General features: G+C 65.0%; 76 protein-coding genes, 1 other RNA gene and 1 riboswitch. Of the genes, 38 read left to right on the forward strand and 39 right to left on the reverse strand.

Translation table 11 applies throughout. From position 1 onward, the window contains the following. Positions 1 to 255 precede the first annotated feature (255 nt). On the forward strand, positions 256 to 699 hold the full coding sequence (locus C8J98_RS20450) for a DUF192 domain-containing protein (protein WP_107915545.1): 444 nt from the start codon (positions 256 to 258) through the stop codon (positions 697 to 699). Positions 700 to 934: 235 nt separating this feature from the next. Here C8J98_RS20450 and C8J98_RS20455 read toward each other — a convergent pair whose 3' ends face one another. Further along, on the reverse strand, positions 935 to 1126 hold the full coding sequence (locus C8J98_RS20455; RefSeq protein WP_046969539.1) for a rubredoxin: 192 nt from the start codon (positions 1124 to 1126) through the stop codon (positions 935 to 937). A 96-nt stretch (positions 1127 to 1222) separates the two neighbouring features. On the opposite strand from C8J98_RS20455, the gene thiE reads away from it, so the two are divergent. Then, positions 1223 to 1870 (forward strand): thiamine phosphate synthase, encoded by a 648-nt coding sequence (gene thiE, locus C8J98_RS20460; RefSeq protein WP_107915547.1) that lies wholly within the window; start codon positions 1223 to 1225, stop codon positions 1868 to 1870. Continuing rightward, complete coding sequence (gene hemL, locus C8J98_RS20465) at positions 1867 to 3147, forward strand: glutamate-1-semialdehyde 2,1-aminomutase (protein WP_107915549.1); 1281 nt, start codon at positions 1867 to 1869, stop codon at positions 3145 to 3147. Before thiE ends, hemL begins: the two co-directional genes overlap by 4 nt. Positions 3148 to 3263: 116 nt before the next feature. Here the strand turns inward: hemL and C8J98_RS20470 are convergent, their stop codons facing one another. The 7 genes from C8J98_RS20470 to C8J98_RS20500 all read right to left on the reverse strand — a co-directional run bounded on the left by C8J98_RS20470 (position 3264) and on the right by C8J98_RS20500 (position 10829). Next, positions 3264 to 4511, reverse strand: a complete 1248-nt coding sequence (locus C8J98_RS20470) for an acetylornithine/succinylornithine family transaminase (protein WP_107915551.1) — start codon at positions 4509 to 4511, stop codon at positions 3264 to 3266. Positions 4512 to 4840: 329 nt separating this feature from the next. After that, entirely contained in the window at positions 4841 to 6175 is a 1335-nt protein-coding gene (locus C8J98_RS20475; RefSeq protein WP_199229974.1) for a sigma-54 dependent transcriptional regulator, read from the reverse strand. Positions 6176 to 6385: 210 nt separating this feature from the next. After that, positions 6386 to 7201, reverse strand: coding sequence for an NAD(P)-dependent oxidoreductase (locus C8J98_RS20480; RefSeq protein WP_107915553.1), 816 nt, complete (start codon positions 7199 to 7201; stop codon positions 6386 to 6388). An 11-nt stretch (positions 7202 to 7212) separates the two neighbouring features. Next, complete coding sequence (locus tag C8J98_RS20485; RefSeq protein WP_107915555.1) at positions 7213 to 7815, reverse strand: LON peptidase substrate-binding domain-containing protein; 603 nt, start codon at positions 7813 to 7815, stop codon at positions 7213 to 7215. Between the two features lie 10 nt (positions 7816 to 7825). Further along, positions 7826 to 9184, reverse strand: a complete 1359-nt coding sequence (gene mpl, locus C8J98_RS20490; RefSeq protein ID WP_107915557.1) for a UDP-N-acetylmuramate:L-alanyl-gamma-D-glutamyl-meso-diaminopimelate ligase — start codon at positions 9182 to 9184, stop codon at positions 7826 to 7828. A gap of 40 nt (positions 9185 to 9224) precedes the next feature. Beyond that, positions 9225 to 9809: an adenylate kinase gene (locus C8J98_RS20495; protein ID WP_107915559.1), complete on the reverse strand. Its 585-nt coding sequence runs from the start codon at positions 9807 to 9809 to the stop codon at positions 9225 to 9227. Between the two features lie 90 nt (positions 9810 to 9899). Next, the gene (locus C8J98_RS20500) at positions 9900 to 10829 is read right to left on the reverse strand and encodes a type II CAAX endopeptidase family protein (RefSeq protein ID WP_107915561.1); all 930 of its coding nucleotides are present in this window, start codon (positions 10827 to 10829) and stop codon (positions 9900 to 9902) included. 97 nt (positions 10830 to 10926) lie between these two features. Between C8J98_RS20500 and C8J98_RS20505 the strand changes: the two genes are divergently transcribed. The 8 genes from C8J98_RS20505 (at position 10927) to ppa (ending at position 22598) form a co-directional block, all read left to right on the forward strand. Further along, positions 10927 to 12180, forward strand: a complete 1254-nt coding sequence (locus C8J98_RS20505; protein WP_107915563.1) for a 6-phosphofructokinase — start codon at positions 10927 to 10929, stop codon at positions 12178 to 12180. A gap of 159 nt (positions 12181 to 12339) precedes the next feature. After that, a complete protein-coding gene (locus C8J98_RS20510) occupies positions 12340 to 13626 on the forward strand; it encodes an amidohydrolase family protein (protein WP_107915565.1) in 1287 nt (428 codons plus the stop codon). Positions 13627 to 13774: 148 nt separating this feature from the next. After that, positions 13775 to 14209, forward strand: a complete 435-nt coding sequence (locus C8J98_RS20515) for an RcnB family protein (protein ID WP_107915567.1) — start codon at positions 13775 to 13777, stop codon at positions 14207 to 14209. A gap of 15 nt (positions 14210 to 14224) precedes the next feature. Then, positions 14225 to 14641: an RcnB family protein gene (locus C8J98_RS20520; RefSeq protein ID WP_107915569.1), complete on the forward strand. Its 417-nt coding sequence runs from the start codon at positions 14225 to 14227 to the stop codon at positions 14639 to 14641. Positions 14642 to 15318: 677 nt separating this feature from the next. Next, positions 15319 to 17367: a sodium-translocating pyrophosphatase gene (locus C8J98_RS20525; protein WP_107915572.1), complete on the forward strand. Its 2049-nt coding sequence runs from the start codon at positions 15319 to 15321 to the stop codon at positions 17365 to 17367. 174 nt (positions 17368 to 17541) lie between these two features. Then, positions 17542 to 19665: a prolyl oligopeptidase family serine peptidase gene (locus tag C8J98_RS20530; protein ID WP_107915574.1), complete on the forward strand. Its 2124-nt coding sequence runs from the start codon at positions 17542 to 17544 to the stop codon at positions 19663 to 19665. Positions 19666 to 19863: 198 nt separating this feature from the next. Next, positions 19864 to 21990, forward strand: a complete 2127-nt coding sequence (locus tag C8J98_RS20535) for a prolyl oligopeptidase family serine peptidase (protein ID WP_107915575.1) — start codon at positions 19864 to 19866, stop codon at positions 21988 to 21990. Positions 21991 to 22064: 74 nt separating this feature from the next. Beyond that, positions 22065 to 22598 carry an inorganic diphosphatase gene (ppa, locus tag C8J98_RS20540; protein ID WP_046969505.1) on the forward strand — a complete coding sequence of 178 codons (534 nt, stop codon included), beginning with the start codon at positions 22065 to 22067 and terminating at the stop codon, positions 22596 to 22598. 97 nt (positions 22599 to 22695) lie between these two features. On the opposite strand, the gene C8J98_RS20545 is transcribed toward ppa, so the two are convergent. From C8J98_RS20545 to C8J98_RS20555, 3 genes are all read right to left on the reverse strand, one after another. Continuing rightward, a complete protein-coding gene (locus C8J98_RS20545) occupies positions 22696 to 23721 on the reverse strand; it encodes a DUF2333 family protein (RefSeq protein ID WP_107915577.1) in 1026 nt (341 codons plus the stop codon). 240 nt (positions 23722 to 23961) lie between these two features. Then, on the reverse strand, positions 23962 to 25791 hold the full coding sequence (thiC, locus tag C8J98_RS20550) for a phosphomethylpyrimidine synthase ThiC (RefSeq protein WP_107915580.1): 1830 nt from the start codon (positions 25789 to 25791) through the stop codon (positions 23962 to 23964). Positions 25792 to 25865: 74 nt separating this feature from the next. Then, a riboswitch (TPP riboswitch) is annotated at positions 25866 to 25964 on the reverse strand. 36 nt (positions 25965 to 26000) lie between these two features. Next, on the reverse strand, positions 26001 to 26663 hold the full coding sequence (locus C8J98_RS20555) for a TetR/AcrR family transcriptional regulator (protein ID WP_107915582.1): 663 nt from the start codon (positions 26661 to 26663) through the stop codon (positions 26001 to 26003). 362 nt (positions 26664 to 27025) lie between these two features. Between C8J98_RS20555 and C8J98_RS20560 the strand changes: the two genes are divergently transcribed. Beyond that, complete coding sequence (locus C8J98_RS20560; protein ID WP_107915584.1) at positions 27026 to 27685, forward strand: protein-L-isoaspartate O-methyltransferase; 660 nt, start codon at positions 27026 to 27028, stop codon at positions 27683 to 27685. 35 nt (positions 27686 to 27720) lie between these two features. Beyond that, entirely contained in the window at positions 27721 to 29130 is a 1410-nt protein-coding gene (locus tag C8J98_RS20565; protein WP_107915586.1) for a TolC family outer membrane protein, read from the forward strand. Positions 29131 to 29892: 762 nt separating this feature from the next. Here C8J98_RS20565 and waaA read toward each other — a convergent pair. Continuing rightward, positions 29893 to 31158 carry a lipid IV(A) 3-deoxy-D-manno-octulosonic acid transferase gene (gene waaA / locus C8J98_RS20570; protein ID WP_107915680.1) on the reverse strand — a complete coding sequence of 422 codons (1266 nt, stop codon included), beginning with the start codon at positions 31156 to 31158 and terminating at the stop codon, positions 29893 to 29895. 81 nt (positions 31159 to 31239) lie between these two features. On the opposite strand from waaA, the gene lpxL reads away from it, so the two are divergent. Together lpxL and C8J98_RS20580 are read left to right on the forward strand one after the other, a co-directional pair. Continuing rightward, entirely contained in the window at positions 31240 to 32157 is a 918-nt protein-coding gene (lpxL, locus tag C8J98_RS20575; RefSeq protein ID WP_107915588.1) for an LpxL/LpxP family Kdo(2)-lipid IV(A) lauroyl/palmitoleoyl acyltransferase, read from the forward strand. 122 nt (positions 32158 to 32279) lie between these two features. Beyond that, a complete protein-coding gene (locus tag C8J98_RS20580; protein ID WP_158272770.1) occupies positions 32280 to 33191 on the forward strand; it encodes a DUF535 family protein in 912 nt (303 codons plus the stop codon). Here the strand turns inward: C8J98_RS20580 and C8J98_RS20585 are convergent. The 6 genes from C8J98_RS20585 to C8J98_RS20610 form a co-directional block, all read right to left on the reverse strand. Beyond that, a complete protein-coding gene (locus C8J98_RS20585; RefSeq protein ID WP_107915592.1) occupies positions 33138 to 33932 on the reverse strand; it encodes a glycosyltransferase family 2 protein in 795 nt (264 codons plus the stop codon). The genes C8J98_RS20580 and C8J98_RS20585 overlap by 54 nt on opposite strands. Then, a complete protein-coding gene (locus C8J98_RS20590; RefSeq protein WP_107915594.1) occupies positions 33922 to 35199 on the reverse strand; it encodes an O-antigen ligase family protein in 1278 nt (425 codons plus the stop codon). Before C8J98_RS20590 ends, C8J98_RS20585 begins: the two co-directional genes overlap by 11 nt. Beyond that, positions 35196 to 36308, reverse strand: a complete 1113-nt coding sequence (locus tag C8J98_RS20595) for a glycosyltransferase (protein ID WP_233260323.1) — start codon at positions 36306 to 36308, stop codon at positions 35196 to 35198. The genes C8J98_RS20590 and C8J98_RS20595 overlap by 4 nt, the downstream gene beginning before the upstream one ends. 88 nt (positions 36309 to 36396) lie before the next feature. Continuing rightward, positions 36397 to 36603, reverse strand: coding sequence for a zinc-finger domain-containing protein (locus tag C8J98_RS20600; RefSeq protein WP_107915598.1), 207 nt, complete (start codon positions 36601 to 36603; stop codon positions 36397 to 36399). A gap of 245 nt (positions 36604 to 36848) precedes the next feature. After that, positions 36849 to 37442, reverse strand: a complete 594-nt coding sequence (locus C8J98_RS20605; RefSeq protein WP_107915600.1) for a YceI family protein — start codon at positions 37440 to 37442, stop codon at positions 36849 to 36851. Positions 37443 to 37510: 68 nt separating this feature from the next. Further along, on the reverse strand, positions 37511 to 38104 hold the full coding sequence (locus tag C8J98_RS20610; protein WP_107915602.1) for a malonic semialdehyde reductase: 594 nt from the start codon (positions 38102 to 38104) through the stop codon (positions 37511 to 37513). Positions 38105 to 38201: 97 nt separating this feature from the next. On the opposite strand from C8J98_RS20610, the gene C8J98_RS20615 reads away from it, so the two are divergent. Continuing rightward, entirely contained in the window at positions 38202 to 39194 is a 993-nt protein-coding gene (locus C8J98_RS20615; protein WP_233260324.1) for a mitochondrial fission ELM1 family protein, read from the forward strand. A 90-nt stretch (positions 39195 to 39284) separates the two neighbouring features. On the opposite strand, the gene recG is transcribed toward C8J98_RS20615, so the two are convergent. The 4 genes from recG to rpoZ form a co-directional block, all read right to left on the reverse strand. Beyond that, a complete protein-coding gene (recG, locus tag C8J98_RS20620) occupies positions 39285 to 41384 on the reverse strand; it encodes an ATP-dependent DNA helicase RecG (RefSeq protein ID WP_199229978.1) in 2100 nt (699 codons plus the stop codon). A gap of 30 nt (positions 41385 to 41414) precedes the next feature. After that, positions 41415 to 41798, reverse strand: a complete 384-nt coding sequence (locus C8J98_RS20625) for a RidA family protein (RefSeq protein WP_046968046.1) — start codon at positions 41796 to 41798, stop codon at positions 41415 to 41417. Positions 41799 to 41975: 177 nt separating this feature from the next. Beyond that, positions 41976 to 44159, reverse strand: coding sequence for a bifunctional (p)ppGpp synthetase/guanosine-3',5'-bis(diphosphate) 3'-pyrophosphohydrolase (locus tag C8J98_RS20630; RefSeq protein WP_063573099.1), 2184 nt, complete (start codon positions 44157 to 44159; stop codon positions 41976 to 41978). Positions 44160 to 44270: 111 nt separating this feature from the next. Next, positions 44271 to 44561, reverse strand: coding sequence for a DNA-directed RNA polymerase subunit omega (gene rpoZ / locus C8J98_RS20635; RefSeq protein WP_046968048.1), 291 nt, complete (start codon positions 44559 to 44561; stop codon positions 44271 to 44273). 176 nt (positions 44562 to 44737) lie between these two features. Here rpoZ and C8J98_RS20640 point away from each other — a divergent pair, with 176 nt between their 5' ends. Next, entirely contained in the window at positions 44738 to 45565 is an 828-nt protein-coding gene (locus tag C8J98_RS20640; protein ID WP_107915606.1) for a VacJ family lipoprotein, read from the forward strand. Between the two features lie 165 nt (positions 45566 to 45730). On the opposite strand, the gene C8J98_RS20645 is transcribed toward C8J98_RS20640, so the two are convergent. From C8J98_RS20645 to C8J98_RS20675, 7 genes are all read right to left on the reverse strand, one after another. Next, positions 45731 to 46027 carry an STAS domain-containing protein gene (locus tag C8J98_RS20645; RefSeq protein WP_107915608.1) on the reverse strand — a complete coding sequence of 99 codons (297 nt, stop codon included), beginning with the start codon at positions 46025 to 46027 and terminating at the stop codon, positions 45731 to 45733. After that, positions 46024 to 46713 carry an ABC transporter substrate-binding protein gene (locus tag C8J98_RS20650; protein WP_107915610.1) on the reverse strand — a complete coding sequence of 230 codons (690 nt, stop codon included), beginning with the start codon at positions 46711 to 46713 and terminating at the stop codon, positions 46024 to 46026. The genes C8J98_RS20645 and C8J98_RS20650 overlap by 4 nt, the downstream gene beginning before the upstream one ends. 23 nt (positions 46714 to 46736) lie before the next feature. Further along, positions 46737 to 47612 carry an outer membrane lipid asymmetry maintenance protein MlaD gene (mlaD, locus tag C8J98_RS20655; protein ID WP_107915613.1) on the reverse strand — a complete coding sequence of 292 codons (876 nt, stop codon included), beginning with the start codon at positions 47610 to 47612 and terminating at the stop codon, positions 46737 to 46739. A gap of 58 nt (positions 47613 to 47670) precedes the next feature. Next, positions 47671 to 48441: a lipid asymmetry maintenance ABC transporter permease subunit MlaE gene (gene mlaE, locus C8J98_RS20660; RefSeq protein ID WP_107915615.1), complete on the reverse strand. Its 771-nt coding sequence runs from the start codon at positions 48439 to 48441 to the stop codon at positions 47671 to 47673. Next, the gene (locus C8J98_RS20665; protein ID WP_107915617.1) at positions 48438 to 49250 is read right to left on the reverse strand and encodes an ATP-binding cassette domain-containing protein; all 813 of its coding nucleotides are present in this window, start codon (positions 49248 to 49250) and stop codon (positions 48438 to 48440) included. Before C8J98_RS20665 ends, mlaE begins: the two co-directional genes overlap by 4 nt. Continuing rightward, positions 49247 to 49864 (reverse strand): guanylate kinase, encoded by a 618-nt coding sequence (gene gmk / locus C8J98_RS20670; RefSeq protein WP_107915619.1) that lies wholly within the window; start codon positions 49862 to 49864, stop codon positions 49247 to 49249. Before gmk ends, C8J98_RS20665 begins: the two co-directional genes overlap by 4 nt. 292 nt (positions 49865 to 50156) lie before the next feature. Then, positions 50157 to 51092, reverse strand: coding sequence for an AraC family transcriptional regulator (locus C8J98_RS20675; protein WP_199229976.1), 936 nt, complete (start codon positions 51090 to 51092; stop codon positions 50157 to 50159). A gap of 75 nt (positions 51093 to 51167) precedes the next feature. On the opposite strand from C8J98_RS20675, the gene C8J98_RS20680 reads away from it, so the two are divergent. Together C8J98_RS20680 and C8J98_RS20685 are read left to right on the forward strand one after the other, a co-directional pair. After that, on the forward strand, positions 51168 to 52160 hold the full coding sequence (locus tag C8J98_RS20680; protein ID WP_107915621.1) for an oxidoreductase: 993 nt from the start codon (positions 51168 to 51170) through the stop codon (positions 52158 to 52160). 187 nt (positions 52161 to 52347) lie between these two features. Further along, on the forward strand, positions 52348 to 52614 hold the full coding sequence (locus tag C8J98_RS20685; RefSeq protein WP_107915623.1) for a hypothetical protein: 267 nt from the start codon (positions 52348 to 52350) through the stop codon (positions 52612 to 52614). Here C8J98_RS20685 and C8J98_RS20690 read toward each other — a convergent pair. Both C8J98_RS20690 and C8J98_RS20695 read right to left on the reverse strand, forming a co-directional pair. After that, the gene (locus C8J98_RS20690) at positions 52608 to 53963 is read right to left on the reverse strand and encodes an amidohydrolase family protein (protein WP_107915625.1); all 1356 of its coding nucleotides are present in this window, start codon (positions 53961 to 53963) and stop codon (positions 52608 to 52610) included. The genes C8J98_RS20685 and C8J98_RS20690 overlap by 7 nt on opposite strands. 17 nt (positions 53964 to 53980) lie before the next feature. After that, positions 53981 to 56146, reverse strand: coding sequence for a penicillin acylase family protein (locus tag C8J98_RS20695; protein WP_233260326.1), 2166 nt, complete (start codon positions 56144 to 56146; stop codon positions 53981 to 53983). A gap of 466 nt (positions 56147 to 56612) precedes the next feature. On the opposite strand from C8J98_RS20695, the gene C8J98_RS20700 reads away from it, so the two are divergent. Continuing rightward, on the forward strand, positions 56613 to 57788 hold the full coding sequence (locus C8J98_RS20700; RefSeq protein ID WP_158272771.1) for a glycosyltransferase: 1176 nt from the start codon (positions 56613 to 56615) through the stop codon (positions 57786 to 57788). 41 nt (positions 57789 to 57829) lie between these two features. Here C8J98_RS20700 and C8J98_RS20705 read toward each other — a convergent pair whose 3' ends face one another. Continuing rightward, positions 57830 to 58756 (reverse strand): M14 family metallocarboxypeptidase, encoded by a 927-nt coding sequence (locus C8J98_RS20705; RefSeq protein WP_107915631.1) that lies wholly within the window; start codon positions 58754 to 58756, stop codon positions 57830 to 57832. Between the two features lie 104 nt (positions 58757 to 58860). Here C8J98_RS20705 and C8J98_RS20710 point away from each other — a divergent pair, with 104 nt between their 5' ends. Beyond that, complete coding sequence (locus C8J98_RS20710) at positions 58861 to 59484, forward strand: phosphatase PAP2 family protein (protein WP_107915633.1); 624 nt, start codon at positions 58861 to 58863, stop codon at positions 59482 to 59484. 15 nt (positions 59485 to 59499) lie between these two features. Here the strand turns inward: C8J98_RS20710 and C8J98_RS20715 are convergent, their stop codons facing one another. Continuing rightward, positions 59500 to 60363, reverse strand: a complete 864-nt coding sequence (locus C8J98_RS20715; protein ID WP_107915635.1) for a YicC/YloC family endoribonuclease — start codon at positions 60361 to 60363, stop codon at positions 59500 to 59502. Positions 60364 to 60438: 75 nt separating this feature from the next. Between C8J98_RS20715 and rph the strand changes: the two genes are divergently transcribed. From rph to C8J98_RS20760, 9 genes are all read left to right on the forward strand, one after another. Beyond that, positions 60439 to 61170, forward strand: a complete 732-nt coding sequence (gene rph / locus C8J98_RS20720; protein ID WP_107915637.1) for a ribonuclease PH — start codon at positions 60439 to 60441, stop codon at positions 61168 to 61170. Continuing rightward, entirely contained in the window at positions 61167 to 61679 is a 513-nt protein-coding gene (locus tag C8J98_RS20725; protein ID WP_107915639.1) for an N-acetyltransferase, read from the forward strand. Before rph ends, C8J98_RS20725 begins: the two co-directional genes overlap by 4 nt. A 4-nt stretch (positions 61680 to 61683) precedes the next feature. Continuing rightward, positions 61684 to 62277 carry an RdgB/HAM1 family non-canonical purine NTP pyrophosphatase gene (gene rdgB / locus C8J98_RS20730; protein WP_107915641.1) on the forward strand — a complete coding sequence of 198 codons (594 nt, stop codon included), beginning with the start codon at positions 61684 to 61686 and terminating at the stop codon, positions 62275 to 62277. Next, a complete protein-coding gene (hemW, locus tag C8J98_RS20735) occupies positions 62274 to 63431 on the forward strand; it encodes a radical SAM family heme chaperone HemW (RefSeq protein ID WP_107915643.1) in 1158 nt (385 codons plus the stop codon). The genes rdgB and hemW overlap by 4 nt, the downstream gene beginning before the upstream one ends. A 131-nt stretch (positions 63432 to 63562) precedes the next feature. Further along, the gene (locus tag C8J98_RS20740) at positions 63563 to 65881 is read left to right on the forward strand and encodes a DUF1631 family protein (RefSeq protein ID WP_199229977.1); all 2319 of its coding nucleotides are present in this window, start codon (positions 63563 to 63565) and stop codon (positions 65879 to 65881) included. Beyond that, positions 65878 to 66225 carry a PilZ domain-containing protein gene (locus tag C8J98_RS20745; protein ID WP_107915648.1) on the forward strand — a complete coding sequence of 116 codons (348 nt, stop codon included), beginning with the start codon at positions 65878 to 65880 and terminating at the stop codon, positions 66223 to 66225. Before C8J98_RS20740 ends, C8J98_RS20745 begins: the two co-directional genes overlap by 4 nt. Before the next feature lie 58 nt (positions 66226 to 66283). Then, entirely contained in the window at positions 66284 to 66898 is a 615-nt protein-coding gene (locus C8J98_RS20750; RefSeq protein ID WP_107915650.1) for a hypothetical protein, read from the forward strand. Between the two features lie 248 nt (positions 66899 to 67146). After that, positions 67147 to 68469: a Xaa-Pro dipeptidase gene (gene pepQ / locus C8J98_RS20755; protein WP_107915652.1), complete on the forward strand. Its 1323-nt coding sequence runs from the start codon at positions 67147 to 67149 to the stop codon at positions 68467 to 68469. Positions 68470 to 68686: 217 nt separating this feature from the next. Continuing rightward, a complete protein-coding gene (locus tag C8J98_RS20760; RefSeq protein WP_107915654.1) occupies positions 68687 to 70228 on the forward strand; it encodes an N-acetylmuramoyl-L-alanine amidase in 1542 nt (513 codons plus the stop codon). Positions 70229 to 70306: 78 nt separating this feature from the next. On the opposite strand, the gene cydX is transcribed toward C8J98_RS20760, so the two are convergent. The 4 genes from cydX to cydP are packed head-to-tail and all read right to left on the reverse strand — an operon-like array spanning position 70307 to position 73388. Continuing rightward, complete coding sequence (gene cydX / locus C8J98_RS20765; RefSeq protein WP_107915656.1) at positions 70307 to 70444, reverse strand: cytochrome bd-I oxidase subunit CydX; 138 nt, start codon at positions 70442 to 70444, stop codon at positions 70307 to 70309. Positions 70445 to 70457: 13 nt separating this feature from the next. Beyond that, positions 70458 to 71588, reverse strand: a complete 1131-nt coding sequence (gene cydB, locus C8J98_RS20770) for a cytochrome d ubiquinol oxidase subunit II (protein WP_107915658.1) — start codon at positions 71586 to 71588, stop codon at positions 70458 to 70460. 10 nt (positions 71589 to 71598) lie between these two features. Next, on the reverse strand, positions 71599 to 73170 hold the full coding sequence (locus tag C8J98_RS20775; protein ID WP_107915660.1) for a cytochrome ubiquinol oxidase subunit I: 1572 nt from the start codon (positions 73168 to 73170) through the stop codon (positions 71599 to 71601). Next, the gene (cydP, locus tag C8J98_RS20780; protein ID WP_107915662.1) at positions 73167 to 73388 is read right to left on the reverse strand and encodes a cytochrome oxidase putative small subunit CydP; all 222 of its coding nucleotides are present in this window, start codon (positions 73386 to 73388) and stop codon (positions 73167 to 73169) included. The genes C8J98_RS20775 and cydP overlap by 4 nt, the downstream gene beginning before the upstream one ends. Positions 73389 to 73527: 139 nt before the next feature. Here cydP and C8J98_RS20785 point away from each other — a divergent pair, with 139 nt between their 5' ends. Continuing rightward, positions 73528 to 74601, forward strand: coding sequence for a heparan-alpha-glucosaminide N-acetyltransferase domain-containing protein (locus C8J98_RS20785; protein WP_107915664.1), 1074 nt, complete (start codon positions 73528 to 73530; stop codon positions 74599 to 74601). Between the two features lie 124 nt (positions 74602 to 74725). Here the strand turns inward: C8J98_RS20785 and C8J98_RS20790 are convergent, their stop codons facing one another. Both C8J98_RS20790 and C8J98_RS20795 read right to left on the reverse strand, forming a co-directional pair. Beyond that, positions 74726 to 76018, reverse strand: coding sequence for an aminopeptidase P N-terminal domain-containing protein (locus C8J98_RS20790; RefSeq protein WP_107915666.1), 1293 nt, complete (start codon positions 76016 to 76018; stop codon positions 74726 to 74728). Continuing rightward, entirely contained in the window at positions 76015 to 76581 is a 567-nt protein-coding gene (locus C8J98_RS20795) for a UPF0149 family protein (protein WP_107915668.1), read from the reverse strand. Before C8J98_RS20795 ends, C8J98_RS20790 begins: the two co-directional genes overlap by 4 nt. A 113-nt stretch (positions 76582 to 76694) precedes the next feature. Here C8J98_RS20795 and C8J98_RS20800 point away from each other — a divergent pair, with 113 nt between their 5' ends. From C8J98_RS20800 to rmuC, 7 genes are all read left to right on the forward strand, one after another. Then, on the forward strand, positions 76695 to 76919 hold the full coding sequence (locus tag C8J98_RS20800; RefSeq protein WP_063574137.1) for a TIGR02449 family protein: 225 nt from the start codon (positions 76695 to 76697) through the stop codon (positions 76917 to 76919). Between the two features lie 8 nt (positions 76920 to 76927). Beyond that, complete coding sequence (locus C8J98_RS20805) at positions 76928 to 77236, forward strand: cell division protein ZapA (RefSeq protein ID WP_046967972.1); 309 nt, start codon at positions 76928 to 76930, stop codon at positions 77234 to 77236. A gap of 7 nt (positions 77237 to 77243) precedes the next feature. After that, positions 77244 to 77427, forward strand: a non-coding RNA gene (gene ssrS, locus C8J98_RS20810) — 6S RNA. 109 nt (positions 77428 to 77536) lie between these two features. Then, the gene (locus tag C8J98_RS20815; protein WP_107915670.1) at positions 77537 to 78148 is read left to right on the forward strand and encodes a 5-formyltetrahydrofolate cyclo-ligase; all 612 of its coding nucleotides are present in this window, start codon (positions 77537 to 77539) and stop codon (positions 78146 to 78148) included. Then, the gene (locus C8J98_RS20820) at positions 78145 to 78603 is read left to right on the forward strand and encodes an EVE domain-containing protein (protein ID WP_107915672.1); all 459 of its coding nucleotides are present in this window, start codon (positions 78145 to 78147) and stop codon (positions 78601 to 78603) included. Before C8J98_RS20815 ends, C8J98_RS20820 begins: the two co-directional genes overlap by 4 nt. Then, entirely contained in the window at positions 78600 to 79256 is a 657-nt protein-coding gene (gene rpiA, locus C8J98_RS20825) for a ribose-5-phosphate isomerase RpiA (RefSeq protein ID WP_107915674.1), read from the forward strand. The genes C8J98_RS20820 and rpiA overlap by 4 nt, the downstream gene beginning before the upstream one ends. Positions 79257 to 79459: 203 nt before the next feature. Continuing rightward, on the forward strand, positions 79460 to 80908 hold the full coding sequence (rmuC, locus tag C8J98_RS20830; protein WP_107915676.1) for a DNA recombination protein RmuC: 1449 nt from the start codon (positions 79460 to 79462) through the stop codon (positions 80906 to 80908). Positions 80909 to 81111: the final 203 nt, after the last annotated feature.

Genomic DNA, 81111 nt, shown 5'->3' on the forward strand with positions numbered 1-81111 from the left:
TTTCTGCGTCAGGACATTTCGTCCTAGTGAGCCGCCCATTCTATATCGTTTTTCGTTTCCGTCAACACCCTCGTGAATCTTTTTTTCGAGGTTGTTGGTGAAGCCGAAGAACTGTCGCGTGGGTGACTTTCGTCGCGACCAGAAGAGAAGTATAGGCTTGGGGAGCACTTCTGTGAAGGGGTTTTCGACATCTTTCTGAAAAAAAGTCACACGCTAGACTTATAACTTCGACTCACACTAATAAGGTGTAAAAAAATGCTCGCACGCCTTCTTCCCGCGACACTGATTTTCCTGTCGCTGGGCGCCCACGCTGCACCGCCTCCCACCGTCACGTTACACGGCAAGACCTTCAGCACGGAATTCGCCGCGGACGACGCTTCGCGTGAGCACGGCCTGATGGACCGGACCGAGCTGAAGGCCGATCACAGCATGCTTTTCTTCTTCCAGGACGACGAACCACGCGCCTTCTGGATGAAGAACACCCTCATCCCGCTGGATATCCTGTATTTCGACGGTGCGCGCAAGCTCGTCTCCATGCAGCTCAACGCGCAGCCGTGCAAGGCCGATCCCTGTGCCATCTACCCCAGCGACGGGGCCGCACGTTACGTCCTGGAGCTTCCGGCGGGTACCGCGGGCAAGCTGGGGCTGAAGCTGGGCGAGCCGCTGACCATCACCGGCGATCCGGGCACCGTGCACTGATCGGGCAAGGAGCCGCGCTCGCACGGTACGCCGACGTGATACGGGACGAGGGACGCCGGGTCGACGCCGGTCAGCTCGTCCCATTGGTCTTCGAACGGAATGAATCGCTGCATGACAGGCTTCCTCCACGGGATCGGCGCACATTGCGTGGCCTCGTGACTATGGAAGCAGGCTTTCCTGCCTTATTACTGACCGAATGGGGCGAAATGGTGTCAGGCCCATCCCCGGGTCATTATCAGTCGATCTCGACCATTTCGAAGTCGTCCTTGGTCACGCCACAGTCCGGGCACGTCCAGGTATCCGGGATATCTTCCCAGCGGGTGCCGGGCGCGATGTCCTCTTCGGGCAGGCCCAGGGCTTCGTCGTAGATGAAGCCGCAGACGACGCACATCCATTTACGAAGGGTGGTTTCGGTGCTCTGGCTCATGGCTTTGCGTATTGTCGTGAAGCGAGGAAGTCGCCCATTCTGTCACCCTCCGGCGCAACGAGGCTAGCGCGCCACCGTCACATTCCAAGGATCCCCATGACCACCCTCCTCCGAAACCGACTCCATGGCCAGGGCGTCTACGCCATCACCGACGGCCCCCGGGACGACCTGTTCGCGGCCGTGGAAGCCGCCCTTGCCGGCGGGGTCCGCCTCTTGCAGTACCGGGACAAGACAAAGGACACCGAGCGGCGCCGGGCCGAAGCCGCCGAACTGGCCAGCATGTGCGCGCGCTATGAAGTGCCTCTTATAGTGAACGACGACGTGCCGCTCGCCCTCGAGGTCGGTGGCGGCGTCCATCTGGGCCGCGAAGACGTATCGATCGCCGAGGCCCGGGCGGCGCTGGGTCCCGATGCCATCATCGGCGTCTCCTGCTACGGCTCGATCGACCGCGCGCGCCAGCTCCAGGCCGAAGGGGCCGATTACCTGGCTTTGGGCGCCATGTACCCGTCGACGACCAAACCGCATGCGGCCGTGGTCGCCCACGACGTATTGACGCAGGCGAAGGCCCTTGGCCTTCCCGTCGTGGCGATCGGCGGCATCACCCCCGACAATGCAGGGGTATTGATCGACGCCGGTGCCGATTATGTTGCCGTGGTATCCGCGATTTTCGCGGCGGCGGACATCCAGACGGCAACCCGGCAATTCGCCAACCTTTTCGATCCACGTCCCGGAATCATTCGATGACCACGAACCATGAACTCTTCGCCCGTGCCCAGAAGCTGCTGCCCGGCGGGGTGAACTCGCCCGTGCGCGCCTTCCGGTCCGTCGGCGGCGAGCCATTCTTCACCGAGCGCGCCGACGGTGCGTACCTGTGGGACGTGGAGGGCAAGCGCTATATCGACTACGTGGGCTCGTGGGGTCCGATGATCGTCGGTCACAACCACCCTGCCGTGCGCGAGGCCGTGGAGCGGGCCATCCGCCATGGCCTTTCGTTCGGCACGCCCTGCGCCGCCGAAGTGACGATGGCCGAGACGATCGTCTCGCTCATCCCGGCGGTGGACATGGTGCGCATGGTCAATTCGGGTACGGAGGCCACGATGTCGGCTATCCGTCTTGCCCGGGGCGCTACCGGCCGCTCGAAGATCGTGAAGTTCGAAGGCTGCTATCACGGCCATGGCGACAGCTTTCTGGTGAAGGCCGGCTCGGGCGCGCTCACGTTCGGCGTACCTACCTCGCCCGGCGTACCCAAGGCTTCGGCCGACCTGACCCTCACCCTGCCCTACAACGACATCGACGCCGCGAGGATGCTGTTCACCCAGGAGGGCAAGGAAATCGCCGGCCTCATCATCGAACCGGTCGCCGGCAACATGAACTGCATCCCGCCGAAGGAGGGCTACCTGCAGGCGTTGCGCGAGCTGTGCACCGAACATGGCGTGCTACTGATCTTCGACGAGGTTATGACTGGTTTCCGCGTCGCCCTCGGTGGCGCGCAGGCCTACTACGGCATCACGCCCGACCTGACCTGCTTCGGCAAGATCATCGGTGGCGGCATGCCGGTCGGCGCCTATGGCGGCCGCCGTGACCTGATGGAACAGATCGCGCCGGCGGGCCCGATCTATCAGGCAGGTACGCTTTCGGGCAATCCCGTGGCCATGGCCGCGGGCCTCGCCATGCTTGGGCTGATCCAGGCGCCAGGCTTCTACGAGGACCTGACGGCACGCACGGTCCGGCTCACCGATGGCATCCTCGCTGAAGCGAAGAAGGCTGGCGTGCCTTTCAGCGTGAACCGCGTCGGCGCGATGTTCGGCCTGTTCTTCACCGACGAAACGGTGGAGAGCTATGCACAGGCGACCACGGCGGACGTCGCGTCATTCAACCGTTTCTTCCACGGCATGCTGGAGCGCGGTGTGTACCTGGCACCCTCGGCGTTCGAAGCGGGCTTCGTTTCCAGCGCGCACGATGACGATGTGATTGCCGAGACGGTAGCGACGGCCGGCGAGGTGTTCGCCTCGCTGGGGTGAGCGACAAAAGCTGGCTTGTGTGGGAGCCCGCTATGCCGGCGATGGGGGTTGAGGCAACCTGGCTATCGCCGCTGAAGCGGCTCCCACAACAAGACAGCTCCCACAAAACACTCGAATCAGGCGACTTTCGCTTCCTGCGCGAATACCGCCAGCGCGGCATGAAGCCGCTCGAGGCCTTCCGCGGTTTCCTCATCGGTGATGGTCAGCGGCGGGACGATGCGCAGCACGTCCGGGCCGGCCTGGAGGAGCAGCAGACCGTGGGCAGCGGCGAGGTCGAGGATTTCACCCGCGCGGCCGGCGTAAGCACTCTCGAGCACCGCGCCGATCATCAGGCCGCGGCCACGGATTTCGGAGAACAGGTGGAATTCGTGGTTGAGCTTGTTCAGGCCCGTGCGCAGGTCGTTGGCCTGGCGCTCGACGTTGAGCATGACGGCCGGCGAAGCGATCTTGGCCAGCGCCACGCGCGCCACCGCCGCAGCCATCGGGTTACCGCCGAAGGTCGTTCCGTGGGCGCCGAACTGCATCACCTCGGACACCTTGGGGCCAACCAGCATGGCGCCGATCGGGAAACCGGCACCTAGCGCCTTGGCCAGGGTGACGATGTCCGGCGTGACGTGATCATGGGTATGCGCGAAGAGCGTGCCCGTGCGGCCCATACCGCACTGGATCTCGTCCAGCACCATGAGAGCGCCGTGCGCGTCGCACAGCTCGCGCACTTTCTTCAGGAAACCCGGTTCGGCCGGCATGACACCGCCCTCGCCCTGCACCGGCTCGAGCATCACGGCGGCCACGTCACCGTGGGCCATGGCTTCTTCGAGGGCTGTCGGGTCGTTGAACGGGACATAGCGGAAGCCGCCCGGAAGCGGCTCGTAGCCTTCCTGGTACTTCGGCTGGGCGGTCGCCGTCACCGAGGCCAGGGTACGGCCATGGAAGGAGCCCTTGAAGGTGACGATGAAGCGCTTCTCGGGCGGACGGCCCTGCGAAGCCGCCCACTTGCGCACCAGCTTGATCGCGGCCTCGTTGGCCTCGGTGCCGGAGTTGCACAGGAAAACGCGCTCGGCGAACGGCGCGTGCTCGACCAGTTCCTGGGCCAGGTGCAACGGCGGCTCGGAATAAAAGACGTTGCTGGCGTGCCAGAGCTTGTTGGCCTGGCCGACGAGTGCGGCGACGAGATCCGGATCCTGGTGGCCCAGGGCGTTCACGGCGATACCAGCGCCGAAATCGATGTAATCGCGGCCTTCCGTATCCCAGACGCGGGAACCCTTCCCGTGATCGAGGATGACATCACGCGGGCGATAGACGGACAGCCAGTAACGCTTGCCCAGGCCAACGAGATCGGAGGGTGTGACAGGGTGCGACGACATGGTGCTGACTCGGATGGATTTTGTTAGCTCATCATATGGGCGACGGCCTGCGCGGACAACGCGCGGCGTGTACCGCCGGTGCAACGTTTTGTTACACGTCGCTACACCGCCTGAACGCCCCGTTTCGGTGCGCTTGCCGAAAATGCCTTGCGAATCAAAGGAAGCACCCCGTGGCACGGCGCTTGCTGCCGTAGTCGGCAAGGCCCTGTGAAGCCCGCGATGTTCGTTCGCCCGACGACCCTGCCAAGCCGGACGACGAATGGGAACTCCCGGTCCCCCAGAGGGCCGGGAGTTTTCTTCACTCCCCGTCAGGAGGGGGCCGAACCCGGTCAGCGCAGCTGGTCGAGAGCGAGTTGGTGCTTCTTGCACAGGCGGTAAACGGTCACGCGGGATACGCGCAGGCGCCGCGCGCACTCGCTGATGTTGAATGCGCTTGCGCGCAGGCAATCCACGATCGCTTCGCGTTCGGCGGACGTGCGTGCGCTGCCCAGGCTATCCCGGTCGGTGCCAGGGAGGTCGGCGCTCAGCTCGAGATCTTCCGGCGTAATCAGCGCATCGTCGGCGATCACGGCCGCGCGCTGCACGCGGTTCATCAGCTCGCGCACGTTGCCCGGCCACGCGAAGGCATTCATGGCCTTGCGGGCGGCCGCGCTGAAGGCCCGTGCGCGCGTGCCGTAGCTTTCGCGGAAAGCGTCGAGGAAATACTGGGCGAGCAGCTCGATGTCGCCATTACGTTCCCGCAACGGCGGCATGCGCAAGCGCAGCACGTTGAGGCGATAGAACAGGTCCTCGCGGAAGCGCCCCTGCGAAACGGCTTTTTCGAGATCCACATGCGTGGCGGCCAGCACCCGCACATCCACCTTGATGGACTGGCAGCTGCCGATGCGCTCGATGGTGCCTTCCTGCAGCACCCGCAGAAGATTGGTCTGGGCGTCGAGCGGCAGGTCGCCGATCTCGTCGAGGAATACGGTGCCTCCGTCGGCGGATTCGAAGTGGCCGATGCGCCGCGCCGTGGCCCCGGTGAACGAACCCCGTTCGTGGCCGAACAGCTCGGACTGGACCAGGTTGGCCGGTAGCGCTCCACAGTTGATCGCCGCGAAAGGCTGTTCGTGCCGCGCCGAGAGCTGGTGCAGCGCCCGCGCCGCCATCTCCTTGCCCGTACCGGTTTCACCGGTGATGAGCAAAGGCAGTTCGACCGGGGCGAACTTGCGGATGTTCTGCGAGAGCGTACGGATGGCCGGGCTGTCGCCGGTCAGGATGCTCGGGCGCGTATCGACCGGTGAAGGCGCATCACCCGGAGCGCGTTGCAGCGCCAGGCGAAGTGCGCTGAACGAAGAGGGTCCGTCGATAATCTCGATCGCCTGGGGCAAAGCCTGGCGAACCGTGGGCTCATGGGCCGGCGTGCGCGACCCCGTCAGGCCGATCCACGCCATGCCCGGGTGGTTCTCCCGGAGCTGGTGAAGGATGCGAACGGCGGCCAGCGCGCTGGCACGGAGGTCGACCACGGCAATCGCCGCGTCCCCGCATTCGGGTAATACCTCGCTCTGGCTGGCCGGATCGGCAACCAGGGTGCGCCAGCCCGCCCGGAGCAGACCAAAGTGTTCTTCAACGCTCGGTCTGCCAACCCAGACGACACAACGCCCCGACATTTCCCCGCGCGACATGCCTGCTCCTCACCCGTTACGTGGCCTGCTGCCGGCTTCGCGGATTCAATCCTGGACCCGCCGCCGGCACCCCTGCAGGCCGGCAAGCCCCACATCGTCGTGCGTGTGTCAGACGACAGCGACGGGCTCGAAGTTATACCGGCATGCCGAAAGCGGCCATACACCAAACGGGCTAGCCTCCAGAGCCATACGGGTGCATCGCCGCGCTAGCTACAGAAACAAATCCGGTAGTAGGGGCTGGCCAGGTGCCACCGCGTAGCGATCGAAGTCGGTGACACCTTCTTCGCGCAGCACGTCTTCATCGATGTAGAAGCGCCCGGTGAAGTCGCGTGATGAACGAGTGAGGATCGCGTGCGCCGCGTCCGCGACGATGTCTGGCGTACGGCAGTTCTCGGGGCGAACGCCGTCGATCATCGCGATGGCGGCCGTGGCAATGACGGTTCTCGGCCACAACGCGTTCACCGCGATGCCGAGGGACTTGAACTCGGGCGCCATGCCGAGCACGCACAGGCTCATACCAAACTTGGCAATGGTGTACGCGACATGTGGTTCATACCATGCCGGGTCGATGCTCGGCGGCGGCGAGAGCATAAGCACCTGGGGATTCTCTGCGTTCTTCAGGTACGGCAGGCAGGCTTGCGTGGTCAGGAAGGTGCCGCGCGTATTCACCTGCTGCATGAGATCGAAACGCTTCATCGGCGTGTTCTCCACGCCGGCCAGCCAGATCGCACTGGCATTGTTCACCACGATATCGATGCCGCCGAAGCGTTCGGCCGCCGTGGCAGCGGCCATGCGCACTTCCGCTTCTTCGCGGATATCCACTTTCAAGGGCAACGCGTGTCCACCCGCCGCTTCGATTTCCGCCGCGGCGCTGTGAATGGTGCCGGGCAGTTTGGGATTGGCGACGCTGCTCTTGGCCGCGATGACGATGTTGGCGCCGTCGCGCGCAGCGCGCAGCGCGATGGCCAACCCGATGCCGCGAGAGGCGCCGGTAATGAAGAGCGTCTTCCCTGCGAGTGAGGTCATGGCAAATCCTTTTAAGGGCGCTGGAAGCGCGGAAGAATGTCGCGCAATTCGGCGAGCCGTTCGAGCGGGTCGTCGAGTTCGAGCATGTGCTGGCACTCGTTCGGATCCAGCGGCAGCAATTCGGATAGGCGGAAGCCCACCCAGCTGGCGTCGTCCGAACGCGTGGCTACGTCGTGCCGCCATGGTGGCTGCATCTGGTCGACGAGCCGCTCCAGGATGGTGGCGAGCAGCCCGAACTCGGGAGGTAGTGGTGCGATGTCCTCGGCTCGCCAGGTGGCGATGTCACCGCGGACCTGTCCGTCGGAGCGGATGCGGGTGCGCGTGACGCGAAAGCGCAGACCGCCCTCGGCGACGATGCCGAGCAGGCCGTCGTCGCTGGTATGAAAGTCGGTGATCGTGGCCAGCGTGCCCACCGCGGCGGGTACGGCCGGCTGCCCGGCTTCATGACCTTCGAGGATCATGCAGACGCCGAAAGGCCGGCCCGTTCGTGCGCACTCGCGCACCAGGTCGATGTAGCGCGGCTCGAAAATGCGCAGCTGCAACTGACCGCCCGGAAAGAGGACGTTCGACAAGGGGAACAGCGGGTAATCTTGTCCGGGCGTGGTTGCAGCCATGCCCGTGAGTCTAACCTGCGCGCAGCGCGGTAAAAAAGCGCCGCGGTGCCCCTTCGAAGCCACCGTTGGACATGAAGACGACATGGTCGCCCTCCTGCGTGTCCGCGGCGAGCGTGGCGACCAGCTCATCCACGGTAGCTATCGCCTTGCCACGACCATCGAGCGCCGCGGTGACATGCGCCGCATCCCAGGCAAGCTCGGGACGATGGAGGAAGACCACGCGATCGGCATCGGCCAGCGAAGGTGCCAGGGCTTCGGAATGTGCGCCCAGACGCATGGAGTTGGAACGGGGCTCGAGCGCGACGACGATGCGGGCACCGTCGACCTTCGCACGCAGACCGGCCAGCGTCGTCGCGATCGCCGTCGGGTGGTGCGCGAAGTCGTCATAGACCGTGACCCCACGCGCCTCACCGATCACTTCCATCCGACGACGCACGCTGGTAAAGCTGGCGAAGGCCGGCAGCAGGGCCACCGGATCCGCACCCGCTGCTGTCGCTGCCGCGAGAGCGGCCAGTCCGTTCATCACGTTATGCCGGCCCAGCGAGTTCCAGCGGACCTCGCCGAGTACATTGTCACCATGACGCACGCGGAAGTGCGAGCCATCGGCGGCAAGTAGTTCGGCGCGCCAGTCGCCTGTGTCGATGCCGAAGGTTTCCACCGGTGTCCACGAACCCATCGCCAGCACTTCGGCGAGGTAGGTATCTTCCGCGTTGACGATGAGGCGTCCGTTACCCGGCACGGTGCGCACCAGGTGATGGAACTGCCGCTGGATCGCAGCCACGTCGGGAAAGATATCCGCGTGGTCGTATTCGAGATTGTTGAGGATGGCGATGCGCGGGCGGTAGTGGACGAACTTGGAGCGCTTGTCGAAGAAGGCCGAGTCGTACTCGTCGGCTTCGATGACGAAGGGCTTGCCCTGACCACGACGCGCCGAGACGTCGAAGTTGCCGGGCACGCCGCCGATGAGAAAGCCCGGAGAGAGGCCGGCCGACTCGAGCAGGTGCGCGAGCAGGCTCGTCGTGGTGGTCTTGCCGTGCGTGCCGGCTACGGCCAGCACCTCACGACCGCCCAGCAGCGTTTCACCCAGCCACTGCGGGCCCGAGATGTAACGCAGCCCTTCGTCGAGCATGTACTCGACCGCGGGATTACCGCGCACCATGGCATTGCCGACGACGACAAGGTCGGGGGCAGGCTGCAGGTATTCCGCCTTGTAGCCCTGCATCAGGCCGATGCCGAGCGCTTCGAGCTGGTCGCTCATGGGCGGATAGACGTTAGCGTCCGAGCCTTCGACGGTGAGGCCGAGCTCGCGTGCGAGCGCGGCGACGCCGCCCATGAAGGTGCCGCAGATACCGAGAATATGGACGCGCATCAGCCGATTCGTTGGGGCCCGCCGAAGCGGGCCGTGAGGGTCAGGCGCTGGCGGCCTGCACGCCGCCCGGCAGGACGCCGAGGACACGCCGGGTCACATCGTCGAGTTCGCCGACGCCATCGACGACCTGCAGCTTGCCGCGCTGTTTGTAGAAGTCCGCCACCGGGGCCGTCTGGTCGGCATAGATCTTCAGGCGGTTCTTCACGGTGTCCGGATTGTCATCCGCACGGCCTTCCTTCCTGAAACGCTCTTCGCAGCGGTCGACGATGGCCTCGTCGGGTACGTCGAGCTTGACCACGACATCCAGCGGCTGGCCGATCCGGGCCAGCACGTCATCCAACGCAGCGGCCTGGGCCAGGTTGCGCGGGTAGCCGTCGAGGATGAAGCCCGGCTTGGCGTCCGGCTGGCTGAGGCGGTGCTCGATGATGCCGAGCATGATGTCGTCCGACAGCAGGATGCCCTGGTCCATCAGGCCCTTGGCCTTGATGCCCAGCTCGGTTCCGTCCTTGATCTCCGCGCGAAGCAGGTCGCCCGTGGAGATGTGGGGGACGCCGAGGCGCTCCTTGAGGCGGGTGGCCTGGGTACCCTTCCCGGAACCCGGGGCGCCGAATAGCACGAGTCGCATTGATGCTCCGTTACGTCGGGCGACAGGGGATAAGCCCAGCGCCGGACACAAGAAAATGGGTCTCAAGGTAACGGCAGGGCCTCGCTCGCGTCAAACGGCCGACACGGGGGCGGTGTAGGCGACGCCCCGCTTCCAGCGGGGAGCGACCAGTCGGCCACGCTTTCGGGCCAGCAGGAACAGGGCCACGGAAACCAGGCTGCAGGCAACCAGGGCGACGATCGACGCCTCCGCGCCGAACTCGCCGCCCGACAGCCAGTCCGGCCCGGCCAGGCGCGAGGCGACCAGGCCATGCATCTGGCTGCCCGAGGTGGGCACGCCGAAAACCAGGGACTGGGTGATGTTCCAGCCGGCGTGCAGGCCCATGCAGGCCAGCAGCGAGCGGGTCGCCACATAGAGCAGACCCAGCATCACACCCGCCTCCAGGGCGATGGCCAGGCTGGTGCCGACCGTCGCGTGAGGGTTGAAGGCGTGGGCGAAGCCGAAGAACAGCGAGGAAATGAGCAGGGCCCAGCCGGTGCCGAGCGCCTCCTCGCAGGCCCGGAACAGCACGCCGCGGGAGATCAGCTCTTCGCCGATGGCCGCGCCGACGCCCGCGCCGAGGACGATGTTCGGCCAGTCGGCCGCCGTGTCCGGCCCGAGGACCACATACGCGCCGCAGAGCCAGAGCGTGCCGACGACGACGGCCATGAGGGCCGCCCCGCCGAACAGCCACGCCACGCCGGCCGGCCAGGTCGGCCGCGACAGCTCCAGCAGGGGACGACGTTCGATAAGTCGGACCAGCACCAGGTAGGCGACGATGGCGGGCACGGCCCGCAGCAGCATTTCCGCGATACCGCGGGCCAGCACGCTCGCATCCTTGCCCACCAGGCCGATGGGCTTCAGCACATGACTGAGGCCAATGGTCAGCACGATGGTCATGATCGCGAACAGCCCGATGCGCGCACCGGCGCTATAGAAGAGGCCCCGCTGCCAGCGGGTGGCTCCCGCGGGTGGCGAGTACAACGTATTCGGTAAGCGCATGGCGAACCCCTTCCCCTGATTCAACCTCGAGTCTAGCGTGTCATCGTCATGCCGCACGCGCTACGCTCGGCACTCCCATGGTGACGAGGAAGTGCGTATGGCCGCCGGCAAAATTCTTTACGCCCAGTCGGGCGGCGTATCCGCCGTCATCAATGCCTCCGCCGCGGGTGTGATCGAAACCGCGCGCGACAAAGGCATCATCGTCTACGCCGCGCGCAACGGCATCCTCGGCGCGCTTCGCGAGGAGCTCATCGACACCTCCAAGGAAGCCAAGGCCAATATCGCGGCGTTGAAGCACACGCCCGGCGGGGCCTTCGGCTCGTGCCGCTACAAGCTCAAGTCGCTGGAAGAGAACCGCGCGGAGTACGAGCGCCTCATCGAGGTATTCAAGGCGCACGACATCCGCACCTTCCTCTACAACGGTGGCAACGATTCGGCCGACACGGCCAACAAGGTCTCGAAGATCGGGCAGACGCTCGGCTACGAGGTCAACTGCATCGGCGTACCCAAGACGATCGACAACGACCTGGTCGTGACCGACACCTGCCCCGGCTTCGGTTCGGTGGCGAAGTACACCGCCATCGCCGTACGCGAGGCCAGCCTGGACGTCGTTTCCATGATGGATACCTCGACCAAGGTCTTCATCATCGAAGTGATGGGCCGACACGCGGGCTGGATCGCCGCCGCGGCCGGCCTTGCCGGTTCCGCGCCGGGCGACGCACCGCACGTCATCCTGTTTCCGGAAAACGTATTCAATCCCGAGACCTTCCTGGCCAAGGTCAAGGCCACGGTCGAAAAGGTCGGTTACTGCACGGTGGTCGTTTCCGAGGGCGTGAAGGACAGCGACGGCACCTTCCTCGCCGAGTCCGGTGCGCGCGACGCCTTCGGTCACGCGCAGCTGGGCGGTGCGGCACCCGTGCTCGCCGCCCTGGTGCGCGAGAAGCTCGGCTACAAGTACCACTGGGCCCTGCCCGACTACCTGCAGCGCTCGGCGCGGCATATCGCCTCGAAGACGGATCTCGAGCAGGCCTATGCCGTCGGCAAGAAAGCCGTGGAATATGCGGCCGAAGGCCTCAACGCCGTGATGCCGGTGATCGTGCGCACGTCCGACGAGCCGTACAAGTGGAAGATCGAAGCGGCGCCGCTGGACAAGATCGCCAACCACGAAAAGAAGATGCCGAAGAACTTCATTTCGAAGGATGGCTTCGGTATCACCGCCGCCGCACGACGTTATCTTGCGCCGCTGATCCAGGGCGAAGCACCGCCGCCGTATGGTCCCGATGGCCTGCCGATCTACGTGACACTGAAGAACGCGTCGGTGCCGAAGAAGCTGAAGAAGTTCAAGATCTAACTCTCGAACTGTTGCCTCAGTTCCCTGTGAGAGCCGATTCATCGGCGAATGGGCGCTGGCCTCGACCTGGCCAGCTGCCGCAGGATCGCCGATAAATCGGCTCCTACAGTAGAGCGGTGTCTCGGTATCATCGCGCTTTGTTCCCACAGGTGGACCCGCATGGATCTGATCATCCGCCACGCCACGCTTGCGGACGGACGCCGCGATGTCGACATCGGCATCGTGGACGGGCGCTTCGCGGCGATCCAGCCGCAGCTGCCGGCGAAGGGCGTGGAGGAAATCGACGCGGGGGGCCGGCTCGTCGCGCCGCCTTTCATCGACGCGCATTTCCACATGGATGCCACGCTGTCACTGGGCCTGCCCCGCCTCAATGCCTCGGGCACCCTGCTCGAAGGCATCGCGCTGTGGGGCGAGCTCAAGCCCGACCTCACCATCGACGCCCTGGTCGCCCGTGCCATGGCGTATTGCGACATGGCGGTGGCGCAGGGCCTGCTTGCCATCCGCAGCCATGTCGACATCTGCGACGACCGGCTGCTGGCGACCGAGGCCTTGCTGGAAGTGAAGCGACAGGTTGCGCCCTACCTGCATCTGGAACTCGTGGCGTTTCCGCAGGACGGCCTGCTGCGGTCACCCACGGCCAAGGCCAACCTGATCCGCGCGCTCGACATGGGTGTGGAGGTGGTCGGCGGCATTCCACACTTCGAAAGGACGATGGCCGACGGCGCCACGTCCATCCGCTGGCTTTGTGAACTCGCGGCCGAGCGCGGACTGCGCGTGGATATGCACTGCGACGAATCCGACGACCCGCTGTCGCGGCACATCGAAACGCTCGCCGCCGAGACGATTCGCACCGGCCTGCAGGGTCGCGTGACCGGTTCGCACCTCACCTCCATGCATTCGATGGACAACTACTACGTGTCCAAGCTGCTGCCGCTGATCGCCGAAGCGGGCGTGCACGCCATCGCCAACCCCTTGATCAACATCACCCTGCAAGGGCGGCACGACACGTATCCCAAACGCCGCGGCATGACCCGCGTACCCGAGCTGATGGCTGCGGGCGTCAACGTTGCCTTTGGCCACGACTGCGTGATGGACCCCTGGTACGGCCTGGGCTCGGGCGACATGCTCGAGGTCGCACACATGGGGCTGCACGTGGCACAGATGACCTCGACAGCCGGGGTAGCGAACTGCTTCGAGGCGGTGACCTCCAACGCGGCGCGCGTACTCGGGCTCGAGGGCTATGGCATCGCGCCGGGCAACCGCGCGGACTTTGTCCTGCTCCAGGCGGGCGACACCTACGAGGCCATCCGCCTGAAAGCGACCCGCTTGCTGGTCGTCCGCGGCGGAAAAATCCTCGCCCGCACACCTGAACGACGGACGTCGCTAAATCTTGCGAGACGCGCACGGGAACTCACTCTCGAGTTCCGTCCGGGATCGATTTCCTGAACGCGCGGGTTCATTAGCTGTCGCGTCAATGAATGCTTTCGCCAAACTTTCGATTCGTAGGACTTCGCATTCAGGAAAGTCTGCCTATCTTCCAATCGTCGATCAGCTGTAGCGACTTGCGGCGTGATGATCGTCCTGGAGAGATGCGATGAAAATGATGCTTCGTACCGCGTTTGCCGCCCTCGCCCTGGTCGCCACGACAGCGGCCTTTGCCGACGACCATCGCGATCACGACCGCGACAACCACGGGCACGATCGCGGTCATGACCGCGGCCACGACCGCGGTCACGCTGGCCGTGACTGGCATCACGACAACGGCTGGCACGGCAACCGCCCGGCGCCGCGTTATTACGGGCACGGCTATTACAACGGTCCGGCCTATTACCACCGCCCGCCCCCGCCGCGTTACTACGGCCACTGGGAGCGAGGCCATCGTTACTACGGCGGTAACACGGTTGTGTACAACTACGGCAGCTACCACCTGCGCCAGCCGCCGCGTGGCTACCACTGGGTCCGCGAGAACAACGATTTCCTGCTGGTCGCCGTGGCGACCGGCATCATCCTCGACATTGCCACACGCTAATCCGGGAGATTCCGTATGAAACTGCTTAGCAAGATCGCCCTCACTATCGCCGCCTCGGCCGTCATTGCGCCGGCGTTCGCCTTCAGTCCGGCGCCGTTCCAGCCGGCGGGTATCCAGCAGTATCACGATGACCACGACAACGATCACCGCGACGATCACCGTGATGACCATCGCGACGATCACCGCGACGATCACCATGACGGCCGCTACGACGACCACCGTGACAACCACGCCAACAACTGGCATCCGGGTCCGGGCGGTCACTGGGAACGCGGTCACCGCTACGACGGTCGCGTCGTCATCGTGAACGACTACCGTTCCCGCCACCTGCGCGAACCGCCACGCGGCTACCGCTGGCAGCGCGCCGACAACAATGACTTCCTGCTTGTCGCTGTTGCCACGGGTGTGATCGCGGACATCATTTCGCAATAACACCGCTCTACCAGGCCGGGCCTCCGCTATCGCGGGGGCCCGGCTTTTTATTGGGCTCTTCGCGCATGTCCGGGGGGGGTTCGCAAAGGAAAGACCGCTCACGCGGCCATGTATCTATCTGGCCTACGGCCGCTCCACTTGTGCGGAACTCGCCTCGAGGGTGGACACCAAGGCCTCTCACAACGATACGGTTGAGTGGAAGGAGAGCCGTTGGGCGATGTCGCACTGACGATTGTCACCGGCGAGCTGGGGTTGACCGCTTGGCGATAGCGACGAGCCAGCAATTGACCCGGCGTTTCGTCGGCTCGACCCGCACGAACCTCAGGGTTTAAGAGTCTTCGGTGCCCACCCTCGAGGCGAGTTCCGCACAAGTGGAGCGGCCGTAGGCCAATAAGAACACGGGCCGCGCAGCGGCCTTCCGGTACGAAATGCGGAGGACTGTCTGAGCAGCGAGGGTGGGCGCCGAAGGCTCTGCGCCTCACCCCTCCAAGCAAGCGGCCGCGCAATGGCTTCGCGGCGATAGACAGCTGGCCGCAATTCCATCGCCGGCATAGCCGGCTCCCACACAAAGCCGTCGCGACTGGGCTGTCCCGCAGCGCACAACGCCTTCCGCCGCCTCCCCTGCCTATACTCGGGTCAGCCCCATGGCGGGCTCTCACAATTGAGGGGAGGCTTCGATGCTGCAACAGTACGGTTTATGGATCGCGCTGGCATGTGCGGTCGTTGCGATTCTGTACGGCGCGTTTTCGGTCAGCTGGGTGCTTGCCAGATCGCCGGGCAACGAACGCATGCAGGAGATCGCCGCGGCCATCCAGGAAGGCGCACGCGCATACCTCAACCGCCAGTACGCCACCATCGGTGTCGTCGGCATCGTCCTTCTCCTCCTTATAGGTGTGTTCCTCGACTGGGGAACGGGCATCGGCTTCGCGCTGGGGGCGCTCCTCTCGGGAGCCACCGGCTACATCGGCATGAACGTTTCGGTTCGTGCCAATGTTCGTACCGCGGAGGCCGCCAGGAGCGGCCTTTCTTCTGCCCTCGCGGTGGCCTTCCGCGGTGGCGCCGTCACCGGCATGCTGGTGGTGGGACTCGCCCTGCTCGGCGTGGCCGGCTACTACGGCGCGCTGCTGCACATGGGCTACGAGCGCACGCATGCCCTGCACGCACTGATTGGCCTGGCCTTCGGCTCTTCGCTCATTTCGATCTTCGCCCGTCTGGGCGGCGGCATCTTCACCAAGGGCGCCGACGTCGGCGCGGACCTGGTCGGCAAGGTGGAAGCCGGTATTCCCGAGGACGACCCGCGCAACCCGGCGGTCATCGCGGACAACGTGGGCGACAACGTCGGCGACTGCGCCGGCATGGCCGCCGACCTGTTCGAAACCTATGCCGTGACCCTGATCGCCACCATGCTCCTGGGTGGGGTGATGGCGACCGAAACCGGCCCTTCGGGTGTCTTGTTCCCGCTGGTGCTTGGCGGTGCGTCTATCGTCGCGTCGGTCATCGGCACGTTCTTCGTGAAGACCCGCGGCGGCAAGATCATGAACGCGCTGTATGCCGGCGTCTTCGTTTCCGCCCTGCTCGCGGCGATCGCCTTCTGGCCGATCACCCAGTCGATGATGGCCGATTCCGCTTACGGCGCGGGCCGCATCTACGGTTGCGCGATCATCGGCCTGGTCCTGACCGGAGCCATGGTGGTGATCACCGAGTACTACACGGCAACGGAATACGGGCCGGTCAGGCACGTGGCCCGGTCGTCCACCACGGGTCACGCGACGAACATCATCGCCGGCCTCGGTGTTTCGATGAAGTCCACGGCCCTGCCGGTGCTCGCCGTTTGCGCAGCCATCTGGGGCGCCTTCGAGTTCGCCGGGCTGTACGGCATCGCCATCGCGGCGACGGCCATGTTGAGCATGACCGGCATGATCGTGGCGCTGGACGCTTACGGTCCGATCACCGATAACGCCGGCGGCATCGCCGAGATGGCCGACCTGCCACCCGAAGTGCGCGGGGTCACCGATCCGCTCGACGCCGTGGGCAACACGACCAAGGCCGTGACCAAGGGTTATGCCATCGGTTCGGCCGGTCTCGCCGCGCTGGTGCTGTTCGCCGACTACACGCACAACCTCAACGAACACTTCGGTGGCACGGAAATTCGCTTCGACCTGTCCAATCATTACGTGATCATCGGCCTGCTGATCGGCGGCCTGATTCCGTACCTGTTCGCGGCCATGGCGATGGAAGCGGTGGGCCGTGCGGCTGGAGCCGTGGTGGAGGAAGTACGGCGGCAGTTCCGCGAGATCTCCGGAATCATGGAGGGCACCACCAAGCCGGACTATTCGCGCGCCGTGGACATGCTCACCCGCTCGGCGATCCGCGAAATGCTGGTGCCTTCGCTGCTCCCTGTGCTGGTTCCGGTGGTGGTGATCTTCGGTTTCAAATGGCTGGGCGGCGCCGAGGCCGGCGCACAGGCCCTGGGCGGCGTGCTGATCGGCACCATCGTCACCGGCCTGTTCGTGGCCATTTCGATGACCACCGGCGGCGGCGCCTGGGACAACGCCAAGAAGTACATCGAGGACGGCAACTTCGGCGGCAAGGGTTCTGATGCGCACATGGCCGCCGTCACCGGTGACACCGTGGGTGATCCATACAAGGACACCGCCGGACCGGCGGTGAATCCGCTGATCAAGATCATCAACATCGTGGCCTTGTTGTTGATTCCGTTCCTTTGATGGTGTGGGAGCCGATTTATCGGCGATTGGGTGCGCGCCGCATCCTGGCCCGTTGCCACGGGATCGCCGATGAATCGGCTCCTACAACAGCCTGCGATAGCCCGGAAGTCATGGGGTTACGAGGTCGGTAGTAAGCTAAGGTCCGGGTTCGGCTTAATCACGGAACCCGGACCCATGCATCGACGCTGGATTGCGCTCGTCATCGCCCTTACCTTCAGTGGCATGACCCAAGCCCACGACACCCCGCATACCACCGCTCCCGCCACCCAGGCCGGAGTCGACGACGAAAACCTCTGGCTGGACGACATCGACGGTGCGAAGCCGCTCGACTGGGTCAAGGCACGCAATGCCGAGACCGTGGCGAAGTACGCCGATAGCCAGGACTTCAAGACGTTGGACGGGCGCCTCCTGGAGATGCTCGATTCCGACGCGAAGATCCCGATGGTTTCCAAGATCGGCGATCACTTCTACAACTTCTGGCGCGACAAGCAGCACCCGAAGGGCCTGTGGCGCCGCACCACGCTGGCCGAGTACCGTAAGGACAAGCCGGCCTGGGAAACCGTGATCGACCTGGACGCACTCGCCGCGTCCGAGAAAGAGAACTGGGTCTGGCACGGCGCACAGTGCCTGAAGCCGGACTACCGTCGCTGCCTTGTCTCGCTGTCGCGCGGCGGCGCCGATGCCGATGTGGTGCGTGAGTTCGATCTGTCGACCAAGGGCTTCATCAAGGACGGCTTCGCGCTGCCGGAAGCCAAGAGCCAGGTCGCCTGGATCGACGACGACCATATCTACGTCGCCACGGACTTCGGGCCGGGCTCGATGACCACCTCGAGCTACCCGCGCATCGTCAAGGAATGGAAGCGTGGTACGCCGCTCGCTTCTGCGCAGACGGTGTACGAGGGCAAGGAAAACGATATGTCGATCTCGGCCTATCGCGATCGAACGCCCGGTTTCGAACGCGATTTCGTGATGCGCGCGCTGGAGTTCTACAACTCCGAGACCTTCCTGCGCAGCAAGGACGGCAAGCTGACCAAGGTCGACGTGCCCAACGATGCCGAGACCGATGTCGAGCGCGAATGGCTGCTGGTCGAGCCGCGCACGGCATGGACGGTCGGTGGCAAGACGTTCCCGTCGGGCTCCCTGGTGGCCACGAAGTTCGACGACTTCATGGCCGGCAAGCGCGAGTTCACCGTGCTGTTCACGCCGGACGAGCACACCTCGCTGGCCGGACATTCGTGGACGCGCCACCATCTGATCCTCACCGTGTCGCACGACGTGGTCAGCCAGATCAAGGTGCTGACGCCGGCCGCCAGCGGTCCCTGGAAGGAAGACACGCTCAGCGGCGCGCCCGCGCTCAGCAACATGCAGGCCGGTGGCATCGATGCGGATGAGACCGACGAGTACTTCCTCACCGTCTCGGGCTTCCTGCAGCCGACCACGCTCTACTACGGCACGCTGGGCCAGGGCGAGCGCGAGGCGATCAAGCACAGCCCGTCCTTCTTCGATGCCTCGAAGTTCGTCGTGAGCCAGCACTTCGCCACCTCCAAAGACGGCACCAAGGTGCCCTACTTCGAAGTCGCGCCGAAGGCATTGAAGACCGATGGGAGCAATCCGACCCTGGTCTACGGCTACGGCGGTTTCGAGATCTCGCTTGAGCCGGCCTACGCCGCCGGCGCCGGTCGCGCGTGGCTGGAAAAGGGCGGCGTCTACGTCATCGCGAACATCCGCGGCGGCGGTGAATACGGTCCCCGTTGGCACCAGGCGGCGTTGAAAGCCAACCGTCCGCGTGCCTATGAGGACTTCGCGGCCGTCTCGCAGGACCTGATCGACCGCAAGATCACCAGCCCGAAGCACATGGGCATGATGGGCGGCAGCAACGGCGGCCTGCTCGCCGGCAACATGCTGACCCAGTACCCACAGCTATACGGCGCGGTGGTCAGCCAGGTGGCCCTGCTCGACATGAAGCGCTACACGCACATGTCCGCCGGTGCGTCGTGGATGGCCGAATACGGCGACCCGGACAAGCCGGAGGAGTGGAAGTACATCCAGACCTTCTCGCCGTACCAGAACCTGCACAAGGGCACGAAGTATCCGCCGGTGCTGTTCACCACTTCCACCCGCGACGACCGGGTCGGTCCGGTGCATGCCCGCAAGATGGCCGCTCGCATGCAGGCCATGGGCTTCGACGCCAGCCTGTACGAGAACCTCGAAGGCGGACACGGCGCCGCGGCGGACAACAAGCAGTCGGCGTTCATGAGTGCCCTGGCCTATACGTACCTCTGGGAACACCTGAAATAAGTCCCCCCAGGTGTATTCGGAAGCCGGGCCTTCAGGGCTCGGCTTCTTGTGGGAGCCGCTTCAGCGGCGATAGCCAGATCGCCTCACCCCCATCGCCGGCATAGCCGGCTCCTACACCCCACACTGAAATTACTTTCATAATTTAATCAGCGGCACTACAGTGCGAGGCTTTCCGTGTACTCCCCGGGGTTTCGTTACATGCTGGTTCGTCGTCTCGCACTCACCGCCGTACTGCTCTTCGTTCCCCTCCTCGCGCACGCCTCGACAGGGATCGAAAGCGAATCGACCGAGATTCGTCCTGCGACCGACGACGAGAACCTCTGGCTGGAAGACATCGGCGGGAAAGCGTCGCTCGACTGGGTAAAGGCGCGCAACGCCGAAACCACCGCTCACTACGCCACCGGCGCCGCGTTCGACACACTCGTCGCCGATCTTCGCGGCGTCCTCGACTCGAATGCGAACGTGCCCCGGCTGATGAAGCTGGGGGATCGCTATTACAACCTTGGTAAGGACAAGGATCATCCACACGGTGTCTGGCGCAGGACGACGCTCGCCGGTCTGCGCGCGCCGGTCACGACGTGGGAGACGGTGATCGATCTCGACGCCTTGTCCGCAAGCGAACACGACAACTGGCTGTGGCGCGACGCACAGTGCCTGCCTCCCACCTACCAGCGCTGCCTGATCGCGCTGTCACGCGCGGGTGCGTATGCCCAGGTCGTTCGCGAATTCGACCTGACGACGCGGACCTTCGTCAGCAACGGCTTCAACCTGCCCGAGGCGAAGGGCACGGTGAGCTGGATCGACGCCGATCACATTCTCGTCGCCACTGATTTCGGACCCGGCTCGATCAGCCAGTCCGGCTATCCGCGCATGGTGAAGCTCTGGACGCGCGGGACGCCTCTATCTGCCGCGTCGACGGTCCTGGAAAGCGCGGAGAAGGATCTGGGTGTCGATGCGCGGCACGATGCATCCCCGGGCTTCGAACGCGACATCGTGACGAAGAATCTCTCGTTCTACGAGTCGGAAACCTATCTGCGTGCGAAGGACGGTAGCCTGGCGCGCGTCGACGTGCCCCGCGATGCGAGCGTCGACCTAAAGCGGGAATGGCTGCTCATCCAGTTGCGCAGCGAGTGGCCGGTGGGTGGCCACAGCTATCCGGCGGGCTCCCTGCTCGCGGCGCATGTCGACGATTACATGGCCGGCAAGCGTGAGATCGTCACCCTGTTCACTCCGGATGCGCATACGTCGCTGACCACCTTCGCGTGGACCCGGAACCATCTCCTGCTGACCACCATCCACGATGTCGCCACAAGCATCGTTGCGCTGACGCCGCGCGCGAAGGGAACCTGGCCGGCCGCTCCGTTGACCGGCCTGCCGGCACTGGCCAGCCTGCGACTGGTCACGGTCGATGCCTATGCGAGCGATGAGTACCTGGTCTATGCACAGGGCTTCCTGCAGGCCAGCACGCTCTATCGCGGAACGATCGGCAAGGACGACCGCGAACTGCTCAGGCAGGGACCGGCAGCCTTCGACGCATCGGGGTTCGAGGTAACCCAGCATTTCGCCACGTCGAAGGACGGCACCCGGGTGCCCTACTTCGAAGTGGCGGCGAAAGGCCTGCGCGTCGATGGAAGCCACCCCACCCTGATCTGGGCTTATGGTGGCTTCGAACTGGCCGTTCAGCCCAATTACTCACCCGCGCTGGGCAAGGCGTGGCTCGAGCGCGGGGGTGTCTACGTCATCGCCAATGTGCGCGGTGGCGGTGAATATGGCCCGCTCTGGCATGAGGCGGCGATGAAGGCAAACCGCCCTCGCTCGTACGAGGACGTCGCGGCGGTTGCCCGTGACCTGATCGCCCGCCGTGTCACCAGCCCGGCTCATCTGGGTGTCGAGGGCGAGAGCAACGGCGGTCTGCTGGCGGGCAACATGCTCGTCGGCTATCCGGAGCTGTTCGGCGCGGTCATCGTCGGCGCGCCGCTGCTGGACATGCATCGGTATACCCATCTGGCGGCGGGAAGCTCGTGGATCGGCGAGTTCGGCGATCCCGACAAGCCGGAAGAATGGGCGTACCTGCGGACCTTCTCGCCGTACCAGAACCTGCACGCGGGCACCCGCTATCCACCCGCTTTGTTCATGACGGCCACCACAGACGACACCGTGGGCCCTGCGCATGCCCGCAAGATGGTCGCCCGCATGCGGGCCATGGGCCTGGACGCCCACCTTTACGAGAACGTGGAAGGCGGCCACGGCGGGAGCTCCAACAATGCCCAGGTCGCGTATCACGAGGCCCTGATCTACACCTTCCTGTGGGAACACCTCAAATAAGGCACTTTGCCGGGGCCATGGGCGGGCGGTATCCTATTCGGCCGACTTAACCCCCCGAATCACCAAGGAATCCCATGGGCCTGCACCTCGTTCCCGCCGGCAAGAATGTGCCGGACGAAATCAACGTCATCATCGAAATTCCCAAGGATGCCGAGCCCGTCAAGTACGAAGTCGACAAGGAAAGCGGCGCGATCTTCGTCGACCGCATCCTGTCCACCCCGATGCGCTACCCGTGCAACTACGGCTACGTGCCGGGCACCCTGGGCGGCGACGGCGATCCGCTCGACGCGCTGGTGATCCTGCCGTTGTCGCTGGTGCCGGGCTCGGTGATCCGTTGCCATCCGGTCGGCATGCTGAAGATGACCGACGAAGCCGGTGCCGACGAGAAGCTCGTCGTGGTCCCGGTGGACAAGGTGTTCGCCGGCTATGCGCACATCAAGGATATCGGCCAGGTGTCCGGTCACTGGCTCGAGCGCATCGGCCACTTCTTCGAGCACTACAAGGATCTTGAGAAGGGCAAGTGGGTCAAAATCGACGGCTGGGTCGGCGCGGATGAGGCCAAGGCCGAGATCGTCGCGGGCATGGGTCGCTACAAGGCTGACCACTAACAGCTCTTTGTGGGAGCCGATTTATCGGCGATGGGCGCTGCGGCGTCTCCGCTCCGCAGGCTTTTCGCCGATGAATCGGCTCCCACATGTACCTTATTCAGCCGCGGCCCAGTAGCGTGCGCAGGTCGATGATCGCGGCATTCGCACGCGAGATGTAATTGGCCATTACCAGCGAATGATTCGCGAAGAAACCGAACGGCGAGCCGTTGAGGACCACCGGGCTGCCCAGCGCCTTCTGCGATTCTTCCAGTTCTCGAATCACCTGCTGCAGGCTGGCGTCGGCGTTCTTGCTGCGCAGGATCGGCGCGAAGTCGTGGCGAATCGCCTTCAGCTGCTCCAGCAAGGCCCAGGTATAACCACGGGCTTCGTAGAAGTTGTCGTCGATCTTGTTCCAGGGCGTCTTCACGTAGACCGCTTTGGACTGCGCCGCCTTGCCAGCGACATCGGCGTTGGGCGCTGCATCGACCTTGAGCTGACCGACGCTTGCCGACAACCGCTGTGACAGCGAGCCCAGCCGGGCCGACACGGTCTGCAGGTAATCGGCCAGATTGTCCGCGCGTGCATAAAAATGCGCATTGGCGTCCTCGCTGTCGCTCAGGCGCACGAGGTACTTTTCCAGATCGTCCGTGGCCTTGCCGTACTGCGACTCGGAGCTCGGCAGCAGCCAGCGATCGTTCGGGCTGTTGAGCAACGGATCCGCTTCGCCAAGATCCTTGTCCTCGGTGGACTGGGTCTGCGAACGACTGAAGCTGTTGCGAAGCGCCTGCGCGAGATCGCGCGATGCCATCAGCGATCCGAATTCCCAGTTGGGAATGTTGTCCATGAACACGCCGGGCGGCAGCTTGTCGTTGCTCAGGTATCCGCCGCGCTTGTCCATCAGCGTGTGCACCGACTCGATCAGCGTGTACGTGGTCACCGCACCGGTAGCCATCGGCCGGCCGGCTTCCTTCATGTGCGCGGTCGTGACCGCGACCGGGTCGAACTGCTCCGGCTCCTTGTCCCACCACCACATGGTGATGAGCACCCACAGGATGAGCAGCGCGATCACGACCGCCACGGTGAGGCTGATCGGGTTGCGTCGACGACGGGTCGGCGTGGGCGAGGGAGCGGCGTTCGCGTTCATGCCTGTCCTTTATGTGGGGAACGTGAGGGCTTAGCTTACCCCGTGGCTGGCGGGTTGATGTGTGTGGGAGCCGCTTCAGCGGTGTGTGTGGGAGCCGCTTCAGCGGCGATCAGGCGGACCGCATCGTTGCTCCGTTGGCCTTTCGCCGATGAATCGGCTCCCACATGTCCTCATTCGCCGATGAATCGGCTCCCACATGTCCTCATTCGCCGATGAATCGGCTCCTACCGGGCAAGGGCATCAGGCCCTTGTGTAGACCTCGCTGCCCTGGGCGCGGAACTCTTCCGCCTTCTCTTCCATGCCAGCAGAGGCTTCCATGCCAGCGGCATAGTCGCGGACGTCCTGGGTGATTTTCATCGAGCAGAACTTTGGCCCGCACATCGAGCAGAAATGCGCGGACTTGTGTGCGTCCTTCGGCATGGTTTCGTCGTGAAATTCGCGTGCCTTGTCCGGATCGAGGCCGAGGTTGAACTGGTCGTCCCAGCGAAACTCGAAGCGCGCCTTCGACAGGGCGTTGTCACGCACCTGCGCTCCCGGGTGTCCCTTGGCCAGGTCCGCGGCATGCGCGGCGATCTTGTACGCGATGATGCCGTCGCGCACGTCCTGCCGATTGGGCAGGCCGAGGTGTTCCTTGGGCGTGACGTAGCAGAGCATGGCGGTGCCGAACCAGCCGATCATCGCCGCGCCGATCGCGCTGGTGATGTGGTCGTAACCAGGTGCGATATCCGTGGTCAGCGGCCCCAGGGTGTAGAACGGCGCCTCGTGGCACATGGCCAGCTGACGGTCCATGTTTTCCTTGATCAGGTGCATGGGCACGTGGCCGGGGCCCTCGATCATGGTCTGGACGTCGTGCTTCCAGGCCAGCTTGGTCAGCTCACCCAGCGTATCCAGTTCGCCGAACTGCGCGGCGTCGTTGGCGTCGGCGATACAACCCGGACGCAGGCCATCGCCGAGGCTGAAGGACACATCGTAGGCCTTCATGATCTCGCAGATATCTTCGAAGTGGGTGTACAGGAAGTTCTCGCGATGATGCGCGAGGCACCACTTGGCCATGATCGAACCACCGCGCGAGACGATGCCGGTGACGCGCTTGGCAGTGAGCGGGACAAACCGCAGTAACACGCCGGCATGGATCGTGAAGTAGTCGACGCCCTGTTCCGCCTGCTCGATCAGCGTGTCGCGGAAGATCTCCCAGGTGAGGTCTTCGGCCACGCCACCGACCTTCTCCAGCGCCTGGTAGATCGGCACCGTGCCGATGGGGACCGGCGCGTTGCGGATGATCCATTCGCGCGTTTCGTGGATGTGCTTGCCGGTGGAGAGGTCCATCACCGTGTCGCCGCCCCAGCGGATCGCCCAGACCAGCTTCTCCACTTCCTCGGCGATGCCGGAGCTCACCGCACTGTTGCCGATGTTGGCGTTGACCTTGGTCAGGAAGTTGCGACCGATGATCATCGGCTCGACTTCCGGGTGGTTGATGTTCGCGGGGATGATCGCGCGACCACGTGCCACTTCGTCACGCACGAATTCAGGGGTGATCCGGTTCGGCAGCGACGCGCCGAAAGACTCACCGGGATGCTGTGCGCGCAGTGCACTGTCGACCAGGGCATCGATACGCTGGTTCTCGCGGATGGCGATGTACTCCATCTCCGGCGTCACGATGCCGCGGCGCGCGTAGTGCATCTGCGTGACATTCGAACCGGCCTTCGCCCGCAGGGGCGTGCGCGGGGAACCGAAGCGGATGGCGTCGAGGCGCGCATCGTCGGCACGCGCCCGGCCGAAGGCGGAGGAAAGGCCGTCCAGGCGCTCGACGTCGCCGCGTTCGGCGATCCAGCGCGCACGCACCGCAGGGAGGCCGCTGGTGAGGTCGACGGTGTGTTCAGGGTCGGTATACGGCCCGGACGTGTCGTAGACGACGATCGGCGGGTTTTCCTCGCCACCGAACAAGGTCGGCGTGGCGGTCTGGGCGATTTCGCGCAGTGGCACGCGCAGGTCGGCTCGACTGCCGGTCACGTGGATCTTGCGCGAGCCGGCGATCGGCGTGGTGACGGCTTCGGACATGTCGATATTCATCGGCTTCTCGTTCCTTGCGGATAAGGGGAGAAGCGGACGGCGCCGCCACGGAAGCACACGTGCGCGAACGCACGTTACCCGTGGACGAAGCTTCCTACGCCGGTACGGACCGGATCAGGTTCGAAGGGACTCTCTCAGCCCGCGCAATTGCTTGGGCACCCCCGCTTCGAGGCGGATTCAACCACGAAGCAGGTGTCCAATGCGAGCGCTCAGCAGTTCGGGCGCGGCTCGTAGGCGCGAATGAACATCTCGACGGCGGCCAGGGCATTGGCCTTGACCTCTTCGCCGAACTGCACGGCGCAGTCTTCGCAGCCGAACAGGCGGCGCAGCAGTAAATCGCCCTTGAGCAAGGCAAGGAACTGCGTGGTGGCGCGGGAGGTGTCGGCGATTTCGAGCTGGCCGCGGGCCGTGGCGCCGTCAAGCAGGCGCTGCATCAGCTTGTGCATGCGCACCGGACCCTCTTCCCAGACCAGCCGGCCGAAGCGCGGGTTTCCGCCGGCCTGGCAGTCCGAAAGGATGGCGCGGAAGGTGCCGACCGACTCGGTATTGGTTTCCGTCGCGGCATGGCGGCTGGCGATGTTGTTCAGGGTGACGCGGATGTCCGCCCCTGGACTGAAGTCGAAGAGGTCGTCCGGCAGGCGTTCCTGGACATGGGCGCGGATGACCTCGCGGAAGAGGTTGTCCTTGTCGCCGAAATGGCTGTAAACGGTGAGCTTGGAGACGCCTGCGGAGGCCGCGACGGCGTCCATGCTGGTTCCCGCGAAGCCGCCCTGGGTGAAGAGCGCCTTGGCGGCATCGAGAATGGCCGCGCGCTTCTCCATATCCTTCGGACGCCCGGGACCCTGCGTTTTCATTTTCGGGCTGGCGTTCATGGCTACACCTTCACAAACAAAAATTATGACTTTATTATACGCAGCGGTTCAGTTATTTCCAGCACGTCGTGGTTGTCATCCACGATGCAGGAAAAAGAGGAGTCCGACCGCCCGTCTACCTTAGAATGAGGTGGGGGCCAGCCACCAGGGTTCCCATGGGCATCAGGGACTTGCGCCACCAGCTGTTCAGGAGCCAGCGTGCCACTGTAGGAGGTGTTCATGACTTCCGTCAGTCCCGTCCGGTGACTTCCGGCACTTAGCCCCGGTGGCGCGGCGCCGCAGCCTTAACACATTGGGAAAGCAGGCTCCGAACGCTTATCCTTTCGAACCTTTTTATAGCTTTTCGTACGGAATCCAACACCATGGCGATGAATTTCGAGCAGGCCCGGCAGAACATGGTTGAAAACCAGGTTCGCCCGTGGGAAGTCCTGGACGCCGACGTCCTCGAGACCCTGAAGGGTATCCGCCGCGAAGATTTCGTCGCGGCGGCCCACCGCAACGTGTCTTTTGCCGACCTGACCCTGCCCCTGGGCCACGGCGAAGTCATGATGAAGCCGGTGGTGGAAGGCCGCGTGCTGCAGGCACTGGAGCTGAAGAAGACTGACGATGTGCTGGAAATCGGCACCGGTTCGGGCTTCCTTACCGCCTGCCTCGCCCGCCTCTCCGCCCACGTGACCAGCATCGACATGCATGCCGACTTCGTCGAGGGCGCACGCCAGCGCCTCGCCGCCACCGGCGTGACCAATGTTTCGCTGGAAACCGCCGAGGCCGTCAACGGCTACAACCCGACCGGCGTTTTCGACGCCGTCGTGATTACGGGTGCCGTTCACGCGGTTCCCGAAAAGTTCGTGCGCTGGCTCAAGCCGGGTGGGCGCATGTTCGTCGTACGCGGCGATTCCCCCGCGCAGACGGCGGTGCTCCTTACCCACGAGGGTGAAGGCCGCTACCGCGAGGAATCGCTGTTCGAAACGGACCTTCCCTACCTGGCGCATGCCGCGCCGGTGAAGCGCTTCGTGCTCTGACCCACAAGATTACCCATCACCCACGAGGCGAAACCATGCGCTTGAAGCTGCTCACCGTCGCGCTGGCACTGGCCGCGACGCCGTTCGCGAGCCACGCGGAAGACCTGCTCGACGCCTACCGCCAGGCCCGGGCGAACGACCCTGTGCTGTCGCAGGCCGACTCCACCCGTCTGGCTACCGGCGAAGGCGTGGACCAGGCGCGTGCGCTCCTGCTGCCCCAGGTCAACGGCACCGTCAGCCTCAGCCAGTCCGACCCGGCCGGCCCCTCGCGTACCGTGCTGACCGACGCCGCTGGCAATCCGCTGCGCGATACGGCGGGCAACCCGCTCCTCAGCAGCGACATCGGCCATACCCGTGAGCGCCAGCTGGGCGCGACCGTGACCCAGAGCGTGCTCAACTTCAGCCAGATCGCCGACCTGCAGGCGGCCCATTCGGCCGCGAACTCGCAGAACGCGACGTACGAAGCCGCCCTCCAGCAGCTGGCGACACGCGTGGCCACGGCCTACTTCCAGGTCCTGACCAACGACGACGCCCTGACCTTCGCCAAGGCCAACGAGCAGGCCCTGGCCCGCCAGCTGGAACAGGCGCAGCAGCGTTTCGATGTCGGCTTGTCCGCCATCACCGACGTGCAGGACGCCAAGGCCCAGCACGACACCTCGGTCGCCGCCGTCATCACGGCCGAGAACACGCTGGCCGACTCGCGCGAAGCCCTCACCCAGATCACCGGCAAGCCAGCGGACAACCTGAAGAAGCTGCGCGAGCAGCTGCCGATGGATGCCCCGACGCCGAACGATCCGAAGGCCTGGGTGGCCGAAGCGGTCAAGAGCAGCCCGAGCATCCTCGCCGCGCAGTACAACGTCGACTCGACCGAGCACAGCATCTCGTCGGCACGCGCCGGCCATCTGCCGACGATCGACGCCTCGCTCGGTTACAACAAGACCACGGCCTGGACGCAGAACGGCGGTGCCGGTTCCGCGGCTTCCGCAGGTACCCTGGGCTCGACCGGCACGAACGGCCGTGGCGCGACCACGGTCGGCCTGACGCTGAATGTGCCGATCTTCTCCGGCGGCCTCACCCAGTCACGCGTGCGCCAGTCGATCTACCAGCGCGATGCCGCCCAGGACTCGCTTGAATCGGTGCGTCGCCAGGTGGTCCGTGACACGCTCAACTTCTACCGTTCCGTCGTCGCCGGCATCAGCAAGGTCGAAGCGACCAAGGCCGCCGTCGAGTCGTCGGAGAGCGCACGCGACGCGACGCAGGCCGGCTTCGAAGTCGGCACGCGCACCATCGTCGACGTGCTGATCGCCCAGCAGAACCTCACCCAGTCGCTCAGCGACTACTCGCAGGCCCGCCACCAGTTCATCCTCGACAAGCTCCTGCTCAAGCAGACGGCCGGCACGGTGGACATCAAGGACCTCGAATCGGTGAACTCGCTGCTGCAGTAATTGCGACGTTCCGATGCATGATGAAAAGGGCGGGCCTTCGGGTCCGCCTTTTTTTTAGGTTCATCGTGGATTACCGGGGCCTGGGCGCTTGGCTTTCAGGCTAGGCATTCTTTCGCACCGTGCACCTCGCACCTCGCTCGCCTTCGGGCTCGCGGGCTCGGCTGCGCCATCGCTCTCTACACTTGGGCGTGTCGCGGGGGAGACCTTGGTGTCCACCCTCGCTGCTCAGACAGTCCTCCGCGTTCGACAAGGAAAGGCCGCTCACGCGTCCCATGTATCTATCTGGCCTACGGCCGCTCCACTTGTGCGGAACTCGCCTCGAGGGTGGACACCAAGGTCTCTCACGACGATACGGTTGGGTGGAAGGCGAGCCGTTGCGTGGTGCTGTCGTTGCCCCCGGCCATTGTCGGAGCCCCGGGTCGATGTGGAGGCGGTTGCTGGCACCCGGTTGCCCAACACCTTCCTCGCGCCCGTGCCTGCGCGCTGGCCGGCGATGCTGCCGTGCGCTCTGGCTCGACCCACGCGAACCTCAGGGCTCGGAAGAGCCTTCGGTGCCCACCCTCGAGGCGAGTTCCGCACAAGTGGAGCGGCCGTAGGCCAATAAGAACACGGGCCGCGCAGCGGCCCTTCCGGTACGAAACGCGGAGGACTGTCTGAGCAGCGAGGGTGGGCACCGAAGGCTCTGCGTCGCTACGTCACCGAACGCGGAGGACTGTCCTGGGCGTCGAGGGTTCGCCGGCGCAGCCGGCTCCGACAGGAGGGTTATTCCTGCAACAACCGGTCGACGAGTTTCATTACCTTGCCGACGGAGCCGCGCTCGCTGTCGAAGACGTGGCGGGCGGCGGTGCCCATGGCCTGGCGGCGGTCGTGGTCGCGCAGGAGGGAGAGGACCTGTTCGCCTAGTTCGCTGCCGCTGGCGACGCGCTGGCCGCCGGATTCCTCCAGCAAGGCCTGGGTGATCTCTTCGAAATTGAAGGTATATGGGCCGACCAGCACCGGCCTTGAAAGCGCCGCGGGCTCGAGCACGTTGTGGCCGCCGATGGGTACCAGGCTGCCGCCGACGAAGGCGACATCGCATGCGGCGAAGAAGCGCAGGAGCTCGCCCATCGAATCGATGACGAAGCACTGGGTGTTGTGGCCGGGAACGCCATCCGTGCTGCGCGTGCCCACCTGGAAACCGAGGCTGCGCACTGCGGATTCCACGGCCTTGAAGCGCTCGGGGTGGCGCGGTGCGATCAGCAGCAAGGCATCGGGCAGGCGTCGCATCACGTCGAGGTGCGCCTCGAGCACGCTCATCTCCTCGCCCTCGTGGGTGCTTGCCGCGATCCACACCGGACGGCCCGTGCCCCAGGCTTCGCGCATGGCCTTGCCTGCCACCAGCGCGTCGTCGGGTACGGGCATATCGAATTTCAGGTTGCCGCAAACCGTGAGCTGACTGGGCTCGGCACCGAGCAGACGGTAGCGCGCGGCATCCGTGCGCGACTGTGCGGCAATGTGGCTGACGCAACGGAGCGCACCCTTCACCAGCGAGCTCATGCGCGAGTACCCGCGCAAGGAACGCTCGGAGAGGCGGGCGTTGGCGATCAGCAGCGGAATGCCGTGGCGACGGCAGGCGAAATAGAGATTCGGCCAGATCTCGGTCTCGACGATCACGGCCAGGCGCGGGCGTGTGTTGCGCAGGAAGCTCCTCACCGCGAACGGCAGGTCGTACGGCAGGTAGACACTGTGCACGCGGTCACCGAACAGCTGGCGGACGCGCTCGGAGCCCGTGGGGGTTACCGTCGTTACCATCAGTGGCGCGTGCGGATACGCCTCCATCAATGCCTTGACCAGGGGCTCGGCCGCGTTGACCTCGCCTACCGACACCGCATGCACCCACAGGCAGCCGTTCAGGCGAGGCAGCGGGAAGCGGCCGAAGCGCTCGCGCCAGCGTACGTGGTAATCGCCATAGCGCATGCCACGCGCCATCAGGCGAAGCATCACCAGCGGCGTGAACAGGTACATGGCGCAGTTGTAGATCAGACGCAGCAGCACGCGGTTCCCTGAGACTTGCCGGTGACCGGGCAGTATAGCTGCCCCCATTCGTTACAATGGCCGCACATGCCCGGAATGCCCCGCCCCTCCCTGACCCTACGCCTGCTTGCGCCCCGTCAGTGGGCCGCGTGGATCGGCGTGGGCTTCATCTGGCTGATCGCCCACCTGCCCTTCCGCCTGCTGATGCGGCTCGGACGTCTGTCCGGACGCCTGGCCCTGCATCTGAATCCGGAGCGGCGGCGCATCGCCGCGACCAATATCGCACTGTGTTTTCCCGAGCTGGCCCCCGCTGAGCAGACGGCGCTGGTGCGGGCCAATCTCTGCGATGTCGGCATGATGCTGGCCGAGTTCGCACTCGGCTGGATGGGCTCGGACCGCGCCATCGCGAATGTGCCGGTGACCGTCGACGGTCTCGAACATCTCGAGGCGGCGCGTGCCGCCGGCCGCGGCGTGCTGCTCGTCGGCGGGCATTTCTCGCATCTCGAACTGAGTGCGCGCCTGGTCTCCTCGCGAATCCGCATCGCAGGCATGTACAGGCGCATGGACTCGGAAGTCTTCGAGTTCGCCGTGCTGCGTTCGCGCCTGCACTATGCCGATGCGATGTTCGACAAGGACGACATCCGCGGCACCGTGCGCTATCTGAAAAAAGGCGGCACGCTGTGGTACGCGCCCGACCAGGACATGCGCAGCAAGGACAATGTCTTCGTGCCGTTCTTCGGTGTCAGGGCGGCGACGATTACCGCGACCCATCACCTGGCCCGTCTGTCCGGGGCACTGGTGATTCCGTTCTATCACCGTCGCCTGCCTGACGACACAGGCTATGCCATGCGCCTGGGTGCGCCGCTGGCGGACTTTCCCAGCGACGATGCGGAACTCGACACCGCGCGGGTCAACGCGCAGATCGAAGGGATGGCGCGTGAAGCACCCGAGCAGTACCTGTGGGTGCACAAGCGCTTCAAGACCCGGCCGCCCGGCGAGCCGAAAATCTACTGATCCGGCGCCACCGCACTTAAATACGTACCTAGGCAGTTATTTCTCGTCAGCGACGACGAAAGCTACGCGAAAAAATGCGGGCGTACAAAAGATTCGTCTTCCCCCTTAGACGGACCTTCCCCATGCAGTCGCTCCTCCGCTTCGCGCGTTCCCTGCGCGGCCGGGCCGAATGGCACAGCTCACGTTCGCGTGGCTTCCGCGCCACGATGACGTATATCGCGCGCTCGCTGCTGCACTGGCGCCAGCATGCCGCGTGGCTGACCTTTCTAGATGCGCCGGCCATGGCGGGCCTGGCGGCGGTCGACCGCACGCTTACCGAGCGCTACCAGCATCGCTACATGAACCGTCACTGGTCGATGATGCAGCGCCTGGCGGCTACGCGTGGGCACTATGCCTTCGCTGTCGATCGCTTTCCGGCGGCGTTGTTCGATCAGCTGTACCGGCAGCGCGAAGTGCATGTCGGGCGACTGGTGCTACGGAACGGCAGCGGTGTGTCGCTGTTGTTGAAGGCCCCGTCCCTCCGCGGTCGCGAAGGCGAGCTGAGCATCTCGCTCACCGACGACTGGGGACTGCAGATCTCCTACGCGACCCTTTCCTTCGTGGACGGCGGCCGCCGGGTGATCATCGGTTGCCTGCAGGGTGCGGCGAACAACGCGGGACGCGATGCCATTCGCGAACTCACACGACAATCCCATGGCCTGCGTCCGAAAAACCTTCTCTTGTCGATGATCCGCTCGCTTGCCGAAGCCATGGGCGCCGAACACGTGCTCGGCATCGGCAACGAAGCGCACCCGTTCGCGACCAGGAAAAAGATCAAGGCCGACTACGACACGTTCTGGCAGGAAAACGGCGGCGTGGCCGATGCGCAGGGCTTCTTCGCCATGCCCGTGCACGAGCCCGTGCGTTGCGCGTCGTCGGTGGAGAGCAAGCGCCGCAGCGAGTTCCGCCGTCGCGAAGCCCTGCGACGCGAAGCATGCGACCTACTCGTCGCCGCCTTTGTCGTGCCGCAAGCTGTCCTCGCCGAGGCGGCCTGAGACGCGCAACTCGTACAGCTTCGCGTACTTGAGGAACGAGTAGAACGCATGCACGCGGGCGGCGACAAAGCCCGCCCAGCCGCCGCGCCAATGTCCGCGCCACAGGTAGTAACGAAGGAAGGCTACCGTCGGGTAGACGACCATGCGCGCACGCAGATAGCGCGGCGTGCGGGTGCGGCGATCATGTACCTGCAGCGATGAGTAGCGATTGGCCTTGTCGACGCGACCTTCGATATCGCGTTCGCCGTAGTGGTCGATGACGGCCTCAAGGCGACGCACCGGCCCGTCGACGACGACACTCTCATGCACTTCGTGGCCACTCATGCGGGCGCGGGTACGATCGAACAGACGCACGTAGTGGTTCAGCCGTGCGCGGTCGGGCTGCCACCGCCAGAACACCCACTCCCGCCGAAGCATTTCGAAGCCGGCGACGTCGGGCGATTCCAGCGCCGCGCGCACGCGCTCCGCCGCGACCGCCGGCAGGGCTTCGTCCGAATCCAGCAGGAGCACCCAGCGGTGCATGGCAAGGTCGATGGCGGCCTGCTTCTGTGCGCTGTAACCGGCGAAGGGCTGCACTTCGACGCGCGCGCCCAGCCGTGCGGCGATGTCGCGCGTCGCATCCGTGGAACCGGAGTCCAGCAACAGGATGTCGTCGGCGAAGCGCACCGAGGCAAGACAGGCCTCGATGGTATCGGCGTTGTTGAACGTGGTGACGACGACGGAGAGCGGTTCACGCGCCATCGCGCGGTTCCAGGTCCGGCAGGCCGGCGAACAGCGCGGCGCACCACACCGACAGCAGCCACGCGGCGAGAAGACCCCACCAGGCTGAATAGAAGGCCATATGCGTGTTCAGCGGAAACAGGATCACGACCAGTGCCAGGGTGGCGGGGAACGCCCGATGACGCGCGACGACACCGGCGCGCCACCAGGTACGCACGGCAAAGATCACCGCGGCCAGCCAGCCAAGCAGGCCGATGATGCCGGTCTCGGTCGCGACTTCCAGCACGACCTGGTGGGCATGGCAGGCGCCTTCACCGTCCGCGCATTTTTCCATGGTCAGGAAGTGGTCGCCCGGCGTGGCCACGGCGGGATAGGCGTAACGGAAACCACGTACGCCCACGCCGTTCACCGGGTGCGCCACGAACATGCGCAGGGACGTGGTCCAGATGTCCAGGCGCCCGGTCAGGGCCGCGTCGACACCTGCACGGGTGCCGGACAGTGCCGGCAAGGTATGCGCCACGCGATCACGGAAACGTGGGGAGACCTGCCACGCGAGCAAGCCGACCAGGGCGAGCGACGCAGCGGCCGCCGCGCAGGCGACGACGAATCGCCGCACCGTTTTCGCTTCGTTCCAGAGAAAGCCCAGGGCGACGAGGCCGTAGCAAAGCCACGACGCGCGCGAACCGGAAAGCAGGATGGGTCCGAGCGCCAGCAGGAAGGCAATAACCAGCCCGCGACGTCCCCAGCGCTCGCGGGCGCCCCAAAAAAGAAAGGGCGCCAGGGCCGAAAGCGCCGGACCCAGTTTGAGGTTGTCGGCGCCGAAAATGCCCGACAGCCGCTCGGCATTCGAGGCGCCGGCAAGGCCGTAGCCCGTGATGGCCTGCACCCAGGCATCGGCCACCCAGATCGCGACGACCACGGCGGTGGCGAGATAGAGCGCCCGCACCTTGCCCGGCCGACGCATCGCGAAGCAGGTGTAAACCCCCAGCGGTGCGAAGCGCAGAAGGCCCGCCAGTGTCAGCCAGGTTTTCCCTGGCGCCACGGCGTCTATCGCGGAGACCAGGGCGGCCCCGGCGTAGGCGGCGAACAACCACAGAAACAGCTTTGCGCCCGGATGATGGCGCACGGCCTGGGGTTCGCGTACGAGCAGCAGGATCACGCCGACCAGGCAAAGGAACACGCCCAGCTCCGCGCTGCGACCGAATGGCAGCAAGGCCGGGACTAGCCAGATCGGCAACAGTGGCGACGCGAGGCCGGCCTTGATCGAACGGGCGATGCTTCCGCTCACGCCGCCGGTACGCCCTGGAGCAGGTCGGCGTAGAGGGCGAGCGTGGCTTCCTGCATGTCGACCAGGCGATAACTGCGTGGCGGCGGGATCGGCGGAGCGAAACGGAGCAGCTCAGCGGCGCGCTCGACCAGCTTCTCGCGATCGCCCAGCGGCACGCGGCCGGCCGGATAGAGTTCAGCGAGGAGTTCGCCGACACCGCCATGCGCATAGCCCATGACAGGACGGCACAACGCCAGTGCCTCGACCACGGTCCGGCCGAACGACTCGGGACGAACGGACAACTGCAGGATGAGCGCCGACATCGCGAAGACGTCACGAACGTCGTCGCGGGCCGGCGAGATCACCACTTTGTCGTCCAGGCCACGAGCATGGATAAGCTGACGCAGCTCGGCTACGTAGGCCTCGCGCCCCGGCTCATCGGCCCCGAGCAGGAGCAGGCGCGCATCGATCGCCCGATGATTGAGGTCGGCGAGCAGTTCAATCGCGTCCGCATGGCCCTTCAGGCGCGTACCCCGCCCGGGCAGGGTCAGCAACGGCGCGCTGGCGAGCTGCGGGTATTCCTCGAAGAAGCTGCGTTGCCAGGTCTCGTCGGGCCGGTAGCCATACGGGAAGGCATCGGTGTCGATGCCGCGCGGAATGACCGCCACGCGCGCCGTGTCGATGTCGTCCGGGTAATGGCGCAGGACATAGTCGCGCAGTGTCTGCGAGACGACGATGACGCGCTCGCCACGCAGGAGAATGGCGCTATAGCGGCCGGGTGAATTCATCCCGTGCACCGTGGTGACGAAATGCGGACGCGGTTTCACGCCGCGCATGGCCCACCAGCCGATCCACCCCGGCAGACGCGAGCGGGCGTGGACGATGTCGGGCTTCACCTCGCGCAGGATGCGGCGAAGCTTACCGACCGTGAACAGCACGCCCAGCGACTTGTGGCCGATCGGCAGGGTGAAATGCTCGCTGCCCTCGGCCTCGAGCTGCGCGACGAGTCGCCCGCCCGCGGAAACCACCACCGAGCGATGTCCGGCGGCGACCAGTGCCCTGGCGATTTCCAGGGTCGAACGCTCGGCACCACCCGAATGAAGGGCGGGGATGAGCTGTACGACGGTCATCGTCCGATCTGGGAAGACGGTGGCCATGGGCGGTCCGAGTGGAAGGAGTGTCACGGGCAATGCAGGAAGCATGCCCGCGCGGGGCCGTTCAGTCTTTCAATACGTAATTGGCGCCGCAATAGGGGCATTTTGACGTGCCACCGTCGTCGACGATGGGCAGATAGACCTTGGGATGCGAGTTCCACAGGTACATGCCCGGCATCGGGCAGGACAGCGGGAGGTCCGCCCTGGTCACTTCGTAACGGTTCTCGGCGTTGGCCGGGATCAGCTGGGCGGCCGCGGGATTGGCATGCATGGGAAACTCCGGACAAGGCCGTGGAACTGGGGTCTGCGATGGTAGCAAAAGAGAACATGTGGGAGCCGCTTTAGCGGCGATCCCGCGGCAGCGGGCAAGTTTTCCGCTAGCACCCATCGCCGCTGAAGCGGCTCCCACAATCGCCGGCACAGCCGGCTCCCACAAAGCGCTTCGCCCAAGAAAAAACCCGCGCCGTTGCCGGCGCGGGTTCCAAGGCACGAAGCCTTACAAGCGTTCGTGCGCGCTTACTTCTTGTCGGCTGCCGAGGCGTCGTGCGCTTCGGTGGTGATGCGGATCTTGATCTCGTCGGAGACGTTCGGCACGTAGGCGCCGACGCCGAAATCCGAACGCTTGATCGTGGCCGTGGCGTCGAAGCCGGCGGTCTGGACCTTCATCATCGGGTGCGGGCCGACCTTGTTCACGGTGACCTCGAGGGTGACCGGCTTGGTGACGCCGTGCACGGTCAGGTCGCCGACGACCTTGAGCTTGTCCTTACCGGCCGAGGTGACCTTGGTGCTCTTGAAGGTCACGGTCGGGTACGTGGCGGCGTCGAGGAAATCCTTCGACTTCAGGTGCTCGTCGAGCTTCGGCACGAAGGTGTCGAGACCGGCAAGCGGCAGGGTCGCTTCGACGGTGGACTTGGTCGGGGCGGCTTCGTCGTAGACGAGGGTGCCGTCGACCTGGCCGAGGTTCGCGGTCGGGTTGGAGAAGCCGAAGTGGTTCCAGCTGAACAGGACCATGGTGTGACCCGGGTCGAGCTTGTAGGTGACCGGAGCGGCGGCAGCGGTGCCGGCGGTGGCGAGCAGGCCCGCAAGGGCGACATAACGGAGGGCGCGCATGGTGAATCTCCTGCAGTGGGATGGGTACTGCTGATGGCAGCGGGACCGGGAGGTCACCGCGGGAAGGGTCAGGCTATTTGTGCCGCTTCGTCGAAGGAAAGACGCGGCAGGCGATCGAAAAGATTCGTGTCCGGGTCGCCGTAGCCGATGTTGATCAGGAAATTGGACTTGATCTGGGTGCCGGCGAAGAACTCGGCGTCCACACCGGCCTGGTCGAAACCGGACATCGGGCCACAATCCAGGCCGAGCGCGCGGGCCGCCATAAGCAGGTAGGCGCCCTGCAGCGAACCGTTGCGGGTACCCGAGGCCTGCACCAGGGCCTCGTTGCCGACGAACCAGCTGCGGGCGTCCGCGTGCGGGAACAGCTTGGGCAGGTGCTCGTAGAAGGCGTAGTCGATGGCGACAATGGCGGTGACCGGGGCCTGCATGGTCTTCTCGGCATTGCTCTCGGAGAGATACGGCTTGAGGCGCTGCTTGGCGTCCTGCGACTTCACGAAGACGATGCGCATGGGCGAGGAATTGGCCGCCGTGGGGCCGAACTTGGCCAGCTCGTACAAGCGGCGAATCTGCTCGTCGCTCACTTCCTTGGGCTGCCATGCGTTAAAGGTGCGGGCAGTGAGGAAGAGCTGGTCAAGGGAAGCATCGGACAACGGAGCGCTCATGGATATCCTTGTACAGTGATGGATCGCCGGGGCCCCGGCATCCCGACAGTGTAAGCGTCATGGGCCGGTCCGTGACCGGTCCGCCAGGGAACGTACTGTGGCAAATTCGACAACAATCCTGCCCCACGATGCCTGCTGGGTCGTGACAGACGGAGCCGCCGGGAACCGACGGCAGGCGCTGGCGCTGGCCGAGGCGCTCACGCCCTCGATCCGGGAGATCGTGGTCGAGCTGCGCGCGCCCTGGTCATGGTTCGCGCCACGGCAGTTGCCCGGCTCGCGCATGGCGCTGGGCCGCAACGACGAAAGTCTGCTGCCGCCCTGGCCGAATCTGGTCATCGGCTGCGGCCGCAGCGCGGCCTGGGCGACGCGGCAGATCCGTCAATGGTCGGACGGCAAGACGCTGGCCGTGCAATTGCTGGATCCGCGCATCGATCCGGCCCACTGGGACCTGGTGATCGCGCCGAAACACGACACCTTGCGCGGCGAGAATGTCCTCAATCCGCTCGGCTCGCTGCATCCCATCGACGATGCCTGGCTGGCCGACGGTCGCGACGCGTTCGCCCAGTTCGCCGGTTTGCCTTCGCCCCGGCTCGGCGTCCTGATCGGCGGTGCCCGGCGAGGCACCCCCTTCGACGATGACGCAGCCGCCGCTTTTCTCGCCGCGGTAAAGGCGCGGCATCAGGCCGATGGCGGGTCGGTACTGGTGGCCGCTTCGCGGCGTACGCCCTCGGCGCAGCTGGCACGCATTCGCGAGGCGTTCGCTGGCTTGCCCGGCGTGGTCTGGGTCGACAGCACCGACGGCGCGAACCCCTACCCCGGCGTCCTCGGCTGGGCCGATCGGCTCATCGTGACGCCGGACTCGGTGAACATGCTTTCCGAGGCCTGCGCGACGGGCCGGCCCGTGCATACCTTTATCTCGCGACCGTTGCCGGAGAAGCTGGCGCGGTTCCACGAGGAGCTGCGTTCCGCGGGGCTGTTGCACGATATCGATGCGCGGACGGCATCGACGCAAACGCCGCTGCGAGAGACCGCGGCCATCGCTTCAGAAGTGCGCAGGCACCTGGGCCTGGGTGAGCCGATACCCCGGTAGAGTGGCCCTATGTGGGAGCCGCTTCAGCGGCGATGGCTTACCCTGCCGCCAGTACCCATCGCCGATGAATCGGCTCCCACAAGGAGCTATTCAGGCGTCGACGTAGCGTGCCGCGTCGCCGACCCAGCGTGCGATGAGGCGCTCACAGCGCGCTGGATGATCTTTTATCATGGCTTCCGCGACCCGTTGCACCTCGGGCATGAGATGTCCGTCGCGAGTGAGGTCGGCGATGCGGAACTGCAACTGTCCTGTCTGGCGCGTACCGAGCACCTCGCCCGGTCCACGCAGTTCCAGATCCTTCTCGGCGATACGAAAACCGTCGTTGGTTTCGCGCATCACCTGCAGCCGTTCCCTTGCCAGTCGTGACAGCGGGTTCTGGTAGAGCAGCACGCAGTTCGATGCGATGGCGCCACGACCGACGCGGCCACGAAGCTGGTGTAGTTGCGCAAGACCGAGCCGCTCGCTGTTCTCGATCACCATGAGGCTGGCGTTGGGCACGTCCACACCCACTTCGATCACCGTGGTCGCGACCAGTACGGCAAGCTCGCCGGCCTTGAAGGCATCCATCACCGCCTGCTTTTCCTTCGGCTTCATGCGGCCGTGAATCAAGCCGACGGCGAGATCGGGCAAGGCGATGGTCAGCTCCGCGTGGGCCACTTCCGCCGCCTGCGCGTTGAGCTGTTCGGACTCTTCGATGAGCGTGCACACCCAGTACACCTGGCGCCCTTCCATGCAAGCGGCGTGGATGCGCTCCATCACGTCGTAGCGGCGCTCGTTAGATAAGGCGACGGTTTGCACCGGCGTACGTCCCGGCGGCAATTCGTCGATCGAGGAGACATCGAGGTCCGCATACGCACTCATCGCCAGCGTGCGCGGAATGGGCGTCGCGGTGAGCACCAGCTGGTGCGGAATGAGGTCGCCCTCGGCGCCTTTATCGCGCAGCGCAAGGCGCTGATGCACGCCGAACCGGTGTTGCTCGTCGACGATGACGAGACCGAGTTTCGCGAAACTCACCCCCTCCTGCATGAGTGCGTGCGTGCCCACCAGCACGTGTGCGCCACCGGCCGCACGCGCAAGAGCGCTCTTGCGCGCCTTGCCTTGCACCTTGCCGGCGAGCCATTCGACTTCGAGGCCGAGCGGCTCGAGCCACGCACGGAAGTTACGCAGGTGCTGTTCGGCAAGTAGTTCCGTCGGCGCCATGAGGGCGACCTGGTAGCCGCTTTCGATGGCGGCCAGTGCGGCCAGCGCGGCGACTACGGTCTTGCCACTGCCCACGTCGCCCTGGACCAGACGCAACATGGGGTGCGCCCTTGCGAGGTCGCGGGCGACCTCTTTTGATACGCGCGACTGTGCCTTGGTGAGCGCGAACGGGAGTGCCGCGAGTAGCCCGTCGTGCAACGTACCGGCGCTCTTCAACGCGGGCGACTTGCGCTTCTTCACCGCTGCACGCATGCGTCGCAAGGTGAGGTGCTGGGTCAGCAACTCTTCGAAGGCGAGGCGCTGTTGTGCGGGATGCGTGCCCTCCCCCAGCTGTCGCAGATCGACGTCGGGCGGTGGCCGGTGCACATGGAGCAAGGCGTCACGCAGGGACGTCAGTCCCATCGGCCGGCCGATCTCTTCCGGAATCAGTTCGAGGCGGTCGTCCGCAGGCAGGTGCGCAAGCGCACGCGAGATCACACTGGCAAGGCGCCGCGGACCGAGGCCTTCCGTCGTCGGATAGACCGGGGTCAGGCGCTCGTCGACGAGCACGGCCTCGTCGACCTCGATGCGCTGGTATTGCGGATGGACGATCTCGAGACCCTGTGGCCCCTGGCGCACTTCGCCAAAGCAAAGCAGCCGCGCTCCCTTGGCGAGCAGGTCGACCTGCGACTTGCGGAAGTGGAAGAAGCGCAGGAGCAAGGGCCGGCCGGAATCGTCGCCGATGATCACCTTGAGCTGTGGGCGAAACCGAAAGCCTCGCTCCACGTGCTCCACGATGCCCTCCACCTGCGCGCGGTCTCCCGGACGCAGGTCGGCGATCGGCACGACGGTGGTGCGGTCTTCGTAGCGCAGTGGAAGGTGAAACCAGAGGTCCTGCACCTCGCGCAGGCCGAGCTTGCCCAGCGTCTCGGCAAGCGCGGGCCCGACGCCGCCGAGGGTGGTCAGCGGTGCGCGTCCGGGATCCGCCGGCGGTGTTGCCGGCGTGGTCACTGCGCTTCGGGCCACGGGTCGTGCCGTGGATTACGGCAGGACGAGGATCGCGTCGACTTCGACCTGGGCGCCCTTGGGCAGGCCCGAGACTTCGATGGTCGAGCGTGCCGGGTACGGCTGCTGGAAGTATTCGGCCATCACCGCGTTCACTGCGGCGAAGTTGCCAAGGTCCGTCACATAGATGCCTACGCGGACGATATCCGCCAGCTTTCCGCCTGCGGCTTCGGCCACCGCGACAAGGTTGTCGAATACACGGCGCGTCTGCAGGGTGATGTCACCCTCGACGAGATTGCCGGTGGCGGGATCGAGCGGGATCTGGCCCGAGAAATACACTGTATTACCGGCCCGGACGGCCTGGGAATACGGGCCAATGGCCGACGGTGCCTTCTCGGTGGCGATGGTGCTGCGGGTCATGGACTTTCCTCGGGGAATCGATCCGCTGAGTCTATCGCATGCCCGTTGTGGGAGGCCTTCTGTGGGAGGCCTTCTGTGGGAGCCGCTTCAGCGGCGAACGGGTGGTCGCGGAAACCTGGCCCGCTGCCGCGGGATCGCCGATGAATCGGCTCCTACAGAGGAGCGCGCCGCGGGGAGTTACAGCGGGTGGCGGTAGACGCCGCTGACCACACCGGTACGGCGGACGCGACGCATGACATCGGCCAGGTGCTTGCGATCCTTCACCTCGATGGCGAACAGGAGCGTCGCGGCGGTGCTGTCGCGCTCGATGTACTCGACGTTCTCGATGTTCGAGCCAGCGTCGGCAATGGCCGCGGCCACCGTGGCGAGTACGCCCGGGCGGTTGAGGACTTCGATGCGCAGTTCGGCGCGGTAGTCGCCCTGCACGTCTCGGTCCCACTCGATGGCAACGATGCGCTCGGGTGTCTTACGGAACTCGACGACATTCGGGCATTCGACACGGTGCACCACGATGCCCTTGCCCGAAGACAGGAAGCCGACGATCTCGTCGCCGGGCAGCGGGTGACAGCAATTACCGAAGCTGAGTACGCCACGCTCCGCGCCACTGATGCGGATCTTCTCGGCATTGTGCTCCGGCGGTGCTTGCGGATGACTGCCCTCGCGCGGACCGAGCAAGGCGACGAGTTGCGTGGCGACCTGGTCGGCGAAGCGATTGCCGAGGGCGATCTCCGAGAGCAGCTCCTCCAGGCGCTTGAGCTTGGCGTCGTCGAGGAAACGATCGAGCGCGGCGGCGGGCACGGAGTCGAGACTCAGGCCGCGCGCGTCGAGGGCGCGGTCGAGCATGCGATGACCGAAGTCCACCGCGTCCTCGTGCTGCAGATGCTTGAGGTACTGACGGATCGCCGTGCGCGCCTTGCCGGTGACCACCGCCTCCAGCCACGCCGGGTTAGGCACGGCTGAGGGCGCCGTGATGATTTCCACCTGCTGGCCGGAAATCAGGCGCGTGCGTAGCGGCACCAGCTTCTTGTCGACGCGCGCCGCGACCGCGTGATCGCCGACGTCGGTGTGCACGGCATAGGCAAAATCCAGCGCCGTGGCGTTGCGTGGCAGCGAGAAGATCTCGCCGCGCGGCGTGAACAGGTAGACCTCGTCCGGGAAGAGGTCGATCTTGACGTTCTCGAGGAACTCGGCCGCGGACGGCGTATTGGCCTGGCTGTCCGCCAGCGCGGAAAGCCATTCGCGGGCACGTGCCTGCGCACTGTTCGCGGGGCCGGAATCGGACTTGTATGCCCAGTGCGCCGCGACACCACGCTCGGCGACGGATTCCATCTCCGAGGTGCGAATCTGGATTTCGATAGGTGCGCCGAAGGGGCCGAGCAGCACGGTATGCAGCGACTGGTAGCCATTGCCCTTGGGAATGGCGATGAAATCCTTGAAGCGGGCGTCCACCGGTTTGTACAGGCCGTGCACGGCGCCCAGCGCCATATAGCAGTGCATCGCGGAGTCGGTAATGACGCGGAAACCGTAGACGTCCATCAGCTGCGCGAACGACTTGTGCTCGCCGCGCATCTTCGAATAAATGCTCCAGGCGGACTTGATCCGGCTTACCGCACGGCCGGGAATCTTCTCCGCCGCGAGGCGGCCTTCCAGTGCCATTTCGATCTTGGCCATCGCCTCGCGGCGATTGCCCAGCGCGGCACGGATGCGCTCGCCGATGATGCGGTGACGATCCGGGTACAACGCCTTGAAGCCGAGGTCCTGCAACTCGGCCTTGAACTTGTTCATGCCCAGGCGCTGCGCGATCGGCGCGTAGATTTCGAGCGTTTCGCGCGCGATGCGGCGGCGTGACTCGCCGTCTTTCGCACCAAGCGTTCGCATGTTGTGCAGGCGATCGGAGAGTTTGATCAGGATGACGCGAAGGTCGCGCGCCATCGCCAGCAGCATCTTGCGGAAGCTTTCGGCGTCCGCTTCCTGCCGGCTGGAGAAACGCATCTTGTCGAGCTTGGTGACGCCGTCGACCAGTTCGGCCACGGTCTCGCCGAATTCGCCGGCGAGTTCATCCCGCGCGAGCTTGGTGTCCTCGAGCGTGTCGTGGAGGATCGCGGCGATGATCGTTTCGGCGTCCAGGCCGAGTTCGGCCAGCACCTGCGCCACGGCGACCGGATGCGTGATGTACGGCTCGCCCGATTTGCGTGTCTGGCCGTCGTGCGCGGCGGCGCCTATCAGGAAGGCGCGGCGGATGCGCAGCACCTGGTCCCTGGGCAGGTACGCGCCCACGCGGTCTTCCAGCGCCTGCACGTACGGCGGCACCGATCCATCATCGACCACGTCGGTCAGTTTTTTCGCAGGGACGACTTCCATGGGAGGGTCTCGCGCCTCAGCGGGCGCAGCCTCCCGCGCGCGGCCTCAGCAGCCGCGCGTCAATGTGCGCAGTGTTACGTTTATGACAGGGCCGACAGCGACCCGGCGTCATCAGTCATCCCCGCCCTTCGAGAGGTCGTCGTCCACTTCCGTGGCGGCCCACTCGAGGGCTTCACGCTCGGCGCGCTCGCGGGCGGCACGGTCGATTTCGTCGATCATCTCGTCATTGACGCGACGGTCGGCGATCTCGCGCAGGGCCAGCACGGTCGGCTTGTCGTTGGCGGGATCGATGGTCGGCTCGGCGCCCTTGGAGAGCTGACGGGCACGCTTGGTCGCCATGAGCACCAGCTCAAAGCGGTTGTCGACTACCTCTAGGCAGTCTTCGACGGTAATACGGGCCATTTCAAATCCTTGACAATAAAGACACTTCTGGTTGGGCAGTTTAGCGGCCCGGCCCGTTGGCTGGCAATCAGGGGAGGGGTATCATGCGCGGTTCTGGCCAGGAAGGACGGGTATTAGTGCAAATAATAAAACCAAGCGGTACACTAAAGCATCGCCCCACCCGCAAAGTCGCCCCGATGCACCTGAATCTGATTTCCCGGATTGCCAGACCCGCGCTGGCTGTGTTCGCCACCGCCCTGCTTGCCGCGTGCCATATCGCACCGCCGCGCACGGACGATCCGAACGAGCACTTCAACCGGAACATGTACGCCTTCAACGACAAACTCGACAAGGCGGTCATCCGCCCGGTGGCTGTCGGCTACCGGAAGGTGACCACACCGCCCGTGCGCACGGCCATCAGCGACTTTTACACCAATATCCGACTGCCGATCACGGTGGCCAATGACCTCCTGCAGGCCCGGCCCAAGCAGGCCTTCCAGTCGACCAGCCGCTTCGTCGTGAACCTGACGATCGGCTTCCTCGGCTTCAAGGATCCGGCCAGCCTGCTCGGTATCCCGCTGGAAGACAACGACTTTGGCGTGACCCTGGCCCGCTGGGGCGTCCCCGAGGGCGACTACCTGGTGCTGCCCCTGGTCGGTCCGACCACGGTCCGCGACGTCTGGCGCCTGCCGGTCGACAGCTATTTCTTCGACCCGCTCAGCTACTACTCGCGTAACCACAGCTACAAGTACGGCCAGGAGTACATCCCGTCGGCCCTCTACCTGGTGACCCTGCGCTCGCGTGGTATCGACGCCGAAAGCTTCCTCGCCTCGGCCTACGACCCGTACGTGTTCATGCGCGACGCCTACCGCCAGCAGCGTCTTTATCAGATCTACGACGGCAGCCCGCCGGCCGACGTGATCGAAAAGATGCAGGGTCTGAACGACAACCAGGGCTTCGATCCCGACAAGCTGCTCGAAGAGCAGCACTCGTGGGAACGCCAGAACGGCGAAAAGCCTGAATAAAGAAAAAGGCCCGCAAGGGCCTTTTTCTTGTTGTGGGAGCCGCTTCAGCGGCGATGGCTGCTCGCCGCGACCTTGCCCGCTGCCGCGGGATCGCCGATGAATCGGCTCCCACATCGCCGATGAATCGGCTCCCACAGTGAAGCGGCTCCCACGGTGAATTGGCTGTTACAGGAGAGCCTCGACGCCCGAGACGCGGGCGAGTGCCTGCAGGCCCTCTGGCGTGTTGGCGACGGAAAGGGTCTTTCCCTTCGTCCGCGCGTGCGCCAGCAGGGCAAGCAGCGTGGCGAGACCAGCGCTGTCGGCGTGGGTCACGCCGCTGAGGTCGAGCGTGGTCTGGCCACTACGGTCGAGTTCAGCACGGGCGGTTTCGAGCGCGCTGGCCGCTGTGGCGAACGTCAGCGCGCCGGACACCCCGAGGGTGCCCGGCGCCGTGGTCGTCAGCGAGAACGACGCCGGAATCACTTCTGTGCGCCAGCCTTGGCGCCACCGGTATCTTTCTGGATGTCGTCGATGGCAGAGCCGCCCTTCGATTCGAGATCGACGGTGAGCTTGTCGAGGCCTTCCTTCTTGATCTCCGCGTCGACCTGGTTGCGGTAGTTGGTGATGTACGAGATGCCCTCGATGATCACGTCATAGGCCTTCCAGTCGCCACTGGCGCTCTTGCGGAACGCGTAGTCGACCGAGACCGACTTGCCGTCGTCGAGCATGACCTGCGTACGGACCACGGTGCGCTTGTTGTTGAGGTCGTCGGTAAACGGCAGGACCTTGACGCGGCCGCGGGTGTAGTTGAGCAGGCCCTCGGCATAACGATGGGTGATCGAGTTGTAAAAGGCCTTGGCGAAGCGATTGCGCTGTTCCGGCGTGGCCTTGCTGGCATTCTGGCCGAGCACGAGGATCGACGCGTAGTCGATGTCGAAGTGCGGCAGGAAGGTGTCGTCGATCACCGCGATCAGCTTTTCGTGATCGTTCTTGAGCTCGGCCTGGTGACCTTCGATGGCCTTGGCGAGGTCATCGGAAATCGTCTGCACGATCTGCTGGGGCGTCTGGCCCTGGGTGGCAGCCGCCGGAGCGGGCGCCTGGGCGAACGCCGGCGCGGCGATAACGCCGCCGACAGCGAGGGCGATGGCAAGGGAAAGCTGACGCAGCATGCGATGTCTCCTGGGGTCCGGCCTTATTTCTTGCCGGAGTTGTCGGGTTGGGTGCCGCCCTGGGCGCCACCGGATTTGTTGTCGCTCGGCGAGCCGTTCACGAGGAACTTGCCGATCAGGTCTTCAAGCTGGAGCGCGGACTGCGTGAGGATCAGCTGGTCGCCTTCGGCGAGGAAGGTCGGCGAGCCGCCCGGCTGGATCGCAACATACTGGCTGCCGATCAAACCGCTTGTGAACACCGCGCCGGCCGAATCATCTGGTATCTGGGAGTAGCGCTTGTCGATCGCAAGGGTCACCGTGGCCTCGCTGCTGCCCGACTTGATCGTCACCGAATCGACGCTGCCGATCGGCACGCCGGCCATCTTCACCGCCGCGCCCGGCTGCAGGGCGCCGACATTGGTAAAGCTGCCGGTGACATGGAACGTGCCACCCAGGCGATCCGGCGCACTGCCGCCGCCAAAGAACTTGCCGATCATTTCTTCCAGCTGCTGCGCCGGGCGGGTCAGGCCAATCTCACCGCCTTCCTTCACCGGGGTCTTCGACTGGCCGAACTGGATGCCGACATACTGGTCGCCCAGCAGGCCGCTGGTGAAAATGGTGGCCACGGAATCCTCGGGGATGTCCTTGTGGCGATCGTCTATCGACAGGGTGACCTTCGCCTCTTCCTTGCCGGGAACGAGGTCGATCGCCTGCACCGAGCCGACGCGCACGCCGGCGATTTTCACCGGTGCACGATTCTTCAGCTGACCGATGTTCGCGAAGTGGGTTTCCACGGTGTAGCTGGAACCCTGGCTGGCATTGGCCACCGACGTGGTCTGCGTGGCCAGGTAAGCGAGGGCGGCGAAGCCGAGCACGATGAACAGGCCGGTGCCGAAGGCATAGGAACGTCTCTGGGTCACGGCGTGATCCTCGAACAGGTAAAGAAGGAATGGACAGTCATGGCGGGTCTCCGGTGCCTCAGATCAGGAACGAGGTGAGGACGAAGTCCAGCGCCAGGATGGCGATGGACGAAGCGACCACCGTGCGGGTCGTCGCATAGGCGACGCCCTCGCTGGTGGGCGGCGTGGTGTAGCCCTGGAACACCGCGATCAGGGAGACCACGATGCCGAAGGCGATGGATTTGAGCAGCACGCCGTCGATGATGTCCTTATGGACATCCACCGTGGCGGTCATGTTCGACCAGAACGTACCGTTGTCGATGCCCAGCCAGGTCACGCCGACCAGATGGCCGCCGAACACGCCCATGGCGCAGAACACCACGGCGAGCAGGGGCAGCGCGACCACGCCGGCGAGGAAACGCGGGGCGATGACGTAGGCGATGGGATCGACCGCCATCATCTCCATGGCGTCGAGCTGGTCGGTCGCGCGCATCAGTCCGATCTCGGCGGTGACCGAGGTGCCCGCGCGTCCGGCGAACAGCAGTGCCGTCACGACCGGACCCAACTCGCGATAAATCGCGATGGCGACGACGGTACCGGTGGCCGACGTGCCGCCGAAGATCGAGAGTACGTCGTACAGCTGCAGGCCGAGCACCATGCCGACGAACAGGCCGCAGGTCATCACGATGGTCAGGCTCATCGCGCCAACGAACCAGATCTGCCGGATGGTCTCGCGACCGTGGCGGAAGCTACGTGGAATAGCCGCAAGGATCGTCAGCAGGAAGATGCCGCAGGCACCGATCTGGGTAAGGCTGCGGACGACGACATTGTCATTCCTTGCCGTCGTCATGCCTTGCCTCCTGGAAAACCGAGCGCCGTGGCGTAATCGCCGGCGGGATACTGGAACGGCACCGGGCCGTCGATCTTGCCGCCGAAGAATTGCGCGGTCCACGGCGAGCCGTCGCTGGCCAGCGTGGCCGGCGCACCCTGCGCGACGACCTTGCCGTTGGCGATGAGATACACGTGGTCGGCCACCTTCTGCACGGCAGCCAGCTCATGGGCCACCAGCACCGAGGTGATACCGAGTGTGTGGTTGAGCGTGCGGATGAGCAGCAGCACCTGGTTGAGCGAAATCGGATCCAGGCCGACGAAGGGCTCGTCGTAGAGGATCAGGGCGGGATCGAAAACGATGGCGCGGGCCAGGGCCACGCGCCGGGCCATACCGCCGGAGAGCTCCGTCGGCGACAGCCGCGCTGCACCACGCAGGCCGACCGCCTCGAGCTTGTTGAGCACGATGTTGCGGATCAGTTCCTCGGGCAGCGCCGTGTGCTGGCGCAGCGGGAAAGCCACGTTCTCGAACACGTCGAAGTCGGTGAGCAGGGCCGAGTTCTGGAACAGATAGCCGATGCGCTCGCGCAGCTCGAAGAGCTTCTCGCGAGAGAGCGAAGGCACGTTCTGGCCGTCGACCTCGATCGTGCCGGCATCCCCGCGCATCTGCCCGGTGATGTGCTTGAGCAGGGTGGTCTTGCCGGTGCCGCTGGGACCCATGATCGCGGTGACTTTGCCGCGCGGGATATCCAGGTCGAGATTGTCGAAGATGGTCTTGCCGTTGAGGACCGTGGTCAGTCCGCGTATGCGGACGATGGCGTCGTCGGTCATGGTGCGAGAAGCTCCTCGATCAGGGCCTCGTGGCGGCGAGCCGACGCAGGCGTGCGCTGGCGGACGGCGCGAACGATCGCCTGGAGGTCCGCCAGGGCGTCCTCGAAGCGGTCGTTGACGATGATGTAGTCGAATTCATGCGCATGGGCGATTTCCTCGCGCGAATTGAACAGGCGGCGTTCAATCACTTCAGGCGCGTCAGATCCTCGACCGCGCAGGCGGCGCTCGAGTTCCCGTCGCGACGGCGGCAGGATGAAAACGCTCACGCAATCCGGCTTGCCCTTACGCACCTGCCGAGCACCCTGCCAGTCAATCTCCAGGAGCACATCGGCGCCCTCACAGAGTTTGCCTTCGACGACGGTACGCGAGGTGCCATACAGGTTGCCGTGCACCTCGGCATGCTCGAGGAAGATGCCCTCGACAATCTCGCTTTCGAAGTCCGTGCGTTCGACGAAGAAGTAGTGACGTCCGTATTCCTCGCCGACGCGCGGTGGCCGCGTCGTATGCGAAATCGACAACGAGATGTCCGGCTCGCGCTCGAGCAGGGCGTTGACGAGGGTGGACTTTCCGGCTCCCGAAGGCGCGGCGACCACGAACAGGGTGCCGTCGATCATCCGCGGGTCTCTGGTAGGACGTGCATGGTTTCTCCCGGAGCCGGCATCGCGAGCTGGGCAAAACGCGATTGTAGCGAAGTCTCGGCTGTGGGAGCCGCTTCAGCGGCGAAAAGGACATGTGGGAGCCGCTTCAGCGGCGAAAGGGACATGTGGGAGCCGCTTCAGCGGCGAAAGGGACATGTGGGAGCCGCTTCAGCGGCGAAAGCCAGGTTGCCGCAGCCCCATCGCCGGCGTAGCCGGCTCCCACATAAATCTCCCACATAAATCTCCCACATAAATCCCCCGCATAAATCTAGAACGAGGCGGCCCGCCCCGCATAGCGACTCGGCGAAACCCCGACGATCCGCTTGAACGCATGACTGAAAGCACTCTCCGAGGCGTACCCGAGGTCCCTGGCCAGCACGGCCACGGGAACATCGCCCTGACGCAAGGCTCGCTCGGCGAGCCGCATGCGCCATCGCGCCAGGTAAGCGAGAGGAGCCACGCCCGACGCCGCCTTGAACTGGGAAGCAAAGATGGTCCGCGACATCGCCGCCGCGCCGGCCAGCTGGTCGAGGCGCCAGGGCCTGCCGGGCTCGCCGTGCATCATCCGTAGCGCTGCCCCAAGCCGAGGATCGGCCGCCGCACGCAACCAGCCAGCCTGCAGCGGGCCGCCCACGGAGAGGTGCGCACGCAGGATCTGCACGAAAAGCAGGTAGGCGAGCTGGGTCCTCGCCATGCCGGACCCCGGAAGATCGCCACGACTTTCCTCAACCATCCGGTCGAGGATCCACCGCATGGTCACCGCTTCGGGCGCCGATCCGCGCACATGGATCATCGGCGGCAATGCCTCGTGAATCATCGGCGCGTAAGTGGGATGCAAGCGCACGTGACCACCGATCTGGAGCATGTCGTCGCCCTGCCCCAGCGCGACGATCGGCGTGGTGCGTCCGGCAAACACCTCACGCGCATCGACCGGCGGCAGGGCGAGGTCGCTGGCCAGTACGAAGCCGCGCTCGGCGACGAGGAGCACGATGTCACCCGCTTCCATGCGCACCGTCGCCCCTTCGTCCAGGCGCAGCCAGCACCCACCGCGCAGCGCGGCGAAGAACTTGAGCTTGTCCGGCGGCGGGAAGCGGATCGCCCAGTCGCCGCCTGCGGTAAAGCCGCCGGAAACCACCGATTCGACGTCGGCCAGCCTCAGAACTTCGGAAATCGGATCGTCAGCCATCCCCGTACGATTGAGCATGGATAGCGGACTTTCAAGCATTCATCGTTCGGAAGGGCCGACCTAAGCTTGTCCGGACCCTACGAGGAGATCCCAATGTCCAGCGTCCAGACCCCCATCCACTCCGGTTTCAACATGGCCAGCACGGCGGAAGAGGTGCTCGCCGGTATCGACCTGACCGGCAAGATCGCCATCGTGACCGGCGGCTATTCCGGCATCGGCACCGAAACCACCCGGGCCCTCCGCGCCGCCGGGGCCCGTGTCATCGTCCCGGCTCGCGATCTCGCCAAGGCGCGCAAGGCCCTCGAGGGCATCGACGTCGAGATCGAGCCGATGGATCTCGCCGATCCGGCCTCCATCGACGCTTTCGCCGAGCGTTTCCTGGCGCGCGGCGAGCCGCTGCACATCTTGGTCAACAGCGCCGGGGTCATGGCCATGCCGCTGACCCGCGATTCGCGGGGCTATGAGATGCAGTTCGCCACCAATCACCTGGGTCATTTCCAGTTGACGGCACGGCTTTGGCCCGCCCTCAAGCGCGACGCTGGCGCACGCGTCGTATCGGTTTCCTCGCGCGGGCACCGCTTCTCCGGCGTGGACTTCGACGATCCGAACTTCGAGCGCCGCGAATACGACCCGTGGATCGCCTACGGACAGTCGAAAACCGCGAACGTGCTGTTCGCGCTGGGCGTGGACAAACGTGGCGAGGCCGATGGCATCCGCGCCTTCGCCCTGCACCCCGGCGCGATCATCACCGATCTGGTCCGACACATGAGCCAGGACGACCTTCGCGCACGCGGAGCCATCGACGAGGAAGGCCGCCCGGTGGTCGACCTCGCACGTGGGTTCAAGAGCGTGCCGCAGGGCGCCGCCACCAGCGTCTGGTGCGCAACCAGTCCGCAGCTCGATGGCATGGGCGGCGTGTACTGCGAGGACGTCGAGGTGTCGCCCGTCTTGGTCGATGCCGATAACGCAGCAGGTCACGTAAGTAGCGACGTCGGCGTGCGTCCCTGGGCGATCGATCCGGCGGCGGTCGAAACCCTGTGGTCGCTGAGTGAAACGCTGACAGGTGTAACGCTGCCTTCACGCTGACCCATCACGGAAACGACGCGCCGTTAATGCATCGCGGCGCATCGTCTAATTGCCGCGCGTGAAGGATCCGCGACGGCCCGACCGGACCCAAGTGACACCCTCGCCTGCGCGGCAGTTCGCGACGGGCGGGAATGCGAGTTCCGGCTCGCCCACCAGCTTCGTGTTCGCGCAGTTCGAGGCATTGGTCATGCGCATCGACAATCCCAACGGTTCCTCTGATTCCTATCCCTACCGCGTGCAGTTCGACACGCTTCGCGATATGGAGAACGCCCGCCGCCACAACTGGTCACCCGGCTACTACGATACGGCCGAAGGCACCTGGGGACGCCGCCCTGGCGAGTTAATCGATGTCCCGCTCGCCGATGGCGAGCCGGGACCGGAGCAGCGCGAAGAGTCGGAATCGGACCCAATCGATGCCAAGCCGAGCGGTCGCGAGACAGCGGACGTCTATTGATTCGATGACGGCGGCCTTCCCGCTGGTTCGGACTGCTTGTAAATGACCCCACCCTTCATGACGAAGGCGACGTGGGCGAGTGTGGCAATGTCCTGCGCGGGGTTGCCGGGTACGGCAACGATGTCGGCGTCGAGCCCCGCTTTCAGCTGGCCGATGTGATCCTGCTGGCGTAGCACTTTCGCGTCGACTGCGGTGGCGGCGAGCAGTGCGCGAGCCGGGGACATGCCGTCGCCCACCATCCAGACGAGTTCCTTGTAGTTATCGCCGTGGGTGAACACGCCGACGTCGCTGCCGTTGCCGATGGTCACCCCGGCATCCATGGCCAGCTTGAACGCGTGCGCGGCTTTCTGCATGGACTCCGTCGGCGGATCGCCAGGCTTCCAGCCACCGAAGTACTCGGACGTAGCCGCGCTGGCTTCTAGCGTCGGCATATACGCGACACCGTGCTGCTTCATCAATGCGAAGACCTCCGGCGTGCCGTCGTAGCCGTGTTCGATGGTGTCGACACCAGCAAGCACCGAGCGGCGCATGCCTTCGGCCGTGGTCGAGTGCACGGCCACGGGGAGGCCCATGGCATGCGCCGCGTCCACCGCCACCTTCAGTTCTTCTTCGGTGAACGTCGGCACCGAGCCCTTGGCTTTGCCGCAGTGGTAGTCGGCATAGAGCTTGATCCAGTCCGCGCCGTGGGCCGCCTGGTCGCGCACGGCGTCGAGCATCTGCGCCGCGCCACTCACCGGGATGCCACCTTGCGGCATGTCCATGTCATCGCGGAAGCCCAAGGGACCGGGCCCATAGCAGTGCGCGGCGATGGTGGCGCGCGTGGCGACGAACAGATGCGGCCCTGGAATCACGCCTTTGTCGATAGCGCGCTGTACGTCCACATCCGCGTAACCCGCGCCCTCGGTGCCGAGGTCACGCAAGGCGGTGAAACCGGCCATGAGGGTATCGTTGGCGTGCTTCACGGCCTCCACGGTGCGGAAGGCCAGCGTTTCCTTGAGCACCTGGTCGTTCCAGGGCGTCTCGTTATAAGGGTGAAGGAAAATATGCGAGTGCGCGTCGATGAGGCCGGGCAGGACCGTCATGCCGGGCAGATCGATGGTCTGCGTGCCCGCCGGGATGGCGACACTAGCCGCCGGGCCGACCGCGACGATCTTGTCGCCCTGCACGAGTACGACCCAACCCGCATGCGCCTGTTCGCTGCGTGCGTCGAACACGCGGTCGCCCTTGAGCAGCCACGCGTGGTCCGCAGGCTTCGACGTGGCCGACGACTCCACCGCCGACGCGCCGCCCACCACAGCGATACAACCTGCGAGCGCGAACGCCCTGCTCCACCCTGCCAGCTTGGTCATGCCGCCCCCTGTTCGATTCATGGCTGTCCCGGATGATAGGTCCACTCGACGTGCCCCTGCAGTTCCTCGGGCCAGAAGTACACGGTCCGCAGGTTGCCGGTGGTGTACCGCTCTGCTTCGTCGTTGAAATGCTTCGATGACGCATCGCCACTTTCGCCACCCGCCGTGATCGCCCGCGCGTGCACCTTCTCGCCGAACTCCACCACCGCAACGAAACTGTTTCCACTCGTCCCGTAGTAACGCTTCGTTCCCGGCCAGCGGTGCGCGCCGAACGAGGCCAGCGAGCCCCATCGCGACGAGGTAAACGGTACCGGGATGCTGGGCTTCGCGTCGTCGAAGGGTTGCACGATGGCGCCGTCGATACGCTGGAAGCGGTTCACTTCACCCCAGGGCACGCCCCAGCTGCCGAAGTCGTGCTCGAGACGGTCAGCGGCTTCGACCAGTGCATTCAGGCGCACTTGCGGTCCGGCTTTCTCGGCCATCACGTCGTACACCGAGAGTCCCTCCTGCGTATCCAGCTTGCTGGCCTTGTCCCAGAGGATGTCACCCCAGAACACCGCCAGCGAGGTTGGCATCGAGGTGATGCCCCAACGATAGTCCCAGGTTCGCAGCAAGGCGATGGGGCCGGCGAGCTTGCGCTTCATCGGATCGGTCGGCGGCAGCGCATCGTAGTCCCCGATGAGGATCGGGAGCTGCCGTGCGAACGCTGGCAAATAGGGATCGAAGGCGGCATCGATCAACGAGGCAAGCGTGAATTCGTGGCGCCCTGTGAGGACCCGCGTCGCGTGCAGACCCCGGGGATTCTCGCCAACGGCGTCCATGTATCTCGGAAAGTCTGCCTGCTTCGGACTGTCGGGACCTGCCGCCGAATACGGCCAGTCGTTCGTATTGAAGATCCAGCCGGTTGGTGGGTTGAACAGATGCGGCGCCTTGTCCAGCGGCAGGAGGCCTTTCCAGTCGGTCGCCGGGTCACTGCCGTCGACCGGCTTCGTATAGTCGAAGCGGTTGTCGCGGTTCGGGATGAACTGTGGATGCAGGTACGCAATATTGCCCTTGTCATCCGCGTAGATCGTGTTGTTCGAGGAGTTCGCCTTGAACTCAGCCACCTTCATATAAGCCGCGTAGTCGTTCGCCGTGGTCCGCAGCCAGCTCTGCTGCAAGGCCTCCAACGGCTTGTTCATCAGCGCGACCGCGATCCACTTGTCGCCCTCGGTACGCACGACCGGGCCATGGTGCGTGGCATACACCGTGAAGGTTCGCACCGCCCGCGTGCCATCGGCGGCGCGGTACGGCACGACGATCTCGCGCGAGGTTATCGGGCGAAGTTCCTTGCCATACCGATAAAACGGCTTTCCGTCCTTCTGCACGATGGTCTCGGCAAATTCATCGACGACATCCGCGCCGGTCGAGGTGTGCATCCAGCCGATGTGCTTGTTGAAACCCTGGTAGATGAAGAACTGCCCCCAGGTCACGGCGCCGTAAGCATCGAGGCCATCATCGCTCGACATCTGCAGCTCGGAGCGGAAGAAGAAGGAGGTGTGCGGGTTGATGAGCAGCAGCGCGTGACCATCGGCCGTGAGCTTCGGTGCGATGGCGATGCCGTTCGAACCGGTCGGCTCTTCCCAACTGGAAGGCGGCGTGAACTGGGCTAGCGCGCCTTGCGGATCCTTGCCATAGAACGCTTGCAGACCCTTAGTCGAAACCCGCTCGATATCGCCACCGATGCTGCCTTCGCTGAAGCTCAGCGCCATCCACGGCTCGAAATGAGTTATCACCCGCGGATGCACGTTCGGATGCGTGGCCAGGTAGTAGTTGAGACCGTCGGCCCAGGCGTCCATCAACGACTTCAACCAACGCGGACTGCGCGAGTACAAGCCCTGAAGTTGCGCCGGGTCGATGAAAAGCCTCTGCCGCAGATCCTGCCAGATGGCCGATTCGCCCTCGGCCTCGGCTGTGCGTCCGAGCGAGGTCAGGTAATTGGTCTCGACGCGGTTGAAGTCGTCTTCGGCCTGGGTATATGCCATGCCGAACACCGCATCGGCATCGGTATGTCCGTGGACGTGTGCGATGCCCCAGTTATCGCGCTGCACCGTGACGGCCTGTGCTTCGCGGTTCCACCGCAGGGCGTCGCCCTCTTCGGCATGGACGGAGGACAGGGCACATATCGCGCCCAGAAAGAGCATCAGCGTGATCCGACGGTGAGCGGGCATCGATCATTTCCCCTGAACGAATCACGATCCTAACCGGTCTGGCGGAACTTATCGCGATCGAAATTCGGCAACCACCGGAGCTGCCGGTGGATAGCCTTGCGAAACTTCTCACGAGTTAAGTTCGACCATCCATCGTGGACATCTCTACTTCATATCGGTGAAGCAATTGCCACCGTCGTGGCCGCATTGCAGTGCGTCGCCCACAAGGCTTGCACGACACAGCTTCCGGTCGGCTTAGTTCCGGCTTAGCGAAAGAACCCGCCCCATGTCCTCGTCTATAGATGTCGGAGACATCGACACGGAACAGGATCGCTACGAAGTTCTCGTCAAACGAAACCTGCACGAAACCAACAGAGCGTACGTTCGCACCATCAGGCTGCACGTGGTGGATTGATTCGCGACCAAGGGCTCTGCGCTGACGAGCAGACATGCGATCAGGTTGTACTCAGTTACCTCAAGAAATCGAGGATGCAAAATGCGAATCCATTACCTTGTTACGAGTCTCGAGGGCGGCGGCGCCGAGTTCGTCATTCCCGATATCGTCAACGTGATCCGGGATCTCGGTCACGAACTCCACGTCTTTGTCTGCGAGCCTCGCGACCGCCTGGCCGAGCCACGACTGATCAAGGCGGGCATCCCTTACACATTGATGTCCGAACGAAAGGCTACGAAGCTCGCCTGTATTTACAGGTACGCGAAAGTGGTTCGGGCGTCACCGCCCGATCTGATCTGGACCTCGCTAAGCCACGCGACGCGGGTCGGCCAGATGGTCGGCGCGATGTTCGGTGTTCCCGTCGTGAGTTGGAAGCACAGTGCCGACGTCAAGCCACACATCCGCAGGTCGCAGCGTTCGAGCCACTTGTGGATCGCCGACTCGCAGGATGTCGCGGAGTACCTGCAGGAGTCGATGGGCGTCGAACAAGGCAGGATCGCCAGCTGGCCACTCTTCAGCCCGACGTCTTCAGAAATACCTCTTCCCCGCTGGGACGGGACCGGGCCGCTGCGCATTGGCAGCTCCGGACGTCTGCATCCCCAAAAGAACTACGATCTTCTTATCCGCGCAGTGGATCGACTTCGCCGCGACGACCCGGAAGCCTACTCCAGAATAGAGGTTTCGATCGCAGGTGACGGACCACTCCGTGCCGAGCTGCAAAGCCTGATTTCGTCCCTGGATTTAAGGGAGAAAGTCAGGCTGATGGGCTGGGTCTCTGATATGCCCGCTTACCTGCGCAGCCTGCATCTTTACGTTCAACCGTCCGTCTATGAAGGCATGTGCATCGCGGCTCACGAAGCCATGGCGGCAGGCCTTCCGGTCGTCGCCACGCCGGTCGGCGAACTTCGCCGAAGCATCCAGCCGGGACGCACCGGCGTACTGCTCGAAGGCGACATCGTCAGCGGTCTCGTAGCGGCAACGCGTGGGCTCACCGCCCACCCGGACATGCTGACAATCCTTGGTGAGAACGCGAAGGCCTACGTGGAGCGCACGATGGGTGCCGGAGCTTTCGCTCGCAACGGACGCGAGGTGCTCCGACGAATAGAGAGTGACGTAATGAAAGGTCGTCCCAGGGTTCCGACGTCCCACCGCCCGGCGACCTCCGGCTATCAGCGGAACTGACTAGCGCGTCGACGCGAGGAAGGCGCGGTCGTTGTTGATACTCAGTCTTCCGGATACGCCAACGCGTAATCGAACGCCGCCCGTACTGCCGCCACCTGCGCTTCGTTGCACTGCCGCGACGTGGCGCGTGGGCTGTCCGGATAGACCTCGGTGGTCGTGACGTAACGCGCGTTGGTGATGCCGGCGCACAAGCCCAGCTTCTTCAGGTCGTACTCGATCACGCCATGCGCGACGACCGGCGAGCCGATGATCTCGTGGTGTTCGTCCGCTGGAGCGATATGCGTGACCTTGGCGACGGCCTCGATGATCGTTTCCTGGAATTCCGGTTGGCGGTTAAAGGTATCGTCGACCAGGTAGAAGCCATCGGGAATCTCGCCCGGCTCGTATTCCTTGCCGTCACGCGCCGCCACCGCCGGACGAAACTCCGACTCGTCCGAATCGGTGGTTTCGTGCAGGTCGATGTGCACCAGCACCTTGTCGACCAGTGGCGCGAGCAGATTCACCAGCGCAGCCGACTCGGCGGCCGGACTGCCTTCGCGGAAATTGCGGTTCGGATCGATCGCATCCGGATTCCAGCGCTGGATACGTTCGTAGGCCCAGGGACTGATGCATGGCAACACCAGCAGGTTGGCGCGGCCGGCGTAGTCGCCGGCGTGGTCGCGCACGAACTGCAGCGCCCCTTCGACGCCACTGGTCTCGTAACCGTGCACGCCGCCGGTCACCAGCAGGACGGGAAGGTCATCGCGCCAACCCCGGCTGCGGATCGCGAGCAAGGGATATTTCCCCTCCGCGTAGTCAAGTACGCCGTATTCAGAGACGTCGAAGCGATCACGCAGCGCATCGATCGCCGTCATGACGTCGACTGCATAGCTGCGGCTCTTCACCTGGCGCGAACGCCAGTTGGCGACTTCAGCAGCGCCCCAGGGTTGTCCGGGCATGCCGATGGGGTACGAAGATGGCGTGGTCATGAGCCGGATAGTAAACATTTTCGGAAGATCAGGTATTCATAAGCATTGCGGCTTAACCTCAGACCTTGGCGGCATGCCGGCCGCCGCTAGGAGGAGGTGGGGCCATGGCACTACGAACGTGGGCATGCCTGTGCGCGCTGGCCGTATCGGCCCCGGCCTTCGCAGGCGGTGGACCGCTCGGCATCGATCATCGACTCCACTACGACAACAGCGGCATCTGGAAACGCAGCAACCAGAAGATCCTCGCCACCGGAACCGCCGTGACCATCATCGGCGGGGCGCTGCTGCTGGGCGACAACGACGAGTTCGGCGACACACTCTGGCGCTCGGTGGATTCGGTCGTTCTGGCTAGCGCCACAACGGACGTGCTCAAGCTGGGCTTCCGGCGACAGCGCCCTTCCGAGACGGATGACCCGGACAAATTCTTTTCCAGCGGCAAGAAGAACAACAGCTTCCCGAGTGGCGAAGTGACCCTCATATCGGCGGCCGTTACGCCGTTCATCGTCCACTACGGCGAGGATCACCCGATGGTCTACGCCCTCGCCCTGCTGCCTGCCTACGACATGGTCGCGCGCATGAAGACCCGGGGCCACTGGCAAACCGACGTCCTGGCCGGCGCCGCGATCGGCACCGGCTTCGGTATCTGGGCCTCGCACCGGAATTCACCCTTCATCCTCAGTCTGTTGCCGGGTGGCTTCCAGGTGGGCTTCATCAAGCACTTCGACTAGGCGGCTTGCCGGCCGTCACTCGATGTTCTGAACCTGCTCGCGCATCTGCTCGATCAACACCTTGAGCTCGACCGCGGCGTTCGTGGTACGCGAGTCGACGGACTTCGAGCCCAGCGTATTCGCCTCGCGGTTGAACTCCTGCATGAGGAAGTCCAGGCGGCGGCCGACCGGCTCCTTCAGCGCGAGCACGCGGCGGGCTTCGGAGATGTGGGTGGCCAGGCGGTCGAGCTCTTCGTCCACGTCGATGCGGGTGATCTGCAGCACCAGTTCCTGCTCGAGACGGCCCGGGTCGGCCGGCTGGCGGATATCGGCCAGGCGTCCTTCGAGGCGCAGGCGCAGGGCGGCCTGGATCTCGGGCAGCCAGCCGCGGACGTCGCCAACGATCTTCTCGATGCCGTTCAGACGCTCGATCAGCAGCTCGCCCAGCTTGGTGCCTTCGCGGCCGCGGGTGTCGTTGAGGGTGACCAGGGCACGGTCGAGCACCTCGATCAGGGCCACCTGCAGGGCATCGGCGTCCGTTTCCGCCTGGCGCAGCACACCGGGGAAGCGGAGCAGCTCGGTGAACTCGATGGACATGCGCGGGAAGCGATGTTCGAGGTCCAGCGCCAGCTCGGACAGGCGCGCCAGCATCTGGTTGTTGACCTGCAGGCCCTCGCTGGAGCCGGCTTCGCTGCGCAGGCGCACGGTGAGATCGACCTTGCCGCGCGACAGATGGGCGCCGATGCGCTCGCGCAGGGTGCTTTCGAAGCTGCGCAGCTCCTCGGGCAGCCGGGGGCTGATCTCGAGGTAGCGGTGGTTCACGGTGCGCAGTTCGCAGGTGAGGGTGCCGGTGGGGCCAGCGCTCTCGGCGGAGGCGTAAGCGGTCATGCTGCGGATCATGGATGGCTCGCTTGCGCGGCGGGAAAGACCGCAATGGTAAACTGACCCACCGTCCGCGCCCAAATCAGGTTATCCATGACTTTTTCCCGTCCGAGCGGCCGCGCCGCCGACCAGCTGCGCGCCGTCAGCATCGAACGCCACTACACCCGCCATGCGGAAGGTTCCGTTCTGGTGTCCTTTGGCGACACCAAGGTGCTGTGCACAGCCTCGGTCGAAGAGCGCGTTCCGCCGTGGCTTCGCGGCAAGGGCGAGGGCTGGGTCACGGCCGAGTACGGCATGCTGCCCCGCGCCACCACCGACCGCACCCAGCGTGAAGCCGCGCGCGGCGGCCAGGGCGGTCGCACCATGGAGATCCAGCGTCTGATCGGCCGCTCCCTGCGCGCCTGCGTGGACCGCGCCGCCCTGGGCGAGCGGGTCATCACCCTGGACTGCGACGTGATCCAGGCCGACGGCGGCACCCGCACGGCGGCCATCACCGGCGCCTACGTGGCGCTCGTGGATGCCGTGGCCACGCTGACCAAGCGCAATGCCATCAAGCGCAACCCCATTCTCGGCGCCATCGCGGCGGTCTCCGTGGGCATCTATAACGGCGTGCCAGTGCTCGACCTCGACTACGCCGAGGATTCCAACTGCGACACCGACATGAACGTGGTGATGAACGACGGCGGTGGTTTCATCGAGGTGCAGGGCACCGCCGAGGGCCACGCCTTCCGCCGCGACGAGATGAATGCCCTGATGGACCTGGCCGCCAAGGGTATCGACGAGCTGGTGATCGCCCAGCGCGCCGCGCTGGAGAGCGCCCCGTGACCGAGGTACGCGCGGCCACGCCCGACGATCTCGATGCCATCGTCGAGGTTCATCGTGCCGCCTTCGGCCGCGATGCCGAGGCCGATCTGGTCCGCCGTCTGGTCGCCGCCGGACGCGCCTCGATCTCGCTGGTGGCCGTGGACGAGGAAGACACCGTGCTCGGCCACGTGCTGTTCTCGCCGGTGACCATCGAAGAAGGCGACGACGGCAAGTCGCTCGGCCTGTCGCCGGTCGCCGTCCATCCGGATCACCAGCGCCAGGGCATCGGCCACGACCTGGTCGAGGAAGGCATCGGTGCCTGCTTCGTGCAGGACGCACGCGCCGTCTTCGTCCTTGGTTCGCCGGCGTATTACACCCAGTTCGGCTTCGCCAAGGCATCCGCGCACGACCTGCGCGATGCCTATGAAGGCGGCAACGCCTTCCAGGTGCTGCCGCTCACGATCGATGGCCTGGCCGGCTATCGCGGTCGCGTGGACTACGCGCCCGAGTTCGCGGCCGAGGGGCTTTGAGCCGATGCGTCTCGTACTGGCTTCCGGTAATGCGGGCAAGGTCGTCGAGCTGGAGCAGCTGCTCGCCGGTAGCGGTGTGCAGCTGGTACCGCAAACCGCCCTTGGCGTGAGCGACGCCGAGGAAACCGGCCTGACCTTCGTCGAGAACGCGCTGATCAAGGCGCGCCACGCCGCGCGTGCCACCGGCATGCCCGCGCTGGCCGACGACTCGGGCATCTGTGTCGACGCCCTCGGTGGCGCACCCGGGCTGTATGCCGCGCGCTACGCGGGCAAGCACGGCGACAGTGCGGCGAATAATGCCAAGCTGCTGCACGAGCTCGCCGGCGTGCCGACGGAAAAACGCAGCGCCTACTTCATCGCCGTGCTCGTGGTACTGCGCCACGCCGACGATCCGGCACCGCTGGTCGCCGAGGGTCGCTGGCACGGGCGTATCCTCGAGGCACCCCGTGGCGCAGGCGGTTTCGGCTACGACCCGCTATTCCTTCCCGACGGCCACGCACTCGGCGCCGCCGAACTGGACCCGGCCCTGAAGAACCGCCTCAGCCATCGCGGCCAGGCGCTGGAAGTGCTCAAGGCCCGCTTCGCCGAGCTGTCATGACTCTCGTCCCGCCACCGCTGTCGCTCTATGTCCACATGCCGTGGTGCGTGCGCAAATGCCCGTACTGCGACTTCAACTCGCACGGCGTACGCGGCACACCCGCCTATGCCGAGTACGTGGACGTACTCCTCGCGGACCTCGACGCGGACCTGCGTGATTTCGGCGAGGCCATTGGCGGCCGGCCTGTTGAAACGGTGTTCTTCGGTGGCGGCACGCCGAGTCTGTTCGCCCCGGAGCTGGTCGGTCGTTTCCTCGACGGCGCCCGGCGGCGCCTGGTCTTCGCCTCCAACGCGGAAATCACCCTGGAGACGAACCCCGGCACCGTCGAGCACGGACGATTCGACGGCTATCTCGCCGCCGGCGTGAATCGCATTTCGTTCGGCGTGCAGAGTTTCGACAACGACAAGCTCCACCGGCTGGGCCGCATCCACTCCGCCCACGAGGCGGAAGACGCCGTGCGCCAGGCCCGGGATGCCGGCATCGACAACATCAATATCGACCTGATGTACGCCTTGCCCGAACAGACGCTCGACGGCGCGCTGGACGACGTACGACGGGCCATGGCGCTGTCACCCACGCATATCTCGCACTACCAGCTCACGCTGGAACCGAATACGGCCTTTGCCGCGAACCCGCCGCCTCTGCCCGACGACGACGCGGCATGGGCCATCCAGGAAGCCTGCGAAGCGAGCCTGGCCGCCGGTGGCTACGGGCAGTACGAAGTCTCGGCCTATGCTGCGCCCGGTCGCCGGTGCGCGCACAACCTCAACTACTGGCGCTTCGGTGACTACCTTGGCATCGGCGCGGGCGCGCACGGCAAGATCACCGATGCCGCCGGGGTGCATCGCCGCTGGAAGACCCGCCTGCCCGCCGCTTACCTCGCCTCGTCGGGCCAGCCGGGCCGGATCGGCGGCGATACCCTCGTTGGCGGCGACGACTTGCCTTTCGAGTACATGCTCAACGCCCTGCGCCTGATCGACGGCGTACCCGCGGCTGACTTTGCCGAGCGGACCGGTCTTGCCGCAGCCACCATCGCCCCGGCCCGGGCGACCTGCATCGCACGCGGCTGGTTGGTGGACGACCCCACTGTCCTGCGCACCACGCCGCTGGGTCAACGCTTCCTCAACAATGTCATCGAAGCCTTCATGGCCTGATTGCTGCCGTTTCCGCTCCTAGTCCATAAGCCCTAAGCCGTAAGCCCGCCGGTCACCCGCTGGCGCCCATAGGGTGCGGACGCCTAAACTCGACCCCAGGCAGGGGAGAAACCAATCGAATGAGCGCAGGCATGCAGCCCCCACACGGCAGAATGGGTCAGGGCCCCGTTGCTTTGTCGCCACGCGCGGAGCGCGAGGCGCAGCAGGGCCTGTCGCTGTGCCTGACATGGCTGGATATGCCGCTGCGGGAATCCCTGCGCGACTTCAGCCAACGCTTGTTCGCCACGGCCGAGAGCACCCGCAATCACCTCGAGCAGCAGGAATGTTTCGATTGCCGGAACATCGTCGAGCGCGAGGGACCGGCCTTCCGTAACCGTTTCGCCGCCCATCTCTCCGATCGCTTCCGTCACCTTGGCGAAAATACCGAGAGCAAGTCGACCACGGGCGACCACCTCACCCTGGGCATGAACCTGAGCCTGGTGGATCCCGAGGAACAGGAACAGACCGATGCGCTGACCAGCATGGCTGCACGCGGCGAAGCGCGCAGTGCCAGCAGCCTGTTCGAACTGGGTTACCGCATGGCCGTGCTCGCCGGGACGCCACCCCTGGAGGGTGACGCGTTGCCAGCTGGTCCGCGTGCGCTCACCGGCGCGCTGGAGGCGGCGGTTGCGCCCTTGCCGCTGAGCAGTGCACATCGCCTGCTGCTGTTCCAGGCCGTCGACACCCACGTGCTCGGCCATAGCGAGGCGTTCTACGGCGCGCTCAACGAGCATTACCGGACGCGCGGCATCCTTCCGGGCTTCCGCGTTTATCCCAATGTCCGCGTCTCCACGCCACCGGCCGCCGACCGTCGCGGCCGAGCGGGAGACGCTTCGGCCGCTGGCGGTGGTGGCGCTGGCGGCGGTGGTGGTGGCTCCGGCGGCTACGCTGGCGCCGGTGGCGGTGGCGGTGGCGGTGGCGGTGGCGCTGGTGGTGCTGGCGGAAGTGGCAGCGGTGGTCACGACGCCGCGCCCGTCACGGCGACCAGCGAGGGTCACATCGGCGTGCTCGAAAGCCTGCGCGACCTGCTGGCCAATCGCGTCGCCGGCCAGGGTCGCGGCGCTGGTTTCGCCCCCGATCGACTGGTTTCCGAAGACGAGTTGCAGACCGCCCTGTTCGCCCTGCAGGGCCACGTATCCGAAGTGGCGGACGCCGCGCAGCGGGAGATCCGCAGCGCCCAGTCGTTGCGCGACGAATTGCTCAACCAGCTCAACCGCGGCCGGCCCGCCGGTTCGCCGCCTGCCGAGCTCACGCTCGAGCAGGGCGACACGGTGGAGCTCACGGCCATGCTGTTCCAGAACCTCGGCCACCAGCTTGGCGTCGCCAGCCCGGGTCGCGCCGTACTGGGCGGCCTGCAGTGGCCGATGCTGCGCGCGGCCGTCAACGATCGTGGCTTCTTCGACCGCCCCGAACATCCCGCACGCCAGTTGCTCGATACCGTCAGTGAGGCCGCACACCACTGGCTCGATCCGGCCGAAGGCGAGCCGGATGCGGCACTGGTCGACCGCCTCGAACGCCTCGTGGTCGAAGCCAGCCACGCGCAGGTGATCGATCCGGCATGGCGTTCGGAGATCGAGCAACAGATCACCCAGCTGTCGCGTAAGGCGCACGTCGCCGAGCGCAGGCAGATCGAGGCGATGGAAGGCCGTGACCGCCTCGAGCGCGCACGCCAGCGTGCCACCGAGATCATGGGCGAGCGGCTTGGCGCGGGCGCGGCGCCACGTGGTGTCCTGCGCATCCTGCTCGAGCGGACCTGGGCCGATGTGCTCGCCCTGCATATTCTCCGTGGCGGCGAGACCGGTGAGGCCTTCCTTCACTGCCTGGGCGTGACCGACCAGTTGCTCGGTCGCCGGCCCATTGCCGACGTGCAGAAGCTGCGGGTGGAGGTCGAGCGTGGTCTCGAGCACCTGGGCATGCATCCGTCCGAGGCCGCCCAAGTGGCGGCGGGCCTGTTCGAAACCCCGGCAAAGCAGACCGACGACGCACTCACGCCGACCGATGTCGCCTTGCGCCTGAAACAGCGTCCGCGGCTGGGCGAAGGCACCGCGCACGGCGAGGCGGTGGCGCCGGTCGAACCCACGGCGCTCGATTCCGCCGCGCGTGCCGTCTACGACGGCTTCGCCACGCTGCGCTTCGGCACCTGGTTCGAATTCATCCACACCGACGGCACCACCAGCCGGCGCAAGCTGGCCTGGTTCTCGCCGACCACGGGGCGCTGCCTGTTCGTCAACCAGCGCGGCAGCCGCGCCGACGACATCGACCTCACGCGCCTGGCCCGGCTTATCGCGACCGGCGAAGCCCGCGAGTGGCGCGAACAGCGGATCTCCTTCATCGACCGCGCCTGGCAGGCCGTGGCGCGCAGCCTGCGTCGCGACGGTCTGCGTGACACACGCATGGCGGGCAACGCATGAGCCGCGAATTCGAACAACGTCGCGCGCCGCGCAAGCGGGTCACCTCGCCCATGCCCATCGTGGACGGCATGACCGAACGCGTCATCGGACAGCTCGGCAATCTTTCCGCCACGGGCATGATGGTGTTGGCGACGCAGGCCCCACGCAGCGGTGCCGTGCACCAGGTCAGCTTCATGCTGCCGGACGCGCAGCACCGCGAGCACCGTGTCGAGATCGGCATCCAGGAGCAGTGGCACGAACCTGCCGCCTCCGCCGGGCAATTCTGGGCCGGCTACCGCATCGTGGCCGCCAGCGACGACGATGTTCGCGCCATCGACGAGTGGATCGGTCCGCCGCCGGACTGAACGGGAGGTCGCGACCATGCTTTACGACGCACCGCACAGGGGATCACCATCGCCCACCATGAGCGATGCCACCACCATCCTGGTCGATACCGACCTTGAACGCGACGACGCCGCGGCTGCCGCGACCGGCCTGTACCTGAGGCTGGTGGGCGACGGCACGATCTCGTCGGTCTACGAAGTCGAGAGCGAGCCGCGTTTCCGCGTGCTCGACGAGCGCCTCACGCAGGATACCGGCGTCTACGCGATCGGCCTGCATGCGAGCAACCACCGCTGGCGTGACGACGAGCAAGGCGGCTCACGCCTGATCGAAGGCGGTCCCGAAAACGGCATTTTCTGCCGCTACGACGGCAGCTTCACCATCCGTTGCCCGGAATGCCGCCAGCCGCTGGCGCCGGGTGACGAAGGCAGCGAAGCGCTCGAAGAAGCGCTCGCGGTCTGGTGCGACGCGCCCAACTCCGCCTACGTGGCTTGCCCCGGCTGCGCCGCCTGGACACCGCTCACGCTATGGCGCTCGCCTGCCCACGATTTTGCGGTCGGTCATTACGCGATCACCCTGTATGGCACGCACCTGCGCAGCCTGACCGACGGTGACCACGACCACTTCGCCACCCTCCTGCGCCACCGCCTGGGCGATGTCGCCGGCGATTTCGCCGTGGTCTACGCCCGGGCGTAAATGTGTTGTGGGAGCCGCTTCAGCGGCGATGTGGGAGCCGCTTCAGCGGCGATGTGGGAGCCGCTTCAGCGGCGATGTGGGAGCCGCTTCAGCGGCGATCCCGCGGCAGCAGGCCAGATAGCCACAAGCACCCAATCGCCGCTGAAGCGGCTCCCACAGGAAAACCGGCATCCGCATAGGGTTGGCTCCGATGGCCGGGAAGCGCACCATTGGCGTTTGCCCCACTCCCCCTGCCCCGGAGATCGACAATGAACGACGCGCTGGCCGCGCTCTACCCGCAGCACCTCGCCACCTTGCGTGAGCGCACCGATACCGCGCTGGCGCGCGGCGGTTTCGACCACCTCGTCGTCCCGGCCGGCCGACCGATCACCAAGTTCCTGGACGATCAGGACTATCCGTTCATCGCCAACCCGCATTTCAAGCACTGGCTGCCCCTGGTCGACGCCCCGGGCAGCTGGCTGGTCTACACGCCGGGCGAGAAGCCCAAATTGGTCTTCCTGCAGCCGCGCGATTACTGGCACGTCGTGCCGGAAGCACCATCCGGCTACTGGGTCGACCACTTCGACATCGTCATCGTGCGCAAGCCCGCCGATGCGATCGCGGAACTGCCGCAATCACTCGCACGCTCGGCGATCATCGGCGACCAGTACTGCGCACTGGATGAAGTCTGCGCGAACAATCCGCCCGCCGTCATCGACCACCTGCACTACCACCGCGCCTTCAAGACGCCGTACGAAATCGCACTGATGCGCGAAGCCAGCCGTCGCGGCACGCGCGGCCACCGCGCGGCCGAGCAGGCGTTCCGCAATGGTGAAAGCGAACTCGGCATCCACCTTGCCTATCTCACCGCCGTCGGCCAGATCGACGCGGAGCTGCCGTACGCCAGCATCGTCGGCCTGAACGAGCACGGCGCCGTGCTGCACTACACGAACTTCGATCGCAAGGCCCCGGCCGAGAGCCGCTCCTTCCTGATCGACGCGGGTGCGAGTGCGTCGGGTTATGCGAGCGACATCACGCGCACCTATGCCGGCAAGAATTTCGGTGAGTTCCAGGCGCTTATCGATTCGGTCGATGCCGCCGAGCAGTCGTTCGTGTCGAAGGTGCGCGCTGGCCAAAGCTACCCGGAGCTGCATGTGCACGCCCACCATGTGCTGGCCGGTGTGCTGCGTGAACACGGCTTCATTCGCATGAGCGCCGAAAGCGCCGTCGAATCCGGCGTGTCCTCGGCCTTCTTCCCGCACGGCCTCGGCCACGGCATCGGCCTGCAGGTACACGACGTGGCCGGCTTCGCCGCGGGCGAGACCGGCGGCACCATCGCCAAGCCGGAAGGCCATCCGTACCTGCGCCTGACGCGCAACCTTGAGGCCGGCATGGTGGTCACCATCGAACCAGGCATCTACTTCATCGACATGCTGCTGGCCGAGCTGAAGAACAAGCCGTTCTCCAACGACATCGACTGGAACAAGGTCGACGCGTTCCGCAAATACGGCGGCATCCGCATCGAAGACGACGTGGTCTGCACCACAGGCGAGCCGGAGAACCTGACGCGCGATGCGTTTGCGTCGATCTGACAAAGCTCGCCGATGAATTGGCTCCTACCGGGCACGCTTCTGTAGGAGCCGCTTCAGCGGCGAATGGGTGCTCACCACACCCTTTCCCGCTCTTGCGGGCACGCCCCACCCCTACAAAGCCAAGGACGACAACGTCCCGCTAGCGCGACTGGCATCGGAGCCCGCGCGTTCTGTCGAGCATGGTCGAGCCGCATGAGCGGCTCGCCAGGACGTCGACATGAACCAGCCACACACCTCTTCTCAGCTGCGCGCGGTGCAAAAGAAGCTACTCGTTGCAGCTATTACCGCCGTCGCTTGCTTCTCCCTTCCCGCCTTCGCGCAGGATCTACCTCCGCCAGCGACCGAGATGACTGACGTTCAATGGCGAGTCCTCGAAAAGCGGATATCCGATCGCGCCAACGAGATTGCCAACAGTCGGAATTTCTTCGAAGACGACCGGCGGCCAATAGTCGTGCAGGCAAGGATTGAACGGCCATCGAATGTACTCGTTCTTGAAGTAGACATCAGCTTTGGCAAGGACGTCGGTAGCCTTGAACTCGAAGATTTCATGTCGTACGTCAGAGTCGGAATGGAAGACCTGACAGGACTCATTCCAGGATTTACCACCACAGATTGGAGGATAGGTGGCTACGACATGGACTACTGGTTCAACCAGATAATCCCGGAAGGAGAACGCCTAGGTCGACCGGCTGGACATTTTTCCTCTGCACAGGCCGCGCGGGCCAAGGTGGTGGTTGCAGCGGGCCACGGCGCGTACTTTCATACAAAGTACAAGTGGACTATGCAGAGAGAAAGGGTGAACGGCGTCCTCGAGGACGAAATAACTACCATTTTCGCAAAGGAGCTTTCGTACTCCACCGAACGGAATGGTGCAGACCCCATTCGGATTAGAGGAGGAGACGTAGGTCTTGTGCATGAGCCGAGCGGCAAGCCGTGGAATAACATGGCGGCCAGATATTTCCTCGAAAACTGGCGACCGAACAATCCGGAGATATGGAACAGCAAGCCAGAAAGTACGGACGCGCGCCGGGAGATGCATCAGGACATCAGGAGCCGCCCCCTCTATGCGAACTTTATCGGGGCTGATGCGATAGCACATATCCATACCAACGCCGACGCACCTTCCGCCACTGGAACACGTATCCTCGTGCATCCGGGACGTTCTAGGGACTTCAGCCTCGCTCAGCTTGCTTTGTGCGGAATGAAGGAGGCGATCCACTCAGATCCTCAGTACGCCAACTACACGGTCCCGCTGGAGCCGTCGGTCGTGCAGGATAAGGGCGAGAACTCCTATGCCACAGTCCCTTCCATGATCGTCGAAGTTGGGTTCCATACCAATTTGAGCGATGCCAAACTTCTTCAGGACCCGAATTTCCAGAAGCTCTCGATGAGAGGCCTCGCAAAGGGTATGCGCCTCTTTCGCGAAGGTGCATCGTGCGCACCTTTCATCGTCAAGCCGTCGGACCCCATGACCGCCGTGGTCGGTAAAGACATTCAGATGCCGATTAGTATTTCTGGAAATCCGGTCTATCCGGTCCATCTAATATCGACGAGGCTCGATTGTCCAGAAGGGAAGAAGTGCAGCCCGACAATCAAGTCCGTGTACAACAAGAAAGATGCGGACGCCTATCGCTTCGGTCACCTTTGCTGGCGTGGCGATGAGTCCAAACCGCCGGTCGAGTTTCGCGTAGAGGCGAAGGATTTCGAAGGCCTACGTACAACGCCTGTGACTTATCAGATCAAGTGCGTGAAAGGCTAACGCCTCAACAACGGGTTGGCTCCCGACAGGATCTCGCTGAGGCGAGCCAACCCGTATGCGACCAGTCGGCCACCGTCGTCACGGCCCCTCGTGCTTCGGCATCGGGTCGCGTGTGCGACTGGCTTCGTCATCCGAGTGCACCTCGTACCACATCGCATTAAGAATGCCGAAGGCGGCGGCCAGGCCGAGGCCTAATATCCAGGCGAAATACCACATGGCTGTTGCTCCTTCAGTACATGCTGTGCGACTTGCGCACGTGTTCGAGGGTGACCCGGCCGCGCATCACGCGGTAGACCCAGCCGGTGTAGAGCAGGATCAGCGGAATGAAGACCACGGTGACGCCAAGCATGATCAGCAGCGTGCCGCGGCTCGAAGACGCGTCCCACACCGTGAGGCTCGAGGTCGGATCGACCGACGACGGCATCAGGAACGGGAATAGCGCGAAGCCTGCCGAGAGAATGGTTCCGGCCACGGCAAGGCAGCTGCAGAAGAAGCCCATGAAGCCGCGCTTGCCGACGAACAGCTGTAGTCCGAGCGCTCCGACGAAGGCGACGATAGGACCCGCCCAGAAGTACGGATGCGTGAGGTAACCGGCGAACCACGTTCCGCCCACGGCCACCTGCTTGTTCATCGGGTTGGACATCGCGTCCGTCACTACCGGCCCCGACACCGCGTAACCCGGAATGCCGTAAGCCAACCAGATGCCGGCAAGCACGAACAACACGATGTACACGGCCGAAGCGATGCGCGAAACCTTCGCCGCACGTTCCGCAATCACATGATCGGCCTTCATCGCCGCCCAGCTCGCACCATGCGCGAGCAGCATGCTGAGACTCACCAATCCGGCTAACAACGCGAACGGCCGGAACAACTGAAAGAAGCTACCGTCCCACGTCATCCGCAAATCACCGTCGTAGCGAAACGGCAGGCCAAGGAACAGGTTACCGAAGGCCACCCCGCAAACCAGCATCACGATCACACCGGACGCGATCAGACAGGTATCCCACACCGCCCGCCAGCGCGGATCGTCCACCTTCTCGCGAAAGTTGAAACCGACCGGGCGAATGATGAAGGCAACGAGCAGCACGAACATCGCCACGTAAAGGCCGGAGAACGACGCCGCGTAGAGCAGCGGCCACGCGGCGAACACCGCGCCGCCGCCGAGAATGAACCACACCTGGTTACCTTCCCAGGTGGGCTCGATGGTCTCCAGCAGCACGATTCGCTCGTGCTCGTCGCGACCGAGGATGCGCAACAAGGCGGCTACCCCGAAGTCGAAGCCGTCCATGATCGCAAAGCCGATCAGCAGGATGCCGATGAGGGCCCACCAGATCACTCGCAAGGTTGCATAGTCGAACATGGCGTTCTCCTCAGACCGTCTGCGCGGTGACGGGAATGGCGTCCGGGCGCTTCGGCCACATGCCGAGGCCGTCCGGACCCTTGCGGGCGAACTTGAGCATCAGGTAACCGTCGACAAAGGCCAGCGCCGTGTAGAACAGCACGAAACCGCCGAGCGAAATCCACACCTGGCCCGCCGTGAGCGACGACGCGCCCAGCGCGGTGGGTAACACTCCCTCGATGGCCCACGGCTGGCGTCCATATTCGGCGACGATCCATCCCAGTTCCGCAGCCACCCACGGTAGCGGCAGGCTCCATAGGGCCACTTTCAGGAATCCACGGCCATCGAGGCGCCGTTTGCTCGAACGCCAGAACGCATAGGCGAACAGGAAGATGAAGTACATGCCGCAGGCCACCATGATGCGGAACGACCAGAACAGCACGGGCACGTTCGGGATGGTGCTATCCGCCGCTTTCTGGATATCCGCGGGCGTCGCCTTGCGCGGGTCGTCCATAAAACGCTTCAGCAGCAGCGCATAACCCATGTCCTTGTCGTGCGCAGCGAGGATCGCCTTAGCCTGCGCGTCTTCCCTGTTCTCGCGCAGCACGAGCATGGCGTCGTAGGCCTGGATCCCGTAGCCGATGCGCGTCTTTGCATCGTCGACAAGTTCGGCGATACCTGGAATCGGCTGATCGATGGAACGTGTGCCAATCAGGCCCATGACCCAGGGCACGCGAATGGCAGCATGCGTTTCGCGTGCCTTCGTATCAGGGATGCCGAACAGGGTGAACGAAGCAGGCGCCGGTTCGGTCTCCCACATGGCCTCGATCGCGGCCATCTTCATCTTCTGGTTCTCGGACACGGTGTAACCGGACTCGTCGCCCAGCACCACGACCGACAACGATGCGGCGAGGCCGAAACTGGCGGCCACCGTCATCGAGCGTTTGGCAAAATCCACGTTGCGTCCGCGCAGCAGGTACCACGCACTGATCGACAGCACGAACATCGCGCCCATCGTGTAGCCCGCGCTCACCGTGTGCACGAATTTGGACTGCGCGACGGGATTGAAGATGACTTCCTTGAACGAGGTGACCTCCATACGCATCGTCTGCGGATTGAAGGCGGCGCCCACCGGGTTCTGCATCCATGCATTGGCGATAAGGATCCACAACGCGGAGAGGCTGGTCGCCAAAGCAAGGAACCAGGTCACCAGCATGTGCTTCAGTGGCGAGATGCGATCCCAGCCGAAGAAGAACAGGCCGACCAGCGTGCCCTCGAGGAAGAAGGCCATCATCCCTTCGATGGCCAGCGGCGCGCCGAAGATATCGCCGACGTAATGCGAGTAGTAGGCCCAGTTCGTGCCGAACTGGAACTCCATGGTCACGCCCGTGGCCACGCCCATGGCGAAGTTGATACCGAACAACACGCCCCAGAACTGGGTCATGCGTTTCCATATCTCGCGGCGCGTCATCACGTACACGCTCTCCATGATGGCGAGCATGAAGGCGAGGCCGAGCGTGAGTGGCACGAAGAGGAAGTGGTATAGCGCCGTCAGTGCGAACTGCAGGCGCGACAGGCCGACGACATCGGGGTCGACGATCATGGTTGGGATCCCTGGGTAGAGGCGGAGGCGGGCGCGAGCATCCTTCCGACACCGGCGGGCGAGACGTCCGCCCGAGGCAAGGGCCGGATGGCCACGTACCAGATGAGCATGAGCAGGGCGAGCTTGGCGACGACGATCAGCGACAGCTCGAGGGCGAGCCTCGGCAGGGGCTTCTTGTCGCGCCAGCGGCGGCGCCTGGGTGGAACGTCGACAACCATGGGTGCGACTCCATTGATTCCCTGACCATCTGCCGGGCATCGTATGCCTGGCGAGCTTGCCGCGACCCATGGCCGATTGTCGCAACCGGCCGACCGCGTATCCTTTGGTTTCCCCCTTTCGTCGAAGCGTATCCCCGGGATGGCCCTGAATAAAGTGCGCTACGCCTCAGTCGATGTCATACGTGGAATGACGGTTGCGGCCATGCTCCTGGTCAACGATCCCGGCGATTGGGGCCATGTGTGGTCGCCCCTGGAGCATGCCGGGTGGAACGGCTGCACGCCGACCGACCTGGTCTTTCCCCTCTTTCTCTTTATCGTCGGCGTGTCGGTGTCGTTGGCCATCGTGCCACGCATCGAGGCCGGCGCCGAGCGTGCACCTATTCGGCATGCGGCGTTGCGCCGCGCCGCCCGCATCGTCGGGCTGGGGCTGCTGCTTAACTTCATGGCGTGGCTGGCCATCCCGGAGGCACACCTACGCATTCCTGGCGTGCTCCAGAGGATCGGCCTCTGTTTTGCCGCGGCGGCGCTGCTTGCCGTGGATACGCGGCCGCGTACGCGCGATGTCATCGGTGTCGCGCTGCTGGTCGGCTACGGGGCGCTGCTGTTGGCGGGCGGCTCGCTCGATCCCTGGGTCAACATCGTGAGCCGCGTAGACACCGCCGTATTCGGTCACTTCGTCTACAGCACCGACCCCGCCACGGGTCGTGGCCACGATCCCGAAGGCCTGCTGGCCACGCTGCCCGCGCTGGCGACCACGCTGCTGGGCATGCGTGCGGGAGCGTGGCTGCGTGCCGGCGACACGCGCCGGCTGGTTATCGCCGCCGTGGTCTGCGCCGTGACAGGCTGGTTGCTTCAGCCACTGTGGCCGTTGAACAAGAACCTGTGGACGCCGAGCTATGTGTTGTGGACGGGCGGCTGGTCGTTCGCCTTGCTGGCACTTTTTCACGTACTGGTCGACCTGCGCGGCTGGAAACTTCCGGGGCGCGCTTTCGGTGTCAACGCGATCGCCGCCTATGCGGGCTCGGGCCTGATGGTTTACCTGTTGATTGGGCTCGGTGTTGCCGCGCCGCTGTACCAGACGGCCTTCGCCTCATGGTTGACGCCGATATTCGGACCATACGTTCCGTCCGCCGCGTGGGGCGTGGTCTTCGTCGCCATCTGGTGGCTCGTCGTCCGCTGGATGGACAAGCGCGGCATCTACCTCAAGGTCTAGAACCCTGTGGACGTGGTGCAGCATCTTGTGGGAGCCGCTTCAGCGGCGATGGGTGCTCGCGGCATCCTTGCCCGCTGCCGCGGGATCGCCGATTAATCGGCTCCCACGAGGCGCGGCCCCACATTCACCGCTCCAGGGCGTCGGGGGACTTGGGGACCATGGCGGTCAACACGTCCGGCGCGCCCCTGGTCACGGCCACATCGTCCTCGATGCGAATGCCGATGCCGCGCCAGCGTTCGTCGACGGTCTTGTCGTGTGGCGGGACATAGATGCCCGGTTCGACGGTGACGACCATGCCTTCCTCGAGCACGCGAGGCTCGCCATCGATGCGGTAGTCACCCACGTCATGCACGTCCAGGCCGAGCCAGTGGCCGGTCTTGCTGGGGAAATAGGTTTTATAGCTGCCCTCGGCGATGGCGCGGTCGGCATCGCCCTTGAGGATACCCACGGCGCAGAGGCCTTCGGCGATGACCCGCACGGCGGCATCGTGCGCCGCGCCGAAAGAGAGCCCCGGGCGCACCGCGTCGATGGCAGCGAGCTGGGCTTCGTGGACGATCTCGTAGAGCGCGCGCTGGGCTGTCGAGAAACGTCCACCGACCGGGAACGTGCGCGTGATGTCCGAGGCATAGCAATCGACTTCGGCGCCGGCGTCGATCAACAGCAGGTCGCCGTCCTTCAGCGTGGCCCGGTTTGCCTGGTAATGCATGATGCAGGCGTTGGCCCCGCCGGCGACGGTCGGGGGGAACGCGGGCACCGCGCCCTGGCTGCGGATGCTGCGGAGAATCTCGCCTTCGATCTCATATTCCGCCACGCCGGGGCGCGCCAGCGCCATGGCGGCGATGTGGGCCGCGCCGGCTACTTCGCCGGCACGCCGCATCAGGATGAGTTCGTCGCGCGACTTGAACAGGCGCAGGTCGTGGAGCAGATGGCCGAGGGCGACCAGGTCCTTCGGCACCACGCCGCCACCGCGCGCCGTACGCAGGCGGCGTATCCAGCCCAGCAGGCGGGCGTCGAAATCCGGCTCCTGCCCGAAGTGGCAGTAGACCCGCGCCCTGCCCTCGATCATCCCGGGCAGGATGTCGTCGATATCGTCGATGGGGAAGGCGTCGTCGAGGCGAAGTTCGCGCGCTGCACGATCCGTGCCCATCCGCTCGCCATCCCAGCGCTCGCGCTCGGCATCGCGTTCCCGGCAGAACAGCACGGTTTCGCCGTGGGCCCGCCCCGGCAACAGGGCAAGCACGGCCTCGGGTTCGCCGAAGCCGGTGAGGTAGTGGAAATCGGAGTCCTGCCGGTACGGCCACGGGGCGTCGGCGTTGCGCATGCGTTCGGGGGCAGCGGCGAGGATCAGTACCGCATCCTCGCCGGCCATGCGCATCAGCTCCCGGCGTCGCCGGGCGTACTCGGCGGCCGCGATCAATGCAGCGTGTCGCTGGCCGGTCGTGATACGCGGCTGAATTCGGCGTGCAGCAGGAGCGCGCCGGTGCGGACGTATTCCTCGATTTCGGTCAGGTTTTCGTCGTTTACATCGTCGTCCTTGTCGAACTCGAACTCCGTCGTGGCGATGCCGGCCATGTCGGTGAGGAGTTCGCGGGCTTCTTCGCTCATGTTCTTGTTCGCCTCGGCAGTACCGCCGAGACCGAAACCGCCGAGGAAGCCCTCGGCCCACGCACTCAAACCCTCCGCACGTTCATGGATCGGGGCGTCGTCGTCTGGCAGCCAGGGCGAGAAGGTCAGGTCTGTATCGGCGAGCCATTCTTCGGTCTGGTGACGGAGGCGGGTGAGCATGGCCTGCTCATCGGCCGTAGGTGCCTGGTCGGGCTCGAGTTCGAGCGCCGCCAGCACCGACCCGTGAGGGAAGCGGCCGCCGGCGCTGATGTAACCGACCAGGGCGCCGTGGAATTCGCTCACCGACACGGCCAGCTTGCAACGCCCGATGAGTTCGGCGATGTCTTCGGGATCAACGGTCTGATTGGACGACATGGGGGTGCTCCTCGATAGCTTCGCCGTACATTCTAGTGCAGGTGCCTTCACGCCGCCCGGGCCCCGCCCTCACCCCCTGCCGACAAGCGCGAACCTCCTGTTATAGTCCGCGCATGACGAACCCGGACGCGTTCAAGACCGAAGTGGAAGCCCTGAGCGCGACGCTCGACCGGCTCGTCGATACCGTTCGCCGCCTCAACGAGGAAAACCGCAGCCTGCGGCACAGCCAGGAACAACTGGCGAACGAACGGGCGGGACTCATGGCGCGCAACGAACAGGCGCGCGGCCGCGTCGAAGCGATGATCCAGCGCCTTAAGGCGCTCGAGAACACGGGCTGATCTGTCACATGAATGCCACCGCCAGCGAACCGGTATCCCTCCGTCTGCTCGACCGCGAGTTTCACATCGCGTGCGCACCGGAGGAACGGGCCGGCCTGATTGCCGCCGCCCAGTTCCTCGACGGCAAGATGCGCGAGCTCAAAGCCAATGCCAAGGCGCCCGGTTTCGACCGGATTGCCGTCCTGACGGCCGTCAGCATCGCTCACGAGCTGCTTTCGCTCAGAAAGGAGCACGAGTCGCAGGAACAGGTGCTGACCGACGGATTGGCTTCCCTTCGCAAGAAGCTTGATGGTCTGCTCGACGCACCGGTAAAATAGCCGAAGGCGTTCCCTGCGGTGTTCGCCAGCGCACTTTACATTTGCCTTGTTCCTACATACGACCCCGGGTCGGCTATTCGTGGCTGTTGTGCATGTCCGCCTTCGTGCGGAAAGCCTAAATGCTGCGTGGCTCTCCCACCTGATCCTTTGGATCAAGGTCGTTTGGTGCGCAGCGGCATCGCGGAGAACGCCTCTCCTTAATCAGCCGATCGGCCCCAGGGCCGGTCAGCGCCCCTGTCGCGGCACCGGCTGGGGCGGCTCGACGGCAACCTTCGACCGTGCCGTCCAGCTGAGCGCCCCATGTCAAAGCTTCCCGAGAGACGCGAACTTCGAGCCGACCTCGTCCAGCGCCGACGCCAGCTGAAGCCGGCCGAGCGCGTTGCGGCGGCCCAGGGCCTGCGCCATTCACTGGAGCAGCTGCCCGAATTCCTTACCGACAAACACGTGGCGGGCTATTGGGCCACGGGTGGCGAACTGCCGCTCAACATGGCCATCGCGCCTCTCGCCGAGCGCGGCCAGACTTTCTACCTGCCCATCGTGACCAAATCGGGTGGCAAGCGCCGTCTCACCTTCGCGCCGTGGACCACGGGCGAGGACGTCGAATCCAACGACATGGGCATTCCCGAGCCCAAGGCCTCCGAGCGCATCGTCGAGGCCAACAAGCTCGACCTTGTGCTGGTGCCCCTGCTGGGTTTCGACCGCAAGGGCAACCGCCTCGGCTTCGGCGGCGGCTACTACGACCGCAGCTTCGAATTCCTGCACGGCCAGCAGCGCCCGGCCCAGCCCTTGCTCGTCGGCGTCGGTTACCACTTCCAGGAACTGGACGCGATCACCACCGCCGATTGGGATATCTCGCTCGACTACATCGCGACCGACAAAGAACTGATCGACTGCACGGGTAACGCCGCATGAAGTACTGGCTCATGAAGTCCGAGCCGGATGCCTTCTCCATCGACGATCTCAAGCGCAAGGGCAGCGAGCCCTGGGATGGCGTGCGCAATTACCAGGCGCGCAACTTCATGCGCGATGGCATGAAGGTCGGCGACAAGATCTTCTTTTACCACTCGAACACGGATATCCCGGGCATCGTCGGCATTGCCACGGTCGCATCGCCGGCTTACCCGGACGAGAGCCAGTTCAACAAGAAATCCAAGTACTACGACGAGAAAGCCACCCGCGAGGAACCGCGCTGGGTGCTCATCGATGTGAAGTTCGAGCGCAAGCTCGCGCGCACCATCTCGCTCGAAGAACTGAAGAACCGCGACGAACTCGTCGACATGCCGTTGGTGCGCAAAGGCAACCGCCTGTCGGTCATGCCGGTCGCCAAGAGCGACTGGGATTTCATCCTCACGCTGGAAAAGCCATGAGCCAGGACAACGAAAAGCGTCTCGCTGCCGAGACCGCGGCGCATCGTTACGTCGAGAACGGCACATTCAAGGGCGGCATCATCGGCGTGGGTACCGGCTCCACGGTGAATTTCTTCATCGACGCGCTCGCGCCGTTCCGCGACAAGATCAAGGCCGCCGTGTCCAGCTCGGAAGCGTCGAGCGATCGCCTGCGCAAGATGGGTATCGATGTGCTCGACCTCAACGCCGCCGGCCGGCTCGACCTCTACGTGGACGGCGCCGACGAATGCGACCCGCAGGGGCGCCTGATCAAGGGCGGTGGTGCGGCACTCACGCGCGAGAAGATCGTCGCCGCCGCGTCCGATAAATTCGTCTGCATCATCGATGCGAGCAAGCAGGTCGACGTCCTCGGCAAGTTCCCGCTGCCGATCGAAGTCATTCCGATGGCCCGCAGCCTGGTCGCCCGCGAAATCGTCGCCCTCGGCGGCCAGCCGGTGTGGCGCGATGGCGTAGTCACCGACAACGGCAACTGGATCCTCGACGTGCACAACTGGCGCATCACCCAGCCGGTCGAGCTCGAGGCCACGCTGAACCAGATCGTCGGCATCGTCACCGTGGGCCTGTTCGCAAAGCGCCCGGCGGATGTCGTCATCGTGGGCAATCGCGAACTCTGACCCGCCCGGCAGGCAAATGTAGGAGCTGGTTCCGTGTGGGAGCCGCTTCAGCGGCGAAACAAGTCATGTGGGAGCCGCTTCAGCGGCGAAACAAGTCATGTGGGAGCCGCTTCAGCGGCGAAAAGCCAACGGAGCGGTTAAGCCGCAACACCCATCGCCGGCATAGCCGGCTCCCACACGAAGCCGGTGTACCCTCTCGCCCCATGACGCTCGAATCCATCCTCCTCATTGCTCTCCTGGTGCTGGCCGTTGCCTGTATCGGCCTTCTTCTCGTGCTGCTTTCCCGCGGAAAACAGGACGACGGCAACGCCGGCCGCCTGGACGCCATACGCGAAGACACGCGCCGGCTCGAGGGTGTGCTGCGCGACGAACAGCGTGCCGGCCGTGGCGAGCTCGGCGAAAGCTTCAGCCAGTTCCGCGGCCACGTGCAGGAGCAGATGCAACTGGCTGCCGAGCGCCAGCACGAGCGTATCGAAGGCTTCGGGCGCCGCCTGGATCAGCTGACCGAGCGCACCGATACCGGCCTGCAGTCGCTACGCCAGGGCCTGGCCGACGACTCGCGCAAGACCCGCGAAGAGTCCGCGCTCACCCTGAAGCACTTCGGCGAGCTACTCGACCAGCGCTTCACGGCGCTGACCACCGACAACGAAAAGCGCCTTGGTGAGGTCCGCGCCACCCTGGAGACCCGTCTGGCGGCGATCCAGCAGGACAACGCGGCCAAGCTGGAACAGATGCGGGCCACGGTGGACGAGAAGCTGCAGTCCACCCTGGAAACCCGCCTCGGGCAGTCGTTCCAGCTGGTTTCCGAGCGCCTCGAAGCCGTCCAGCGCGGCCTCGGCGAAATGCAGGCCCTCGCGGCCGGCGTGGGCGACCTGAAGCGCGTGCTCACCAACGTGAAGACCCGCGGTACCTTTGGCGAAGTCCAGCTCGGCGCCCTGCTCGAGCAAATCCTTGTCGCCGAGCAGTACGCCGCCAACGTGGCCACGGTGCCCGGCTCCGCCGATCGCGTGGAGTACGCGATCCGTCTGCCGGGCACTGAAGACGGCACCCCGGTCTGGCTGCCTATCGATGCCAAGTACCCCATCGAGGACTACCAGCGCCTGCTCGACTTCCAGGACGCCGCGGACGCCGAAGGCGTTCTCACGGCCGGCAAGGCTCTCGAACTACGCGTGCGCGAGGAAGCCAAGCGGATCCACACGAAGTACGTCGCACCGCCGCACACCACCGACTTCGCCATCCTGTTCCTGCCCACCGAAGGCCTCTACGCCGAAGTGATCCGCCGGCCGGGCCTCTCCGACCAGCTGCAGCGCGACTACCGCGTCACCATCGCCGGCCCGACCACCCTCACCGCCCTGCTCAACAGCCTGCAGATGGGTTTTCGCACCCTGGCCATCGAGAAGCGCTCGTCCGAGGTCTGGCAGGTGCTGGGCGCGGTCAAGAACGAGTTCAGCAAGTTCGGCACGGTGCTGGAAAAGACCCGCAAGCAGCTGGATACGGTGCGCAACAGCATCGACAACGCCGGCACCCGCACCCGCGCCATCGAGCGCAAGCTGCGCGGTGTCGAGTCGCTGACCGGGGACCAGTCGCAGTCGTTGCTGGAACTACCACCGGATCTGGACGAGCCCGAGGCCCCAGACCAGTCCGAGGACTAATTGTAGGAGCCGATTCATCGGCGAGCTCTTCCTTCGGCGGAATCTGGGCCAAGCAACCTGGTCGGAGCGCTGCTGCGCAGCGGGTTTATTTACCATTCGCCGATAAATCGGCTCCTTGTATCTTGGGCATGCCTCCCGCTGGGAGGTGCAGCAAGTGAGATCCCGGGGAGGCCGCCGGCTCCTGGAAGCAGAATTATCTGACT

The organism is Luteibacter sp. OK325, assembly GCF_003050935.1.
GTDB lineage: Bacteria > Pseudomonadota > Gammaproteobacteria > Xanthomonadales > Rhodanobacteraceae > Luteibacter.

What these genes read in the sequence shown, in the direction of transcription:
- C8J98_RS20745 (WP_107915648.1), top strand. Translation starts at nt 65,878, where the DNA reads ATGAGCCGCGAATTCGAACAACGTCGCGCGCCGCGCAAGCGGGTCACC.
- cydP (WP_107915662.1), bottom strand. Translation starts at nt 73,388, where the DNA reads ATGGTTGTCGACGTTCCACCCAGGCGCCGCCGCTGGCGCGACAAGAAG.
- C8J98_RS20625 (WP_046968046.1), bottom strand. Translation starts at nt 41,798, where the DNA reads ATGACCCGCAGCACCATCGCCACCGAGAAGGCACCGTCGGCCATTGGC.
- C8J98_RS20545 (WP_107915577.1), bottom strand. Translation starts at nt 23,721, where the DNA reads ATGAACGCGAACGCCGCTCCCTCGCCCACGCCGACCCGTCGTCGACGC.
- cydB (WP_107915658.1), bottom strand. Translation starts at nt 71,588, where the DNA reads ATGTTCGACTATGCAACCTTGCGAGTGATCTGGTGGGCCCTCATCGGC.
- C8J98_RS20760 (WP_107915654.1), top strand. Translation starts at nt 68,687, where the DNA reads ATGAACCAGCCACACACCTCTTCTCAGCTGCGCGCGGTGCAAAAGAAG.
- C8J98_RS20600 (WP_107915598.1), bottom strand. Translation starts at nt 36,603, where the DNA reads ATGCATGCCAATCCCGCGGCCGCCCAGCTGATCCCGGCCAACGCCGAG.
- C8J98_RS20705 (WP_107915631.1), bottom strand. Translation starts at nt 58,756, where the DNA reads ATGACCACGCCATCTTCGTACCCCATCGGCATGCCCGGACAACCCTGG.
- C8J98_RS20595 (WP_233260323.1), bottom strand. Translation starts at nt 36,308, where the DNA reads ATGACCGTCGTACAGCTCATCCCCGCCCTTCATTCGGGTGGTGCCGAG.
- C8J98_RS20795 (WP_107915668.1), bottom strand. Translation starts at nt 76,581, where the DNA reads ATGTCGTCCAATCAGACCGTTGATCCCGAAGACATCGCCGAACTCATC.
- rpiA (WP_107915674.1), top strand. Translation starts at nt 78,600, where the DNA reads ATGAGCCAGGACAACGAAAAGCGTCTCGCTGCCGAGACCGCGGCGCAT.
- rmuC (WP_107915676.1), top strand. Translation starts at nt 79,460, where the DNA reads ATGACGCTCGAATCCATCCTCCTCATTGCTCTCCTGGTGCTGGCCGTT.
- C8J98_RS20470 (WP_107915551.1), bottom strand. Translation starts at nt 4,511, where the DNA reads ATGTCGTCGCACCCTGTCACACCCTCCGATCTCGTTGGCCTGGGCAAG.
- C8J98_RS20785 (WP_107915664.1), top strand. Translation starts at nt 73,528, where the DNA reads ATGGCCCTGAATAAAGTGCGCTACGCCTCAGTCGATGTCATACGTGGA.
- C8J98_RS20815 (WP_107915670.1), top strand. Translation starts at nt 77,537, where the DNA reads ATGTCAAAGCTTCCCGAGAGACGCGAACTTCGAGCCGACCTCGTCCAG.
- C8J98_RS20520 (WP_107915569.1), top strand. Translation starts at nt 14,225, where the DNA reads ATGAAACTGCTTAGCAAGATCGCCCTCACTATCGCCGCCTCGGCCGTC.
- C8J98_RS20525 (WP_107915572.1), top strand. Translation starts at nt 15,319, where the DNA reads ATGCTGCAACAGTACGGTTTATGGATCGCGCTGGCATGTGCGGTCGTT.
- C8J98_RS20610 (WP_107915602.1), bottom strand. Translation starts at nt 38,104, where the DNA reads ATGAGCGCTCCGTTGTCCGATGCTTCCCTTGACCAGCTCTTCCTCACT.
- C8J98_RS20450 (WP_107915545.1), top strand. Translation starts at nt 256, where the DNA reads ATGCTCGCACGCCTTCTTCCCGCGACACTGATTTTCCTGTCGCTGGGC.
- C8J98_RS20665 (WP_107915617.1), bottom strand. Translation starts at nt 49,250, where the DNA reads ATGACCGACGACGCCATCGTCCGCATACGCGGACTGACCACGGTCCTC.
- thiE (WP_107915547.1), top strand. Translation starts at nt 1,223, where the DNA reads ATGACCACCCTCCTCCGAAACCGACTCCATGGCCAGGGCGTCTACGCC.
- C8J98_RS20640 (WP_107915606.1), top strand. Translation starts at nt 44,738, where the DNA reads ATGCACCTGAATCTGATTTCCCGGATTGCCAGACCCGCGCTGGCTGTG.
- C8J98_RS20560 (WP_107915584.1), top strand. Translation starts at nt 27,026, where the DNA reads ATGGCGATGAATTTCGAGCAGGCCCGGCAGAACATGGTTGAAAACCAG.
- hemW (WP_107915643.1), top strand. Translation starts at nt 62,274, where the DNA reads ATGACTCTCGTCCCGCCACCGCTGTCGCTCTATGTCCACATGCCGTGG.
- hemL (WP_107915549.1), top strand. Translation starts at nt 1,867, where the DNA reads ATGACCACGAACCATGAACTCTTCGCCCGTGCCCAGAAGCTGCTGCCC.
- pepQ (WP_107915652.1), top strand. Translation starts at nt 67,147, where the DNA reads ATGAACGACGCGCTGGCCGCGCTCTACCCGCAGCACCTCGCCACCTTG.
- C8J98_RS20675 (WP_199229976.1), bottom strand. Translation starts at nt 51,092, where the DNA reads ATGCTCAATCGTACGGGGATGGCTGACGATCCGATTTCCGAAGTTCTG.
- rph (WP_107915637.1), top strand. Translation starts at nt 60,439, where the DNA reads ATGACTTTTTCCCGTCCGAGCGGCCGCGCCGCCGACCAGCTGCGCGCC.
- C8J98_RS20530 (WP_107915574.1), top strand. Translation starts at nt 17,542, where the DNA reads ATGCATCGACGCTGGATTGCGCTCGTCATCGCCCTTACCTTCAGTGGC.
- C8J98_RS20715 (WP_107915635.1), bottom strand. Translation starts at nt 60,363, where the DNA reads ATGATCCGCAGCATGACCGCTTACGCCTCCGCCGAGAGCGCTGGCCCC.
- C8J98_RS20805 (WP_046967972.1), top strand. Translation starts at nt 76,928, where the DNA reads ATGAATGCCACCGCCAGCGAACCGGTATCCCTCCGTCTGCTCGACCGC.
- C8J98_RS20580 (WP_158272770.1), top strand. Translation starts at nt 32,280, where the DNA reads ATGCAGTCGCTCCTCCGCTTCGCGCGTTCCCTGCGCGGCCGGGCCGAA.
- C8J98_RS20495 (WP_107915559.1), bottom strand. Translation starts at nt 9,809, where the DNA reads ATGCGACTCGTGCTATTCGGCGCCCCGGGTTCCGGGAAGGGTACCCAG.
- C8J98_RS20455 (WP_046969539.1), bottom strand. Translation starts at nt 1,126, where the DNA reads ATGAGCCAGAGCACCGAAACCACCCTTCGTAAATGGATGTGCGTCGTC.
- C8J98_RS20630 (WP_063573099.1), bottom strand. Translation starts at nt 44,159, where the DNA reads ATGGAAGTCGTCCCTGCGAAAAAACTGACCGACGTGGTCGATGATGGA.
- C8J98_RS20800 (WP_063574137.1), top strand. Translation starts at nt 76,695, where the DNA reads ATGACGAACCCGGACGCGTTCAAGACCGAAGTGGAAGCCCTGAGCGCG.
- gmk (WP_107915619.1), bottom strand. Translation starts at nt 49,864, where the DNA reads ATGATCGACGGCACCCTGTTCGTGGTCGCCGCGCCTTCGGGAGCCGGA.
- C8J98_RS20555 (WP_107915582.1), bottom strand. Translation starts at nt 26,663, where the DNA reads ATGAACGCCAGCCCGAAAATGAAAACGCAGGGTCCCGGGCGTCCGAAG.
- C8J98_RS20475 (WP_199229974.1), bottom strand. Translation starts at nt 6,175, where the DNA reads ATGTCGCGCGGGGAAATGTCGGGGCGTTGTGTCGTCTGGGTTGGCAGA.
- C8J98_RS20775 (WP_107915660.1), bottom strand. Translation starts at nt 73,170, where the DNA reads ATGATCGTCGACCCCGATGTCGTCGGCCTGTCGCGCCTGCAGTTCGCA.
- C8J98_RS20500 (WP_107915561.1), bottom strand. Translation starts at nt 10,829, where the DNA reads ATGCGCTTACCGAATACGTTGTACTCGCCACCCGCGGGAGCCACCCGC.
- C8J98_RS20515 (WP_107915567.1), top strand. Translation starts at nt 13,775, where the DNA reads ATGAAAATGATGCTTCGTACCGCGTTTGCCGCCCTCGCCCTGGTCGCC.
- C8J98_RS20695 (WP_233260326.1), bottom strand. Translation starts at nt 56,146, where the DNA reads ATGCTCTTTCTGGGCGCGATATGTGCCCTGTCCTCCGTCCATGCCGAA.
- rdgB (WP_107915641.1), top strand. Translation starts at nt 61,684, where the DNA reads ATGCGTCTCGTACTGGCTTCCGGTAATGCGGGCAAGGTCGTCGAGCTG.
- C8J98_RS20605 (WP_107915600.1), bottom strand. Translation starts at nt 37,442, where the DNA reads ATGCGCGCCCTCCGTTATGTCGCCCTTGCGGGCCTGCTCGCCACCGCC.
- C8J98_RS20820 (WP_107915672.1), top strand. Translation starts at nt 78,145, where the DNA reads ATGAAGTACTGGCTCATGAAGTCCGAGCCGGATGCCTTCTCCATCGAC.
- C8J98_RS20740 (WP_199229977.1), top strand. Translation starts at nt 63,563, where the DNA reads ATGCAGCCCCCACACGGCAGAATGGGTCAGGGCCCCGTTGCTTTGTCG.
- C8J98_RS20750 (WP_107915650.1), top strand. Translation starts at nt 66,284, where the DNA reads ATGAGCGATGCCACCACCATCCTGGTCGATACCGACCTTGAACGCGAC.
- C8J98_RS20585 (WP_107915592.1), bottom strand. Translation starts at nt 33,932, where the DNA reads ATGGCGCGTGAACCGCTCTCCGTCGTCGTCACCACGTTCAACAACGCC.
- C8J98_RS20485 (WP_107915555.1), bottom strand. Translation starts at nt 7,815, where the DNA reads ATGGCTGCAACCACGCCCGGACAAGATTACCCGCTGTTCCCCTTGTCG.
- C8J98_RS20535 (WP_107915575.1), top strand. Translation starts at nt 19,864, where the DNA reads ATGCTGGTTCGTCGTCTCGCACTCACCGCCGTACTGCTCTTCGTTCCC.
- C8J98_RS20680 (WP_107915621.1), top strand. Translation starts at nt 51,168, where the DNA reads ATGTCCAGCGTCCAGACCCCCATCCACTCCGGTTTCAACATGGCCAGC.
- C8J98_RS20685 (WP_107915623.1), top strand. Translation starts at nt 52,348, where the DNA reads ATGCGCATCGACAATCCCAACGGTTCCTCTGATTCCTATCCCTACCGC.
- C8J98_RS20650 (WP_107915610.1), bottom strand. Translation starts at nt 46,713, where the DNA reads ATGCTGCGTCAGCTTTCCCTTGCCATCGCCCTCGCTGTCGGCGGCGTT.
- C8J98_RS20565 (WP_107915586.1), top strand. Translation starts at nt 27,721, where the DNA reads ATGCGCTTGAAGCTGCTCACCGTCGCGCTGGCACTGGCCGCGACGCCG.
- C8J98_RS20510 (WP_107915565.1), top strand. Translation starts at nt 12,340, where the DNA reads ATGGATCTGATCATCCGCCACGCCACGCTTGCGGACGGACGCCGCGAT.
- C8J98_RS20710 (WP_107915633.1), top strand. Translation starts at nt 58,861, where the DNA reads ATGGCACTACGAACGTGGGCATGCCTGTGCGCGCTGGCCGTATCGGCC.
- mlaE (WP_107915615.1), bottom strand. Translation starts at nt 48,441, where the DNA reads ATGACGACGGCAAGGAATGACAATGTCGTCGTCCGCAGCCTTACCCAG.
- cydX (WP_107915656.1), bottom strand. Translation starts at nt 70,444, where the DNA reads ATGTGGTATTTCGCCTGGATATTAGGCCTCGGCCTGGCCGCCGCCTTC.
- ppa (WP_046969505.1), top strand. Translation starts at nt 22,065, where the DNA reads ATGGGCCTGCACCTCGTTCCCGCCGGCAAGAATGTGCCGGACGAAATC.
- lpxL (WP_107915588.1), top strand. Translation starts at nt 31,240, where the DNA reads ATGCCCCGCCCCTCCCTGACCCTACGCCTGCTTGCGCCCCGTCAGTGG.
- C8J98_RS20690 (WP_107915625.1), bottom strand. Translation starts at nt 53,963, where the DNA reads ATGACCAAGCTGGCAGGGTGGAGCAGGGCGTTCGCGCTCGCAGGTTGT.
- C8J98_RS20505 (WP_107915563.1), top strand. Translation starts at nt 10,927, where the DNA reads ATGGCCGCCGGCAAAATTCTTTACGCCCAGTCGGGCGGCGTATCCGCC.
- thiC (WP_107915580.1), bottom strand. Translation starts at nt 25,791, where the DNA reads ATGAATATCGACATGTCCGAAGCCGTCACCACGCCGATCGCCGGCTCG.
- mpl (WP_107915557.1), bottom strand. Translation starts at nt 9,184, where the DNA reads ATGCGCGTCCATATTCTCGGTATCTGCGGCACCTTCATGGGCGGCGTC.
- rpoZ (WP_046968048.1), bottom strand. Translation starts at nt 44,561, where the DNA reads ATGGCCCGTATTACCGTCGAAGACTGCCTAGAGGTAGTCGACAACCGC.
- C8J98_RS20480 (WP_107915553.1), bottom strand. Translation starts at nt 7,201, where the DNA reads ATGACCTCACTCGCAGGGAAGACGCTCTTCATTACCGGCGCCTCTCGC.